Origin of the sequence: Pseudomonas sp. PS1(2021) (assembly GCF_020405165.1) — a bacterium.
Lineage (GTDB): Bacteria > Pseudomonadota > Gammaproteobacteria > Pseudomonadales > Pseudomonadaceae > Pseudomonas > Pseudomonas aeruginosa.
In genome coordinates this window covers 4192501-4305285 of the sequence record NZ_CP084484.1, presented here as the reverse complement: position 1 = coordinate 4305285, position 112785 = coordinate 4192501, and the positions used below count along the sequence as shown (strand labels likewise).

Annotated in this window: 97 protein-coding genes and 1 pseudogene (2 of these 98 cut by a window edge); 53 read left to right on the top strand and 45 right to left on the bottom strand. The window is 67.5% G+C overall.

The features are described 5' to 3' along the window. From pncB to LE197_RS20585, 7 genes are all read right to left on the bottom strand, one after another. Positions 1 to 60: the beginning of a nicotinate phosphoribosyltransferase gene (gene pncB / locus LE197_RS20615; protein WP_003102657.1), read on the bottom strand. Its footprint begins 1137 nt before the window's first position; 60 of the gene's 1197 nt are visible here — the first part of the coding sequence; its start codon is at positions 58 to 60; the stop codon falls past the left edge of the window. Between the two features lie 137 nt (positions 61 to 197). Next, positions 198 to 3254 carry a multidrug efflux RND transporter permease subunit MexW gene (mexW, locus tag LE197_RS20610; protein WP_003112762.1) on the bottom strand — a complete coding sequence of 1019 codons (3057 nt, stop codon included), beginning with the start codon at positions 3252 to 3254 and terminating at the stop codon, positions 198 to 200. Between the two features lie 50 nt (positions 3255 to 3304). Beyond that, positions 3305 to 4435, bottom strand: a complete 1131-nt coding sequence (gene mexV / locus LE197_RS20605; RefSeq protein WP_003102651.1) for a multidrug efflux RND transporter periplasmic adaptor subunit MexV — start codon at positions 4433 to 4435, stop codon at positions 3305 to 3307. A gap of 169 nt (positions 4436 to 4604) precedes the next feature. Further along, positions 4605 to 5699, bottom strand: a complete 1095-nt coding sequence (locus LE197_RS20600; RefSeq protein ID WP_003094019.1) for a DUF1513 domain-containing protein — start codon at positions 5697 to 5699, stop codon at positions 4605 to 4607. A gap of 10 nt (positions 5700 to 5709) precedes the next feature. Next, on the bottom strand, positions 5710 to 6774 hold the full coding sequence (locus LE197_RS20595) for an imelysin family protein (RefSeq protein WP_003116197.1): 1065 nt from the start codon (positions 6772 to 6774) through the stop codon (positions 5710 to 5712). A gap of 9 nt (positions 6775 to 6783) precedes the next feature. Then, on the bottom strand, positions 6784 to 8205 hold the full coding sequence (locus LE197_RS20590; protein WP_003102642.1) for a di-heme oxidoredictase family protein: 1422 nt from the start codon (positions 8203 to 8205) through the stop codon (positions 6784 to 6786). Between the two features lie 162 nt (positions 8206 to 8367). After that, on the bottom strand, positions 8368 to 9708 hold the full coding sequence (locus LE197_RS20585) for an imelysin family protein (protein WP_003112765.1): 1341 nt from the start codon (positions 9706 to 9708) through the stop codon (positions 8368 to 8370). A gap of 193 nt (positions 9709 to 9901) precedes the next feature. On the opposite strand from LE197_RS20585, the gene LE197_RS20580 reads away from it, so the two are divergent. Beyond that, the gene (locus LE197_RS20580; protein WP_003094011.1) at positions 9902 to 10474 is read left to right on the top strand and encodes a LemA family protein; all 573 of its coding nucleotides are present in this window, start codon (positions 9902 to 9904) and stop codon (positions 10472 to 10474) included. Between the two features lies 1 nt (position 10475). Further along, entirely contained in the window at positions 10476 to 11378 is a 903-nt protein-coding gene (locus LE197_RS20575; RefSeq protein WP_023108736.1) for a GIDE domain-containing protein, read from the top strand. Here LE197_RS20575 and bifA read toward each other — a convergent pair whose 3' ends face one another. The 4 genes from bifA to LE197_RS20555 form a co-directional block, all read right to left on the bottom strand. Then, a complete protein-coding gene (bifA, locus tag LE197_RS20570) occupies positions 11379 to 13442 on the bottom strand; it encodes a cyclic-di-GMP phosphodiesterase BifA (RefSeq protein ID WP_003094007.1) in 2064 nt (687 codons plus the stop codon). Positions 13443 to 13622: 180 nt separating this feature from the next. Continuing rightward, complete coding sequence (gene sodB, locus LE197_RS20565) at positions 13623 to 14204, bottom strand: superoxide dismutase [Fe] (RefSeq protein ID WP_003094005.1); 582 nt, start codon at positions 14202 to 14204, stop codon at positions 13623 to 13625. A gap of 346 nt (positions 14205 to 14550) precedes the next feature. After that, positions 14551 to 15153 carry a LysE/ArgO family amino acid transporter gene (locus LE197_RS20560; protein ID WP_003094003.1) on the bottom strand — a complete coding sequence of 201 codons (603 nt, stop codon included), beginning with the start codon at positions 15151 to 15153 and terminating at the stop codon, positions 14551 to 14553. Between the two features lies 1 nt (position 15154). Continuing rightward, on the bottom strand, positions 15155 to 15556 hold the full coding sequence (locus LE197_RS20555) for an ACT domain-containing protein (protein WP_003094000.1): 402 nt from the start codon (positions 15554 to 15556) through the stop codon (positions 15155 to 15157). A gap of 97 nt (positions 15557 to 15653) precedes the next feature. On the opposite strand from LE197_RS20555, the gene LE197_RS20550 reads away from it, so the two are divergent. Next, positions 15654 to 16556, top strand: coding sequence for a LysR family transcriptional regulator ArgP (locus LE197_RS20550; RefSeq protein WP_003134688.1), 903 nt, complete (start codon positions 15654 to 15656; stop codon positions 16554 to 16556). Here the strand turns inward: LE197_RS20550 and LE197_RS20545 are convergent, their stop codons facing one another. Next, positions 16557 to 17615 carry a saccharopine dehydrogenase family protein gene (locus LE197_RS20545; RefSeq protein ID WP_003093996.1) on the bottom strand — a complete coding sequence of 353 codons (1059 nt, stop codon included), beginning with the start codon at positions 17613 to 17615 and terminating at the stop codon, positions 16557 to 16559. 184 nt (positions 17616 to 17799) lie between these two features. Here LE197_RS20545 and LE197_RS20540 point away from each other — a divergent pair, with 184 nt between their 5' ends. After that, positions 17800 to 18789 carry an NAD-dependent epimerase/dehydratase family protein gene (locus tag LE197_RS20540; RefSeq protein ID WP_003161488.1) on the top strand — a complete coding sequence of 330 codons (990 nt, stop codon included), beginning with the start codon at positions 17800 to 17802 and terminating at the stop codon, positions 18787 to 18789. On the opposite strand, the gene LE197_RS20535 is transcribed toward LE197_RS20540, so the two are convergent. Then, on the bottom strand, positions 18790 to 19053 hold the full coding sequence (locus LE197_RS20535; protein ID WP_003103821.1) for a hypothetical protein: 264 nt from the start codon (positions 19051 to 19053) through the stop codon (positions 18790 to 18792). 290 nt (positions 19054 to 19343) lie between these two features. Here LE197_RS20535 and LE197_RS20530 point away from each other — a divergent pair, with 290 nt between their 5' ends. From LE197_RS20530 to LE197_RS20515, 4 genes and pseudogenes are all read left to right on the top strand, one after another. Next, entirely contained in the window at positions 19344 to 20180 is an 837-nt protein-coding gene (locus LE197_RS20530; RefSeq protein WP_003093989.1) for an ATPase, read from the top strand. A gap of 215 nt (positions 20181 to 20395) precedes the next feature. After that, a pseudogene (feoA, locus tag LE197_RS20525) lies at positions 20396 to 20622 on the top strand (ferrous iron transporter A). 17 nt (positions 20623 to 20639) lie between these two features. Continuing rightward, positions 20640 to 22940, top strand: a complete 2301-nt coding sequence (gene feoB / locus LE197_RS20520) for a Fe(2+) transporter permease subunit FeoB (protein ID WP_003162928.1) — start codon at positions 20640 to 20642, stop codon at positions 22938 to 22940. Then, entirely contained in the window at positions 22940 to 23182 is a 243-nt protein-coding gene (locus LE197_RS20515; protein ID WP_004352915.1) for a FeoC-like transcriptional regulator, read from the top strand. The genes feoB and LE197_RS20515 overlap by 1 nt, the downstream gene beginning before the upstream one ends. 60 nt (positions 23183 to 23242) lie before the next feature. On the opposite strand, the gene LE197_RS20510 is transcribed toward LE197_RS20515, so the two are convergent. From LE197_RS20510 to pyeR, 3 genes are read right to left on the bottom strand one after another with little or no spacing between them, the layout of a single operon-like run. Beyond that, positions 23243 to 24295, bottom strand: a complete 1053-nt coding sequence (locus LE197_RS20510) for an alkene reductase (RefSeq protein WP_003103810.1) — start codon at positions 24293 to 24295, stop codon at positions 23243 to 23245. 36 nt (positions 24296 to 24331) lie between these two features. Then, the gene (locus tag LE197_RS20505) at positions 24332 to 25498 is read right to left on the bottom strand and encodes an MFS transporter (protein ID WP_023108734.1); all 1167 of its coding nucleotides are present in this window, start codon (positions 25496 to 25498) and stop codon (positions 24332 to 24334) included. 48 nt (positions 25499 to 25546) lie between these two features. After that, entirely contained in the window at positions 25547 to 25849 is a 303-nt protein-coding gene (pyeR, locus tag LE197_RS20500; RefSeq protein WP_003093978.1) for an ArsR family transcriptional repressor PyeR, read from the bottom strand. Positions 25850 to 26001: 152 nt separating this feature from the next. Here pyeR and LE197_RS20495 point away from each other — a divergent pair, with 152 nt between their 5' ends. Then, positions 26002 to 26574 carry an ACP phosphodiesterase gene (locus LE197_RS20495; protein WP_003093976.1) on the top strand — a complete coding sequence of 191 codons (573 nt, stop codon included), beginning with the start codon at positions 26002 to 26004 and terminating at the stop codon, positions 26572 to 26574. A gap of 149 nt (positions 26575 to 26723) precedes the next feature. Further along, positions 26724 to 27584: a universal stress protein gene (locus LE197_RS20490; RefSeq protein ID WP_023108733.1), complete on the top strand. Its 861-nt coding sequence runs from the start codon at positions 26724 to 26726 to the stop codon at positions 27582 to 27584. Here LE197_RS20490 and olsA read toward each other — a convergent pair. Next, positions 27581 to 28357: a lyso-ornithine lipid O-acyltransferase gene (gene olsA, locus LE197_RS20485; RefSeq protein ID WP_003103796.1), complete on the bottom strand. Its 777-nt coding sequence runs from the start codon at positions 28355 to 28357 to the stop codon at positions 27581 to 27583. The genes LE197_RS20490 and olsA overlap by 4 nt on opposite strands. After that, positions 28357 to 29112 (bottom strand): L-ornithine N(alpha)-acyltransferase, encoded by a 756-nt coding sequence (gene olsB, locus LE197_RS20480; RefSeq protein WP_003093970.1) that lies wholly within the window; start codon positions 29110 to 29112, stop codon positions 28357 to 28359. The genes olsA and olsB overlap by 1 nt, the downstream gene beginning before the upstream one ends. A gap of 202 nt (positions 29113 to 29314) precedes the next feature. On the opposite strand from olsB, the gene LE197_RS20475 reads away from it, so the two are divergent. The 16 genes from LE197_RS20475 (at position 29315) to LE197_RS20400 (ending at position 44629) form a co-directional block, all read left to right on the top strand. Continuing rightward, positions 29315 to 30211, top strand: a complete 897-nt coding sequence (locus LE197_RS20475) for an acyl-CoA dehydrogenase family protein (RefSeq protein ID WP_003093969.1) — start codon at positions 29315 to 29317, stop codon at positions 30209 to 30211. A gap of 84 nt (positions 30212 to 30295) precedes the next feature. Beyond that, a complete protein-coding gene (locus LE197_RS20470) occupies positions 30296 to 31081 on the top strand; it encodes an MBL fold metallo-hydrolase (protein ID WP_003163005.1) in 786 nt (261 codons plus the stop codon). Between the two features lie 67 nt (positions 31082 to 31148). Further along, positions 31149 to 32264: a serine hydrolase domain-containing protein gene (locus LE197_RS20465; RefSeq protein ID WP_003101127.1), complete on the top strand. Its 1116-nt coding sequence runs from the start codon at positions 31149 to 31151 to the stop codon at positions 32262 to 32264. Further along, complete coding sequence (locus LE197_RS20460; protein ID WP_003093963.1) at positions 32261 to 32596, top strand: hypothetical protein; 336 nt, start codon at positions 32261 to 32263, stop codon at positions 32594 to 32596. The genes LE197_RS20465 and LE197_RS20460 overlap by 4 nt, the downstream gene beginning before the upstream one ends. A 60-nt stretch (positions 32597 to 32656) precedes the next feature. Next, positions 32657 to 33247 (top strand): YceI family protein, encoded by a 591-nt coding sequence (locus tag LE197_RS20455; RefSeq protein ID WP_003120867.1) that lies wholly within the window; start codon positions 32657 to 32659, stop codon positions 33245 to 33247. A 164-nt stretch (positions 33248 to 33411) separates the two neighbouring features. Then, positions 33412 to 34632, top strand: a complete 1221-nt coding sequence (locus tag LE197_RS20450; protein WP_003101134.1) for a M20 aminoacylase family protein — start codon at positions 33412 to 33414, stop codon at positions 34630 to 34632. A gap of 37 nt (positions 34633 to 34669) precedes the next feature. Then, complete coding sequence (locus tag LE197_RS20445) at positions 34670 to 35989, top strand: citrate-proton symporter (protein ID WP_003110047.1); 1320 nt, start codon at positions 34670 to 34672, stop codon at positions 35987 to 35989. After that, positions 35990 to 37474: an amidase gene (locus tag LE197_RS20440; protein WP_003161492.1), complete on the top strand. Its 1485-nt coding sequence runs from the start codon at positions 35990 to 35992 to the stop codon at positions 37472 to 37474. 99 nt (positions 37475 to 37573) lie between these two features. Next, positions 37574 to 38344: an IclR family transcriptional regulator gene (locus LE197_RS20435; protein ID WP_003093951.1), complete on the top strand. Its 771-nt coding sequence runs from the start codon at positions 37574 to 37576 to the stop codon at positions 38342 to 38344. A 64-nt stretch (positions 38345 to 38408) separates the two neighbouring features. After that, entirely contained in the window at positions 38409 to 38981 is a 573-nt protein-coding gene (locus LE197_RS20430) for a YceI family protein (protein WP_003093949.1), read from the top strand. 74 nt (positions 38982 to 39055) lie between these two features. Then, a complete protein-coding gene (locus LE197_RS20425; protein WP_003120863.1) occupies positions 39056 to 40135 on the top strand; it encodes a phospholipase D-like domain-containing protein in 1080 nt (359 codons plus the stop codon). A 99-nt stretch (positions 40136 to 40234) separates the two neighbouring features. Beyond that, positions 40235 to 41515, top strand: coding sequence for an acyltransferase family protein (locus LE197_RS20420; RefSeq protein WP_003112774.1), 1281 nt, complete (start codon positions 40235 to 40237; stop codon positions 41513 to 41515). 93 nt (positions 41516 to 41608) lie between these two features. Beyond that, complete coding sequence (locus LE197_RS20415) at positions 41609 to 42220, top strand: DUF2846 domain-containing protein (RefSeq protein WP_003101143.1); 612 nt, start codon at positions 41609 to 41611, stop codon at positions 42218 to 42220. Positions 42221 to 42323: 103 nt separating this feature from the next. Beyond that, a complete protein-coding gene (locus LE197_RS20410; RefSeq protein WP_003120861.1) occupies positions 42324 to 42908 on the top strand; it encodes a DJ-1/PfpI family protein in 585 nt (194 codons plus the stop codon). Positions 42909 to 42928: 20 nt separating this feature from the next. Further along, positions 42929 to 43237, top strand: coding sequence for a ribbon-helix-helix domain-containing protein (locus LE197_RS20405; protein WP_003101146.1), 309 nt, complete (start codon positions 42929 to 42931; stop codon positions 43235 to 43237). 135 nt (positions 43238 to 43372) lie between these two features. Beyond that, positions 43373 to 44629, top strand: coding sequence for an Nramp family divalent metal transporter (locus LE197_RS20400; RefSeq protein WP_004348078.1), 1257 nt, complete (start codon positions 43373 to 43375; stop codon positions 44627 to 44629). A 96-nt stretch (positions 44630 to 44725) separates the two neighbouring features. On the opposite strand, the gene LE197_RS20395 is transcribed toward LE197_RS20400, so the two are convergent. After that, complete coding sequence (locus LE197_RS20395; RefSeq protein ID WP_003093938.1) at positions 44726 to 46249, bottom strand: fumarate hydratase; 1524 nt, start codon at positions 46247 to 46249, stop codon at positions 44726 to 44728. Between the two features lie 277 nt (positions 46250 to 46526). Between LE197_RS20395 and LE197_RS20390 the strand changes: the two genes are divergently transcribed. From LE197_RS20390 to LE197_RS20380, 3 genes are all read left to right on the top strand, one after another. Continuing rightward, positions 46527 to 47654: a sensor domain-containing diguanylate cyclase gene (locus LE197_RS20390; RefSeq protein WP_003101151.1), complete on the top strand. Its 1128-nt coding sequence runs from the start codon at positions 46527 to 46529 to the stop codon at positions 47652 to 47654. Beyond that, entirely contained in the window at positions 47647 to 48573 is a 927-nt protein-coding gene (locus LE197_RS20385; protein ID WP_003093934.1) for an iron-sulfur-binding ferredoxin reductase, read from the top strand. Before LE197_RS20390 ends, LE197_RS20385 begins: the two co-directional genes overlap by 8 nt. Before the next feature lie 64 nt (positions 48574 to 48637). Further along, the gene (locus LE197_RS20380) at positions 48638 to 49411 is read left to right on the top strand and encodes an enoyl-CoA hydratase (protein WP_003101155.1); all 774 of its coding nucleotides are present in this window, start codon (positions 48638 to 48640) and stop codon (positions 49409 to 49411) included. Positions 49412 to 49822: 411 nt separating this feature from the next. Here LE197_RS20380 and pyk read toward each other — a convergent pair whose 3' ends face one another. The 3 genes from pyk to LE197_RS20365 form a co-directional block, all read right to left on the bottom strand. Continuing rightward, positions 49823 to 51274: a pyruvate kinase gene (pyk, locus tag LE197_RS20375; RefSeq protein ID WP_003093930.1), complete on the bottom strand. Its 1452-nt coding sequence runs from the start codon at positions 51272 to 51274 to the stop codon at positions 49823 to 49825. A gap of 82 nt (positions 51275 to 51356) precedes the next feature. Next, on the bottom strand, positions 51357 to 52271 hold the full coding sequence (locus LE197_RS20370; RefSeq protein ID WP_003093926.1) for a universal stress protein: 915 nt from the start codon (positions 52269 to 52271) through the stop codon (positions 51357 to 51359). A gap of 84 nt (positions 52272 to 52355) precedes the next feature. Beyond that, a complete protein-coding gene (locus tag LE197_RS20365) occupies positions 52356 to 53162 on the bottom strand; it encodes a tetratricopeptide repeat protein (RefSeq protein ID WP_023108732.1) in 807 nt (268 codons plus the stop codon). Between the two features lie 93 nt (positions 53163 to 53255). On the opposite strand from LE197_RS20365, the gene LE197_RS20360 reads away from it, so the two are divergent. The 3 genes from LE197_RS20360 (at position 53256) to LE197_RS20350 (ending at position 54584) form a co-directional block, all read left to right on the top strand. After that, positions 53256 to 53639, top strand: a complete 384-nt coding sequence (locus LE197_RS20360; protein WP_003120855.1) for a tetratricopeptide repeat protein — start codon at positions 53256 to 53258, stop codon at positions 53637 to 53639. A gap of 102 nt (positions 53640 to 53741) precedes the next feature. After that, complete coding sequence (locus LE197_RS20355; protein ID WP_003093901.1) at positions 53742 to 54164, top strand: DUF4124 domain-containing protein; 423 nt, start codon at positions 53742 to 53744, stop codon at positions 54162 to 54164. A gap of 60 nt (positions 54165 to 54224) precedes the next feature. Next, positions 54225 to 54584: a PilZ domain-containing protein gene (locus tag LE197_RS20350; RefSeq protein ID WP_003093898.1), complete on the top strand. Its 360-nt coding sequence runs from the start codon at positions 54225 to 54227 to the stop codon at positions 54582 to 54584. Between the two features lie 4 nt (positions 54585 to 54588). Here the strand turns inward: LE197_RS20350 and LE197_RS20345 are convergent, their stop codons facing one another. Genes LE197_RS20345 through LE197_RS20315 form a run of 7 tightly spaced genes read right to left on the bottom strand, consistent with a single transcriptional unit; the run spans position 54589 to position 62314 of the window. Then, positions 54589 to 55920: a DUF58 domain-containing protein gene (locus LE197_RS20345; protein WP_003112779.1), complete on the bottom strand. Its 1332-nt coding sequence runs from the start codon at positions 55918 to 55920 to the stop codon at positions 54589 to 54591. Beyond that, entirely contained in the window at positions 55917 to 56924 is a 1008-nt protein-coding gene (locus LE197_RS20340; protein WP_003112780.1) for an AAA family ATPase, read from the bottom strand. The genes LE197_RS20345 and LE197_RS20340 overlap by 4 nt, the downstream gene beginning before the upstream one ends. Then, on the bottom strand, positions 56921 to 58210 hold the full coding sequence (locus tag LE197_RS20335) for a DUF4350 domain-containing protein (protein ID WP_019681898.1): 1290 nt from the start codon (positions 58208 to 58210) through the stop codon (positions 56921 to 56923). The genes LE197_RS20340 and LE197_RS20335 overlap by 4 nt, the downstream gene beginning before the upstream one ends. Further along, positions 58207 to 59778, bottom strand: a complete 1572-nt coding sequence (locus tag LE197_RS20330; protein WP_023108731.1) for a DUF4129 domain-containing protein — start codon at positions 59776 to 59778, stop codon at positions 58207 to 58209. Before LE197_RS20330 ends, LE197_RS20335 begins: the two co-directional genes overlap by 4 nt. Beyond that, entirely contained in the window at positions 59765 to 60745 is a 981-nt protein-coding gene (locus LE197_RS20325) for a stage II sporulation protein M (RefSeq protein WP_003112783.1), read from the bottom strand. The genes LE197_RS20330 and LE197_RS20325 overlap by 14 nt, the downstream gene beginning before the upstream one ends. Next, positions 60742 to 61539, bottom strand: coding sequence for an RDD family protein (locus LE197_RS20320; RefSeq protein ID WP_003123273.1), 798 nt, complete (start codon positions 61537 to 61539; stop codon positions 60742 to 60744). The genes LE197_RS20325 and LE197_RS20320 overlap by 4 nt, the downstream gene beginning before the upstream one ends. Positions 61540 to 61576: 37 nt before the next feature. After that, positions 61577 to 62314, bottom strand: coding sequence for a hypothetical protein (locus LE197_RS20315; RefSeq protein WP_003101171.1), 738 nt, complete (start codon positions 62312 to 62314; stop codon positions 61577 to 61579). Positions 62315 to 62538: 224 nt separating this feature from the next. On the opposite strand from LE197_RS20315, the gene sbcB reads away from it, so the two are divergent. Then, entirely contained in the window at positions 62539 to 63981 is a 1443-nt protein-coding gene (sbcB, locus tag LE197_RS20310; RefSeq protein WP_003120852.1) for an exodeoxyribonuclease I, read from the top strand. Positions 63982 to 64065: 84 nt separating this feature from the next. On the opposite strand, the gene mvaT is transcribed toward sbcB, so the two are convergent. Further along, a complete protein-coding gene (gene mvaT, locus LE197_RS20305) occupies positions 64066 to 64440 on the bottom strand; it encodes a histone-like nucleoid-structuring protein MvaT (protein WP_003093888.1) in 375 nt (124 codons plus the stop codon). 259 nt (positions 64441 to 64699) lie between these two features. Here mvaT and purU point away from each other — a divergent pair, with 259 nt between their 5' ends. Both purU and LE197_RS20295 read left to right on the top strand, forming a co-directional pair. Beyond that, a complete protein-coding gene (purU, locus tag LE197_RS20300) occupies positions 64700 to 65551 on the top strand; it encodes a formyltetrahydrofolate deformylase (protein ID WP_003101174.1) in 852 nt (283 codons plus the stop codon). Between the two features lie 49 nt (positions 65552 to 65600). Further along, entirely contained in the window at positions 65601 to 65813 is a 213-nt protein-coding gene (locus LE197_RS20295; protein ID WP_023108730.1) for a hypothetical protein, read from the top strand. Here LE197_RS20295 and LE197_RS20290 read toward each other — a convergent pair. The 5 genes from LE197_RS20290 to pctA form a co-directional block, all read right to left on the bottom strand. Beyond that, complete coding sequence (locus LE197_RS20290) at positions 65788 to 66789, bottom strand: lysylphosphatidylglycerol synthase transmembrane domain-containing protein (RefSeq protein WP_003120851.1); 1002 nt, start codon at positions 66787 to 66789, stop codon at positions 65788 to 65790. The two genes, LE197_RS20295 and LE197_RS20290, sit on opposite strands and share 26 nt — an antisense overlap. Continuing rightward, positions 66786 to 67547: a DUF2334 domain-containing protein gene (locus LE197_RS20285; protein WP_003161498.1), complete on the bottom strand. Its 762-nt coding sequence runs from the start codon at positions 67545 to 67547 to the stop codon at positions 66786 to 66788. The genes LE197_RS20290 and LE197_RS20285 overlap by 4 nt, the downstream gene beginning before the upstream one ends. Further along, entirely contained in the window at positions 67540 to 68655 is a 1116-nt protein-coding gene (locus LE197_RS20280) for a glycosyltransferase family 4 protein (RefSeq protein ID WP_003101181.1), read from the bottom strand. Before LE197_RS20280 ends, LE197_RS20285 begins: the two co-directional genes overlap by 8 nt. A gap of 317 nt (positions 68656 to 68972) precedes the next feature. Further along, the gene (pctB, locus tag LE197_RS20275; protein WP_003148126.1) at positions 68973 to 70862 is read right to left on the bottom strand and encodes a methyl-accepting chemotaxis protein PctB; all 1890 of its coding nucleotides are present in this window, start codon (positions 70860 to 70862) and stop codon (positions 68973 to 68975) included. Positions 70863 to 71098: 236 nt separating this feature from the next. Further along, complete coding sequence (gene pctA, locus LE197_RS20270) at positions 71099 to 72988, bottom strand: methyl-accepting chemotaxis protein PctA (protein ID WP_003148125.1); 1890 nt, start codon at positions 72986 to 72988, stop codon at positions 71099 to 71101. 399 nt (positions 72989 to 73387) lie between these two features. Between pctA and LE197_RS20265 the strand changes: the two genes are divergently transcribed. Next, entirely contained in the window at positions 73388 to 74878 is a 1491-nt protein-coding gene (locus LE197_RS20265) for a helicase HerA-like C-terminal domain-containing protein (RefSeq protein WP_003114975.1), read from the top strand. A gap of 103 nt (positions 74879 to 74981) precedes the next feature. Here the strand turns inward: LE197_RS20265 and pctC are convergent, their stop codons facing one another. Next, positions 74982 to 76880 carry a methyl-accepting chemotaxis protein PctC gene (gene pctC / locus LE197_RS20260; protein WP_003163018.1) on the bottom strand — a complete coding sequence of 633 codons (1899 nt, stop codon included), beginning with the start codon at positions 76878 to 76880 and terminating at the stop codon, positions 74982 to 74984. A gap of 189 nt (positions 76881 to 77069) precedes the next feature. Beyond that, entirely contained in the window at positions 77070 to 77288 is a 219-nt protein-coding gene (gene flp / locus LE197_RS20255; protein WP_003107380.1) for a type 4b pilus Flp major pilin, read from the bottom strand. A gap of 408 nt (positions 77289 to 77696) precedes the next feature. On the opposite strand from flp, the gene rcpC reads away from it, so the two are divergent. Genes rcpC through tadG form a run of 9 tightly spaced genes read left to right on the top strand, consistent with a single transcriptional unit; the run spans position 77697 to position 86866 of the window. Then, entirely contained in the window at positions 77697 to 78608 is a 912-nt protein-coding gene (gene rcpC, locus LE197_RS20250) for a type 4b pilus Flp biogenesis protein RcpC (protein WP_003134589.1), read from the top strand. A 13-nt stretch (positions 78609 to 78621) separates the two neighbouring features. Continuing rightward, positions 78622 to 79872 carry a type 4b pilus Flp secretin RcpA gene (gene rcpA, locus LE197_RS20245; protein WP_003110119.1) on the top strand — a complete coding sequence of 417 codons (1251 nt, stop codon included), beginning with the start codon at positions 78622 to 78624 and terminating at the stop codon, positions 79870 to 79872. Positions 79873 to 79881: 9 nt separating this feature from the next. Then, positions 79882 to 81066: a type 4b pilus Flp biogenesis protein TadZ gene (gene tadZ / locus LE197_RS20240; protein WP_003093855.1), complete on the top strand. Its 1185-nt coding sequence runs from the start codon at positions 79882 to 79884 to the stop codon at positions 81064 to 81066. Next, positions 81063 to 82328, top strand: coding sequence for a type 4b pilus Flp biogenesis ATPase TadA (gene tadA / locus LE197_RS20235; protein ID WP_003103953.1), 1266 nt, complete (start codon positions 81063 to 81065; stop codon positions 82326 to 82328). The genes tadZ and tadA overlap by 4 nt, the downstream gene beginning before the upstream one ends. After that, the gene (gene tadB / locus LE197_RS20230; protein WP_003114981.1) at positions 82325 to 83209 is read left to right on the top strand and encodes a type 4b pilus Flp biogenesis protein TadB; all 885 of its coding nucleotides are present in this window, start codon (positions 82325 to 82327) and stop codon (positions 83207 to 83209) included. The genes tadA and tadB overlap by 4 nt, the downstream gene beginning before the upstream one ends. Before the next feature lie 9 nt (positions 83210 to 83218). After that, positions 83219 to 84130: a type 4b pilus Flp biogenesis protein TadC gene (gene tadC / locus LE197_RS20225; protein WP_057380972.1), complete on the top strand. Its 912-nt coding sequence runs from the start codon at positions 83219 to 83221 to the stop codon at positions 84128 to 84130. Continuing rightward, on the top strand, positions 84127 to 84864 hold the full coding sequence (gene tadD / locus LE197_RS20220) for a type 4b pilus Flp biogenesis protein TadD (RefSeq protein ID WP_003455267.1): 738 nt from the start codon (positions 84127 to 84129) through the stop codon (positions 84862 to 84864). Before tadC ends, tadD begins: the two co-directional genes overlap by 4 nt. Positions 84865 to 84886: 22 nt before the next feature. Beyond that, entirely contained in the window at positions 84887 to 85171 is a 285-nt protein-coding gene (locus LE197_RS20215; protein ID WP_003114983.1) for a DUF3613 domain-containing protein, read from the top strand. A gap of 24 nt (positions 85172 to 85195) precedes the next feature. Beyond that, positions 85196 to 86866, top strand: coding sequence for a type 4b pilus Flp biogenesis protein TadG (gene tadG, locus LE197_RS20210; protein WP_057380971.1), 1671 nt, complete (start codon positions 85196 to 85198; stop codon positions 86864 to 86866). Positions 86867 to 86891: 25 nt separating this feature from the next. On the opposite strand, the gene pprB is transcribed toward tadG, so the two are convergent. Continuing rightward, positions 86892 to 87713, bottom strand: coding sequence for a two-component response regulator PprB (gene pprB, locus LE197_RS20205; protein ID WP_057380973.1), 822 nt, complete (start codon positions 87711 to 87713; stop codon positions 86892 to 86894). Positions 87714 to 87834: 121 nt separating this feature from the next. Beyond that, complete coding sequence (gene fppA / locus LE197_RS20200; RefSeq protein ID WP_019726781.1) at positions 87835 to 88317, bottom strand: type 4b pilus Flp prepilin peptidase; 483 nt, start codon at positions 88315 to 88317, stop codon at positions 87835 to 87837. 63 nt (positions 88318 to 88380) lie between these two features. Here fppA and LE197_RS20195 point away from each other — a divergent pair, with 63 nt between their 5' ends. After that, positions 88381 to 88887, top strand: coding sequence for a TadE/TadG family type IV pilus assembly protein (locus LE197_RS20195; protein ID WP_054375770.1), 507 nt, complete (start codon positions 88381 to 88383; stop codon positions 88885 to 88887). Between the two features lie 9 nt (positions 88888 to 88896). After that, complete coding sequence (gene pprA, locus LE197_RS20190; RefSeq protein WP_057380970.1) at positions 88897 to 91665, top strand: two-component system sensor histidine kinase PprA; 2769 nt, start codon at positions 88897 to 88899, stop codon at positions 91663 to 91665. A 67-nt stretch (positions 91666 to 91732) separates the two neighbouring features. Here the strand turns inward: pprA and LE197_RS20185 are convergent, their stop codons facing one another. Both LE197_RS20185 and LE197_RS20180 read right to left on the bottom strand, forming a co-directional pair. Then, entirely contained in the window at positions 91733 to 93202 is a 1470-nt protein-coding gene (locus tag LE197_RS20185) for an inorganic phosphate transporter (RefSeq protein WP_003093821.1), read from the bottom strand. 143 nt (positions 93203 to 93345) lie between these two features. Beyond that, a complete protein-coding gene (locus LE197_RS20180; protein WP_009315976.1) occupies positions 93346 to 93597 on the bottom strand; it encodes a hypothetical protein in 252 nt (83 codons plus the stop codon). Positions 93598 to 94030: 433 nt separating this feature from the next. On the opposite strand from LE197_RS20180, the gene LE197_RS20175 reads away from it, so the two are divergent. Further along, a complete protein-coding gene (locus LE197_RS20175; RefSeq protein ID WP_003093807.1) occupies positions 94031 to 95647 on the top strand; it encodes a methyl-accepting chemotaxis protein in 1617 nt (538 codons plus the stop codon). On the opposite strand, the gene chrA is transcribed toward LE197_RS20175, so the two are convergent. Both chrA and LE197_RS20165 read right to left on the bottom strand, forming a co-directional pair. Next, the gene (chrA, locus tag LE197_RS20170; protein WP_057380969.1) at positions 95644 to 96849 is read right to left on the bottom strand and encodes a chromate efflux transporter; all 1206 of its coding nucleotides are present in this window, start codon (positions 96847 to 96849) and stop codon (positions 95644 to 95646) included. The two genes, LE197_RS20175 and chrA, sit on opposite strands and share 4 nt — an antisense overlap. A 54-nt stretch (positions 96850 to 96903) precedes the next feature. After that, the gene (locus tag LE197_RS20165) at positions 96904 to 97707 is read right to left on the bottom strand and encodes an AraC family transcriptional regulator (RefSeq protein WP_003103975.1); all 804 of its coding nucleotides are present in this window, start codon (positions 97705 to 97707) and stop codon (positions 96904 to 96906) included. Positions 97708 to 97807: 100 nt separating this feature from the next. Between LE197_RS20165 and LE197_RS20160 the strand changes: the two genes are divergently transcribed. From LE197_RS20160 to recD, 5 genes are all read left to right on the top strand, one after another. Continuing rightward, entirely contained in the window at positions 97808 to 98698 is an 891-nt protein-coding gene (locus tag LE197_RS20160; RefSeq protein WP_003123256.1) for a DMT family transporter, read from the top strand. A gap of 112 nt (positions 98699 to 98810) precedes the next feature. Continuing rightward, entirely contained in the window at positions 98811 to 99494 is a 684-nt protein-coding gene (locus LE197_RS20155) for a biotin/lipoate A/B protein ligase family protein (RefSeq protein ID WP_003110110.1), read from the top strand. Positions 99495 to 99534: 40 nt separating this feature from the next. Then, positions 99535 to 103050, top strand: coding sequence for an exodeoxyribonuclease V subunit gamma (gene recC / locus LE197_RS20150; protein WP_058135095.1), 3516 nt, complete (start codon positions 99535 to 99537; stop codon positions 103048 to 103050). After that, positions 103047 to 106784, top strand: a complete 3738-nt coding sequence (gene recB / locus LE197_RS20145; RefSeq protein WP_057380967.1) for an exodeoxyribonuclease V subunit beta — start codon at positions 103047 to 103049, stop codon at positions 106782 to 106784. The genes recC and recB overlap by 4 nt, the downstream gene beginning before the upstream one ends. After that, on the top strand, positions 106781 to 108946 hold the full coding sequence (recD, locus tag LE197_RS20140) for an exodeoxyribonuclease V subunit alpha (RefSeq protein WP_057380966.1): 2166 nt from the start codon (positions 106781 to 106783) through the stop codon (positions 108944 to 108946). The genes recB and recD overlap by 4 nt, the downstream gene beginning before the upstream one ends. Positions 108947 to 108967: 21 nt before the next feature. Here the strand turns inward: recD and LE197_RS20135 are convergent, their stop codons facing one another. Both LE197_RS20135 and LE197_RS20130 read right to left on the bottom strand, forming a co-directional pair. Further along, positions 108968 to 112603 carry an AAA family ATPase gene (locus LE197_RS20135; protein ID WP_023910715.1) on the bottom strand — a complete coding sequence of 1212 codons (3636 nt, stop codon included), beginning with the start codon at positions 112601 to 112603 and terminating at the stop codon, positions 108968 to 108970. Positions 112604 to 112611: 8 nt separating this feature from the next. Continuing rightward, positions 112612 to 112785 carry the 3' end of an exonuclease SbcCD subunit D C-terminal domain-containing protein gene (locus LE197_RS20130; RefSeq protein ID WP_003107018.1) on the bottom strand. It continues 1056 nt past the right edge of the window, so only the last 174 of its 1230 coding nucleotides appear in the window; its start codon lies beyond the right edge, outside the window — the gene reads right to left on this strand; it ends in the stop codon at positions 112612 to 112614.

Below are 112785 nucleotides of genomic sequence, written 5' to 3'. Positions count from 1 at the left end.
GTAGAAGTCGGTATCCAGCAGGTTCTGCACGATACGTTCGGAAAAAGCGCTCTCGGCCATGCTCGTCTCACCACTGCGTTTCAGCGGGCAGTCTACTGGAGGCGGCTGCCGGCGGACATAGGATCGCGCCCGGAGGGCTGTGGGATGGGGCGACAGCGCCGGCGGACAGCGCTGTTGTCGCTGTCCGCCGTTTCCGATCAGTGTGCGTTTGCCGCTTGCGTCACGCCTGGCGGGGCATCCGGCCTGGCCACCAGGGTGTAGATGCACGGCAGGACGAACAGGGTGAAGAGGGTGCCCACCGACATGCCGGTCGCGATCACGATGCCGATGTCGAAGCGACTGACCGCCCCGGCGCCGGTGGCGAGGATCAGCGGGATCACCCCGAGCACCATCGCCGCGGTGGTCATCAGTACTGGCCGCAGGCGGATCGCGGCGGCCTGCTCGATGGCCTCGCGACGCCCCAGCCCCTGTTCGTGGCGCAACTGGTTGGCGAACTCGACGATCAGGATGCCGTGTTTGCTGATCAGGCCGATCAGGGTCACCAGGCCGACCTGGGTATAGATGTTCAGGCTCGACACGCCGAGGAACAGCGGTATCAGCGCACCGCAGATCGACAGCGGCACGGTGACCATGATCACCAGCGGATCGCGGAAGCTTTCGAACTGTGCGGCGAGGACCAGGAAGATGATCGCCAGGGCCAGTCCGAAGGTGACCAGCAATGCGCTGCCTTCCTGCACGTATTGCCGGGAAGCGCCGGCGTAGTCGACGGCGAAGCCACGCGGGGCTTCCTCGCGGGCGATCTGCTGAACCGTCTCGATGGCCTCGCCCATGCTGACGATGGGGAAGCCGGAGATGATCGCCGAGTTGAGCTGCTGGAACTGGTTCAGTTGCCGTGGCCGTGCCCGTTCGTGGGTCTCGATCAGGGTCGAGAGGGCGACCAGTTGGCCGTTGCGGCTCTTCACGTAGTAGCTGCCGAGCCAGCCGGGATTGTCGCGATAGGGGCGTTCGACCTGGGCGATGACCTTGTAGCTGCGCCCGTCGATGGTGAAGCGGTTGATCTCGCCCTCGCCGAGCAGGCTGGCCAGCGCCACCCCCAGGTCCTGCATGGAGACGCCCATCTGCGCGGCCTTCTCGCGGTCGATGTCGACCACCAGCTCGGGTTTGTCGAACGCCAGGTCGAGATCGAGGAAGGCGAACTTGCCGGACTCGCTGGCGCGCTGCTTCACCCGTTGCGCCACTTGCAGCAGCGACTCGTAGTCGTTGGCGGTGTTGAGCACGAACTGGAATGGCAGGCCCTCGCCGGTGCCCGGTAGCGACGGCAGGTTGAAGGCGAAGATCTGCACGCCGGGAATCTCGTTGAGCTTCGCCTGCACCGCATGGAGCAATTCCATCTGGCTCTTTTCGCGTTCGTCCCAGGGCTTGAGCAGCATGCCGCCGATGCCGGCCTGGACGCCGTTGTAGCCGTTGATCTGGAACGCCGAGTAATACTCCGGGAAGCTGCGGAAGATGCCTTCGAACTCGGCGGTGTAGCGATTCAGGTAGTCGAGGTTGGCGGTTTGCGGCGAGTTGGTCATGAGGAACACGATGCCCTGGTCCTCTTCCGGCGCCAGCTCCTTCTTGGTGAACATCAGCAGTACCGGGATCAGCGCCAGTACCAGCACGGCGAACACCAGGACCACCGGACGGGTGTCCAGGGTGCCGTGGAGGGCGCGCTGGTAGCGTTGCTTCAGGCCCTCGAAGATCAGGTCGAGGCGATGCGCCAGGCCCGAGGGATTCTCCTCGTGGCGCAACAGGCGCGAGCACATCATCGGCGACAGGGTCAGGGCGACGATCCCGGAAATGATCACCGCGCCGGCCAGGGTGAAGGCGAACTCCTTGAACAGGGCGCCGGTGAGGCCGGTGAGGAAGCCGATCGGCGCGTAGACCGCGGCGAGGGTGATGGTCATGCTGACCACCGGTACGGCGATCTCCCGCGCGCCCTCCAGGGCAGCCTCGAAGGGCGGCTTGCCCTCCTCGATGTGGCGGTGGATGTTTTCCACCACCACGATCGCGTCGTCCACCACCAGACCGATGGCCAGGACCATCGCCAGCAGGGTCAGCAGGTTGATCGAGTAGCCCATGGCCTGCATGAAGAACAATACGCCGATCATCGACAGCGGAATGGTCACCACCGGGATCAGTACCGAACGGAACGCGCCGAGGAACAGGAACACCACCACGATGACGATCAGCACCGCCTCGCCGAGGGTCTTCACCACTTCATCGATGGAGGCCTGGATGAAGCGCGTGGCGTCGTAGGCGATGGACACCTTGAGGTTGGGCGGCAATTGCTCTTCCAGTTCGGGCATCTTCGCCCGCACTTCCTTGATCACGTCCAGCGGGTTGGCGCTGGGCGTGCCCTTGATGCCGATGTAGACCGAGGGAATCCCATTGAACGAACTGATCGCGTCGTAGCTGGCGGCGCCCAGTTCGACCCGTGCGACATCACCCATCAGCACCCGGCGGTCGCCGTCGGTCTTCACCGGGATGGCGGCGAAGGCCTGGGGCGACTTGAGGTCGGTGGAAGCATTGACGCTGGTGACCACCAACTGGCCCTTCACCTCGCCGGCGGCGGCGAGGAAGTTGTACTGCTGCACCGCCTGGTTGATCTCGCCGGCGGTGACGCCGAACGCGGCCATCTTCACCGGGTCCAGCCACAGGCGCATGGCGAACACCTGGTTGCCGAGGATCTCCGCCTCGGCGATACCGGGCAGGGTCGCCAGCTTGGGCTGGATCACCCGCGACAGGTAGTCGGTGATCTGCGGGTTGTTCATCTGCTCGCTGTAGAAGCTGATGTACATCAGCGCCGAGGCATCCGCGGCCTCCTTCTGCAGCACCGGGTCCTCGGCGTCCGGCGGCAGTTGGCTCTTCACTTCGTTGGACTTGGCCAGCAGCTCGGTGACCAGGCGATCGGTATTGGCGCCGATCCGCGCGTAGATGGAGATGGTCGAATAGTTCTGCCGGCTCACCGAGGTCATGTAGTCGATGCCTTCGGCGCTGGCCAGGCTCTGCTGCAGCGGTTGGGTGATGTAGCCCTGGATGGTCTCCGCGTTGGCTCCGGCGTAGAGCGTGGTCACCGTGATCAGCGCGTTCTCCATTTGCGGATACTCGCGGATCACCAGCTTGCTGAAGGCCTGCATGCCGAGCAGGACGATCAGCAGGCTGACCACGCTCGCCAGGACCGGACGACGGATGAACGGATCGGTAAAAGCCATGTTTCAGTCCCTTGGCAAGCCTTCCGCCTTGGAGCGGGAAGGCGCGCGACTCAGTGCTCTTGCTGGAGGTCCCGCTCGGCGACGATGGCCACCGCGGCGCCGTTGTCGAGCTTCAGTTGCCCGGAAGTCACTACCTGCTCGCCGCCCTCCAGGCCTTCGAGCACCACCGCCAGGCCTTCGCGGCGTTCGCCGATCCTGACGAAGCGGCGCTCGACGACCCGTTGCGGCTGGCCCTTGTCATCCTTCGACACCTGGCCCTGCTCGTCCTTCTTCTGCCCGACGACGTAGATCGAGTCGCCGTAGAGGGTGAAGGTGATCGCCGTCTCCGGCACCACGACGCGTTGTTCCTCGCCAGGCAACATCACCTCGAGGTTGGCGAACATGCCCGGCAGCAGCTTGCCGTCCGGGTTCTCCAGGGCGGCGCGGACCTGCAGGTTGCGGGTCTCGTTGTCGACCTTGGGGTTGATGGCGGCGATCTCGGCGTCGAACACCTGGCCGGGGTAGGCGGCGACCCGGACCTTCACCAACTGGCCGCGGCTGAGCAGGGGGAAGTCCTGCTCGGGCAGGTGGAAATCCAGGAGCAGGGTGGAAAGGTCCTGCAAGGTGGCGATCGGCGTCCCGGGCGAGACGTAGTCGCCGACGTCCACCTGGCGGATGCCGATGGTCCCGGCGAAGGGCGCGAGCACGCGCTTCTTCGCCAGTGCCGCCTTCAGTTCGGCGACGGTGGCGCTGGTCTTGGCCCACTGCGCGGCGAGGCGGTCGAATTCGCTTTTCGAGATGGCCTTGCTGCCGATCAGTTCGCGGCCGCGCTGGTACTCGGCCCTGGCCAGGCCGAGATCGGCCTCGGCAGTGCGCAGGGTGGCTTCCTCGACGTCGCTTTCCAGCTGGATCAGCGGTTGGTCCAGCTTCACCTGGTCGCCGGAAAGGAACAGTACGTCGCGTACTGTGCCGGAGACTTCGGCGGTGAGGGTCACGCCCTGGAATGCCTTGAGGCTGCCGATGGCTGGCAGGCGGCTCTGCCAGGGACGCTTTTCGGCCAGGCTGGCGGTCACGCTGATCGGCGGTTTCGGTGCGCTGAAAAGGGCGATCTGCTGACGGATGGAGTAGACCTTGTAGCCGGCGAGAATCGCCACCACGGCGATCACCGCGGCGAGCATGATCAACATGCGGCGGAGCAACATAATCCTGGTCCCTGGTATGCCGAGAGCGCCCCGTTTCGGGGCGAATCCGACACATTACGTGCAGCTTTCAAGGCTTGTCAAAGCACAGGATTGGCGAAAGATTTCAAGCGTGTTGCAGGTCGCTTCCGACTTTCGCGGACCGGTATGGCGAGAGGTTGACGCCGCGCTCTCAGGCCAGGTGCAGGTGGTTGTCCCAGAGGCCGGAAGGCAGCTCCAGCGGTTGCGCGGCGATGCGCTCGCCCTGGCAGTCGTAGAAGCGGCAACGGCCCTGTCCGGACGTGACGACGAAGCCGTTCTTCACCGCGCCCACGCCGGCGCAGTCCGGCAACGGCGCGTCGAGGCGTACGGCACCGCTGTCCAGGTCCCAGATGAAGAAACGGTTGCCGCGCGGGGCGGTCAGGGCCACCAGGCGCAGGTCGTCGTGGATCGCCACGCTGGCGGTGTACTGGGCCATCGCCAGGCGCTGCTCCTCGGCCACCGGGAAGGCTTCGAAGGGACGGCCGGGGCGCTTGATCGCCAGCAGGTCGGCATGTTCGTGGGCATCGCCCATGAACTGCTGGCCGGCGACGATGGTGCCGTCGCGACCGATCGCCAGGTGGCGGACGCTGTTCATCTGCTGCGCCAGGGTTTCCTTGGACAGCAGGTTGCCGTCGCGGCGCATCAGCACCAGGCTGGGCTCCATGGCGTCGAGGTTCATCTCGACCCGGCTTTCCGCCTCGGTGCGAATGCCGCCATTGGCCACTACCAGGGTCTCGCCGTCGGGCATCCAGGAAACCTGATGCGGCCCGAGGCCGTGGGTGGATATCTCGCCGCTGTGCTGCAGTCGCTCGCCGTCGAAACGGTAGACGCCGAGCACGCCGCGACCGGGATCGGTAGTGTCGTTCTCGGTGGCGTAGAGCCACTCGCCGCTCTGGTGGAACACGCCGTGGCCGTAGAAGTGGCGGTCTTTCTGCGAGACCAGGGTCTGCAGCAGGCGACCGTCGTTCAGGTCGATCAGGTAGCTTTCGGTGCCTGGCCGGCGGGCGACGAACAGCGCCAGCGGCAGGCTCGGGTGCTGGACGATGTCGTGGCAGCGCTGGGCCACGCGGGTGGCGAACTGGCACTTGCCGTCCAGGCGGTAGCCCACCGCGTAATGCTGGCCATCGGCGTCGTCGCGCGCCGACAGCACCAGCGGTTGACTACCCTGGCGGCTGAAGCTCCAGCCGCCGAAGGACAAGGCGCCGAGCAGCAGGCTGCCCAGGCCGATCACATGACGTCGCAGCATGGTGCCGACCTCAGTCGCCATCGTTGGCGTTGAAGCCCAGTTGCACGCCGAGGGCGCGGGCCAGGTCGCCTTCGTGCAGGCGGTGGACCACGTTCAGGCTGTCATAGAGGGCGTTGAGCTGGTTGCGCCCGTCTTCGCTGGCGAGCAGTTCGGAGAGCGGTTTCTGTTCCAGCGCCGCCAGCTTCGCGTGGCTTTCGGCGTAGGCGGCGTCGATCTTGCCGGCCAGGGCCTTCTGTTCGGCCGGCAGCAGGGTCTTCAGGCCCTTGCCGTCGATACCTTCCCAGAGCGCCTGGGCGCCGCTCAGGCTGGCGTCCAGGCTGGCCAGCGAGGCGTTGCTGCGCCAGGCCTCGGCCTGGTAGGGCTGGGGAATGCCCTTGCTCTGCCGGCCCAGCGGAGTACCGAGTTTCTTCTTCAGCATGTCCAGGGCGGTGACCTGGACCCGCAGCAGCTCGGCGATCGCCTCGTGGGCGTCGGCATAGCGGTCGTTGGGGAACTTGCTCATCTGGGTGAGCATGCCGCCGTCGTTCTTCCAGCGCGCCAGGATGTCCTGGGCCAGTTGCTGCTGGTGGGTGCCGATGGCTTCCAGCAACGGGCAATAGCGGGCCTTGGTGGCGGCGTCGGCGAGGTCGATCTTGCTGTCGAAGAGGATGTATTCGTAGGCGGAGAGCCCCTGCACCACCACGCTGGCCTTGGCCAGGGCCGCGGCGTCGACCTGCGGGTTGTTCTTCAGCAACTGTTCGACCTGGCGCCCGACCAGATCCTTCTTGTCCGGCCAGAACTGCACCTGCCAGGCGCGGTTGCCCTCGGCCAGCGGGCCGATCAGCAGCGGTTGCAGCTCGGCCCAGGCCTTCTGCGCGGCGTGGAACGCGTCGCGGGCCTTGGCCAGGTCTTCCTTGCCCTGGCAGTAGGCCAGGGCGCTGCTGGCCAGGGCCTGGTCGGCCTCCACCCAGCGGCTGTAGGTCGGCAGGATCACCTGTTGCGCCAGGGCGGCACTGGTGACGGCCTGCGGGTCTTGCGGCGAACAGGCGCCGAGGGCGATGGCGAGGCTGGTCAAGAGCAGTCGTGGGCGGAACATGTGGGCTCCTCAGAGTGAATTCAGGAAGGCCAGCAGGGCGCTGCGCTGGTCGGCGTCGAAGCCGAGCACGTGCCGCTTGGCCGCTTCGGCTTCGCCGCCGTGCCAGAGGATCGCCTCCAGCAGATTGCGGGCGCGCCCGTCGTGGAGGAACTGGGTGTGACCGTTGACCGTTTCGGTCAGGCCGATGCCCCATAGCGGCGGGGTTCGCCAGTCCCGCCCGCTGGCGAGAAATTCCGGGCGATTGTCCGCCAAGCCGTCGCCCATGTCATGCAGCAACAGGTCGGAATAGGGACGAATCCGTTGGTTGGCCAGCTCCGGCTCGCTGGCGTCGGAACCGGTAGTGAAGGCGGGAACGTGGCAGGCCACGCAGTTGGCCTGGGCGAACAGGCGCTTGCCGGCCAGCACCTGCGGGTCGTCCACCTTGCGCCGCGCCGGGACCGCCAGGTTGCGGCTGTAGAACAGCACCTGGGCGAAGATGTTGTCGCTGACTTCCGGCTCGCCGCCGTCGGGCGCCCGGCGGCACTCGACCTGGGCGGCGCTGCAGTCGTCGTGGGGCAGCAGGCTGCTGGTCAGGCCCATGTCGTTGGCGAAGGCGTGCGCGTTCTGCTGCGGGATATCCGGCTGGCCGGCCTTCCAGCCGAAGCGGCCGAGCGCGGTGCGCTGCCGCGCGGCATCCCAGACCTGGTTGGCGCGCCCGCGGATACCGTCGCCGTTGCGGTCGTCCGGATCGGCATTGGCCAGGATCGCCTCTTCGGGAATCGCCTCGAGCAGGCCGAGCCCGATCATCGGCGGGGCGACGCGGGCGGAAAACATCGTCTGCGGATGCATCGGCCCATAGCCGAGCTGGCTGATACGCAGGATCGGCTTGCGCAGTTCGACCTCGGTGCCGTCCTCGAACCTCACCTTCAGCGGCTCGTAGTCCACCCGCACCTTGCCTTCCGGGGCGACGCCGGGAATGCCGACGTCCTGCAACTGGCCGCCGTAGGTCGGCTCGGGAATCACCCCCTGGTGCAACAGGGTCTTGCCGTCCGCAGGGCCGGCCGGGATCGACAGGCGTACCAGCATCGACACCGCGCTGACCGCGTCCGCTCCCGGCGGGTGGCCGCGGCCGTCCTTCACATGGCAGTTCTGGCAGGCGTTGGTATTGAACAGCGGTCCCAGACCGTCGCGCGCGGTGGTGGAGGAAGGGGCGATGACCCAGGGGTTGCGGAAGAAACTGTTGCCCACGCTGAAGTCCAGGCGCCGGCTCGGGGCGAGGTTGGCGGAGGGCAGAGAGAAGGCGTTGCGGTCGCTTTGCAGCACCGTGGTCGCGCCCCCGGACAGGTGTTCGCCGGGCTCGGCGCGCAGCGGTTCGTCGTCGGCGCCGCATCCGCCCAGAAGGAGCGCCGTCAGGAGACAGGCGAGCGGCATGGAAGGTGACGGCAACGACATCGGCGAACATCCCGGACTGCGTAGAAACAGCCCGCAAGCTTACCAGTTGGAGCTAATCAAAATAAGAGGGATTTGCGTTTGTAAAGGCCCGCGAAGTCCGCTTTCGAGGCCCTGAAACGCAGCGTGCGGCCATGGGCCGCACGCTGTTGGCGCAGGAAGGAATCAGAACTCGTGGTCGGCGTTGTCCGGCTTCAGGTCCTGGATACCCAGCTTGCCCGCGGCCTGCTCGATGGCGCCGGTCTGCTTGACCAGGGCCGCGATGGCGTCGCGGATCTTCTGCTGGCCGTCCTTGTTGTCCGGAGCGATCATCTGGTCGAAGTGCACGCCATCCTTCTCGGCGCTGTCGACGATGGCCTGCAGCTTGGCCTCGGTGTCGGCTAGGTCGGCCTTCAGGGTGTCGTTGGCGGCGGCGTCGGCCTTGGCGACCAGGTCGGCCAGGCTCGGGCCCTTGACCACGCTGCCGTCGATGCGCTTGTACTCGCCGAGGTAGATGTTGCGGATGCTCTTGCCGTTGAAGAACAGGGTGTGGTGGGTGTCGTCGCTGAAGCAGTCGTGCTCGTCTTCGGTGGAGTTGGCCTCCAGCGCGACCTTCATGCGCTCGCCGGCCAGTTCGCCGAGGGACAGGCTGCCCATGCCGAAGAACATCTTGCGCAGGCCGGTATCCACCGGTTCGGCCTCCAGCTTGGCGCGGTAGTTGTCGGCGACGCCGGCTTTCCACTGTCCGGCCATGTATTCGAGGTCGCTGACCAGCAGGTCGGTGACGGCCTTCAGGTAGGCGGCACGACGGTCGCAATGGCCGCCGGTGCAGTCCTTGCCCTGGGCATAGTCGGTGGCCGGACGATTGCCGGCGCCGGGACCGGTGCCGTTCAGGTCCTGGCCCCAGAGGAGGAACTCGATGGCGTGGTAGCCGGTGGCGACGTTGGCTTCGGAACCGCCCAGCTCGTTCAGGCTGGCCAGTTTCTCGCCGGTGATTTCCTTGACGTCGATCTTGTCTTCGCCGACCTGGATCTCGGTGTTGGCGACGATGTTGGCGGTGGCGCCAGGGTTGCCCAGGGCGTGCTGGTAGTCCTTGGCGACATAGTCGATCAGGCCTTCGTCCAGCGGCCAGGCGTTAACCTGTCCTTCCCAGTCGTCGATGATCGCGTTGCCGAAGCGGAAGGCTTCGCTCTGGGAGTAGGGGGTACGAGCGGCGAACCAGGCTTCCTTGGCGGCTTTCAGGGTCTCCGCGTCAGGCTTGGCGAGGAACGCGTCGATGGCTTTCTGCAGGTCCTTGGCGGTGCTCAGGGCATCGGCGAAGGTGGCTTCGGCGAGGTCCGCGTAGTTCTTGATCACCGCCTTGGCGGCGGCCTCGTCGACCTTGGCGGCCGGGGCGGCGGCGGGCGCGGCGGGCTGCGTGCTGGCCGCCGGTGTTGCGGGCGCTTCGGCTTTCTTGTCGTCGCCGCAGCCGGCGAGGGAGATGGCGAGGGCCAGCAGACTGGCGGTGGCCAGGGGCATACGAGTCATGGCGGATTCCTTTGCTTTATTGGTGGCGTGCCGAAGCGGCGTGCGCTTGTCGGAAACACCCGCGAGGGCGTTAAAAAACCGCCACATAATGCGAAAGATTTGCATTTTTGAAAAGGGCGCAGCGTGATCGCCGTCGTGCCTGGACATGTCGGGCGCAGCTAGAATGCCAGTATCTTCGTCCGGAGCTCCGTCCATGAGTCTGACCGCTATCGCTTTCTGGGTTGTCCTGCTGCTGCTCGCCGGCTACGCGGTGGTGCTCTACAACGGCCTGGTACGGCTGAAGCACGCTGTGGGCAAGGCCTGGGCCAACATCGACGTGCTCCTCAAGCAGCGCCATGACGAGTTGCCGAAGCTGGTCGAGGCCTGCAAGCAATACATGCAGCACGAGCGCGCCACCCTGGAGCGGGTCATCGCCGCCCGCAACGCCGTCGCCAGCGCCCGCGAGCGCGCCGACGTGAATGCCCTGGGCAAGGCCGAGAGCGGCCTGCGCGCCGGCCTGGGGCAGCTTTTCGCGCTGGCCGAGAACTACCCGCAGCTCAAGGCCAACGAAAGTTTCCAGTTCCTTTCCCAGCGCATCAGCGGCCTGGAGAACGGGATCGCCGATCGCCGCGAGCTGTACAACGAGGCGGTGAACCTGAACAACGTGCGCATCGAGCAATTTCCCGACCTGCTGATCGCCCGTGTCGCTGGCTTCAAGGCCGCCGAGCTGTTGCAGTTCAGCGAGGCGGAGAAGGCCGACGTCGATCTCAAGGCCCTGTTCGGCTGAGATGGACTTCGACCTGCGCTGGCTGTTCATCGCCGCCAGCCTGGGGCTCTGCGCCTGGGCCGGCTGGCAGTTCGTGCACCGCCTTGCCCGGGCGCGTCTGCTCGGCGACGTACCGACCTCGCGGATCCGTTCGGCGGCGCAGGGTTTCGTCGAACTCTACGGGGTGCTCGAGGAGGGCCCGGAAGGCCCGCTGCAGGCTCCCTTGACTGGCAAGCCGTGCCTGTGGTGGCGCTACCGCATCGAAGTCGAGGAAAAGCGCAGTGGCCGCGAGAAGGCCTGGCGCACCGTCGACAAAGGTGCCAGCGAGTCGCCATTCGGCTTGCGCGATGCCACCGATGCCTGCCTGGTCGACCCACGCGGCGCCGAGGTGCGACCCTTGACCCAGCAGCGCTGGGAGGCTTTTCGCGAAGCACCGATCGATACCCTGCGACTGCTGGAGAGCTTCGGCACCCTGGTCGGCGGAGAGCGGCTTTACCGCTACACCGAGGAGCGCCTGCATGTCGGCGAGCCGCTCTATGCGCTGGGCGAATTCCGCAGCAGCGGTGGCGGTCGCCAGGGACTCGATGCCGAACGGGCGCAGGGTGCGGTGATCCGTGAATGGAAGGGCGATTTCCACGGGCTGCTGGCGCGCTTCGACAGCGACGGCAACGGCGAGCTGGACGAGCGCGAATGGAACCGGGTGCGCCTGGCGGCACGGCTGGAGGCCGAGGATCGGCATCGGGCAAGCAGCGCCGCGCCGACCCGCCACCGGCTCGGCAAGCCGGGGGAGGCGCATCCCTTCATTCTCTCCAGCCAGGGCGAGGACGATCTCGCCGTGCAACTGCGCCGCCAGGCGGCGGGGGCCGCGTTGCTCTGCCTGGGCAGCGCGCTATTGGCGGGCTGGCTGTTCAGCCGCCTGTTCTGATCAGGGCCGTTCGCTGCTGGTGGCCTGGCTCAGGCGTCGCGCCTGCTTGAGGTACTGGGTCAGTTCCCTGGCCGGCAGCGGCTTGCTGTATAGGTAGCCCTGACCTTCGTTGCAACCTTCGGCGATGATGTACGCCTCCTGCTCGGCGGTTTCCACGCCCTCGGCGATCACCTGCATGCCCAGGCTCTTGCCGAGCTGGATGATGGCGCGAACGATGGTCGCGTCGTCCTCGTCCTGCAGCAGGTCCTGGACGAAACTCTTGTCGATCTTGATCTTGTCCAGCGGCAGGCTCTTCAGGTAGCTCAGCGAGGAATAGCCGGTGCCGAAATCGTCGATGGCGATCAGCGCGCCGGCGCGGCGCAGGCTGAGGAGGTGCTGGGCGGCAGTGGAGATGTCCTCCATCAGGCCGGTCTCGGTGACTTCCAGCTCCAGGCTGCGCGCCGGCAGGCGGTAGACCTGCAGCAGGTTGCTGACCACCCGTGGCAGGGCGTTGTGGTGGAGCTGCACGGTGGAAAGATTGACCGCCATGCGCAGGTCGTCGAAGCCCTGGTCGTGCCATTCGCGCAACTGCCGGCAGGCCTGGTCGAGCACCCACTCGCCGATGCTGAAGATGCTGCCGTTCTGTTCCGCCAGCGGGATGAACAGGTCCGGCGGGACGAAGCCGTGCAACGGATGTTGCCAGCGCAGCAGCGCCTCGACGCCGACCACGCGGTGGTCGCGGTAGTCCACCTGCGGCTGGTAGACGAGGTGCAGCTCGTGGCGCTGCAGGGCGTCGCGCAGGTCCTTTTCCAGTTCCCGGCGGCGACGCATCTCGCTGTCCACGCTGGCGATGTAGAACTGGTAGCGGTTGCGCGAGCGGGTCTTGGCCAGGGTCATGGTCTGCTCGGCCTTCTGCAGCAGTTTCTCCGTGGTCTCGCCGTCCTCGGGGAACAGGGTGATACCGATGGTGGCGCGCAGGCGCACCTCGTGCTGGTCGATCTCGAACGGCGCTTCCAGGCCGTCGAGGATGCTCTGCGCCAGTTCGGCCGCCTCGTAGGGTTGCTCGATGTCGGCCTGGACCAGGGCGAACTGGTCGCCGCCCAGGCGCGCCAGCGAACCGAGCCGCGCGCTGTGCCCGCGCAGGCGGTCGGCGAGGGCGATCAGCAGCTGGTCGCCGAGCTGGTAGGTGTACTGCTCGTTGATCCCCTTGAAATCGTCGAGGCCCAGGCACAGCACTGCCACCCGGCGCTGCTGGCGGCCGGCGCCGTCGAGGATCTGGTCGAGTTGCTGCTGCAGCAACTGGCGGTTCGGCAGGCCGGTGAGGAAGTCGTACTGGGAAATGCGCAGCAGGTTGTCCTCGGCCTCGCGGCGCAGGTGGCTGTTGCTTTCGATCGAGGCGAGCAACTGGTTGGCGGTGGTCACCCAGAGCCCCAGCTCGTTGCGTTCGTGCCCCTTGAGCAGCGGCAACTGGTGCTGGCTGGGGCGGTCGGGATTGATGCTGACCAGGTGCTCGATGATCTTCGACAGCGGCTTGGTCAGCATCCAGTGGTAGACCAGGAACAGCACCAGGCCCATGGCCAGGGCGCGGAGAATGCCGGAGATGAAGATGATTTCCGAAGTGGTGACGAAGTTCTCGCCGTAGGGCGCGGTGTCCAGGGTGATCTTCAGGTCGCCGTAGTATTCGCTATAGGGCGGGCGGCCGATCAGTCGAATGCTGAAGGTGCGTTCCTGGCCGAGGATCGGGTCGGTCAGCCAGCGCGTCGGCAGGTCCAGCAGCGGCCTGGATTTCTCCGCCAGCATCGGCTCGCCGGGATGGCCGATGCTCGCCTGGCGCACCGCCTCGTGCTGGAACAGGCCTTCGAGGACCTGCATCGCCATTTCCCGGTCGAGGCTGTAGACCGCCTGGGTGGAAGGGTCGCGGACCATCGCGAGGATGCGTTGGGCGTCGCTGCTCACCGCCTGCTTGGCCTTGTAGGCGTCAAAGACGATCTGCGCGCAACTGAGCACTACGCCAACGGCTAGCGCCGCCAGTAGCACGACACGCAGCAGCTTGAGCGAGAGGCTGTGTCGGGAGTCCAGTTTCAAGGGGCCTTCCTTGTTCGTCGCCAGGGCGAAAGACAAGCCGGTAGGAAGAGCTTGTTTACCTCAAGAGGCTATCACGAGCGAAGGTCTACCAGTTCCTGAGGGTAGACGATGGCTCCTGGACCGCAGATTAAAACGAAAAAGCCCGGCGAATGCCGGGCTTTTTCGTGGTTCTGATCAGACTCAGGCAGCGAAATTCTTCGCTACGAAGTCCCAGTTGACCAGGTTCCAGAACGCCTCGACGTACTTCGGGCGCAGGTTGCGGTAGTCGATGTAGTAGGCGTGTTCCCAGACGTCGCAGGTCAGCAGCGGGGTGTCGCCGCTGGTCAGCGGGTTGCCGGCACCGATGGTGCTGGCCAGGGCCAGGGAGCCGTCGGCCTTCTTCACCAGCCAGCCCCAGCCGGAACCGAAGGTGCCGACGGAAGTCTTGGTGAACTCTTCCTTGAACTTGTCGAAGGAGCCGAAGGCGGCGTTGATGGCGTCGGCCAGGGCGCCGGTGGGCTGGCCACCGCCGTTCGGGCTCAGGCAGTTCCAGTAGAAGGTGTGGTTCCACACCTGGGCGGCGTTGTTGAAGATGCCGCCGGAGGAGCTCTTGACGATCTCTTCGAGGCTCTTGCCTTCGAACTCGGTGCCCGGGATCAGGTTGTTCAGGTTCACCACGTAGGTGTTGTGGTGCTTGTCGTGGTGGTATTCCAGGGTTTCTGCGGAAATGTGCGGCTCAAGGGCGTTCTTTTCGTAAGGCAGCGGCGGCAATTCGAAAGCCATGGTGTCTCTCCTATTCTTCCTCAGGTCAGGACTGGCGCGGCTAGCGCGCGACCGGTTCACGGGGCCGGTCCGATGCCTGTCCGGGAGCCCGTCCTGGATCCCCGGGGGGACGTTCGGCGGAGCGCTCCGGAAAGGGCGCCGGGTGCGACTCGGAGCCTAGGCTCCCAGTGCCGCGAACTCCGGATCATAGCACCCGTGTCGGGGCATATCCACGCAGCAACTGTAGGGGCAAAGGCCGGCGGCGGCGCGCTGCGACAGGCTTCTGCAAGCTCGCCGGCGAACACCGCCGCATTCTCTCTGGACTGCCTGGCGGCGCGAGGGTTCGCTCGGGAAGACGGAAACTGCGTTATCCCCGGAACAGCAGTTGCGCGGCCATGCCCAGCATCATGGCCGCCACCATCAGGTCGAGCAGGCGCCAGGTGGCCGGGCGCGCCAGCCAGGGGGCCAGCCATGCCGCGCCGAGGGCGAGGGCGAAGAACCACATCAGCGAGGCGCTGGCCGCGCCGAGGGCATAGGCGCCCGGCGCGGCCTGCTGGGCGCCGAGCGAACCGATCAGAAGTACGGTATCGAGATAGACGTGGGGGTTGAGCAGGGTGACCGCCAGTGCCGCCAGAAGCACCGCCTTGCGCGAGCGTGGCCCGGTTTCCGCTGCGTTGCCGAGAGCGTCCGGGCGCAACGCGCGAAGCAGCGCCTTGAGCCCGTACCAGGTCAGGAAGGCGATCCCGCCCCAGCGGGCGATGGCCAGCAGCGTCGGGTTTTCCAGCAGCAGCTTGGCCAGGCCGAACACGCCGAGGCTGACCAGCACCGCGTCGCAGAACACGCAGAGCGCGGCCACCGAGAGGTGATGCTCGCGGCGCAGGCTCTGCGCGAGAACGAAGGCATTCTGCGCGCCGATGGCGATGATCAGGCCGGCAGCCACCAGGATGCCGTTGAGATAGCTCTGCCACATGTCAGTGTGCCTCCGCCGCCAGCCGCTGGAGCACGGCGAGGGCGCGCCGGCCCTCGTCGCGGGCGACGAACAGGTGGTCGTGGAAATAGCCGGCCATCACGTTGCAACTGATCCCGGCTTCGGCCAGCGCCGTGGCGAAGGCGGCGGTCAGGCCCACCGCCGCCAGCGAGGAGTGCACCGTCAGGGTGATCCAGGCCGCCACGTATTCGTAGGGCAGGCCCAGGCGTTCGGCCTGCCGGCGTTCGAGCACCAGGGTCAGGCCCTCGCGCTCGCGGAAGCTGGCGAGCGGCTCGGCGCCGTTCGGCAGCGCGCCATCGGCGCAGGTACAGAACACATAGTCGCCGGGATTGAGTTCGGGAGTGAGCGTGCGCAGCAGGGTGCGCAGCGAGGTTTCGCCAGCCATGGTCGGTCCGCGTCGGGTGGATCGGAAAAGTGCTGGCGAGTGTGGCCGCGGGCGGTTTATAAGGAAAACGAATCCTGCTGATCTCTCATTAGGAAAACTGATTTTGTTCGACTACAAGTTGCTCGCCGCGCTGGCCGCGGTGGTGGAGCAGGGCGGTTTCGAGCGCGCCGCACAGGCGCTGGGGCTGTCGCAATCGGCGGTATCGCAGCGGATCAAGCTGCTCGAGGCGCGGGTCGGCCAGCCGGTCCTGGTGCGCGAGACGCCGCCGCATCCCACCGATCTCGGGCGCCGCCTGCTCAACCATGTGCAGCAGGTGCGGCTGCTGGAGGGCGACCTGCAGCGCTGGGTGCCTAACCTGGATGAAGGCGGTGCCCCGGAACGCCTGCGCATCGCTCTCAACGCCGATAGCCTGGCGACCTGGTGGGCCGCCGCGGTGGGCGATTTCTGCGCCGAGCGGCGGGTGCTGCTGGACCTTGTGGTGGAGGACCAGGAGGTCGGGCTCAAGCGCATGCGCGCGGGCGAAGTGGCCGGCTGCGTCTGCGGTAGCCCGCGGCCGGTGGCCGGCGCGCGTTCGCTGCTGCTCGGAGCCATGCGTTATCGCGGCCTGGCCAGCCCGGATTTCATTGCCCGGCACTTTCCCCGCGGGGTCGAGGCGGCCGCCCTGGCCGGTGTGCCGGCGATCGTGTTCGGCCCGGACGACCTGCTGCAACACCGCTTTCTCAAGGACCTCGGCGTCGAGGGCGGTTTCATCCACCACCTCTGCCCGTCCTCGGAAGGTTTCGTCCGCCTCACCGCCGGCGGTCTCGGCTGGGGCCTGGTGCCGGAGCGCCAGGTGCAAGGCGAGCTGGCGCGCGGCGAACTGGTCGAGCTGCTGCCCGGCCAGGTCATCGACGTACCGTTGTACTGGCACTACTGGCGCAACGGCGGCGAACTGCTCGCGTCGCTCACCGAGCACCTGCTCGCCCGCGCCGGCGACGGCTTGGTGCGGGTGTCAGGCTGATCAGCCGATGACGGTGATTCGTCCGGAGCCGGGCAACGATTCGACGCAGCGCGCGCCGAGCAACCGCGATGGCGTGAAATAGCCGCCGGGACCCTGGTAGTCCAGCAGGTGGCGCACTGCCAGGAGCACGCCGTGCAGGGTCAGGTCGTACACGTTGGCCGTCTCCAGGCGCGCCGTGCGGCGTTCGCCGCGGGCGTTGCGCGCCTCGCCCCAGACCCAGGTGCGCAGGCGCTCGCGGGCCGCCTGGTCGGGGCCGGCGATGCGTTTGTCGACCTGCCCCTTGAGCCAGTCCTGGACCCGTTGCCGACCGAGCAGCGGACGCAGCGGATCGATCAGGCGCATGCCCAGGGCCAGCAGCGGCGGCGCCGGCAGGTAGACCTCGATGTCCGGGATGCCGGTGCTGTAGTAGGCGGTGGCCACGTCGCCCCAGGGAATCGTCACGGCGTGCCGCAGGCCGCGGCCGAAATCGATGTCGCGGCGCTTGTAGCCCAACGGCACGTCGCGCAGGCGGCCATTCTCGCGGATCTTGCCGCCGAACTTGAGGCCTTCGACGCTGGTCTTCGCGGTTCCCGTCGAAAGCCCGCTGCCGGTGTCGAAGCCCAGCGCCAGCCGTTGCGCGTCCGGCAGCGCCTCCTTCAGGCAGGCGGCCAGGCAATCGGTGGGGATCACATCGAAGCCGACGCCCGGGCAGACCACGATGCCGGCCTCGCGGGCCTCGGCGTCGCCGGCGTGGGCCTGCTCGAACACCGCGATCTCTCCAGTGATATCCACGTAGTGGGTGCCGGCGGCGCGGCAGGCGGCGATCATCGGCGTGCTGGTGGCAGAGAACGGACCGGCGCAATGGGCCACCACCTTCACCTGGTCCAGGGCTTCGCGGCAGGCCTGCGGATCCCCCAGGTCGAAGACCCGGCACTCCAGCCCGAGCTGGCTGCCGAGCGCGTGCAGGGCGGCCGGGTTGCGTCCGCCGAGGAGCGGCGTCAGGCCCTCGCGCTGCGCCTGTTCAGCGACCAGCCGGCCGGTGTAGCCGTTGGCGCCGTAGATCATCCAGTGACTGGCCATGGTGCGTCTCCCAGCGTGCAGGTGGCTTTCAGGTTAGACCTTGTAGCGCGCAGCGCCGCTTCTGTCGCCCAACGCAAGTCGTGCCGGCGGCCCGCAAGGTCGTTGTTCTGGCATGCTGTGCCAGTGGTGGCGCGGCTCCGGGTTGCTAGAGTCGCGGCACAAGAAGAACAACGGGAGAAACGCAATGCGGATTCTGGTAACGGGGGCGACGGGCTTCATCGGCGGGCGTTTCGCTCGCTTCGCCCTGGAGCAGGGCCTGTCGGTACGGGTCAGCGGTCGTCGTGCGGACGCGGTGGAACATCTGGTGGCGCGGGGCGCCGAGTTCGTTCCCGGCGACCTCGCCGACCCGGCGCTGGTCCTGCGCCTCTGCGAGGATGTCGAGGCGGTGGTGCATTGTGCCGGCGCGGTCGGAGTCTGGGGACCGCGCGAACGCTTCCTGGCGGCCAACGTCGGGCTTGCCGAGAGCGTCGTCGAGGCCTGCATGCGGCAAAAGGTGCGGCGCCTGGTGCATCTGTCGTCGCCGTCGATCTATTTCGACGGGCGCGACCACCTGGACCTGAACGAAGAGTACGTACCCCGGCGTTTTTCCGACCATTACGGGGCGACCAAGTACCAGGCCGAGCAACTGGTGCTCAGCGCCCGCGACCTGGGCCTGGAAGTGTTGGCGCTGCGTCCGCGCTTCGTGGTCGGCGCCGGCGACACCAGCATCTTCCCGCGAATGATCCAGGCCCACCGCAAGGGACGCCTGCGGATCCTCGGCAACGGCCTGAACCGGGTCGACTTCACCAGCGTGCACAATCTCAACGACGCGCTGTTCAGTTGCCTGCTGGCCGGCGAGCCGGCGCTGGGCAAGGTCTACAACATCAGCAACGGGCAGCCGGTACCGTTCTGGGATGCGGTCAACTACGTGATGCGCCAGCTCGACCTGCCGCCGGTCGGCGGTCACCTGCCGTATGCCGTCGGCTATGGCCTGGCGGCGTTCAACGAAGGCGTCTGCCGGATCCTGCCGGGGCGCCCGGAGCCGGTGCTGTTCCGCCTGGGCATGGCGGTGATGGCGAAGAACTTCACCCTGGACATCAACCGCGCCCGCGAATACCTCGACTACGACCCGCGGGTCAGCCTGTGGACCGCGCTCGACGAGTTCTGCGCCTGGTGGCGCGCCCAGGGACTCTGATCAGCCGCGCAGCGGGCCGGCGTATTGTCGGCTCGGCGCCTGCGCGGGCAACAGGGAAGGTTCCGCCGGCGGCAGCGCGACCCCGCTGAGCCTGCCGAGGCGCTGTCCCAGCTCCCGCGTCGTCGCATCGCCGGAGCGGGCGCAGGCCGCCTGCATCGCGGCGATCGCATCGCGTTGCTGAAAGTGGATATCCAGCGCCTGTTCCTCGCGCAGGCGTCGGCGCACGGCGCGCATGCAATCCAGCAAGGATTTGTTCAACTCCATGCATCCTCCGGCTCTCGAATCTGCCCGGCAATGCCCAGGCAAGCGACGTGCCATGCGGGCCGCGGACCAGCGCCGGCGTGCGGGGCGGGGAACCGCTGGCGGCCTGCGGCGGTCTGTGCCGGACAACGTTCGCTCCGTCTTGGGGCGCACGGCTTCGCGGTGGAGCGCCCCGGTCCGGCAATTTGCTTCGAGCAGACGCTGAAGGGGCGGGGCCGAACCGATATAATGCGCCATTCGGCCCTTTCTCCAGGCCTCCGGCAGGATGCCGTTCCCCTTCACAGGTTTTCACCATGCGTAACGATGCTTTCGACGAACTCGACGATGTGCCCAGCCTGACCACCGATGCTGCCGACCGTGATGAATTCGGCCACCACCCGCGGCACGTCTACGAACCGGAGCAGCGCCGGGTCGTCGACACCAAGGAGCGCCGTCCGGCCTCTACCGGCCCGCTCTGGGCCCTGCTCGGGGCGATGCTGATCGCCCTCGCCGGGGTGGGTTGGTGGAGCCACCAGCAAATCAGCCTGATGGAACAGCAGTTGGTGGCGACCCAGGAAAGCTTCGTAAGGATCAGCGAAGAAGCCGCCGGGCGCCTCGACGACATTCGCGGCAAGGTGGTCGCCAGCGAGTCCAGCGTCACCAGCGAACGCGAGGCGCTGCGCCTGCAGGTCAAGCAACTGCAGGAGAAACTCGGCAGCCAGGAACGCCAGCAGGCCGATGTGAGCAACCAGTTCGGCGGCCAGGGCAAACGCCTCGACCAACTGGCCAGCGATCTCAAGGCCCAGCAGGAAAGCGCGGCGCAACTGGTCGCGCAACTGGACGGCAAGCTGCAGACACTGGCCGCCGAACAGGAGAAGCTGAAAGCCCTGCAGGTCGAACTGGGCAAGACCAACGAGCAACTCAAGGCCCTCGGCGGCGATGTCGCGGCGCTGAAGAAGCAGGGCAACCCGAGCCAGACGATCAAGGGTATCCAGGACGACCTGCTGGTATTGCGCAGCCAGCTCGACAACCGCCCGGCCCAGGGCGGCAATACCGCCGAGTTCGACGCCTTCCGCACCCAGGTGATGCGCAACATCAACACCCTCCAGGCCCAGGTGCAGAACCTGCAGCAGCAGCTCAATACCCGCTGACCCCTTGCGCCGCCAGCCGCCCGTCGCACCGGGCGCTGGCGGCGACAGTTCGCCGCGCCCGGCGAAAATCCCCGCTTCCATTGCTCTGGATCAGCGAATCCGCTGCTCCTCCACTCCGATACTGCGTCCTTAAGCGAGCCTTAAGTGAGAGTCGTTTAGATTCTCGGTCACCGGCCAGGGAGGCCATTGGTCCCTTCCTCTGCCTGGAATCCGCCATGAGCGCATTGCAACCGTCCCGTTCCTACCGCATCACCGGTTATTCCCCGCCATCAGCAACGGCTATCGCCAACGCCTGTTCTCCATGGGGCTTCTGCCCGGCGCGGCGCTGCGCGTGGTGCGCATCGCCCCGCTGGGCGACCCGATCCAGGTCGAGACCCGCCAGACCAGCCTGGCGCTGCGGCGCAAGGACCTCACCCTGCTGACCCTCGTCCCGCTCGACTGACCCCGCCCGGAATCCCCATGACCGCATTGACCCTCGGCCTGATCGGCAATCCCAACTCCGGCAAGACCACCCTGTTCAACCAGCTCACCGGCTCGCGCCAGCGGGTCGGCAACTGGGCCGGCGTCACCGTGGAGCGCAAGGAGGGTGCGTTCCATACCGTCCGTCACGCGGTGCGCCTGGTCGACCTGCCCGGCACCTATTCGTTGACCAGCGTTTCCGCCCAGGCCTCGCTGGACGAGCAGATCGCCTGCCGCTACATCGCCAGCGGCGAAGTGGACGTGCTGGTCAACGTGGTGGATGCGGCGAACCTGGAGCGCAACCTGTACCTCACGGTGCAGCTGCGGGAGATGGGCATCCCCTGCATCGTCGCGCTGAACATGCTCGACATCGCCCGTAGCCAGCGCATCCGCATCGATATCGACGGTCTGGCGCGGCGTCTCGGTTGCCCGGTGGTACCGCTGGTATCCACCCGCGCCGATGGCATCGACGAACTGAAGGCGGCCATCGACTCCCTACAGCTCCCGCAGGCGGCGCTGGCGGTGGACTACCCGCCGGCCATCCAGGCGCAGGTCGGCTACCTCCTGGAAACGCGCGCTCCGGCGGCCTCGGCCATCGAGCCGCGCTGGCTGGCGTTACAGGCGCTGGAAGGCGACATCTTCAACGGCCCGGCGCTGGGCTTGCCGCCCGCCACCCTGGAACAGGCGCGCCAGGGCTGCGGTGAGGAGCCCGAGCTGGCGATCGTCGATGCGCGCTACCGGCTGATCGGCGAGATCTGCGCGGCGGTCTGCGACCACCAGCAGGCTCAGCCGCACCGGCTGACCCAATGGCTCGACCGGGTCGTCCTGAATCGCTGGCTGGGTCTGCCGATCTTCCTGCTGGTGATGTACCTGATGTTCTTCTTCGCCATCAACATCGGCGGGGCGCTACAGCCGATCTTCGACAAGGGCTCGTCGGCGATCTTCATCGACGGCATCCAGTGGCTGGGTATCCGCTTCGGCCTGCCCGATTGGCTCACGGTGTTCCTCGCCCAGGGCATCGGTGGCGGGGTCAACACGGTGTTGCCGCTGGTGCCGCAGATCGGCTTGATGTACCTGTTCCTCTCGCTGCTCGAGGATTCCGGCTACATGGCACGCGCGGCCTTCGTCATGGACCGCCTGATGCAGGCGCTGGGCCTGCCGGGCAAGTCGTTCGTGCCGCTGATCGTCGGTTTCGGCTGCAACGTACCGTCGATCATGGGCGCGCGGACCCTGGACGCGCAGCGCGAGCGGCTGATTACCATCATGATGGCGCCGTTCATGTCCTGCGGCGCGCGCCTGGCGATCTTCGCCGTATTCGCCGGGGCCTTCTTCGGCCAGGGCGGCGCGCTGGTGATCTTCTCCCTGTACCTGCTCGGCATCGTCGTGGCGATCCTCACCGGGCTGTTGCTCAAGCACACCTTGATGCGCGGCGAGGCCTCGCCGTTCGTCATGGAACTGCCGCTGTACCATGTGCCACACCTTAAGAGCCTGCTGCTGCAGACCTGGTCGCGCCTGCGCGGCTTCGTGGTGCGGGCCGGCAAGGTGATCATCCTGGTCAGCCTGGTGATCGGCGGCCTGAACAGCATCACCCTCGACGGCAAGCCGGTGCAGGGCGACATCGGCCATTCCGCGCTGGCCAGCGTCAGCCAGCGTCTCACTCCGCTGCTGGCGCCGCTCGGGGTGCAGCCGGACAACTGGCAGGCCACCGTCGGCCTGGTCACCGGGGCGATGGCCAAGGAAGTGGTGGTCGGCACCCTGAACACCCTCTACACCGCCGAGCAGATCCAGGGCGAGGCCTTCGACTACGAAGGCTACGACCTGCCCGGGCAACTGCGCGACGCCCTGGTCGAGACCTGGGACGGCCTGGTCGATACCTTCAGCCTCAGCGTGCTGGCCAACCCGGTGGAGGCGAGCATGGCCGACGGCGACATGGAGACCGGCTCGATGGGCACCATGGCGAGCAAGTTCGGCAGCCCCATCGCGGCCTACAGCTATCTGGTCTTCGTCCTGCTCTACGTGCCCTGCGTGACCGCCATGGGCGCGATCGCCCGGGAAAGCAGCAAGGGCTGGATGGCTTTCTCGGTGCTCTGGGGGCTGAACGTCGCCTACTCGCTGGCGACCCTCTGCTACCAGGTCGCCACCTTCGCCGCGCACCCCGAGCGTAGCGTCCTGACCATCGCCGTGGTGCTGCTCTTCAACCTGATCCTGATGACCTGCCTGCGTCTGTTCGGCCGCGAGCAGGTACTGCAACTGCCAGGCCGAATGGCCGATGCCCCGAGCGGGCAGGGAGGATGTCACTGATGGCGACACTCATGCAGATCCGCGCCGCCCTGGAAGACGGCCAGGCGCGTGGGCTGAAACAGCTCAGCCGCCAGGTGGACGCGCCGCCGGCGCTGGTGGAGGCGATCCTGGAGCGGCTGATCGCGCTCGGCAAGGTCGAGCGGGTGGCTGCGCAAAGCTCGGGCGGTTGCGGCGGTGGTTGCAAGGGCTGCGCCCAGCGCGATCCGTGCGCGGAACCGGAGCCGCATTTCCGCCTGCGCTAGACGGGCAAAGCACAGAGCCCGCCACGGCAAGCGTGGCGGGCTCTGTGCTGGCTGGCGCGATCAGGCCAGGGTCGGATAGTCCAGGTAGCCTTCGGTGCCGCCGGTATAGAAGGTCTCCGGGCGCGGCGGGTTCAGTTCGGCGCCTTGGCGCAGGCGTTCGACCAGGTCCGGGTTGGCGATGAAGGGGACGCCGAAGGCCACCGCATCGGCGTCGCCCTTGGCCAGGATGGCGTTGGCGCTGTCGAGGGTGAACTGCTCGTTGGCGATGTAGGGTCCGCCGAAGGCTTTCTTCAGGGCTACGCCGATGCTGTCGTCGGCCTGCGCTTCGCGGGCGCAGATGAAGGCGATGCCGCGCTTGCCCAGCTCACGGGCGACATGGCTGAAGGTTTCCAGGCGGTTGGAATCGCCCATGTCGTGGGAGTCGGCACGCGGCGCCAGGTGTACGCCGACGCGCTGGGCGCCCCATACGGAGATCGCCGCGTCGGTGACTTCCAGCAGCAGGCGCGCGCGGTTCTCGATGGAGCCGCCGTAGCGGTCGGTGCGCTTGTTGGTGCTGTCCTGGAGGAACTGGTCGAGCAGGTAGCCGTTGGCGCCGTGGATCTCCACGCCGTCGAAGCCGGCGGCCTTGGCCCGCTCGGCGCCCTGGCGGTAGGCCTCGACGATGTCGGCGATCTCCTCGGTGTCCAGCGCGCGCGGGGTGACGTAGGGACGCTTCGGGCGCACCAGGCTGACGTGCCCCTCGGCGGCGATGGCGCTCGGCGCCACCGGCAGCTCGCCATTCAGGTAGAGCGGATCGGAAATCCGCCCGACGTGCCAGAGTTGCAGGAAGATGCGCCCGCCGGCGGCGTGCACCGCCTTGGTCACGTTGCTCCAGCCACGGACCTGGTCATCGGACCAGATGCCGGGGGTGTCGGGATAGCCTACGCCCATCGGCGTGACCGCGGTGGCCTCGCTGAGGATCAGGCCGGCATCGGCGCGCTGGGCGTAGTACTCGGCCATCAGGGCGTTGGGCACGCGGCCTTCATCGGCGCGGCAGCGGGTCAGCGGCGCCATGACGATGCGGTTGGGCAGCTCGAGGTCGCCGAGCACGATGGGATCGAACAGAGTAGCCATGGAACATCCTCCACTAGGGAATAGACGGACAGGGGATCAATCGAGGACCGGCTGCGCCTGGGCGCGGCCGTTTCCGGAAAAGGCGATCAGGGTGGCCAGCAGCGCCAGCGCGGCCAGCGCGGCGGCGGCCAGCGGCACGCGGGTCAGGCCCAGGCCGTGGTCGATGACGCTGCCGCCGACCCAGGCGCCGAGCGCGTTGCCGACGTTGAAGGCGCCGATGTTCAGGGTCGCCACCAGGTTCGGCGCGGCATGCCCGACGCGGACCACGTTGACCTGCAGCGCGGGCACCGCGGCGAAGGCGGCGGCGGCCCAGAAGAACAGGGTGATCTCCGCCGGCAGCAGGGCCTGGCTGGTCCAGCTGAACAGCGCCGAGACCAGCGCCATGGCGGCGAACACCGCGGCCATGGTGGTGCCCAGGCGCCAGTCGGCGAGGCGGCCGCCTATCACGTTGCCGACGGTCAGGCCGACGCCGATCAGCAGCAGGGTCCAGGTCACGCCGCGCGGGCTGACCCCGGTGACTTCGCCGAGCAGCGGCGCGACGTAGGTGAACAGGGCGAACATCGAGGCGGCGAACAGCACGGTGGTGCCCAGGGCCAGCCACAGCGACGGGTTCTTCAGCGCGGACATTTCCTGGCGCAGGTCGACCTTCTCTTCCTCGCGGTCGTTTGGCAGCACCCTGGCCAGGCCGACGAAGGCGACCACGCCGATCAGGGTCACCACCCAGAAGGTCGCGCGCCAGCCGGCTTCCTGGCCGAGCGCGGTACCCAGCGGCACGCCGAGCACGTTGGCCAGGGTCAGGCCGGTGAACATCAGGGCCACGGCGGAAGCGCGGCGGTTCGGCGCCACCAGGTTGGCGGCGACCACCGAGCCGATGCCGAAGAAGGCGCCATGGCAGAGCGCGGTGACGATCCGCGCCAGCATCAGCAGGCCGTAGTTGGCGGCCACCGCGCAGAGCAGGTTGCCGACGATGAAGATGCCCATCAGCGCGAGCAGGGCTTTCTTGCGTTCCAGGCGGGCGGTGGCCATGGCCATCAGCGGGGCGCCGAAGGCCACGGCGAAGGCGTAGCCGCTGATCAGCCAGCCGGCGCTGGGAATGGATACCCGCAGGTCGCCGGCGACCTGCGGCAGCAGGCCCATGATGACGAATTCGGTGGTACCGATGGCAAAGGCGGATAAAGCGAGGACGAGAAGAGACGCCGGCATCGGTCGAGCTCCTGGACTGCGAGGTGGTGGGGTGGAAGCGAGTGCTGCTTACAGCTCGTCGCCGAGTTGGTCGAGGAAGGCCTGGATGGTCTCCTCGTTGCGCTTGAAGAAGTTCCACTGGCCGACCCGGCGGCTGGTCACCAGACCGGCGCGTTGCAGGGTGGCGAGGTGTACCGACACGGTGGACTGGGAGAGACCGGTACGCTGGTCGAACTTGCCGGCGCAGACGCCGATCTCGAACGGGTGGTCCTGCTCGACGAAGTACTTCTCCGGTTCCTTCAGCCAGCGCAGCATGTCGCGTCGCACCGGGTGGGAGAGAGCCTTGATGATTTCGTCGATGTCCAGTGGCATGGCGGTGGTCCGTTGGCCGTCCATATCGGGTTGGGACGAACTATATATCGGTGTGGGACGATATGGGGATCGATTGCGACGATAGTCGCTATCGACAGGGCTGATGACGATGATCGAAACGACGGTTCCGTCCCTGGGGTAAGCTAGCCCGCATGAACTACCTCGCGCATCTCCACCTCGGCGGCCCGCAACCGGCCCAACTGCTCGGCAGCCTGTACGGCGACTTCGTCAAGGGCCGCCTGCAGGGACAATGGCCGGACGAGATCGAGCGGGCCATCCAGTTGCACCGGCGCATCGACGCCTTCACCGACAGCCACCCACTGGTGCATGCGGCCAAGCGGCGCTTCCCGCTGGAGCGCCGGCGTTTCGCCGGCGTCCTGCTGGACGTGTTCTTCGACCACTGCCTGGCGCGCGACTGGAACGACTACGCCGACGAACCGCTGCCGCAGTTCGTCGAGCGGGTCTACGGCACCCTGCGCACCGCCTCGCCGCTGCCGGAGCGCCTGGCGCGCATCGCGCCGCGGATGGCGGCCCAGGACTGGTTGGGCAGCTACCGCGAGTTCGCGGTCTTGCGCGAAGTGCTGGGCGGTATGTCGCGGAGGCTGTCGCGACCGCACCTGCTGGACGGCTCCTGGGAAGAACTGGCCCAGCGCTACGATGACCTGAGCGCGGATTTCCGCGCCTTCTACCCGCAACTCCAGGCTTTCGCCCTGAGCCAGCGCTGAGCCTGGCGCAGCGGCCATTGGCCCGGCCGGCGGAATCACCTATCAATTGTTTCAGTCCGAAGCATCCGCTTGATGCACATCAACCGGCAGCGGTCGCGTCGATCGTTCAATGGGGCCGACGTTCAACGCTCTGCCAATGGAGGTGGAAGATGAAACGAATCCTGGTGGCGACCGACCTGTCCTCGCGTTCCGAGCTGGCGGTCATGCGCGCCGCGGCGCTGGCCAAGGCGAGGAATGCCGAACTGACCGTGCTGAACGTGCTCGACGACGACCAGCCGCCGGTGCTGATCGCGCCGCAACGGCTGGCCATCGCCAACCTGCTGGAAGTGAACGGACAGGCCCTGAAGGAGCGCCTCGGCGTCGAGTCCAAGGCGATCGTGCGGGTCGGCGATCTGGTGGTGGTGATCAACGCGGTGGCCGAGGAGATCGGCGCCGACCTGCTGGTGATGGGCGCGCACCGGCACACGCCGCTGCGCGACCTGTTCATCGGCACCACCCTGGAGCGGGTGGTACGCAATGCGAAGATCCCGGTGCTGCGCGCGGCCGGTGCGCCGGAAGAGGAGTACCGCCGGGTGCTGCTGGCGCTGGACTTCTCGCCGACCTCGACGCGCGCGGTGCAGATGGCCGGCCAGCTCGGCTTCCTCGACGCCGCCAGCCTCACCGCGCTGCATGCCTTCGAGCCGTTCGCCAAAGGCATGATGCGTTATTCGGGGATCAAGGAAGACCGCGTCGAGCATTACGTCGACCAGGAGGAACTCAAGGCCAACGTCGAGCTGCGCGACTACGTCGCCGGCCTGGGGCTGGGCCGCGAGGACATCCAGTTGCGCGTCGGCGAAGGCTTGCCGATCAACGTGATCATGACCGAGGTACGCCGCCAGGCGCCGCAGTTGACGGTGCTCGGCACCCAGGGCCTGACCGGCTTCCGCCGCGCGCTGATCGGCAGCGTGGCCGAGGCGGCCCTCGGCGACCTGCCGTGCGACGTGCTGGCGGTGCCGCCCAAGCGCGACTAGGCGGCGCGCCGGGTTTGCGTAGTGGCGGCAGTGCCGAACAGCGCCAGGCGCACCGCCTGCTGGGCCTGGCGGGCCAGTTCGGCGCGGTCCAGGCCCTGGCTGGGGATTGGTTCCAGCAGCTGGATATGCACGCTGCCGCGCTCGCCGCGCAGCAGGCGGCCGAGGTGGCTGAGCAAGTCGTCGTCGCCGATGAACGGCGCCTGCGCATCAGGCACGCCGTCGCGGCGGTAGCTGATCGCCACCGGCTGCACCGCCACGCCGGCTTCCAGGGCGCTGGCCATCAGGCGACCGTGGAAGGTGCGCAGGCTTTCGCCGTTGGTGGTGGTGCCTTCCGGGAAGATCAGCAGGTTGCGCCCACGGTGCAGTTGTTCGGCCAAGCGCTGGTTGATCAGCCGGCTGTCGCCCGAGCCGCGGCGGATGAACAGGGTGCCGGCCTTTTCCGCCAGCCAGCCGGCCAGCGGCCAGGCACGCACCTCGGCCTTGGACAGGAAGGTCAGCGGCGCCAGGGCGCCGAGCAGCGGGATATCGGTCCAGGACACATGGTTGGCTACCCACAGCATGGGTTGCCGGGGCGCTTCGCCGCTGACCCTGACCTCGAAGGGCAGGGCCGCGCAGAGGCGCGCCAGCCACCAGCGGGTCAGGCGCTGGCGCAGCGGCGTGACGTCGGCGCCGGGCAGCCGCTCGCGCAGGCTGACCCAAGCGGCCAGGCCCAGTCCGAGCGCGACCAGCCCGAGCAGGCGTGCGCTGCGCAGCAGCAGGCGCAGCCGCGCCATCAGACCGCTGCCTTGAAGTGGCGGGCGTAGCGCGGGCAGAGTTCGTCGCGCTTGAGCAGGATGAACACGTCGGCGACCTGGAAATCCGGGTCCCAGCAAGGCTCGCCGCAGATCTTGGCGCCCAGGCGCATGTAGGCCTTGAGCAGCGGCGGCAGCTCGGCGGTGAGGTTTTCCGGGACGTCCAGCGGCGGCAGCGGGTTCTTCGGCTCGGCCTGCAGGTAGTCGGTGCACAGGTAGCGTTCGCGCAGCCGCTGCATCACCGCCTTGGCCTGCATACCGCCGTCGCGCATGGGAATGCTGGCGCAGCCCATCAGGTAGCGGTAGCCGCCCTCGTTGAGGACCTCGGCGAGTTCGCCCCAGAGTACCGCGATGGTGGCGCCGTTGCGGTATTCGGGAGCGACGCAGGTGCGGCCGATCTCCAGGACCGGGCCGTGCAGGGCGTCGAGGCCGGAGAGGTGGAACTCCTCTTCGCTGTAGAAGCGCCCGAGGCGTTCGGCGGCGCGATGGTCGAGCAGCCGGGTGGTGGCCACCAGGGCGCCGCTGTCGAGGTCGCGGACGCCGATGTGCGCGCAGTGACGGTCGTAGTCGTCGCGGTCGAGGCCGTCTTCGGCGCCTTCGAGCTTGGCGTCGAACTCGGCGCTGAATACGCGGTAGCGCAGGGCCTGGGCCTCGCGCAGGGCGCGGGCGCCGTTCAGGCGCTCGGCCTTCAGGCGGCGTCCGGCGACGGGTTCGCGGGTAATGGCGGTCTGGGTCATGCCTGGGCCTCCTTGGGCCGGCGCCGCGGGTTGCGGCCGCTCGGCTTTGTTGTGCAAGCTCAGGCTAGGAAGGCGCGGTGTCACCCCTGTGACAGGGGCGTGATGCTTGTATGACATTGTCGCCGGATGTAACGCGCCGTTGTTCAACGCTGGCACCCTCGGCAGGATGCCGGTTCCGACACATTCCACACTGGAGTCCGCCATGTCCTGGCAACGCTTGCTCGGCCCGCTCGACCGCCTGCCCACCGAAGGCTCCCTGGAAGACTGGCACGCCGCCGCCCTGGCGCGCGCCGACGGTCTTGGCACCCTGGAGCGGGCGGTGCTCGGCGGACGATTGGCCGCGAGTCCGGGCCTGGCCTTCCTCGCCGGCTACCAGGCGGCCCTGCGCGCGCTCTGGCCGGCGGCGCCGGAAGGTCTCGGCGCGCTGTGCGTGACCGAGAAGCGCAGCGTGCGCCCGGCGGACCTGCAGACCCGCCTGGAGGGGCTGGTCCTGCATGGACAAAAGGATTTCGTCACCGCTGGCGACAGCGCCTCCTGGTGGCTGGTGGCCGCCCGCGACGAGGCACCGGGGCAGCCGCCGCGACTGTCGATGACGGTGGTCCTGGCCGGCGCCCCGGGGGCGCGCCTGGAGGCGTTGCCGGCGCTGCCGCTGATGCCGGATGTGCCGCATTCCCGCCTGTTGCTCGACGGTGCCCATTGCGAGCGCCTGCCCGGCGATGGTTGGGACGACTACGTCAGGCCGTTCCGCCTGCTGGAGGATGTCCATGTGCTGGCGGCGCTGGTCGGCTGGCTCTATGGGGTCGGCCATGAATGCGGCTGGCCCTCGCCGCTGCTGCTGCGCCTGGCCGGCATCCTCGGCGGCTGCGCCGAGGTCGCGCGGCATCCGGTCGCCTGCGTCGGCACCCAGGCGGTACTGGCTGGGCTGTTCGAACAGTTCTCGGCGCTGGAGGGGCAACTGGATGCCGCCTTCGCCGCCAACGCCTCGACCTGGGAGGCATTGTGGCAACGCGATCGCGGCTTGCTGGCGATTGCCAACGGGGCCCGCAAAGTTCGCCTGGAGAAGGCCTTGACCCGCCTCGGGCTTGACCCAGGTCAGTGAGGCGCCGCGCCGCAGGCGCTTACCCTGCGCAGCATCCGGCGAGGAATGCTCCTCGGCGCCTGCACAGAGTAGATTTCACCGACCATGCGACGCGAACCGATCGTGCTGTTCGACAACGGCAGCCACCAGTGCCTGTGTTTCGATGACCTCGTCAGCGGCGAAGGGGTCCAGTCCAACCAGTTCCTGATCGTCGACAACGGCCAGTACCTGCTGCTCGATCCCGGCGGCGACCTGACCTACACGCCGCTCTCGCTGGAATTGTCGAAACGCTTTCCGCTGCAGGAGCTGGACTACATCTTCGCTTCGCACCAGGACCCGGACATCATCGCCGCCCTCGACAAGTGGCTGCTGCACACCCGCGCCCGGGTGATCTGCTCCAAGCTGTGGGCGCGCTTCCTGCCGCACCTGACGGCCAACTACCTGGCGGTCAGCCATGGCATCAACACCTACGACCGGGTCATGCCGTTGCCCGACCGCGGCCAGGCGATCGCTCTCGGCGACTGCTCGCTGAAGGCGATCCCCGCGCATTTCCTGCATTCGGTGGGCAACTTCCAGCTCTACGACCCGGTGAGCAAGATCCTTTTCTCGGGCGATATGGGCGCCTCGCTGGTGGACGACGCGGCGCCGGTCAGCGATTTCGCCGCGCATATCCAGTACATGGACGGATTCCATCGCCGCTACATGGCGGCGAACAAGATCTGCCGCCTGTGGGCGCGGATGGTCCGGGAGATGGATGTGGAGATGATCGTGCCGCAACACGGGCGGCCCTTCGTCGGCAAGGAAATGATCAGCGCCTTCCTCTACTGGATCGAGAACCTCGAGTGCGGCATCGACCTGCTCGGCCCGGACGACTACCGCATGCCAGGCTGAGTCCGCGCTTCCTGGCGTCATCGAGGCCATGCTAGGGTTGCCCCTCGACCGTCGAGAGGGCCCGCCGATGCCCGCTTTGCCGTTGTCCCGCCGCGCCCTCGCCGCGCTGGCCCTGGTATTCGCCCTCCCTGCCCTGGCCGAAGACTGGCCCGACACCGACTGGCCCCGTGCCCAACAGCCCGCGGGGCCGGCGCTGGAGGCATTCGAGCGCTATGCCTTCGGTCGTCGCGACGATGTTCGTCGCAAAGGCATCCGCACCGACGCGGTAGTGGTGATCCGCGACGGTCGTCTGGTCTATGAGCGCTACGCCGGCCCGAGCCGTGCAGAGACCCCGCACCTTACCTGGTCGGTGAGCAAGAGCCTGCTCGCCACGCTGCTCGGCGTCGCCGAGGGCGAAGGGCGCTTCCAGCTCGACGACCCGGTGGCGCGCTACTACCCGCCGTTCGCCCGTCATCCCGAGGTGACGTTGCGCCACCTGCTGAACTGGTCTTCCGGGCTGGACTGGCAGGAGGACTACGAGTTCGCGCCGTTGAAGTCCTCCGTGGTGGCGATGCTCTACACCCGTGGGCGTGACGACATGGCCGGCTTCGTCGCCGAAACCCCGCAGGCCCGGCCGCCGGGCCGGCGTTTCCGCTACTCCAGCGGCGACAGCAACGTGCTGGCGGCGGCCCTCCACGGCATGCTCGGCGCGGACTATGCCGAGTACCCCTGGCGCGCGCTGTTCGAGCCGCTGGGCATCCGTTCGGCGGTATGGGAGCGAGACGCCGCCGGCACGTTCGTCGGCTCGTCGTACGTCTACATGAGCGCCCGCGACCTGGCGCGCGTCGGCCTGCTGATGCAGCGCCACGGGCGCTGGCGCGAGCGGCAACTGCTGCCGCTGGCATGGGTCGAGTTCAACCTGACACCCTTCGCCCGCTACCGGCCGAGCGCGGAAGAGGAGGGCGAGGCGGTGCCGGGCGGCCAGTGGTGGTTGAACCGTGCGGTGAAAGGCGCGCCGGCGCCCTGGCCGGACGTCGCCGAGACCGCCTTCGCCGCGCTCGGCCACTGGGGCCAGGCGCTCTACGTGCTGCCCGAGGAGAAGCTGGTGATCGTGCGCTACGCCGACGACCGCGACGGGCGTTTCCGCCACAACGAATTCCTGCGCCTGGCACAGGCGGCGTTCGCCGGGGAGGCGCGGCCATGATCCGTCGCCATCCCTTGCTCTTCCTGTTCGTCCTGGGGCTGCTCGCCGCCCTCGCGTGGGCCTGGCAGAACCGCATCCACCTGGCGGCCTTTCCCGCCATCATCGGCGCCTACACGGCCAAGGAGTACTGCTCCTGCCGCTACGTGATGGGGAACTCCGCGGACTATTGCCGGGCCTATACCCAACAGTACGTGCCGATCAGCGGCTTCTTCGACGACGAAGCCCGCCGCCGGGTGACCGCCCGCGGCCTCGGCAGTACGCAGACGGCCGCCTGGCTGGGCCCGCGCGAGGGATGCCGGCTCATGCCCGAGGCGGACAGGCTGCCGGACTGACCGGCGGCGCATGTCGGGGCGCGGGGCGAGGGACGGCGCCGGCCCGAAGCCGGAGGTGGAATGCCTGTTGTATTGTGTGTCCTGTTGTTGCTCCTCAGCCCTCTGCTGTCGGCGGCGGAATGGCAACTGGAGCCGGATTACTCGCGGATCAGCTTCGTTTCCGTGAAACGCGCGAAGATGGCCGAGGTGCAGCGCTTCGATCGTCTCAGCGGCCAGATCGACAAGCAGGGCGTCGCGCGCATCGTGGTGCCGCTGGGCACCCTGGACAGCGGCCTGGCCCTGCGCGACGAGCGAATGAAGGACAACTTCTTCGAAACCTCGCGCTTCCCCGAGGCCACCGTGGAGAGCCGCCTGGACATGGCCGGCTTCGACGACCTGCGGGTCGGCCAGTCGCGGGTCGAGAAGCTCGACTTCACCCTCGACCTGCACGGCCAGCAGCGCCGCCTGAAGGCCGACGTGCTGGTCACCCGCCAGGGCGAAGGGCTGGTCCAGGTGGCGACCCTGGAGCCGGTGCTGCTGAAGCTGCTCGACTTCGACCTGGAAGAGAAGCTCAAGCCCTTGAAGGAGATGGCCAATATTCCCTCGATCACTCCCGAGGTACCGGTGTTCGCCGTGCTGAACTTCCGCGAAGTGCCGCCGGAACAGTTCTGACGTACCGGCGGAGGGCGGCGCGGGCCTTGGGTTCCACCCAGTGGAACCGCCTTCCGTTGTCCTTCGCCGCGTGCCGCGCTTAGCTGTGACCACGCCCGGCCGGCCTTGCGTCCGGGCCTCCCGCCAACAAGACCGGAGCGCAATCCGGCCAGAGGAGAGACGGCATGGCTCGACATCGACACATCGTGGCCTGGCTCGAGGAGGTCGCCGACGACCTGCGTAGCCTGCGCCAGGACATCCACGCCCATCCCGAACTGGGCTTCGAGGAGCGACGCACCGCCGCGCTGGTCGCCGAATGCCTGCGCGGCTGGGGCTACGAAGTGCACGAAGGGATCGGCCGCACCGGCGTGGTCGGCGTCCTCCGCCAGGGCGACGGTACGCGGCGGCTCGGCCTGCGGGCGGACATGGATGCGCTGCCGATCGTCGAGGCCACGGGGCTCGGCTACAGCAGCTGCCACGGCGGGCGCATGCACGCCTGCGGCCACGACGGACACACCGCGATGCTGCTCGGCGCGGCACGCTACCTGGCGGCGACGCGGCGTTTCGACGGCACCCTGGTACTGATCTTCCAGCCCGCCGAGGAAGGCCAGGGCGGCGCCGAGGCGATGCTCGCCGACGGGCTGCTGGAGCGCTTTCCCTGCGATGCGCTGTTCGGCATGCACAACATGCCGGGACTGGAGGCCGGGCACCTGGGCTTCCGCGCGGGACCGATGATGGCTTCCCAGGACCTGCTGAGCGTCACCCTGGAGGGCGTCGGTGGACACGGTTCGATGCCGCACCTGAGCGTCGATCCGTTGCTCGCCGCGTCGAGCGCGGTGATGGCCCTGCAGAGCGTGGTGGCGCGCAACGTCGATCCGCAGAAGGCCGCGGTGGTCACGGTCGGCGCATTGCAGGCCGGCGAGGCGGCCAACGTCATACCCCAGCGCGCCGTGCTGCGCCTGAGCCTGCGGGCGCTCGACGGCCAGGTGCGCGAGCAGGTGCTGCAGCGGGTTCGCCAGATCATCGAGTTGCAGGCCGCCAGCTATGGGTGCCAGGCCAGCATCGAGCACTACCCGGCCTATCCGGTGCTGGTCAACAGCGTCGAGGAAACCGAGTTCGCCCGCCAGGTCGGGGTCGAGCTGGCCGGCGCGGAGCAGGTCGACGGCGACACGCCGAAGCTGATGGGCAGCGAGGATTTCGCCTGGATGCTACAGCGCTGCCCCGGCAGCTACCTGTTCATCGGCAATGGCAGAGGACGGCCGATGGTGCACAACCCGGCCTATGACTTCAACGACGACATCCTGGTCCGGGGCGCGGCCTATTGGGGCGCGCTCGCCGAGACCTGGCTGGCCGCCCCCGCGGCGTCCGGCCTTCGACTGACTGCCGCCAATAACGGCGCGGCCTGAGCCGCGCCGGCATTCCCCCGGTTACCAGGAGATTCCCATGCACGCTTGCCCGAGCGGTACCTCGCGTACCCGCCAGGTGGCGGCTGCCGTGATCGGCAACGCCCTGGAGTGGTACGACTTCATCGTCTACGGCTTCCTTTCCAGCCTGATCGCCAGGCTGTTCTTCCCTTCCGGCGACGAGTACACCTCGCTGTTGATGGCCCTGGCCACCTTCGGTGTCGGTTTCTTCATGCGTCCGGTCGGTGGGGTCCTGCTCGGCCTGTATGCCGACCGCAGGGGACGCAAGGCGGCGATGCAACTGATCATCCTGCTGATGACGCTGTCCATCGCGATGATCGCCTTCGCCCCGACCTACGCGGCGATCGGCGTCGGCGCACCGTTGCTGATCGTGATCGCGCGAATGCTGCAGGGTTTCGCCACCGGCGGCGAGTACGCCAGCGCCACGGCTTTCCTGGTGGAAAGCGCGCCGCCGCACCGGCGCGGTCTCTACGGTTCCTGGCAATTGTTCGGCCAGTGCCTGGCGGTGTTCGCCGGTGCGGGGATGGGCGCGCTGGTCACCCATTGCCTGGACGCCGAGGCCCTGGAGAGCTGGGGCTGGCGGGTGCCGTTCCTGTTCGGTCTGCTGATCGGTCCGGTGGGATTGTGGATCCGCCGCTACATGGGCGAGACCGAGGCCTTCCTCGAAGCCATCCGGGAGCCCGGCGAGCGCCAGGGGCTGCTCGGCGTGCTGCGCGAATACCGGCGCAGCGTGCTGGTGAGCATGGGCCTGACGGTGATCGGCACGGTGTCCTTCTACGTGGTGCTGGTGAATATGCCGACCTTCGCCCACAAGCAGTTGGGCCTGCCGCTGGACGAGGTGTTCATGGTGCAGATGGCTGCGGTGGCGCTGATGACCCTGGTGATCCCGTTGGCTGGGGGACTCTCCGACCGGGTCGGGCGGCGCCCGGTGCTGCTGGTCGCGACCCTGGCCTTCATGCTCATGGTCTATCCGCTGTTCGCCTGGGTCGCCGCGGCGCCGAGCCTGGGGCGCCTGCTGCTGATGCAACTGTTGCTGTGCACGGCGATCGGCGGCTTCTTCGGCCCGGCGCCGACCGCGGTGGCCGAGCAGTTTCCGGTGCGGGTGCGTTCCACCGGCCTGGCGGTGGCGTATAACCTGGCGGTGATGCTGTTCGGCGGTTTCGCTCCGTTCATCGTCACCTGGCTCACCGAGGTCGGCGGCTCGCCAGTGGCGCCGGCGTTCTACGTGCTCGGCGCGGCCTTCCTCGGGCTGCTCGCCACCCTCTATCTGCGGGAGGGCGCGACGCCCGCCCCGCGCCCCCGTGAACCGGCCCTGGGCAAGCCGGCAAGGAGTCTGTGAATGAGCGCCACCCGCCATCGAAGCGACGGCCACGAGGAAATCGTCGCGCTTGACGCGCTGCCGCTGTCCGCGGCGATCCGCCGACGCGAACTGTCCTGCCGCGAGGTCATGCAGGCCTACCTGGCGCAGATCGAACGGTTCAACCCGCGGGTCAACGCCATCGTCTCGCTGCAGGCGGAAAGCCGCCTGCTCGCCCAGGCCGACGAGCGCGACCGGCAACTGGCGCGCGGCGAATGGCTGGGCTGGATGCACGGCATGCCGCAGGCGATCAAGGACCTCGCCGCCACCTCCGGCATTCCTACCACCCTGGGTTCGCCGCTGTTCGCCGGGCAGGTGCCGGAGCACGACGCCATCGTCGTCGAGCGGGTGAAGAGCAGCGGTGCGATCGTCATCGGCAAGACCAACGTACCGGAGTTCGGGCTCGGCTCGCAGACCTACAACCCGCTGTTCGGCACCACCCGCAATGCCTACGATCCGGCGCGGATCGCCGGCGGCAGCAGCGGTGGGGCGGCGGTGGCGCTGGCGCTGCGCATGCTGCCGGTGGCCGACGGCAGCGACATGATGGGGTCGCTGCGCAACCCCGCCGCCTACAACAACGTCTACGGCTTCCGCCCGTCCCAGGGACGGGTACCGCACGGCCCGCAAGCGGAATTGTTCGTCCAGCAACTGGCCACCGAAGGCCCGATGGGGCGCAGCGTGGCGGACCTGGCCCGGCTGCTGGCCACCCAGGCCGGCTACGATCCGCGCTCTCCGCTGTCGTTGCGCGACGATCCGCGCAGGTTCGCCGACGACCTCGGGCGCGATTTCCGCGGAGCCCGGCTCGGCTGGCTCGGCGACTACGCCGGCTACCTGCCGATGGAGGAGGGCGTGCTGGAGCTTTGCGAAGCCGCGCTGGGCGATTTCGCCGAGCTGGGCTGCGACGTCGAGGCGTGCCTGCCGGACTATCCCCTGGAGCGCCTGTGGCGCACCTGGCTGGTCCATCGCCAGTGGCTGGTGCAGGGCTCGCTTGGCGAGCTTTACGCCGATCCCGCACGGCGCGTCCGGCTCAAGCCGGAGGCGCAGTGGGAAGTGGAGTCCGGGCTCGGCCTCGGCGCCACCGAGGTCTATCGCGCCTCGCTGGATCGCAGCGACTGGTATCGGGCGCTGGCGCGTCTGTTCGAACGTTACGATTTCCTCTTGCTGCCCAGCGCCCAGGTGTTTCCTTTCGATGCAGAAACGGCGTGGCCGCGGCAGGTCGCCGGGCGGCCGATGGACACCTATCACCGCTGGATGGAGGTGGTGATCGGCCCGACCCTGGCCGGTTTGCCGGCGATCAGCGTACCGATCGGCTTCGGCGCGGCGGGCCTGCCGATGGGATTGCAGATAATCGGCCCGGCGCAGGCCGACCTGGCGGTGCTGCAACTGGCCCATGCCCACGAGGGCCTGACCCGTTGGGTCAGCCGCCGTCCGCCGGCGATGCTCGAGGCTCCAGGGGGCATCGACTAGGCCGCGGAGCAATGCTGGCGTATTCGCAGATTCTTCCTACATGACCTGGGCCTGCATCTTGCTTTGCCATAACGGTCTGTCGACGGTGGAGGTGTCGTCATGCCGGAAAGAGAAGAGGCGGGAACCGTGCGTTCGGTGGAGCGGGCGCTGGCGATCCTCGATCTGCTGGGCCAGCACCAGGCGCTGGGGCTCGAGGAACTGCATTACCTGACCGAACTGCCCAAGGCCACGGTGTCGCGGCTGCTGCATACCCTGCTGGAGCAGGGCTGGCTGTACCGCGGCTTGACCGACCGGCGCTACCGGCTGCGTTCCACCCGCCTCTACGGTGACGCCGCCGAGCGCTTCCGTTGCCAGGTGGTGGAGCGTTCCGCGCCGCTGCTGGTGGAGTTGAGCGAGCGCACCGGGCTGGTCGCCGATTTGTCGATTCTCGACGGCGACCGCCTGCTGGTGGCGGAAAGCTCGGTGCCCGGCGTCCTGCGCAAGCGCTACCCGGCCAACCGGCTGGTGGTCGGCCAGCACGCCAGCCTGTTCCATTCGGCCATGGGCAAGGCCTGCCTGGGCGAACTGGCAGACAGCGAGGTGCGCCGCCTGGCGCGCCAGCACCAGGTAGACGAGGACCTCTGGTTGCGCACCCGCGAGCAGGCCCACGGCCAGGGCTACGGCGAGCGTACCGAGGGACACTGGGAGTATCCGGTGCGCCTGCCGTTCCTGATCCGCGCGGTGGCCTTGCCGGTACGCGCCCAGGGTCGCCTGCTCGGCAGCGTGGCGCTGCACTGGCCGCGCGACCAGGATTGCGTCGAACGGGTGCGCCGCCGGCACCTGGGAACCCTGGCCGATACCGTCAGTCAGTTGCAGCACGCGCTCGACTGACGCGGGAGTTTGCCTGCTCCCAGGCGGCCGGTTTAAGGTGGCGCCGGACGCAAAGGGAGCCCGCATGCACAAGTTGATCTGCCTCGGCCTGGCCCTCCTGGCCTTGCCGGTCCAGGCCGCCTGGTACCTGGACTACGAGTCGTCGCGACTCAGTTTCATCTCCACCAAGAACGCTACCCTTTCGGAAGTCGGCCGCTTCCTGGTCATGCACGGCAAGGTCGACGACAAGGGGCAGGCGCGCCTGCGCGTCGAGCTGGACTCGGTGAGCACCGACATCCCGCTGCGCGACGAACGCATCCGCGAGCATCTGTTCGAGACCAAGCGCTTCGCCGAGGCGGAGATCACCGCCCAGCTCGACCTGGCGCCGATCGTCGAGCTGGCCGACGGCGTGCAACTGGAAATGCGCCAGCCGGTGACCGTCAGCCTGCACGGCAAGCGCAAGAGCTACGCCAGCGACCTGTTGGTGACCCGCCTGGACGAGCATCGCTTCCAGGTGGTGACCCTGTCGCCGCTGGTGCTGGACGCCGCCGACTTCGACCTCGCCCCCGGCATCGAGACCCTGCGCAAGCTGGCCGGCGCCGGCAGCATCGGGCTCTCGGTGCCGGTCGGCGCCGTGCTGATCTTCACTTCGCGGTGAGCGGCCCGGTCTTTCCCTGGCGCAGCGACAACCGCTTCGCCCTGCTCAATGACGGCGTGCGGTTCTTCCCGCGCATGCTGCTGGCCATCGAGGCGGCGCAGCGGAGCATCGAGCTGGAGCTGTACCTGGTGGAAGACGGGCATTGCGCCGAACTGTTTCTCGTCGCCCTGCTGGATGCCCGCCGCCGGGGCGTCGCCGTGCGCTGCCTGTTCGACGGCTTCGGCTGCCTCGGCCTGGGCAGCGCCTGGATCCAGCGCCTGCGCGAGGCCGGCGGCGAACTGCGGCTGTACAACCCGCTGCGCTGGAAGCTGACTGGCGGCAATCTCTACCGCGACCATCGCAAGCTGCTGCTGGTGGACGGGCGCCTCGGTTATGTCGGCGGCGCCGGGATCACCGACGAATTCTGGGAACCGGTCAGCGACGTCAGCGCCTGGCGCGAGGTGATGGTCGAGATGGACGGCCCGGTGGTGGCGGACTGGGCGGCGCTGTTCGAGCGGCAATGGCTGGCCTGTCTCGAAGAGAAAGCCTGGAAGCCCCGCGAGGGCATGACCCTTACCCGCCTTCCGCCGCAGCCGGGGGCGGCCCGTGGGTTGGGCCGGGTGGCCTACGCCGACGCCCGCCAGCACCGCGACATCCTGCAATCGCTGGTCCGCGCGCTGAACGGCTCGCGCCGACGGATCTGGCTGGCGACGCCGTACTTCCTGCCGACCTGGAAGGTTCGCCGGGCCCTGCGCAAGGCCGCCCAGCGCGGCGTGGAGGTGCGCCTGCTGCTGGCCGGGCGGCTCACCGACCACGCCCCGGTGCGCTATGCCGGGCAGCGCTACTACCCGCGCCTGCTGCGCGCCGGCGTGCGCATCCACGAATACCAGCCGCGCTTCCTGCACCTGAAGATGGTCATGGTCGACGATTGGGTGAGCGTCGGCTCCTGCAACTTCGATCATTGGAATCTACGCTTCAACCTCGACGCCAATCTCGAGGCCCTCGACCCGGACTTCACCAATGAGGCGGCGGCGAGCCTGCTGGCGGACTTCGCCGACAGCCGCGAGGTGACCCTGGCGATGTGGCGCGCGCGACCCCTGTGGATGCGCCTGCACCAGCGCCTGTGGGGTTGGCTTGACCGGGTAGTGGTGAATTTCCTCGACCGCCGGCGCTAGGGAGCGGCCGTTCGTAGCCGCTGGCCGGCCCGGTGAAACTTGCCGGGGAGCTTGCGGGTCTACCCCGGACCGCCCATTACAATGACAAAGGAGAGATGCGTGGCAACGCCCGACTCCAAGGAACGTTTCATCGGACTGGAATGGTTGCGCTTCCTGCTCGGCCTGTACGTGGTGGTGTACCACACCCTGCATACCTATCCGAAAGAGCAGAAGTTTCCCGGTCTCGACGAACTGACCAGCCTGGGGTTCTTCGCCACCAGTACCTTCTTCGTGCTTTCCGGCTTCCTCCTGGCCCATGTCTACGCACGCAGCGGCCGGTTGCGCGAAAGCGCCCGCAGCTTCTGGACCAAGCGACTGTCCAATCTCTATCCGCTGCACCTGTTCTCCCTGCTGCTGTCGATCCTGGTGTTGCTGGCCCTCAGCCACCTGGGAATCGGTCCCGAGCTGGACAAGGCCACCCCGCGCTTCGTCATCTACGACACCAACGAAGTGCTCGGCCGCACCCACCCGGAACTCTTCCTGCACTGGATGAGCAACACCGAACTGTTCGTCAACAGCATCCTGCAGATCCTCCTGCTGCAGGCCTGGAATCCCTATTACCTGACCTTCAACGCGCCGTTGTGGTCGCTGTCGACGCTGATGTTCTTCTACCTGGCGTTTCCCTTCGTCGCCCCGCGGCTGATGCGCAGCCGGCACAAGTGGAAGGTGCTGGCGCTGGTCTGGCTGGTCTACCTGATCCCGCCGGCGCTGGTGGTGGCCAGCGAGAGCTACGGGATCCCCTGGACCGGCCTGCTGCACCGCAATCCGTTGCTGCGCCTGCCGGAATTCCTTGGCGGCATCCTGGCCTACGGGTTGTTCCGCGGCTACCGCGACCGTGGCATGGTGCCGGGACGCGGCCTGCTGGCCGCGCTGGTGGCGCTGGTGGTGGCGGCCTTCCTGGTGGCCGACTACCTGTTCACCCAGGGCGCCAAACATTGGTACTTCCTGCTGCACAACGGCCTGCTGCTACCGGCCCAGTTGCTGCTGGTGTGCCTTTGCGCGCTGCCCGCCGACCCGAAGAGCGCTTTCGTCCGCCACTGGTCGCCGCGCCTGGGGGCCGCCTCGCTGTCGCTGTTCGCCCTGCATGTGCCGATGTTCACCCTGTTCTCCCGTAGCGAGCGCCTTATCGCCGTGCCGGGGCGTTGTCTCGACGACTGGCGCGCCTGCACTGAGGCGGCGGCCGCGCTGCCATCGTCGCTGCTCTACTACCCGCTGTTCCTGGTCCTGCTGGTGGCGTTCTGCGTGCTGTTCCAGGAGCGCGGCGTGGTGCCGGTGCGCAAGTGGCTGGTGCGCCGGCTGATGCCGGCGCCGGCGCTGGCCAAGGTGCCGCGCCCGGCCTGAGGCCGTTCTCCCGGAGAACCGGACTTTCGACGGGTGGCAGGCCCGGCCCGGCTGGTTATGCTGCGCGGATAACCATAAGAAGAGGGATGGAGCATGCTGCGCAGCCTGTCGCTGGCCCTGTCGATCGTCGCGAGCCTGGTCGGCTGCAGCACGCCCGGCGCGTTCTTCGGTGCGGTGGACGGACCGGCCTTCGTCGCCCATCCGAGCGCCGATGCCAGCCACGCCACCGTCTACCTCTACCGTCCGCGGAGCCAGTGGGCGGACGAGGAACTCGAGGCGCCGGGGATCTTCCTCAACAACGAACTGATCGGCAGCCTGCCGAGCAACGGCTACCTGGCGTTCGAGTTCGAGACCGGCAGCTACAAGCTGGAAATGCGCCGGCCGCTGGCGGGCAGCTTCTGGACCCTGTTCGCCGACGGTCCGATGGATTTCACCCGCATCGCCAGCTTCATGCTCGAGGCCAGGGCCGGCTCGGTCTACTACCTGCGCTACGACGAACTCAACCCGCCACCGAAGAGCGAGCACCCGGCGGGTGAGGGCGATGGCCCGCTGCAATTGGTGGCGGCCGATCTCGGCGCTGCGGAAATCGGCGCTACCCACCAGGTCCAGGAGCCCATGCAGTTCGCCGCCAGCGGCTACCGGAAACGCGTGCAGCGCTCGTTCTGGGAAGGCGTCGGGCGGGCCCTGGACAAGATCGGCATCTGAACCCGGCACGCGTGTAGTAACCGTCTATTACCCGCGTCCCCCTGCGGATTGGCTACCTTAGGTGCATCCCCGGTATGACCGGGCCCTGCCCGAAGGAGTGCGCGTGATGGCTGCGAAGAAGATCCTGATGCTGGTCGGCGACTATGCCGAAGACTACGAAACCATGGTCCCGTTCCAGGCCCTGCAGATGGTGGGCCACCAGGTGCATGCGGTGTGTCCGGACAAGCGGGCCGGGCAAAGCGTGCGCACCGCCATCCACGATTTCGAAGGCGACCAGACCTACAGCGAGAAGCCGGGCCACAACTTCACCCTCAATGCCGACTTTGCCCAGGCCCGCGCCGAGGATTACGATGCCCTGCTGATCCCCGGCGGCCGCGCCCCCGAATACCTGCGCCTGAACGAGCAGGTGCTGGCTCTGGTGCGTGACTTCGATGCCGCGCGCAAGCCGATCGCCGCGGTCTGCCATGGCGCCCAGCTGCTGGCCGCCGCCGGCGTTCTGCAAGGGCGGGCGTGCAGCGCCTATCCGGCCTGCGCCCCGGAGGTGCGGCTGGCCGGCGGCGAGTACGTCGACCTTCCGCCGGACCAGGCCCACGTCGACGGCCACCTGGTCACCGCGCCGGCCTGGCCGGCGCATCCGGCGTGGCTGGCGCGCTTCCTCGAGGCGCTCGGCACCCGCATCAGCCACTGAGACCCAGGAGACCCCCGCGCATGTGCGAACTCTATGTGAAAGCCGATCCGATCCTCTATGAATCGCGCTCGCGTTCCTTGCGCATCCGCGGGGTGGTGACCACCCTGCGCCTGGAGAACCAGTTCTGGGACATCCTCCGGGAAATCGCCGAAGGCGAGGGCCTGAGCACCAACCAGTTGATCACCAATCTCTACGAGGAAGTGATGGACTATCGCGGCGAGGTGCTCAACTTCGCCTCCTTCCTGCGTGTCAGTTGTACCCGCTACCTGGCGCAGCGGCGCGAGAAAGTCGCCGAGCTGAGCCTGGTCGGCCAGCGCGCCCAGGCCTGAGGCGAGGGAAGACGCGACCGGGGTGAAACGTTTAGGCTGGTCGCACTTCCTCCCCCGATCCGGCGTCGCCTCGTGAAATACTCCCTGCCTACCACGGCCACCGCGCCGTTCTGTCCCTCGGCGGTCAGCCACAGCGTGGCGGTGCCGGCCGACGCCTCGCCGCTGCGCAAGCTGGCGCTGTTCGTCGGCCCCGGCCTGCTGGTCTCGGTCGGCTACATGGACCCCGGCAACTGGGCCACCGCCATCGAGGCGGGCTCGCGCTTCGGCTACGCGCTGCTGTTCGTAGTGGTGCTGGCGAGCTTTTCCGGGATGCTCCTGCAAAGCCTCTGTTCGCGCCTGGGCATCGCCACCGGCCGCGACCTCGCGCAGCTCTCCCGGGAGCGCTACCGCCCTGGCGTGGCGCGTGGCCAATGGCTGCTGGCGGAACTGTCGATCGTCGCTACCGACCTTGCCGAGGTGCTCGGCGCGGCGCTGGCCTTCCACCTGCTGCTGGGCGTCTCGATTACCACCGGGGTGGTCCTCACCGCCTTCGATACCCTGATCGTGCTGGCCCTGCAGGGCGCCAACTTCCGCCGCCTGGAGGCCATAGTGCTGGGGCTGATCGCGACCATCGGCGCGTGTTTCTTCGTCGAACTGGTGCTGATCGGCCCCTACTGGCCGGATGTCGCCGCCGGCTTGCGGCCGTCCTGGGACACCCTGAGCAGCCAGGAGCCGCTGTACCTGGCGATCGGCATCCTCGGCGCGACGGTGATGCCGCACAACCTCTACCTGCATTCGTCCGTGGTGCAGACCCGGGTCAGCGGCGACGACGCGGCGAGCAAACGCTCGGCGATCCGCTTTTCCCGGCTCGACACCATCGGCTCGCTGTCCCTGGCGCTGCTGGTCAATGCGGCGATCCTGATCCTCGCCGCCGCGGCTTTCCACGGTAGCGGCCATACCGAGGTGGTGGAGATCCAGGACGCCTACCACCTGCTCGACCCGTTGGTGGGCGGCGCCCTGGCCAGCTTCCTGTTCGGCTTCGCCCTGCTGGCGGCGGGGCAAAGCTCGACCTTCACCGGCACCATTGCCGGGCAGGTGGTGATGGAGGGTTTCCTCCGGGCGAAGATTCCCTGCTGGCAGCGGCGCCTGATCACCCGCGGCCTGGCCCTGGTGCCGGCCTTGATCGGCGTGCTCTGGCTGGGCGAAGCCGCGGTAGGCAAGCTGCTGGTGCTCAGCCAGGTGGTGCTCAGCCTGCAATTGCCGTTCGCCCTGTGGCCGCTGATTCGCTTCAGCAGCGACCGGGGCCTCATGGGGGAGTTCGTCAACCCGCGCTGGGTCAGCGCGCTGGCCTGGTCGTTGTTCGGCCTGATCTCGGCGGCGAACCTGACCTTGCTGTATTTCTGGTTCGGCTGAACCAAGGCGCCTGCGGCGCTGCCAGCCCAGGCTCCGGCCAGTGGCCGTACGAAAAAGCCCGGCGCGGGGCCGGGCTTTTTCAGGGACGGAGCAGGCTTACTTGACCTCGACCGCCAGGCTTTCGGCGATCTTCTTCTGCCAGACCGCCGGGCCGGTGATGTGCACCGACTCGCCGTTGGTGTCAACCGCGACGGTGACCGGCATGTCCTTTACCTCGAACTCGTAGATCGCTTCCATGCCCAGTTCGGCGAAGGCCAGCACCTTGGACTTCTTGATCGCCTGGGCGACCAGATAGGCGGCGCCGCCGACGGCCATCAGGTATACCGCCTTGTTGTCCTTGATCGCCTCGATGGCGATGGGACCGCGCTCGGACTTGCCGATCATGCCCAGCAGGCCGGTCTGTTCGAGGATCTGGCGGGTGAACTTGTCCATCCGGGTGGCGGTGGTGGGACCGGCCGGGCCGACCACCTCGTCGCCGACCGGATCGACCGGGCCGACGTAATAGATGAAGCGGCCTTTCAGGTCCACCGGCAGCGTTTCGCCCTTGTTCAGCATGTCGACCATGCGCTTGTGCGCGGCGTCGCGGCCGGTGAGCATCTTGCCGTTGAGCAGCAGGGTCTCGCCCGGTTTCCAGCTTTGCACCTCTTCCGGGGTGATCTTGTCCAGGTCGACGCGGCGCGCGGACGGGCCGGCTTCCCAGACGATCTCCGGGTAGGCGTCGAGCGACGGCGCTTCCAGTTCGGCGGGGCCGGAGCCGTCGAGCACGAAGTGGGCGTGGCGGGTCGCGGCGCAGTTGGGGATCATGCACACCGGCAGCGAGGCGGCGTGGGTCGGGTAGTCCATGATCTTGACGTCGAGCACGGTGGTCAGGCCGCCCAGGCCCTGGGCACCGATGCCCAGCTGGTTGACCTTCTCGAACAGCTCCAGGCGCAGTTCCTCGATGCGGTTCTGCGGGCCGCGGGCCTTCAGTTCGTGGATGTCGATCGGGTCCATGAGGACCTCCTTCGCCATCACCGCTGCTTTCTCCGCGGTACCGCCGATGCCGATGCCGAGCATGCCCGGCGGGCACCAGCCGGCGCCCATGGTCGGTACGGTCTTCAGCACCCAGTCGACGATCGAGTCGGACGGGTTGAGCATGGCCATCTTCGACTTGTTCTCCGAGCCGCCGCCCTTGGCCGCGACATCGACCTCGACCTTGTCGCCGGGAACGATGGAGTAGTGGATCACCGCCGGCGTGTTGTCCTTGGTGTTCTTCCGCGCGCCGGCCGGGTCGGCCAGGATCGAGGCGCGCAGGACGTTCTCCGGCAGGTTGTAGGCGCGGCGCACGCCTTCGTTGATCATATCGTCGACGCTCATGGTAGCGCCGTCCCAGCGCACGTCCATGCCGACCCGGACGAACACGGTGACGATCCCGGTGTCCTGGCAGATCGGGCGGTGGCCGGTGGCGCACATGCGCGAGTTGATCAGGATCTGCGCCATGGAGTCGCGGGCAGCCGGCGATTCTTCGCGCAGGTAGGCCTCATGCATGGCCTGGATGAAATCGACCGGGTGGTAGTAGGAGATGAACTGCAGGGCATCGGCGACGCTCTGGATCAGGTCGTCTTGCTTGATCACGGCCATGGAGCACGGTCCTCTTCAGGCGGGTAATTCGGATGCGGGGCAGGGTCACGGAGCCGGCCGCAGCCGAGGAGCGCGCCGGTCAGGCACCGGCGCAAAAAAGGCGCGACAGTATAGCCGTTCCGGCGAGACGGGCGCACGCGCCGACGATCAGACCTTGGTCGGCCAGCCGGCTGGTCGGCCGATAAATCCGCGGTCCGCTAGCTGGCAGTTCGTTCGACTAGGCAACCCGCAGGGGGCAGGGTACATTGCGGCCAGGTGCCATTACGGGACGGAGCCCATGCGCACAGACAAGCCTCCTCTGAAACAGCGTGCGCTGCAAAAGCTCTTGCTCCGCCGGTTCGGCATGGCCGCAGGCACCTACCTGCTCGGCCTGGTCCTGCTCTGGCTGGCGCTACTCAGCGGCTTCTACCGCGCAGCGCCGACCACCGCGGCGGCCAGCACCACCCTGGTGGTGGCTTGCCAACTGGCCTTCCTCTGGCTGTTCGCCAGCGGTCGCAACCTGCGTTACGCCGATCCCAGCCTGACCGAGCCGCAGGTGCTGGTGGCGATCGCCTGGCTGACCTATTTCCTCTACCACGTCGACAGCCTGCGCGGCACCTTCATGGTGTTCTACGTGCTGGCCCTGCTGTTCGGTGTGTTCCAACTGCCGCCGCGGGTCTTCGCCCGCTGTGCGGCGCTGGCGTTCATCGCTTTTTCCGGCATCTACCTGGTAGAGGCCTTGCAGCAGCGTCTCGAGCTACCGGGCCGGGCTGCATTGCAGGTGCTCGTGATGTTCATCGTAATGGTCTGGCTGAGCCTGTTCGCCAGCTACATACAGGCGATGCGGCAACGCATGCGCCAGCGCCGCTATGCCTTGCAGGCGCACCAGGACACGCTGCGCGGCATGATGCGCCAACTGGAAGACCTGGTGGCCACCGACGAACTCACCGGTCTGTTCAACCGCCGGCATTTCATGCGCATGGCCAGCCGGGCGCTGGAAGACCTGCTGCCGAACCGGCAGCACGGCCTGGCGCTGATCGACCTCGATCACTTCAAGCGGATCAACGACCGCCACGGCCACGCCGCCGGCGATCGGGTCCTGCAGACCTTCGCCGCGGTGGCGCGTTCCTGTCTGCGCGATGGCGACGTCCTGGCCCGTTACGGCGGCGAGGAGTTCGTCCTGCTGCTGCCCCACGCCGACGCGGAACAGCTGGAAAGCTGTTGCGAGCGCCTGCGCCTGGCGTTCCAACAGGCGGAACCGGTCGGGGTCACGGTGGATACCCTGAGCCTTTCGGTGGGCATGACCCTGCTGTATGCCGACGACGATCTCGACGAGGCCTTGCAGCGGGCCGACCAGGCGCTCTACCGTGCCAAGCGCGGCGGACGAAACCGCTGCGACGCCACCTGGGAGGTCACCAGTGCCTGACATACGGGTCGGCGAGCGACGCCTTGCCGTCGCCGCCGGCAGCAACCTGCTGGATGCGCTGCTCGCCGGCGGCATCGCCGTGCCCCATAGCTGCCGCGCCGGCAGTTGCCACGCCTGCCTGGTGCATTGCCTGCAGGGCGAGGTGGAAGACACCCTCCCGGAGGCGCTCGATCCGGTACGGCGCGAAGCGGGCTGGCGGCTGGCCTGCCAGTGCCGGGTGCTCGGCGACCTCGTGTTGCAGCCTTTCGATCCTGAGCGCGACGGGCTGCCGGCCAGGGTCGTCGCCTGCCACTGGCTGGGCGATGTGCTGCGCCTGCGCCTGGAGCCGGAGCGGCCCTTGCGCTATCGCGCCGGGCAGCACCTGCTGCTGTGGAGCGACGATGGCGTGGCGCGTCCCTATTCGCTGGCCAGCCTGCCTCACGAGGACCCATGGCTGGAGTTCCACATCGACTGTAGCGCTCCCGGCGCGTTCTGCGACCGCGCCCGGCGCCTGGCGCCTGGCGCGCTCCTGCGTCTGGGCGAGTTGCGCGGCGGGGCGTTGCGCTACGAGCCGGACTGGCAGGAGCGACCGCTGTTGCTGATGGCCGCCGGCACCGGGCTGGCGCCGCTCTGGGGGATACTTCGCGAAGCCTTGCGCGCGGAACACCAGGCGCCGATCCAGCTGCTGCACCTGGCGCGCGACCACTACCTGGCGAGCGAGTTGGCGGAGTTGGCCGGGCGTCATCCGCAACTGCGCGTCAACCTGGTGTCGGCGGCGCAGTTGCCCTCTGCCTTGGCCGATCTCCGCCTTGTTCCGCGGCGCAGCATGGCCTTACTCTGCGGCCAACCCGCCAGCGTCGAACGCTTCGCCCGGCACCTCTACCTGGCCGGCGTACCGCGTAGCCAGACCCTGGCGGACCTGTTCCTGCCCCACGCCTGACGCGGCGCGGTGGCGGTGCCTTGCAGCCATTGCCGCGGCCCTGCGCCGCATCCCTGGAGTGACGATGAGCGAGCTGATTCGGGTCGAACGCGAAGCGGGGCTGCTGACCCTGCGCCTGGACCGCCAGGACAAGAAGAACGCGCTGACCCGCGCGATGTACAGTCGGATGGCCGAGGCGCTGCTGGAGGCGCAGGCCGATACGGCTGTGCGGGTAGTGCTGATCACTGGCGGCGATGCCTGCTTCACCAGCGGCAACGACATCCTCGACTTCCTCGAGCAACCGCCATCCCTGCGCGACAGCCCGGTCGGCCGCTTCATGAGCGCCCTGCTGGAATTCCCCAAGCCGGTGATCGCCGCGGTGAACGGACCGGCGGTGGGTATCGGCACCACCCTGCTGCTGCATTGCGACCTGGTCTTCGTCGGTCGCAATGCGCGATTGAAGATGCCGTTCGTCAACCTCGGCCTGACACCGGAGTTCGGCTCGAGCCTGATCCTGCCGCGCATGCTCGGTCATGCCAGGGCTGCGGAATTGCTGATGCTCGGCCAGGACTTCAGCGGCGAGCAGGCGGCGGCCTGGGGCCTGGCCAATGCGGCGCTGGAGGATGGCGCCACGGTGCTGGAGCACGCCCGCGATGCGGCCCGGCGCTTCCTGCACCTGGCGCCCTCGGCGGTAGTGGAGAGCAAGCGCCTGATGAAAGCGCCGTTTATCGAGGAGCTTCGCCGGGTGATCGCCGAGGAAGGCGATATCTTCAGTACCCGACTGCGCTCGCCCGAGGCGATCGAGGCGCTCAGCGCCTTCATGCACCGGCGCCAGCCGGATTTCTCCAGGTTCGCCTGAGCACACCGCTGTTGGGCCAGCGGAGCGACGATCCGTAGGGCGGATAACGCCCCAGGCGTTATTCGCCGCGATGCGGCTGAAACGGCGGATAACCGCGTAGCGGTTATTCGCCCTACACCAGGTTGGGCCAGCGGAGCGCCGGTCCGTAGGGCGGATAACGCCCCAGGCGTTATTCGCCGTGAGGCGTCTGAAATGGCGGATAACCGCGTAGCGGTTATTCGCCCTACACCACGTTGAGTTAGCGGAGCGCCGGTCCGTAGGGCGGATAACGCCCCAGGCGTTATTCGCCGCGATGCGGCTGAAACGGCGGATAACCGCGTAGCGGTTATTCGCCCTACACCACGTTGGGCCAGCGGGGCTCCGGTCCGTAGGGCGGATAACGCCCCAGGCGTTATCCGCCGCGACGTGCGCTTATACCAGCAGGTCGCCGACGTGCAGCACCTTCATGGTGTTGGTGCCGCCCTGGGCGGTGTAGCTGTCGCCCTTGGTCAGGATCACCCAGTCGCCCTTGGTCACCACGCCGCGCTTGAGCAACTCGTCGACCGCGGCCTGGCTGACCTTCTCCGCCGGCAGCGCCGCCGGGTCGAAGGGGATGGTTTCCACGCCGCGGAACATCGCCACGCGAGCCTGAGTCTCGCGGTGCGGGGAGTAGGCGTAGATCGGTACCGACGAGCGGATGCGCGACATGATCAGCGGGGTGAAGCCGCTTTCGGTCAGGCAGATGATCGCCTTGATCCCCGGGAAGTGGTTGGCCGTGTACATCGACGCCAGGGCGATGCTCTCGTCGCAGCGGTCGAAAGTCTGGCCGAGGCGGTGGCTGGATTTCTGGCTGGTCGGGTGCTTCTCGGCGCCCTGGCAGACGCGGGCCATGGCTTTCACCGCTTCCACCGGGTACTCGCCGGCGGCGCTTTCCGCCGAGAGCATCACCGCGTCGGTGTAGTCGAGCACGGCGTTGGCCACGTCGGAGACTTCCGCGCGGGTCGGCATCGGGCTGTGGATCATCGACTCCATCATCTGGGTCGCGGTGATCACCACTTTATTGTTGCGGCGGGCGTGCAGGATGATCTTCTTCTGGATGCCGACCAGCTCGGCATCGCCGATTTCCACGCCGAGGTCGCCACGGGCCACCATTACCGCGTCGCTGGCACGAATCAGGCCGTCGAGTGCGTCGTCGTCGGCGACCGCCTCGGCGCGCTCGATCTTGGCTACCAGCCAGGCCTTGCCTCCGGCCTCGGTGAGCAGGCGGCGGGCGTATTCCATGTCCTTGGCGTCGCGCGGAAAGGAAACGGCCACGTAGTCCAGGTCCATGTCCGCGGCCAGCTTGATGTCGGCCTTGTCCTTGTCGGTCAGCGCCGGCGCGGTGAGACCGCCGCCGCGGCGGTTGATGCCCTTGTGGTCGGACAGCGGGCCGCCGATCAGCACCCGGCAGCGCAGTTCGTCGGCGGCGACTTCCTCGACCACCATCACCACCCGGCCGTCGTCCAGCAGCAGTTCATCGCCGACCCCGCAGTCCTTCACCAGGTCCGGGTAGTCGATGCCGACCACTTCCTGGGTACCGGCGTCACGGGCGTGGCTGGTGGAGAAGCGGAACTTGTCGCCGACCTGCAATTCGATGCGCTTGTTGGCGAACTTGGCGATGCGGATCTTCGGTCCTTGCAGGTCGCCGAGCAGGGCGACGAAGCGGCCGTGCTTGGCCGCCAGTTCGCGCACCAGCCTGGCGCGGGCGCGGTGTTCATCGGGGGTGCCGTGGGAGAAGTTGAGGCGGGCGACGTCGATCCCGGCCAGGATCAGTTGCTCCAGCACTTCCGGGGAATTGCTGGCTGGGCCGAGGGTGGCGACGATTTTGGTGCGGCGAACGGACATGCAAAGGACTCCTTGGATAACGCTGGCGTGCAGGCTACCACCGGCGAGGCTCGGCGGCGACTGCGGAGTCATACTATCTGCATCAGATGTCATTTGTCGGTTTGAGCACCAGCAGGTCGCATTCCACCTCCTCCAGGACGCGTTCGGCGGTCTGCCCGATCAGTGCGTTGTCCAGGTGCCCCCGGGCGACCGCGCCCATCAGCAGCAGGTCGATGTCGTTGGCCCGGACGAAGTCGGGGATCGCCTGCTCGGCATAGCCGGCCAGCAGGTGGCGGCGCTCCGCGGCGATCTCCGGGTAGGCTGCCAGCAGGTCGTCGAAGGCCTGGCGGTGACGTTCCTCATGTTGCAGCACGAAACGCTCGTAGCCGGCGAGCATTTCCGCGTCGAACAGCAGGCTGCGCGGCATCGCCGCGTGGGTATGCAGGTAGTCGGCGCGCAGCCCCAGGCTGGCTTCGAGCTGGCGGGCGGCGGCGATCAGCCGGTGATCGAGGGCGGCCGGCTTGTCGCTGGCATGCAGCGGGTCGAGCGCCGCGCACAGGCGCTGGCCGCGCCAGGCGTCGTGATGGACCAGCCAGAGCGGCTGCGGGCAGTGGCGGATCAATTGCCAGTCGCTGTTGCCCAGTAGCAGGCGGCGCAGCAGGTTGTGCTTGCGGGTGCTCTTGAGGACCAGGTCGGGCCGGGTTTCGCCGACCCGTTGCAGGACCATCCGGTCCAGCGGCTTGCCCCACTGGGCCTCGACCTGAGTGCGGATGCCGGCCTGCTGCAGCGGCATGGAAAGCTGCTCCAGCCAGGTGACCCGTTCGTCCAGGTAAAGGTCGCGGGCACGCTGCAGCGAGTGACTGTCGAAGAACAGCCCGCCGTCCAGCGCCGGGTTGAAGTCGCACAGCAGCAACTCGACGCTGGCACCGCTGCGTTCGGCGATCCACTGGGCACGGGTAAGGGCCGGCTGTTCGTCGCTGCTCGGGTCGACGACCACCAGCAGGTTATGCAGGTTCATGGCAACGCTCCTGGCATTGGGCGGGAATGCCATTGCAGACCAGGCGCCGCGACGGGCGCTTGATCTGGGTCAGTCCGGCGGGGATCAGCGAGGTTGCACGTTGAGCGCCTGGTCGAGGTGCCGGCCGGCCTTGTTCGACAATTCGCCTTCAGGATAGTCGAGCAACTGGCGACGCAGGTATTCGATTGCCCTGTCGCGGTTCGGGTGCGGGTTGTCCGGCGCCAGGTACATCAGGCCGAGCTGGTAGAGGGCTTTTTCCTTTATACCGGCAGGAATCGCCGGATCGTTGACCGCCAGCAGGTAGAGCTCGGCGGCTTCGTCGACCCGATCCTTGAGCACCGCGCGGCGCGACAGCAGGGTCATGTCCGGGTCGAGGCTGGTCTTGTAGAGATCGAGGTTCTGCTGTGGCTTCCAGGTGGCGAGCAATTCGCGAGCGCTCTTCTGCACCGGCTCCCTGGCCCGCTGGCGCATTGCCAGCAGGCGCGCCTGGGCATGCTCGGCGGCGTGGGTGCCGGGGAACTCGCGGACCACGCGCTGGAAGTAGTCGGTGGCCTTGGCGTCGTCGCGCTGGTCGTTGTAGCGGCTCATGTAGATCAGGCCGATCTGGTACAGCGAGATACCGCGCACCTCGGCGCTGTAGCGGCGATTGTCGTAGCCGGTGAGGTAGAGCTTTTCCGCCTCGGCGCTCCTGTTGTCGCGGATCGCCATGGCGCTGTAGGTCAGCAGGTCGCCTTCCTCCTCGATGGCGGCGGTCATGCGGTTGCTCTTCATCTGCTTGTATTCGGCGACTTCGCCAGTGGTCACCTGGGCGACGAACAGCGGCGTGGTCGGCGAGCAGGCGGCCAGCAGCGACAGCAACGGGAGCAGGACGAGACGGCGGGCGAAGCGCATGGCATCTCCTTGGCGCCAGGGCGAGGGGCATCCCAGTCTAGTCAGGCCCTTCAGTCACGCCAATACGCGCCGATACAGTTCCCAACGGAGGATATGCCTATGCGAAGCTTGATCGTTGCCTGCCTGGCGCTGAGTGCCACCGGTTGTAACAGCTGGTCGCTGAACAGCGACCTGAACGGGGCCTACCGCGCCTACGACAAAGGCGATTGCGCACAGGTGATGCTCGACCTGTCGCGGGCCGAACGGCGGATTCGCGCGCGGCCCTACCTGCAGCCGGAAATCTCGCTGCTGCGCGGCCAGTGCCTGGAACGCCAGAGCCTGTTCGTCGACGCGGCGCAGACCTACCACTTCATCATCGCCCGTTACCCCACCAGCGAATATGCCTACCGTGCCAAGGCGCGGCTGGAGACGTTGCGCCAGCTGGGCCGGCTGAGCGAGACGCCGGCCTCGGCCAGCGCCGTGCCGACCCGCCTGTAGGCGGCCGGGAGGGATTGGACGGGCGTTCAGGCTGACCGTCGGTCGCATGGGACACCGGTCTATCCGGTAAGCTTCGCCCTGGATTTCACGGAGGAGGTTCGCATGCGTGCCCTGTGGTTCTGTGTCGCCCTGATGCCCGTGCTGGCGCAGGCGGACATCTATCGCTGGACCGATGCCCAGGGCAAGGTACACTTCTCCGCCACGCCACCGGCCGGCGCGCAACGCGTCGAAGTCAGGCCGCAGGTGGTGGAACGTGACGCCGCGACCCGCCAGCGCGAGCAGCGCACCCAGGAGTATTTCGATGCTCGTCGCGAGGAACGCACCGCCGCCGCCGAACGTGCCGGCCAGCGCCAGGCTGCGCTGGCCGAGGAATGCGGGCGCTTGCGGCAACAGTTGTCCCAGCTCGAACGCGGCGGCCGCTTCTATCGGCAGGACGCCGGCGGCGGGCCGGTTTATCTGAGCGATGCCGAGCTGGACGCCATTCGTCGCGAACTGGCCTCGCGGGAGTCCGAACGCTGCCGCTGAGCTTGTTCCCCGAGCGCCGGCATCGTCATACTGGACTGCAAATCATAGCGAAATGCCATTATGGGTCTTCAACGACATATCCAGCGCCATCAGTTGCCCAGCTACCTGAAGGTGTTCAATCGCATCACCGATAAGCCGATGGGCTACATCGGCAACGTCTCCGAGGACGGCCTGCTGCTGATCAGCCAATTGCCGATGCTGGTCGGCGCGCGTTTCGAACTGCGCCTGAAGGTTCCGGGACTGGGCGGTCGCCCGCAATGCATCGATTTTTCCGCCGACTGCCGGTGGACCTGCGAGGACGTCACGCCCGGTCATTTCGATTCCGGCTTCCACCTGCTGGCGCCGCCCGCCGAATTCCTCGAACTGGTGGAGGCCCTGCGCCGCTACTTCAGCTTCCCCCGCCAGCCGCAGTCGGTCTGATCCGTCAAAGCACGCCGGCGCGCTTCCAGCCCAGGTAGCGGCTGATCAGCTCCGGCCCGAGTTCGCTGGGACGAGCATCGAGCACTGGCACGCCGTGGGCCGCGAGCTTCTCGTGGAGGCCGTTGCGCGCATTCAGGTAGTCGATGGTGCCGGTGTAGGCGAGCGCCTGCTCGTAGCGGGCGACCGGCTCGTGGCGCAGGGTGTCGAGCACTTCCTCGCGCAGGCTGGCGACCAGCACCCGGTGCTGGCGGCCCAGGCGTTTCACCGCGCCGAGCAGTTCTTCGTCGTCCTCGTCGCGCAGGTTGGTTACCAGGATCACCAGGGCCCGCCGCCGCTGGCGGGACAGCACCGCCTGCACGGCTTCCGGGAAATCGGCGGGACGCTGGCTGGTCTGCAGGTCGTAGACGGTGTTGAGCAGCGCGCCGAGCTGGGCGCTGCCCTTGCCCGGCGGGAGATGCCGGCGGTCGTCGCCGGCGAAGGTCATGGCGCCCACCGCGTCGCCCTGGCGCAGGGCCACGTAGGCCAGCAGCAGGCTGGCGTTGAGGGCATGGTCGAAGTGCGACAGGTCGCCGTCCTGGCTGCGCATGCGGCGGCCGCAGTCGAGCAGGAAGAGGATCTGCTGGTCGCGTTCGTCCTGGTATTCGCGGGCGATCGGCGTGCGTTTGCGAGCGGTGGCCTTCCAGTCGATCTGGCGCAGGGTGTCGCCGTCGCGGAATTCGCGCAACTGGTGGAACTCCAGGCCGAGGCCGCGGCGCTGGCCGCCGCGTACGCCGATCTGGTTGAGCCAGTGGTCGACCGCCATCAGTTCGGCGCCGTAGAGGCGGGCGAAGTCCGGGTAGACGCGGGTCTCGCCGCGTGCTTCCAGGTAGCGGCGCTGCCGCCACAGGCGCAGCGGGCTGGGCAGTTCCAGCTCGCAGCGGGGAAACACGAAGTGACCGCGGTTGAGCGGCCGCACCCGGTAGCCGACCTCGGTGCTTTCGCCCGGGCGCAGTTCGACCTCCTGCGGCAGGTACTCGAAATCCATGCCGGCCGGCAGGTGATCGAACAGGGTCAGGCGAACCGGACGCCGATAGGTGTGCTGCAGATGCAGACGCACTTCGCTCCAGCGCCCCAGCGGCAGGTTGCCGCTGAGCTGGCGGCTCAGCTTCGGCACCGCCTGGCGGCGCGCCCACAGGGCGTCCAGCAGGCCGAGCAGGAGCAGCGCGGCGAGCGCCGCCCACCAGAATGTATGCAGTTGCGCAGGCAACCGCTGGCCGAGCGCCGACAGGCTGCCCAGGCCGATGGCCAGCAGCAGGAGCGCGGCGAACAGCGCCAGCAGGGCGCGCGATGGCTTCATACGCGGGGGGCCGGTACCTGGTCGAGCAACTGTTGCAGGACCTGGTCCACCGACAGCCCCTCGATATCCAGCTCCGGAGACAGCCGGACCCGATGGCGCAGGACCGCCAGGGCACAGCCCTTGATGTCGTCCGGCACCACGAACTCGCCGCCGCGCAGCAGCGCCCGCGCCCGGCCGCAACGGACCAGGGCGATCGACGCGCGAGGTCCGGCGCCGAGGGCCAGGCCCGGCCAGTTGCGGGTGGTGCGGGCCAGGCGCACGGCATAGTCGAGGACCTGGTCGTCGATCGGCAGGTCGCTGGCGATCCGCTGCAGGGCGAGAACGTCCTTGTCCTTCAGCAGCGGCCGCAGGTTGGCCACGTCGAGCATGTCGCTGCGCGCGGAGCGGGTCACCTGGCGCACCAGGGTCTGTTCCTCGGCTTCGGCCGGGTAATCGATGCGCAGCTTGAGCATGAAGCGGTCGAGTTCGGCTTCCGGCAGCGGATAGGTGCCTTCCTGCTCGATCGGGTTCTGCGTCGCCAGCACCATGAACGGCTGCGGCACCGGCAGGGCGCGTCCTTCCAGGGTGACCTGGCGCTCCTGCATCACTTCCAGGAGGGCGGCCTGGGTCTTGGCCGGCGCGCGGTTGATCTCGTCCGCCAGCAGCAGGTGGGTGAACACCGGCCCCTTGCGCAGCTTGAACTGCTCGCTGGCGAGGTCGTATACGGCGTGGCCGGTGACGTCGCTGGGCATCAGGTCGGGGGTGAACTGGATGCGCGCGAAGCCGCCGTCGAAGCAGCGCGCCAGGGCGCGTACCAGCAGGGTCTTGCCGAGCCCCGGCACGCCTTCCACCAGCACGTGGCCGCCGGCGAGCAACGCGGTGAGCACGTCGTCGATCACTGCGCCCTGGCCGATCAGGGCTTTCTGCAGTTCGGTGCGCAGGGCCTGGGCCAGCTGGCTGGCGCGCTGGCGCTGGAGCGCCGGGTTGGGCGCGGTGCTCGGTTGTTCGGGCGTCTGTTCGCTCATAGGGCATTCCTGAGGCTTTGCAGGTGGGCGACCTGGCGGGTGAAGTCGGCAGCGGAAAGGCGCTGCGCCGGATATGGGCGCATGGCCTGGCTGATGGCGCTGGGTGGCAGGCGGGTCATGCGCCCGAGGATCTGCCATTGCTCGGCGACGCCGAGCTGTTCGAAACCGGGGTGGCGACGCCGCGCCCTGCGCAGGATGTCGCGTTGCAGACCGTGCAGCAAGGCGACGTGGCCGCGCTGGCGGAGGAGGAAGTCGGCGCCGGCGCGCAGGTGTTCCTCCAGTTGCCGGCGCGAACGGCTGGCCACCGGCTGCAAGGGACCCTGGCGCAGCCCTGCGCGCCACAGGCCGGCGAGCAACAGCAGCAGCGCTGCCGCCAGGGCCTCGGGGAAGTGGCGGGCGAGCAGGGTGGCGAGGCTGTCGCGTTCGGCGCGGTAGAGCAGGGTCACCTGGTTGTCCTGGGTCAGGTACCAGAGCAGCCAGGCGTTGTCGTACTGCTCGATGTTGCGGTTCTGCCAGATCCAGGCGTCGGTGAGCACCGTGACCAGGCCCTTGCCGTGCTGCATCTGCAACAGGTGGGTGGCGTCGCCGCTGTTGGCCCAGGCGTAGGCGTGGTTCTGCGGATCGTAGAGGTGGTAGTCGGGATCGAAGCCGATGTAGGCCGGCGAGCGCTCGTTTTCCAGGTACAGGCGGGTCAGTGCGGAATAGTCCGGCACGCTGTCGGCGGGCTCTTCTTCCTCGCCGGCGGTGTCCTCCGGCGGCGCTTCGGTCGCGTGGTCGTCGACGCTACCTTCGTCGGCGTCGGCGTCGGCGTCGGCGTCGGCGTCGGCGGTTTCCTCGCTGGCCCGGTCCTGGCTGTCGTCGAAGTCCTCGGTCAGGTACTGGCGGATATCCAGGCTGTCGAGCAGCAGGTCGCCGCTCTTCTTCTCGTCCTCGTCCCACAGGCGTTCGGCGATCAGCACCAGGTGCCCGCCCTGCTCGCTCCATTGCAGCAGGCGGCGAGCCTGGCCGGGAGTCATGCCGGAGCGGCTGCCGAGCAGGAGCAGGGTATGCCCGGAGGGCGGCAGCTCCTTGAGGACCTCAAGGCCGTCGGCGCGGCTCACCGTGACCCCCTGCTTGCGCAGGAACAGTTCGGCGGCCAGGTAGGGATTGCGCCGGGCCTCCGGCGATGGGCCGAGGTCGATCGTCTCCGTATAGGGTTGCAGGCGGCTGGCCAGGAAGATCGCCAGCAGCCCGGCCAGCAGCAGGAGCACGGCCAGCAGCAGGAAGCGCGCGCGCCGGCTCATCATGGCTTGGCTCCCGCGGCGAAAAGGCTGCGCCAGCCGTCGCAGAGGCGCTGGCGAGCGTCGTCGGCCGGCAGCCGGTGGCCGTAGGCGAGCGCCTGCCATTGGGCGGTCAGCAGTTGGCTGTAGTGCAGCAGCGGCCGTTGTTGCTCCAGTCCTTCGACCAGGCGCAGGACCTCGCCCTCGGTATGGGAGCCCTTCAACGGCAGGCGGTAGTCATGCAGCAGTCGGCTGAGCAGCCCGCGGTAGAGCAGGCCGAGGGCTTCCCGTGGTTTCTCGTTCCAGAGCCGTTCGGCGTTGCCGGCGATGTCGTCGGGCAGGCTTTCCGGACTGAGATCGAGGCCGAACATCACCGTCGGCGCTTCGCGGCGGGCCCGTTGCGGCAAGCCCAGGTTGCCGACGAACAGGCGCAGCCATTCACGGTAGCGCCAGACCAGCAGGAACACCGCGCTGAACAGCAGCGCCCAGAGCAGCACTTCGATGACCTGCGCCGCGTGACGGAACGGCACCCAGTTGGCCAGGGCCTCGAAGAATGCCTTGAGCCGCTCTTCGTCCTCCTTGCGGCTGTCCTTTTTCTCGGTCTTGTCGCCGAAGCGCCAGCCCGTAACGGTCTCGCTGTTCTTGAACGGCGCGCCGTCGACGATCGCCCGGATCTGCTTGCCGGCCTGTTCGCTGTTGAGTTTCTGCCGCAGCAGGCGGGCCTGCTCGGGCGGCAGCTCGGCTTCGCCGGCGCTGGTGGCGGCCGCCGGCTCGGCATAGGCGGAAGGGGCGGGCAGCCAGGCCAGCGAAGCGGTCAGGCCGAGCAGCAGGACATAGGCGCTGCCGACCAGACGCTGGCGCAGGCGGCGGAACACCAGCTCGATGTCCCAGGCCTCCAGTTCGGTGCGTCGGTTCAGGTAGAGGGTGAAGCCGCAGGCCACGTAGATCGGCTCCCAGACTACCAGCACCAGGACGTAGAGCAGGTTCGACAGGTGCTCCAGCCAGAGCCACTCGCCGGCTTCCGGGTCGAGCAGGCTCTGCCAGTTCCAGTCGATCTCGTTCTGCGCCGGGATCAGCAGGTAGAGAAGCATGGCGAAGCCGGCCCAGAGCGCCATTTCCAGGTGCACGCCGACCACGGTCAGCCAGGTCGCGCCGCCGGCGTTGCGCTGGGACAATACGATCAGGCGCTGGCTGCGGGGCTCCCCGGCGAGTCCTTCCAGTTGCAGGACCGGCAGGTCGAAGCTGCGCGTCGGACTGAAGCGGCGCCACAGCAGGCTGGCCGGCAACTGCTTCCTCAGCAGGGCGGGATAGGCGCGCAGGGCCTGCCTCAGGGTTGGCGTATCGCCGAACAGGGCGTGCGAGAGAATATACAGCGGCAGTCGTTCGAAGGCCGGCTTGAGCCACCAGAAGATCAGGATCGCCAGGGGCGGATGCTGCCACAGCAGGAGGCTGAGCACGGCGAACAGCGGCAGGGTCAGCAACGCCCAGCTGCCCATCAGCAGGCGCGCATGGCGATGCGCCAGGAGGATGCCGAGGTCGAGCGCTTCCCAGGCGCTGCGCGGGCGGATCGCCACGCTGGCGTCAGTCAGGCGCATGGCGGCTCCGTCCGGCGAACAGGAAGTAGCTGCCGACCAGCAGCCAGAGGACCGCGCCGACCGCGTACTTCACCCGCGGCTCGAAATGACTGATGGAAGACCAATAGGCCTCGGTGAAGGCCGCCAGCAGCAACAGCACGATCACCCCGGCGATCAGTTGCACGCTGCGCCGGGCGGCCAGCCGCAGGGCTTCGCCGCGGGTCAGGCGACCTGGCGCGAGCAGCGCCCAGCCGAGCTTGAGGCCGGCGGCGCCGGCGAAGGTGATGGCGGTCAGTTCGAACGCGCCGTGGCCGATGACGAACGGCCAGAAGGTCTGCACGTAGCCGATCTGCGTCAGGTGGCCGGCCACCGAACCGATCATCAGGCCATTGAACAGCAGGAAGAACAGGCTGCCGAGTCCCAGCAGCACGCCGCTGGCGAAGGTCTGAAAGGCGATGCCGATGTTGTTCATGATATAGAAGCCGAACATTTCCCAGTCGTCGCTGGTGTCGCGTGCCCCCAACGGACCCAGGCGGGTGGTTTCCGGGGCGTACATAGACTCCATCTCGCTGACCTTGTCCGGGCTGACCACGCTGTAGATCAGGTCGGGAAAGTGATAGACCAGCAGCCCCATGAGCAGGGCGCTGCCGTAGAACAGCAGGCTGGCCACGGCGATGCTGCGCCACTCCTCGCGGACCAGGCGCGGCAGGCCGGCGAGCAGGAAGCCGAGGATGCGGCTGCCGAGGTGGCTGCGGTGCCGGTAGAACTGCTGGTGGCCGCGCATCGCCAGTTGCTGCAACTGGTCGATCAGGTGACTGCTGTAGCCGCGCTCCTGGGCCAGCGCCAGTTGCTGGCAGAGGCGCCGGTAATCGGCGGCGAAGTCGTCGCTGGAGCCTTCCAGCTTCTTGCCTTTCTCGAGGAAGGCGAGGCGTTTGTCGAAGCGTAGCCAGGCGGCCTGGTGGCGCTGTTCGAAGAGGCTCTGTTTCATGCGCTCTCCTGACGCAGGCCGAGAAAGCCGCGGGCGATGCCGTTGATCTCGGCCTGGGCGCGTACCGGCTCGACGCCCAGCGGTTCGGCGAGAATGCCCGCCAGTTCCTCGCGGCGTGCCGAGGAAAGCGCCGCGCCGCGTTCGGCGAAACCGAGGAAGGCGCGCTGTTCTTCCAGGCTCATGGGGAAGGGCGGCAGTTGCGGCTCGACGTCAGGCAGGCTGGGCCGGCTCAGTTCGGGTTCGCGGTAGACCACCAGGGTGCCGGCGGCGATGTCGCCCAGGCGCTTGAAGGCCGGATGGTTCAGGCAACAGAGCAGACCGAGGGCGTAGCCGAAGGGCAGGATGTCGGCGAAGCGCAGCAGGTTGCGCAGCAGCGACGCGGCCCAGCCCACCGGAGTGCCGTCGTCGTGGACGACGCGCAGTCCCATCATCTGCTTGCCGGGCGAGCGGCCCTGGTTGAGCACCTCGAAGAGGACCATGTACCACCAGGTCATGATGAAGGTCAGCAGCAGGCCGAGGCCGGCGCCGAGCTTGCCGAGGAACGCCAGGCCGAGCATCAGCACCAGCATGATCAGGCCGCGGATGCAGAGGTCGATGGTATAGGCCAGGGCCCGGGGGACGACGCCGGCGGGACGCAGGAGCAGGTCGATGCCTTCCGGCGTTTCCACGTGGTAGTGGGTGTCGAGGACCTCGGCGCCTGGCCGGGAGGCGGGCGCGACGAGGCGGGCGGCTGCGTTCGGTGGCATCGGGGGGCCGTGTCGGGGAAAGTCAGATGCTAGCCAGCGTGGCGTCATCAGGCAACCGGGCCGCCGCGACGGCCCGGTCTGCACCTCAGTTGCCCAGCGGGCGAACGCCGAAGATGGTGCGGTAGAGAATACCCATGGAGACGACGAACAGCGGGCCGGTCCAGATCAGGCCGATGAACAGCGGGATCATGCTCACCAGCATCAGCAGGCTCAGCACCAGCAGCAGGCCGAACACCTTGAACCAGTGGCGGCTGATGGCCTTGCGCGAGGTTTCCAGGGCCTGCCAGGGCGTCAGGCCGCGCTCGGCCACCAGCGGCAGGGCGAGCATGTAGGCGACGCTCAGGTAGAGACCGGGGATGATCAGCAGGAAGAAGCCGACGTAGACCATCAGCATCATCAGCAGGCCGGTGAGCAGCAGCGGCACCAGCATGCCGAAGTAGTTGAACATTTCGTTGAAGGTCGCCGGCTGGTCGGCGGCGCGGCGGATGCCGATCATGGTCAGGCCGGTGAAGAACGGGTAGCCCACCGCCGTGGCGACCAGGCTGGCGATCATCTGGCCGACCGCGAAGGCGATGGGATCGGCCTCGCTCATCAGGCCGATACCGCCGAAGAGCAGGGTGAGGATGAAGGTGATGGTCTGGATCACCACGCTGTAGACCACGAAGGCGCCGATCAGGATGCCTTTGACGCCCTTGATCTTGGCCCAGGCTTCGCTGATCACGTCGCCGATGCGGAAGTCGTAGTCGCCGATGACCGGCGGCACCGCCTGGGTCGGTTGCAGGGCGCTGGCGGGGGTGGCGTAGGGATTGCTGGTGTCGTTCATGGTGCTGTCCTTGTCAGTGAAACGGGCATCCGTGCGAGCGGAATGCTAGCGAGGGCGAAGGGGACAACGCAAGGTTCGGATGGCAGATATGCGCACTGACGCGCCCTGGCGGGCCGTGCCTACGGCGCTTTCCGTGAGTTCGTTGGAAAACCTGGAAATCCCCGAAGTGGGTCGCGAGCTTCGCGGCAGTCACTGGTAGACTGCCCGGTGCCGCCAGAAAGGGAATGACCGTGAACGCGAGTATTTTTTGGTACGACTACGAAACCACCGGCATCGACCCTCGCCGCGACCGGCCGTTGCAGATCGCCGGGATCCGCACGGACGAGGCGCTGAACGAGATCGGCGAGCCGATGAACCTGTATTGCCGTCCCAGCGACGATATCCTGCCCCACCCTATGGCTTGCCTGATCACCGGCATCACTCCCCAGCGGCTGGCCGAGCGGGGGCTGTCCGAGGCCGACTTCATGACCCGGGTACACGCCCAGCTGGCGCAGCCGGCGACCTGCGTGGCCGGCTACAACTCCCTGCGCTTCGACGACGAAGTGACGCGCTACAGCCTGTACCGCAACTTCTTCGATCCCTACGCCCGCGAGTGGCAAGGCGGCAATAGCCGCTGGGACCTGATCGACATGGTCCGTACCGCCTATGCCCTGCGCCCGGAGGGCATCCAGTGGCCGCAGCTGGACGGCCGGCTGTCGCTGAAGCTGGAAATGCTCACCGCGGCGAACGGCCTGGAGCATGGGCAGGCCCACGACGCGCTTTCCGATGTCCGCGCCACCATTGCCCTGGCCCGCCTGATCCGTCAGCGCCAGCCGCGCCTGTACGATTACCTCTACCAGTTGCGCAGCAAGCACAAGGTGCTCGACCAGGTGCGCCTGCTGCAGCCGCTGGTGCATGTCTCCGGACGCTTTTCCGCGGAGCGCCATTTCCTCTCGGTGGTCCTGCCGCTGGCCTGGCACCCGCGCAACCGCAATGCTCTGATCGTCTGCGACCTCTGCGCCGATCCCGCGCCGCTGCTGGAGTTGTCGGCCGAGGACTTGCGCAGGCGCCTGTATACCCGTCGCGACGAACTGGCCGAGGGCGAGTTGCCGGTGCCGCTGAAGCAGATCCAGGTCAACCGTTGCCCGGTGGTGGCGCCGCTGTCGGTATTGCGCGCCGAGGATCGCCAGCGAACCGGCATCGAACTCGAGGAGTGCCAGCGAAAAGCCGAGCTGTTGCGCCAGCATCAAACCGTCTGGGCGGACAAACTGACAGCGCTATATGGCGAAGAAAGTTTCTCCGCCAGCGACGACCCCGAGCAACAGTTGTATGACGGATTTATTGGCGATCGGGATCGACGCCTTTGTGAACAGCTGCGCCTTGCCGAACCGGAGCAATTGGCCAAAGAACAATGGCCCTTCGACGATGCCCGTTTGCAGGAGTTGTTCTTTCGCTATCGTGCGCGAAATTTCCCGGAAACTTTAAATGTGGCCGAGCGCCAACAATGGGAAAGCTTCTGCCGCAATCGTTTGTCCCATGAAGAATACGGCGCACCGAATACTTTGCCGGCCTTCGAGGCGGCGCTGGAGGCTTGTCGGCAAGAGCAGGGCGGCACATTGCCGGCGGTACTTGCGGCCTGGCGCGATTACGCCGCGGAACTGCGTCAACGCTATTCGCTGGAGACTTGAGGGCGCAGGCAGAGGAGCCGATACAATCCGGCGGAAATGAAAAACGCCAGCACTGGGCTGGCGTTCTTCGTGGAACTGACTGGTTTAGCCGAGCAGGGTGGCCCAGCTCTCGACGGCCTCGGGGCCCCACTTGGCTTTCCACTCTTTCAAAGTCTTGTGGTTGCCGCCCTTGGTCTCGATGACTTCGCCGGTGTGCGGGTTCTTGTACTGCTTGACCTTGCGCGCGCGCTTGCCGGCAGGCGCCTTGGCGGTGCGGGTGCTCTTGCCGATCTTGGCGTCCGGATCGAGCAGGGAAATCACGTCACGCAGGGACTTCTGGTAAGTGCCCATCAGCGTGCGCAGCTTCTCTTCGAATTCCAGTTCTTTTTTCAGTTTGTCGTCTTGTTCCAGGGACTTCAGGCGCTCCTGAAGTTCCTTGATGGCTTCTTCCGTGGCGCGATATTCGTTGATCAGGGACATGTCAGGTACCTTGTCTGTGCTGAGTGGCGGTGGCGGGCATGTAAGTAGATTCAATAATAGTCAGGGCGAAACTGTAAGTAAACCGCGATGAAAACTTTTCTCGATGAAATTCAAAGTAATTAATTCCGCATCGGGATTGCCCTGTTGTGCGGGTTTATTCTCTCGCGCAACAGCCTGTCGAAAGACCTTCGCCGAGGCTGAACTTTTCCCGCCATGCCGCTAGAATGGCGGCCTTTCGCGATGTTTCTGGAGTATACCCATGCGCACTTTTCGGCTGGTGATCGCCTGTCCCGACGGGGTCGGGATCGTTGCCAAGGTGAGTAACTTCCTGGCCACCTACAATGGCTGGATCACCGAAGCCAGCCATCATTCCGACAACGATAACGGCTGGTTCTTCATGCGCCACGAGATCCGTGCCGACTCTCTGCCGTTCGACCTGGATGGCTTTCGCCAGGCTTTCGCCCCGATCGCCCGCGAATTCTCCATGGAATGGCGGATCACCGATTCCGAGGTGAAGAAGCGCGTGGTGCTGATGGCCAGCAAGGAGTCCCATTGCCTGGCCGATCTGCTGCACCGCTGGCACAGCGGCGAACTGGACTGCGAGATTCCCTGCGTGATCGCCAACCACGACGACCTGCGCAGCATGGTCGAGTGGCACGGCATCCCGTATTTCCACGTTCCCGTCGATCCGCAGGACAAGCAGCCGGCCTTCGATGAAGTTTCCCGGCTGATCGACGAACATGGCGCCGACTGCATCGTCCTGGCTCGCTACATGCAGATCCTGCCGCCGGACCTGTGCCGCAAGTACGCCCACCAGGTGATCAACATCCACCACAGCTTCCTGCCGTCCTTCATCGGCGCCAAGCCGTATCACCAGGCGTCGAAGCGCGGGGTCAAGCTGATCGGCGCGACCAGCCATTACGTGACCGAGGAACTGGATGCCGGTCCGATCATCGAGCAGGACGTGGTGCGGGTCACTCACCGCGACAACGTCGAAGACATGGTGCGGCTGGGCAAGGATGTGGAAAAACTGGTGCTCGCGCGCGGACTGCGCTATCACCTGGAAGACCGCGTACTGGTACACGGCAACAAGACGGTGGTGTTCGACTGAGCCGGCTCCCCTGGAATGCCGGCCGGGGCCGGCACCCGGAGGAACGAACATGAGCGATCCCAGGTCGGCGGGCACCGCCAGCCCGCCACCGACCCTCGGTGAGGGTTGCACAAGCCGTTACGACACCGACGCCCTCGGCGACGAGGACGGAACCGAGTTTCCCGGCGCGGCCGAACTCTGGCGGCGTATCCAGGAGAGCGCCAGCGAGACGGGCGAGGCTGACGCCGAGGATACGCTCAGGAAGAAGCCTCGCGACTGCTGATCAGCTTCTTCAGCAGCGGGCGTCCGGCGAGCACGGCGAACACCGGGCCGCCGGCGACGAGGTAGAAATAGAAGGTCACCGCTCGCCAGATGACGATGGCCGCCGCCGCCGTCGACTTGCCGATCATGGGGGCCAGCAGGGCCGCCGAGGTCAGCTCGGTGCCGCCGGCGCCGCCGGGGATCAGCGATAGCTGTCCGGCGCTGAGCGAGACCATCTGGATCAGGAAGGTCCAGGCCCACTGGATATCCACTCCCAGGCCGCGCAGGGTCAGATCGAGCACGCTGAAGCGCAGCAGCCAGTGCGTACTGCTGAGAAGGAAGACCGCCAGCAGGCGTCGTTTCGGCAGGCGCAGGCTGTCGTGCAGGGCAATGCGGAAATGCAGGATCTTGCGGCCCCAGTGCAGGCGCTTGCGCGATGACACGCCGAGCCGCGCCAGAACCCGCCCGTTGAAGCGGATCACCTGGTGCAGGTAGCGGATCAGCATTACCGCGCCGACGAACAGGCCGACCAGGAATACCGCGCTGAAGATCAGGCTCGATTCCATGTTCGGGCTCAGCGAATGGCTGAGGGCATAGATCAGGATCGCGCCGAGGGCGCAGAGGAAGAACGTCAGGTCGGCCAACTGGTCGACCGCGAACACCGCGCTGGTCTGTGCCGGGCGCAGGCCGCGCCGGGCCAGCAGCGCCATCAGGGTCAACGGCCCGCCGCTGCCGCCCGGAGTGGCGCAGAAAGCGAATTCGCTGGCCATGATGATGCCGACGCTCTGCAATTGCCCGAGCTTGCCGGCGCGCCCGGCGAGCAGCAGGCGCAGGCGCAGGCCGTTGATGAACCAGCAGACCACGATCATGCCGAACATCAGCAGCAGGCTGTCCAGCGGGAAGGCGCGCAAGCGCGGGAACATGTCGCTGCCGCCGAGCACCAGCGGAATCAGCGAGGCACCGATCAAACCGAACAGCAGTAACCAGCCTCGACTCATGCCGCGTGGTCCAGGGCGAGGTGGCGCTCCAGCCAGTCGATCTTGGTCAACGGCTGGCGCCCCTCGGACAGCAGGGTGCGCAGGGTACGCAGCCAGTATTCGCGGGAAAAGCGATGGCGCATGTCGACCGGATGGAGTCCGAGACGGATCACCGGCGCTGCGCGCCAGGCCCGGCGGCGCTGCTCGCTGAGCGCCCAGGAGAGGCCGCGACGCCAGGCACTGCGCGCGCTCCAGACCAGGCCGGGGGCCTCGATCGGTTGCAGGTGGGGAAGCAGATACAGGTTGGACGGGTCGCTGGTGTAGCGCAGCCCGCTCTCGCCGAGCGCCTGGCGGGTGCCGGCGCTCATCAGCCAGGCCGGCGCGACGAAACCGTGCAGCGGCCATCCGCGGCGGCGGAACAGCTCGATGCCGGCGGCCAGGCGGGTCTTGGCCTCGGCGTGGTCGAGGGCATAGAACTCTCCCTCCCAGGTGTAGATGCGACGCATGAAGTATTGCCCTGGAGTACGCGGTGGTGGGGCGTCATCGTAGTGATAGAAGCCGTGGAGAGCCAGTTCGTCACCCCGGGTTACCCGCCGCGAGAGCAGTTTGCAGAACTTTTCGTCGGCTTCCAGCGGGTTGCGATGGTGGAAGTCGGGCACTACCAGCCAGGTCATGGGGACCTCACCGAGCGCGTCCACGGCCTCGACGAAGGGCCGGTAGTCCGGCCAGGTTTCCGGGGCCACGTCGTGCAACACCAGCAGCAGGCTGCGTTCAGCCATAGCGCGGGAACCTCGCCTCGCTGTCGCCGAGTACCGCGTGGTAGTGCAGGAGCAGACCGGCGACCACTGCGTCCCAGGCATGCTGGCGCTCGACGTGACGGCGGGCGCGCTGGCCGCGCAGCTCGACGTCGTGGCTGAACAGTTCGCGCACCGCGCAGGCCATGGCGTCGCCGTTGTTCGGTGCGCAGAGCACGCCGCAACGCTCCGGGACTATTTCCGCCAGTGCCCCGGCGCGCACCGCCACCACCGGAATGCCGCTGGCCATCGCTTCGAGTGCGACCAGGCCGAAGGTCTCCTGGTCACCGGCGTGCAGCAGCGCGTCGCTGCTCGCCAGCAGGCGGGCGACTTCGCGGCTATCGCAGAAATGGTCGACCACGCTGGTGTTGCGCGGAACCCGGGTCGGCATGTTGGAACCCACCAGCAACAGGTGATAGCCGTCGCCGAGGCGCTGGATGGCGTCGAGCAGTACCGGCAGGTTCTTTTCCCGCGAACCGCGCCCGGCGAACACCAGCAGGCGGGTTTCCTCGTCCAGGCCGAGTTCCTGGCGCAGCCCCGGATCGCGGTTGCTCGGATGGAAGGTGACGAGGTCGACGCCCAGCGGTTGTACATGCACGTCGGCGACGCCCAGGCGCATCAGCTTTTCCGCCATTACCCGACTGGGGGCCAGGACCCGGTCGAAGTGGCCGTACAGCTTGCTGACGTAGTTGTCCGCGTTGGTGCCGAGCCAGGCGCCCATGCGATTGCTCACCAGCAGCGGCAGGTCGGAGTGGTAGAAGCCGATCACCGGCACGTCCAGCCGACGTCGCGCGTCGAGCGCCGCCCAGGCGGTGAGGTACGGGTCGCCGACCTCGATCAGGTCCGGTTGCAGATTGCGCAGCACCTTGCGCCAGGGGCCGCGACGGAGAGGGAAGCGGTAGCCATTGCCGAATGGCAGCGGCGGCGCCGGCACCTCGTGGATGCCGTTCGCCTGGCGGTAGCTGGCGCCGGGAACCAGCACGCTGTGGCGAATGCCGGGATAGTGCCAGAGATGGCGATGCTTGGCTTCGAGATAGGTGCGTACCCCCCCGCTGGCAGGCGCGTAGAACATGGTCATATCGGCGATGTGCACGATGGGCCTTCCTCCGTTGAGCTTGTTCCTTCTGCCACTCAGTGGACCACCGGCACCGGCAGTCGTTCGAACGGTGTGCGGGAGCCGTGGGTAGCTTCAAGTCTAGGAAAGAAAGCGCGAGCCGGCGCGCTTGCGGCAGCCAGCGCGGGAATAGGTCGCAGAGGGAGCGGGCGGAGAGGAAGGCATGCCTCGGGAGGCATCCTGGCAGGATAAGGGTGAACAACGCCGTTGGCGTTGTTCACCCTACGAATGGCCGGGGGCAGGGCGGATAGCCGCGGCGCGATTATCCGCCGGTTCGGCTACGGCTCGGGCAGTGCTCAGATCTTGAAGCTGTCCACCAGCTGGCGCAGGCGCCCGGCCTGGGTTTCCAGCTCGCCGCAGGCGCGCAGGGTGGCCTGGAGGTTCTCCACGCCTTCCTGGTTGAGGGTGTTGATCTCGGTGATGTCCATGTTCAGCGAATCGACCACCGCGGTCTGCTCCTCGGTGGCGGTGGCCACCGACTGGTTCATCCCGTCGATCTCGGCGATCCGTCCGGTGACGCTGCTCAGGCGTTCGCCGGCACGGTTGGCGATCTCCACGCTTTCAAGGCTGTAGCGCTGACTCTCGGTCATGGTACTGACCGCTTCCTGGGCGCCGATCTGCAGTTCCTCGATCATCTTCTGGATCTGCTGGGCCGACTCCTGGGCGCGGTGGGCCAGGTTGCGCACCTCGTCGGCGACCACTGCGAAGCCGCGTCCGGCTTCGCCGGCGCGCGCGGCTTCGATGGCGGCGTTGAGGGCGAGCAGGTTGGTCTGCTCGGAGATGCCCTTGATCACTTCGAGGATCTGGCCGATGTTCACCGTGCGGCTGTTGAGGGCCTCGATGTTGGCACAGGAGGCGCTGATCTTCTCGGAAAGCTCGTTCATCGCGCGGATGGTCTGCTCGACCACCTGTTTGCCGTCCTCGGCCTGGTGGTTGGCGTCGGACGCATGGTGCGAGGCATCGGCGGCGTTGCGGGCGATTTCCTGGGCGGCGGCGCCGAGTTCGTTGATCGCCGCGGCGACGCTGTTGGTGCGGTTGGACTGCTCGTCGGAGTTGGCCATCGAGGAGTTCGAGGCGTTCACCACCAGTTGCGCCACGTCGTGCAGTTGGCGAGCGGTGCCGGCGACCTCGCGGATCGATTCGTGGATACGCTCGACGAAGCGGTTGAAGGAAATGGCCAGGGCCCCGAACTCATCGTTGCTGGTGACCTTCAGGCGCTTGGTCAGGTCGCCTTCGCCCTGGGCGATGTCCTGCATGGCGCGGCCCATGTCGGTGAGCGGCTGCATCAGTACGCGGATCAGCATGCCGAGGAGGAGGACGATGGCGACCACCGCGATCAGCGCGGCGACGATCGCCGAGGTACGCAGCTTGGTGAGCATGGCATAGGCCTTGTCCTTGTCCACCGAGATGCCGATGTACCAGTCCAGGCCGGACAGGCCCTTGACCGGAGAGAAACTGAGGATCCGGGTGTTGCCGTGCAGCTCGGCCTCGCTGAAGCCGCTGCCGATCTTCGGCGTGTTGCGTGGGTAGACGTCGCTGAGGCTCTTCATGACCTGGTCCTTGTCCGGATGGACGAGGATCTTGCCGTCGCCGCTGACCAGGAAGGCGTAGCCCATGCCGCCGAAGTCCAGCGAGTTGATGATCTTCACCACCGTCTGCAGGCTGAGGTCGCCGCCGACCACGCCGAACGGCTGGCCGCCCTGGCGCGCCGGGCTGGCGATGGTCAGTACCAGCTCGTGGATGGCCGGCTCCATGTAGGGTTCGGTGAGGGTGGTCTGGCCGGCGCTGGTGGCGGCGTTGTACCAGGGGCGGCGGCGCGGGTCGTAGTCGGCCGGCAGGTCGCTGGTGGGGCGCGCGGTGTAGGTGCCGTCGGTCTGCCCCAGGTAGGTGAAGAGGAAGGTCGAGCCCAGCAGCGGCTGTTCCAGCAGGGCCTGGGTGGTCTCCGGGCTGTGGTCGCGGGCCAGGGTCTGGGCCAGGTTCTCGATCAGCAGGATGCGCCCGCTCAGCCAGTTCTGCACGTTGCTGGCGGTGATCTCGCCCATTTCGTGCAGGTAGTCCTCCAGGTCCTCGCGGATCGAGGCACGCTGCAGGGAGTCGTTGTAGAGGGTGAACAGGGAGAAGGTCGCGATCACCACCAGCGCGGCGGCGAGCAGGATCTTGTGGCTGAACTTGAGACTTTTGATCATGGTTTCTTGCATCCGGGAGGCGCGGGCGCGCTGTCGTGAACAGCCCCAGTTGGATCGCAACTGCAAGGCTTGCCGTGTCTGTCGGCGGCAAGTCCGGAAGCTTTAGCGCAACGGATGAATGGTTTCACCGAATGCGACCTGGAGAACGAAAAAAAGCGCCCGTGGGCGCTTTTCGTCGGCAGGGCGGATAACCGCATCGCGGTTGTCCGCCGGTTCGGCGACGAGACCGGCCGGTCTCAGATCTTGAAGCTGTCCACCAGTTGGCGCAGGCGCCCGGCCTGGGTTTCCAGCTCGCCACAGGCGCGCAGGGTGGCCTGGAGGTTCTCCACGCCTTCCTGGTTGAGGGTGTTGATCTCGGTGATGTCCATGTTCAGCGAGTCGACCACCGCGGTCTGCTCCTCGGTGGCGGTGGCCACCGACTGGTTCATCCCGTCGATCTCGCCGATCCGCCGGGTCACGCTGCTCAGGCTTTCGCCGGCACGGTTGGCGATCTCCACGCTCTCCAGGCTGTAGCGCTGGCTCTCGGTCATGGTGGCCACCGCCTCGCGGGCGCCGACTTGCAGCTCTTCGATCATCTTCTGGATCTGCTGGGCCGACTCCTGGGCGCGATGGGCCAGGTTGCGCACCTCGTCGGCGACCACTGCGAAGCCGCGTCCGGCCTCGCCGGCGCGCGCGGCTTCGATGGCGGCGTTGAGGGCGAGCAGGTTGGTCTGCTCGGAGATGCCCTTGATCACTTCGAGGATCTGGCCGATGTTCACCGTACGGCTGTTGAGGGCCTCGATGTTGGCGCAGGAGGCGCTGATCTTCTCGGAAAGCTCGTTCATCGCGCGGATGGTCTGCTCGACCACCTGCTTGCCGTCTTCGGCCTGGTGGTTGGCGTCGGAGGCGTGGTGCGAGGCATCGGCGGCGTTGCGGGCGATTTCCTGGGCGGCGGCGCCGAGTTCGTTGATCGCCGCGGCGACGCTGTTGGTGCGGTTGGACTGCTCGTCGGAGTTGGCCATCGAAGAGTTCGAGGCGTTCACCACCAGTTGCGAGACGTCGTGCAGTTTGTGCGCGGTCCCGGCGACTTCCCGGATCGAGCGATGGATACGCTCGACGAACTGGTTGAAGGCATCGCCGAGCACGCCGAATTCATCGCGGCTGGTCACGGCGAGGCGCTTGGTCAGGTCGCCCTCGCCCTGGGCGATGTCCTGCATGGCACGGCCCATCAGGTGCAGCGGCTGCATCAGCAGGCGGATCAGCAGGCCGAGCAGGACCAGGATGGCGACGATGGAGATCAGCGCGGCGGCGATGGCCGAGACGCGGAACTTGCTGAGCATGGCGTAGGCCTTGTCCTTGTCGATGGACAGCGCCAGGTACCAGGTCACCGAAGGCAGGCCCTTGATAGGGGTAAAGGCGAGGATGCGGGTATGCCCGTGCAATTCGGCCTCGCTGAAACCGGTGGCGATCTTCGGCGTGTTCTGCGGGTAGACCTCGCTCAGGGTCTTCATCACCTGCTCTTTGTCCGGGTGCACCAGGATCTTGCCGTCGCCGCTGACCAGGAAGGCGTAGCCCATGCCGCTGAAGTCCAGCGAATTGATGATCTGCACCAGGGTCTTCAGGCTGAGGTCGCCGCCTACCACGCCGAGGGTGTTGCCAGCGGCCTTCACCGGTGTCGCCGCGGTGATGATCAATTCCTGGGTGGCGGCGTCGACGTAGGGTTCGGTCAGGGTCAGGCCGCCGGCCGCCACGGCGTCCTTGTACCAGGGCCGGCTGCGCGGATCGTAGCCGGCCGGCATCGGGCTGTCCGGACGCATGGTGAAGACGCCGTCCTGCTGGCCGAGGTAGGTGAAGCTGAAGGTCGAGGTCAGGGCCGGCTGTTCGAGCAGGGCGCTGACGGTTTCCGGGCTGTGGTCGCGGGCCAGGGTCTGGGCGGTCTGCTCGACCAGCAGCAGACGGCCGCCGAGCCAGTTCTGAATGTTGCTGGAAGTCACGTCACCCATTTCCCGCAGGTAGCTTTCGAGGTCCTCGCGGATCGCGTTGCGCTGCAGGTAATCGTTGTAGAGGGTGAACAGTGCGAAAGCGGCGAACACCACGAGGGAGGCCGCGAGGAGGATCTTGTGGCTGAACTTCAGACTTTTGATCATGTTGTATTGCGTCCAGGAGTATGTAGCGCCAGTCTTTGACCAGACCCCTGCGACCGTTCCGCGGGCGCAGGGGCTTTCCGTACGCCTTGCAGCGTCGGGCGGGTCGCGCGGGTGGGTAGTCCGTCGACCCAGGCACGGCCTTGTGCCACGAAGCCACGGTTCCCTGGGTGGCTCCGAAGAATGCGTGATACGGATACGATGGCGATTTTTCCTGTCTCAGCAAGGCCCGAAGGTCTTCGCTGAAGCTGGACGGCCAGATCGGGTCGATGCGCTGGCCCGACGCCCTTCGCGGGAACCCGCGCATATTGGTACGTGGGTTCCGCTGGAAGCCCCGTTGCACAAGGGCTTTCCCTTACTGTCGGCACAGCGTGCCGGAGCTTTAGTCCCGAGGATGAATGGATGTCGCAAGCGAATGAGTTGTTGATCGGCGCTGGCCCCGATGGCCAGCCGGTAGGACAGGCCTGGCGCCTGGCCAACCGTCATGGATTGATCGCCGGCGCCACCGGTACCGGCAAGACGGTGACCTTGCAGCACCTCGCCGAATCCTTCAGCGATGCCGGTGTCGCGGTGTTCGCCGCCGACATCAAGGGCGACCTGTGCGGCATCGCCGCGCCGGGCAACCCGCAGGGCAAGGTCGCCGAACGTATCGCCAGCATGCCGTGGCTGAACTACCAGCCGAAGGCCTACCCGACCACGCTCTGGGACATCGCCGGGAAGACCGGCCACCCGTTGCGCACCACCATCAGCGAGATGGGCCCGCTGCTGCTGGCCAACCTCCTGGAGTTGACCGATAGCCAGCAGGCCGCGCTGTTCGCCGCCTTCCAGGTGGCCGACCGGGAAGGCCTGCTGCTGCTCGACCTGAAGGACCTGAAGGCGCTGCTCAACCATCTGAAGGACAATCCGGAAATCCTTGGCGAGGACCGGGCGCTGTTCACTGGCGCTTCCGGGCAGGCGCTGCTGCGCCGCCTGGCCACTCTGGAGCAGCAGGGCGCCGAGGCCTTCTTCGGCGAGCCTGCCCTGCAACTGGAAGACATCCTCCGCCCCGAGCCGGACGGGCGCGGGCGCATCCACCTGCTCGACGCCAGCCGCCTGGTGCACGAGGCGCCGAAGGTCTACGCGACTTTCCTGCTCTGGCTGTTGGCCGAGCTGTTCGAGCAACTGCCGGAGCGCGGCGATGCCGACAAGCCGGTGCTGGCACTGTTCTTCGACGAGGCCCACCTGCTGTTCAACGGCACGCCGAAAGCCTTGCGCGACCGCCTGGAACAGGTGGTCCGGCTGATCCGCTCGAAAGGCGTCGGGGTGTACTTCGTCACCCAGTCGCCGGGCGACCTGCCGGACGATGTCCTGGCCCAGCTCGGCCTGCGTATCCAGCATGGCCTGCGCGCCTTCACCGCCAAGGAGCAGAAATCGCTGCGCGCGGTGGCCGACGGTTTCCGCCCGAACCCGGCGTTCGACACCCTGGGGGTGCTGACCGAACTGGGTATCGGCGAGGCGTTGGTCGGCACCCTGGAGGAAAAGGGCACGCCGGCCATGGTCCAGCGCGTCGCGGTGGCGCCGCCCTATTCGCGGATCGGCCCGCTGAGCGACAGCGAGCGCGCTGAACTGGTCCAGCGGTCGCCGTTGAAGGGTCGCTACGACCAGCCGATCGATCGCGAGTCGGCCTACGAGGTGCTGGCGAACAAGGCGGGCGCCAAGCCCGAGGTCCAGGGCCAGGCGACTGCTCAGCAGGAAAGCTCGTCCGGCGTCGGCGGCATGGCCGGGCAGATTCTCGGCAGCCTGCTGTCCAATTCGACGGTGAAGAGCGCCATGCGCCAGGCGGCCAACCAGTTGAGCCGGGAGCTGGTGCGTGGCCTGCTCGGCTCGTTGATGGGCGGGAAGAAGCGGCGCTGAGCGCCAGGCCATGAAAAAGGCGCCCGCGGGCGCCTTTTTCATGGGGGCTGGATGATCGCCGGCTAACCGCTTCGCGGTTAGCCGGCCTGTGGGACGGACGGGCTCAGATCTTGAAGCTGTCCACCAGGTGCCGCAGGCGCCCGGCCTGGGTTTCCAGCTCGCCGCAGGCGCGCAGGGTGGCCTGGAGGTTCTCCACGCCTTCCTGGTTGAGGGTGTTGATCTCGGTGATGTCCATGTTCAGCGAGTCGACCACCGCGGTCTGTTCCTCGGTGGCAGTGGCCACCGACTGGTTCATGCTGTCGATCTCGCCGATCCGGCTGGTCACGCTACCCAGGCGTTCGCCGGCACGGTTGGCGATCTCCACGCTCTCCAGGCTGTAACGCTGGCTTTCGGTCATGGTGGCCACCGCCTCGCGGGCGCCGACTTGCAGCTCTTCGATCATCTTCTGGATCTGCTGGGCCGACTCCTGGGCACGGTGGGCCAGGTTGCGCACCTCGTCGGCGACCACCGCGAAGCCGCGTCCGGCCTCGCCGGCGCGCGCGGCTTCGATGGCGGCGTTGAGGGCGAGCAGGTTGGTCTGCTCGGAGATGCCCTTGATCACTTCGAGGATCTGGCCGATGTTCACCGTGCGGCTGTTGAGGGCCTCGATGTTGGCGCAGGAGGCGCTGATCTTCTCGGAAAGCTCGTTCATCGCGCGGATGGTCTGCTCGACCACCTGCTTGCCGTCTTCGGCCTGGTGGTTGGCGTCGGACGCATGGTGCGAGGCATCGGCGGCGTTGCGGGCGATTTCCTGGGCGGCGGCGCCGAGTTCGTTGATCGCCGCGGCGACGCTGTTGGTGCGGTTGGACTGCTCGTCGGAGTTGGCCATCGAGGAGTTCGAGGCGTTCACCACCAGTTGCGCCACATCGTGCAGTTGGCGAGCGGTCCCGGCGACCTCGCGGATCGATTCGTGGATACGCTCGACGAAGCGGTTGAAGGCATTGGCCAACGTACCGAATTCATCGTTGCTGGTGACCTTCAGGCGCTTGGTCAGGTCGCCTTCGCCCTGGGCGATGTCCTGCATGGCGCGGCCCATGTCGGTGAGCGGCTGCATCAGTACGCGGATCAGCATGCCGAGGAGAAGCATGATGCCGACCACCGCGATTAGCGTGGCGACGATCGCCGAAGTGCGGAATTCGCTGAGCATCGAATAGGCGGTGTCGCGGTCGAGGACCAGGGCGACGTACCAGGTCACGCCGGGCAGTCCCTTCACCGGGGTGAAGGAAACGAACTGGCTGCGACCGTCGAGTTCCACCTCGTGGACCCCGGGGACGATGTTCGGTGCGCCTTTGGGATAGGCTTCGGCGAGGGTCTTCAGGACCAGCCCGGAGTCGGGGTGGAGGAGGATCTTGCCGGCGTCGCTGACCAGGAAGGCGTAGCCGGCACCGTCGAACTTCAGGGAATTGAGGATCGCGGTCAGGGTCTCCAGCTTCATGTCGCCGGCGGCGACGCCCAGCAGTTGACCGGCGTGCCGCACCGGCAGCGACATGGCGAGGATCTGCTCGCCGGTGCCGGCATCGACGAAAGGTTCGGTGACGATCAGCCGGTCGGCCGCCAGCGCGTCCTTGTACCAGGCGCGGGTACGTGGGTCGTAACCTTCCGGCATGGCGTCGTAGGGGCGCATGGTGAAGGTGCCGCTGGCCGCCTCGCCAAGATAGACCGACGCGAAATTGCGGCTGAAGACGGGCTGTTCCAGTTGCCTTGCGATATTCGCCTCGTCGGGCTGGTCGAGCAGCGCCAGTTGCGAGGCCAGGCCTTCCACCAGGTGCATGCGGCCTTCCAGCCAGCTCTGGATGTTGCTGGCGGTCAGGGTGCCGATTTCCCCGAGGTAGTTTTCCGTGTCCGTGCGCACGGCCTCGCGCTGTCGGTAATCGTTGTAGAGGATGAAGCAGCTGAAGGCGAAAACTACCACCAGCGCGGCGGCGAGAAGGATTTTCTTGGCAAACGACAGCGAGCGAAGCATGAGCGATGCGTCCTGGCAAAAGCCTCAAGAAGGGCGGGGAGCCCAGGCCACCAGGTAGGGAGCTTGCGGGGGAAAGCCATGATCCAGCGCCTGAACGGCAGGCTTTGTAGCACAGTGCCATTACAAAGGCAAAATAGTGGCGCCATGAAAATGGCGCCACTATGGGAAGCGACCGGGAAAGCGCTCGCGTCAGTTCGCTGTCGGAGCCAGCCCGCCGACTTTTTCGCCGACTCCGTCGAAGAAGGCTTTCAGCCCGCCGACGATACCACTGTCCGTGGGACTCAATACGGCAATCAGAGCCACCGCGATCAAACCTGCGATAACCGCGTATTCGATGGCATTTGCCCCTTCTTCGTCCGCCAGGAATGCGCGAAGTTTGCAATACACGAGCAGAGTCAGGTTCTTCATTCTTGTTTGCTCCTCGAACGCGGCAATCACCGAGACAGAGCCCTGCCTCCACGCTGAGGCTAGGCCGATGATGGCGTTTTGCAACAACTAAATGGCATTAGTAGGAGTGGATTAGTCGCAAGGTTATATGGCGAGTTACAAGGCTTGGACTACATCTAATGACAAATTGACATTGATTATCCCAAGTCTAGATTCAGGCCTATCGTCGCATGGTCGAAGTTATGAACTTTGGTTCTTGAATAACGACTGTCGCCAGTCGATAACCCAATGTACCTGCCATGGAAAGCCAGTCCCGGAGTATGGCCATGACACGGACAGCAAGACGCCACTTTTTCTTTTTCGTTCATCGGCGATCGCCGGTGATTTTCCGTTCATCGACCTGTCCGGACGCATAGCAGGGGTCTGCCCATGAATAGCAAGGTGCTGATGGCCCTGGCCGGCCTGCTGCTGCTCGGTGCGGTGTTGCTCGGATACCTCGGCGTATCCATCGGCCGCGCGCCATCGAACGCGCATGCTCCATCCGTGGCGCCGGCTTCGGCGGCGGTGGACGCTTCGCTGGAAAAGCTCGAACGCAAGCCGGTGCTGGTGGCCAGTCGCGATCTCCCGGCGCTGGCGGTGATCGGCAAGGACGACCTGAGCGTCGAGCTGTTGCGGACCGCACCGGTCGGTAGCTACGACAGGCCCGAGGCGTTGCTCGGCAAGCGGGTCTGGGTCGCGGTGCCGGCCGGCAGCATTCTTTCCGCCGCGACCCTCGAACCCGGCGGTCCGCTGGCCCGGACCATCCGTCCGGACGAGCGGGCGATGGCGATCGCTGTGGACGAAGTGGTCGGCGGCGGCGGCTTCGTCCTGCCCGGCGACTATGTCGACGTGATGCTCTTCGTGCGTGACGAGCGGGACGGCGAATCGACCCCGCTGGCGCAACTGGTGTTGCCCGGCGTCCGGGTACTGACCTACGGCGAGCGGATCGCCGTGGGCAGCGATGGACAGGACCGCTCGAACCAGGAAAAGGACCCGCGTCCGCCGCGTACCGCGGTGCTGGCGGTACCGGAGGACGGCGTGGCGCGGCTGATGCTGGCGAGCCAGGCCGGTTCGCTGCGCCTGGCCATCCGCAGCAAGGACGAAGAACTCTACCGCAGGGAGCAGGAAGGCGCGCTGCTGCAAGCGTCGCTGGGCGCGCCGAGCGCGGCGCTGAGTCTCGACCAACTGCTGGAGCGCCGCAAACCGACGGCGCCGAGCGTGCGCAGCGCGGCTCCGCGCGTGCCGGTGGCCAACGGGGTCACGGTCTACCGTGGCAGCGCCATGACCCATGAAGCGCCTTGAGGGGAGCCGGCATATGCATCGGAGCACCGGGATAGGCGTGTCGCGCTGGCTGGGAGGGCTGCTGGGGGTGGCGTTGGCGCTGCCGGCACTGGCTTTGCCGCAGGGCTGCATCGAGTTGCTGGCGCAGGCGCCGCGGGTCGACGTCGTCCAGGGACAACAGCGTGACCTGCGCCTGGCGGTGCCGATCGAACGGCTGGCCATCGGCGATCCGAAGATCGCCGACGTACAGTTGCTGGATCGTCGCGGCTTCCTGGTCACCGGCAAGGAACAGGGCTCCACCAGCCTGCTGATCTGGACCGGCTGCAGTCCCGAGCCGTTGCGCAGCCTGGTGGAGGTCGAGGGACGCGGTAGCGTCGATACCCGCGGTGCTCCAGCGTTCACCGCCGGCGCCGCGGAGGAGCTACCGAACCAGGTGCAGACCGATATCCGCTTCGTCGAGGTCAGCCGCAGCAAGCTGAAGCAGGCCAGCACCTCGTTCGTCCGGCGCGGCGGCAACCTCTGGGTGCTCGGTGCGCCAGGCAGCCTCGGCGACATCAAGGTCAATGCCGACGGCAGCGGCCTGGGCGGCACCTTCGGCACCGGCAGCTCGGGATTCAACCTGATCTTCGGCGGCGGCAAGTGGTTGAGCTTCATGAATGCCCTGGAGGGCAGCGGCTTCGCCTATACCCTGGCGCGCCCGAGCCTGGTGGCGATGAGCGGGCAGAGCGCGTCGTTCCTCGCCGGCGGCGAGTTTCCGATCCCGGTGCCGAACGGCACCAACGACAACGTCACCATCGAATACAAGGAGTTCGGCATCCGCCTGACCCTCACCCCGACGGTGATGAACAACCGCCGCATCGCTCTCAAGGTGGCGCCGGAGGTCAGCGAACTGGACTACAGCGCCGGCATCCAGAGCGGCGGGGTGGCGGTGCCGGCACTGCGCGTCCGGCGCACCGACACCAGCGTGATGCTGGCCGATGGCGAGAGTTTCGTGATCAGCGGGCTGACCAGCAGCAACTCGGTGAGCAACGTCGACAAGTTTCCCTGGCTGGGCGACATCCCGATCCTCGGTGCGTTCTTCCGCTCGACCAAGCTGGACAAGGACGACCGCGAGCTGCTGATGATCGTCACCCCGCACCTGGTCCAGCCGCTGGCCGCCGACGCACAGTTGCCGGACCTGCCCGGCGAGGGCCTGCGGCACTACGATCCGGGGTTCTCGCGCCTGTACTTCCTCGAGCGCGGCGAGTACGACGGCCAGCAGAACGACACCGGTCTGTCGGATTAGGAGGCGCGCATGAACCAGAACTTCGTGGCGCTGACCCAGCATCCCGGCGAACTCGACTGGTTGCAGAACAGCCTGGCGTCCGCCGGCCAGGTGGTTCCGGCAGGCAGCGCCAGCCTGGAGGAGCTGCTGGCGCTGCTCGACGTCACCGCCGCCGGGGTGCTGTTCATCAGCCTCGGCAAAAGCAACCTGGTGTCCCAGGGCGCGCTGGTCGAGGGATTGGTATCGGCGCGGCCGATGCTCTCGGTGGTGGCCATCGGCGACGGCCTGGACAACCAGTTGGTGCTGGCGGCGATGCGCGCCGGCGCGCGCGACTTCATCACCTACGGCGCCCGCGCCAGCGAGCTGACCGGGCTGATCCGGCGCCTCGGCGGACGCCTGCCCAGCGTGCCGGTGAGCGCGGCGCGCCAGGGCGAGCTGCTGACCCTGGTCAGCGCCCGACCGGACGCCGACGGCGCCTTCGTCGCCTTGCACCTGGCCAAGGCGTTGCAGGAGCAGACGCCGAACCAGGTCCTGCTGCTGGACGTCGGCCAGCCCACCGGCGAGGCGCTAGCGATCCTCGGCCTGGACTCGGCCTTCACCTTCAGCGATGCCTTGCGCAACCTGCGGCGCCTCGACCAGACCCTGATCGACAGCGCCTTCACCCGCCTCGACAGCGGCCTGCGGATACTCAGCCTGACCGACGAGCCCGGCGTGCTGGAGCGAGTCACCACCGCCGAACTCTATCTGTTGCTGGGCAACCTGCGCGGGGCGTTCAGCCATGTGGTGGTCAACCTCACCGGGCTGCCCGAGGGCGAGCTGAGCAACCAGTTGCTGGTGCAGGCCAACCGCGTGCTGTGGATGGTCGACCAGAGCGTGCCGTCCTGCAAGAAGGGCCTGGAGCGCCTGCGCCGCCTGCGCGAGCGCAACCTGCCGTTGCCCTCCATCGAGTTGCTGATCGAGCGCTACCTGCCCAATGTGGCGCCGGACCAGCAGGCCCTCAGCCGGATGTTCGACCTCGATCTGTTCGGTGTCCTGCCGTTGTCCCCGGAATCGCGCCTGCGCGCGAAGAACCTCGGCAAGAGCCTGTTCGAGGTGGCGCCGCGCGACCCATTGGCGGCCAAGCTGCGGCAACTGGCGGACAGCCTGTGCGTGACACGCGGCGAGCGCCGTTCGCTGCTGTCCTGGCTCGGCCGGGCCAAGGCGGCGCTGCTATGAGCACGGGATTCGGCGCGCGTCCTGACGGCGGTGCCTTCCACTCCCGCCAGGAGCAGGACATCCAGGCGCTGAAGCTGCGCCTGCACCGCTACATCATCGACGAGATCGACGAAGACGGCATGAACCTGCTGGAGGGCGCGCGCTCCGCCGTGGTCCAGTACGTCTCGGAAAAGGTCTGCGAATACGGCTCGCGCCATCAACTGGCGATCTCCCGCTACGAACTGGACCGCCTGGCCGAAGAGGTGGTCGACGAACTCACCGGCTTCGGCCCGCTGGAGATCCTCCTGCGCGATCCCGGCGTCTCGGAAATCCTCGTCAACGGGCCGGGCCGGGTGTTCGTCGAGCGGGAAGGGCGGCTCTACCAGAGCGACCTGCGCTTCATCGACGACCACCATGTGCTGCGGGTGATCCAGCGTATCCTCGCGCCCCTCGGCCGACGCCTGGACGAGTCCAGCCCGATGGTCGACGCGCGCCTGCCGGACGGCAGCCGGGTCAACGCGATCATTCCCCCGGTGGCGCTGGACGGGCCGTGCATCTCGATCCGCAAGTTCAGCCAGGAGCTGCTGCGCAGTGCCGACCTGCTGGCCTACCAGAGCGTCGACGAAGCCTTGCTCGAGTTCCTCCGCCAGGCGGTCTCGCGCCGCTGCAACATCCTCATCAGCGGCGGCACCGGCACCGGCAAGACCACCTTGCTCAACGTCATCAGCGGCTTCATCGACGAACGCGAGCGGATCGTCACCATCGAGGACACCGCCGAGCTGCAACTCGGCCACGACCACGTGGTGCGCCTGGAGACCCGTCCGCCGAACGCCGAGGGCTACGGCGAGGTGACCGCCCGCGACCTGATCCGCAACGCCCTGCGGATGCGCCCGGACCGGATCATCCTCGGCGAGATCCGCGGCGTCGAGGTACTCGACGTGCTGCAGGCGATGAACACCGGCCACGACGGCTCGATGAGCACGGTGCACGCCAACTCGGCGATGGATTCGCTGCTGCGCATGGAGATGCTGGTCGGCCTGACCGGCAACAGGCTGCCGGAGCAGACCTTGCGCCTGATGATCTGCGCCGCGCTGGACGTGGTGGTGCAGATCACCCGCCTGGCCAGCGGTCGGCGTTGCATCAGCGAAGTGCTGGAGGTGCTGGAGGTGCGCGACGGCGTGTACGTCACCAATACCCTGTTCAGTCTCGACCGGCGCGGTAGCGGGCAGTTCGTCCGCCAGGCCGCGCCGGTCGGGCAGAAATTCCGCCAGGCGCTGCTGTGAACGGCGCGCAACTGCTGGTGCTGTTCAGCGGCGTGCTGGCTTTCGCCGCGCTGGCCCTGGCGTTCATGGGCTGGCGCGCCGGGCGCAACGAACTGGTGGTTGAACGGCTGCTGGGACGCCAGGAGGCGGTCGCGGTGCGGCCGCGCAGCAGTCACTGGCTGGCTCGCCAGATGCGTCGCGCCGGTATCCAGCGCCCGCGCCCGTGGTTGTTCGGGGCGGCAGTGCTCGCGCTGCTGCTGGTCTGGAGCGGATTGGGCCTGTTCGGCACCATCGGCGCGCTAGGCGGCCTGCTACTGGCGGCGCTGTCCTGCCGCGTCGCCCTGGGCATGCTCTACCAGCGCCGCCTGAAGCGAATGATCCGGCAGATGCCGCGTTTCCTCGACCAGGTAGTGCGCAGCCTGCACGCCGGGCGCACGCTGGGCGACGCGCTGATGCAGGCAGTGGAGAATGCCGAGGAGCCGCTGCGCGACATCTTCACCCTGGCGCGCAACCACGTGCTTCTCGGCATCCACCTGCCGGAGGCGTTGCAGGAAGTCGCCGAACTCTACGAGGTTGAGGAGCTGCGCATCCTCGCCCTGGGCGTCTCGGTCAACCACCGTTATGGCGGCAATACCAGCGACCTGCTGGACAGCATCGTCAAGCTCATCCACGAGCGCGAGAAGCTCAGCCGGCAGTTGCACGCGATGACCGGCGAGACACGGATCAGCGCCTATGTCCTGGCCGGCGTGCCGAGCGCCCTGGGCGGCTACATCCTGGCGAGCAACCCGGGCTATCTGCTGAACATGTGGGCCGACGGCACCGGGCGTTTCCTGCTCCTGGCCTCGCTCGGGCTGCAACTGCTCGGCTGCTATGCGCTGTGGCGCATGCTCAAGAGCGTCTAGGAGGTGGCCATGCAGGCACAGTGGCTGATTTTCGCGGCGCTCCTGATGGCGGTCGGCGGTGCCTTGTTGCTGTTGCTCCAGGCGCGCAACGGCAGCCGCGAGCAGCGCCTGATCGAGAGGCGCCTGGGAGCGCTGGCCAACCCTGGCGGCTCGACCAGGTGGCTGGCCGGCATGACCGAGCGGATGGACGACAGCTTCTGGGTGCGGCGCCTGCAACTGATGGACAGCGAGGCCCGCCAGTTGCTGCAACAGGCCGGCTGGCACGAGAGTCGCTACCGGACCCTGTACCTGATCTCGGTGTTCCTCACGCCGCTGCTGTTCGTTCTCCTGGTCTTGCTGGTCAAGCTGCTGCGCGCCGAGAGCGAGGCGTCCTACGCGGTGCCGCTGCTGTTCGCCGCCGGCATCGGTTTCCTCCTGCCCAAGCAGGTGCTCAAGCACTTCGCCAAGGCGCGCCGGGCGCTGATCGCCGACGAGATGATCCTGTTCGTGCAACTGATCCGCATCCTCTTCGACGCCGGCCTGACCGTGGAGCAGACGATGCGCGTGGTCTGCCTGGAAGGCCGCGGGATCACCCCGCAACTGGCCCGCGAGCTGGACCTGGCGCTGACCCGTGCCGACAACGGCATCGACCTGGCGGAAGAGCTGGAGGCGCTTGCCCGGCGCCTGCAGGTGGACCCGCTGAACGACTGCTGCGGCGTGCTACGGCAGATGTTGCGCCAGGGCGGCAGTGCGCGCAGCACCCTGCTGACGCTCAAGCAACTGTTCGAAGACCGGCGCCTGACCACCTTGCAGGAACGCATCGGCAAGCTGTCGGCGAAGATGAGCCTGGTGATGATGGTGCTGCTGTTCCCGGCGCTGCTGATCGTCCTCGCCGGTCCGGGTGTCATCGCGATCACCAAGGCCTTGGGAGGACTGGGATGAAAGCACTGATCGGCATTGGCCTGTGCGCCGCCCTGCTCGGCGGTTGCGCCGCGCTGCCGGGGCGGGACGGCCCACGGGAGTGTTCGCAGCAGCTCGGCCAGGAGCAGGAACTGCAGATGAACATGGTCCGCGACATGATCCGCGAGGGCCGCCTGCATGCGGCCCTGGCCAACCTGGAAAGCATGCCGCCGGGGTTGCTCGACGTGCGCGAGGAAAGGGCGCTGATCCTGCGCCGGATCGGCGACCCGCGGGCCAGGGCCGAGTACCAGGCGCTGCTGGAAACCTGCAAGGCAGCCGAGGCGCACCACGGCCTCGGCCTGCTCGCCCTGCGCAATGGCGACAGCGCCCGGGCGGTCCTCGAGCTGCGCGAGGCGGCGCGCCTGCGGCCGACCGAGAGCCGCTTCCGCAACGACCTGGGGGTCGCCCTGCTCAAGCGCGGCGACCGTGTCGGCGCGCGCTTCGAATTCATCACTGCGCTGGAGTTGCAGCAGGGTGGCAAGCTGCCGGCGACCAACCTGCTCGGCCTGCTGTACCTGCAAGGCGACCGGGAAGATGCGCAGCGCCTGATCGAGCGTTTGCAGCTGGATGCCCGGGACATCCGCGCGGCCGAGGCGCGGGCGCGCAGCTGGGGTGCCGTACCGACACCCGGCGCGGCGCCGGCAAGCGACGACCCGCTGGCGGAACTGCCGGCGGAGGCGAATATGCATACCGCGATGGCCAACGAGGCGCCCTGAGCCGGCGCCGGAGAGGTGAACCATGCACGAGCGAATCCTGTTCGGCGTCTTGCTGCTCCTGTCCGGCACGGCCTGGGCCGCGGACACGCCGGCGGTCCGTCCTGCCGCGCCAGCGACGGCCGAACCGCAGACCGCCACCCGCGCCTGGCTGGCCATCCAGGCGAGCGGCCGGGCCGCCAGCCCGGTCCGGCAAAGCGCGACCGCCGCCGAGCGCCAGCGTGCCTACCAGCGCTACCTGAAAAGCTATGAGCACGAGATTCCCGAGTACCTGCTGGAAGATCGCGGCTTCGGCGAGAGCAAGAACTGACGGTTCCTGGCGGAGGGGCAGGGCATGAACGGATGGCCTGCAAGACAGCGCGGGGCGATCGGCATCCTGGCGGCGACCACCCTGCTGCTGGCCTTGATCTGCCTGTTGCTGGTGGTGGATACCGGGCGGCTCTACCTGGAGCAGCGCAACCTGCAGCGAGTGGCGGACGTGGCGGCGCTGGAGAGTGCCTCCCAGGGAGCCTTGTGCGGCGACCAGAGTTCTGCCCAGGCGACGTCTTTCGCCAAGGCCAGCGCGATGCTCAACGGGTTCGATGCGGACGCCGCCGGCTCCAGCCTGTCGGCGGAGGTCGGCGGCGTGCTGAGTGCCGGCGGCCTGCGCAGTTTCATAGCCAGCGCGTCGAACGCGGCTGCCGCCAACGAGGCGGTGCATGTCGAGGTGACCAAGAGCGTTCCCGGCAGCCTGGTCGCCAACCTCGGGGGACTGTTCGGCGGCGGCAATGCCAACGTCGATCTCCGCGCAGAGGCCGTGGCGCGCCGCCTGCCGAACGCCACGATTTCCGCAGGTACGGGGCTGGCCAGCGTGAACAGTGGCCAATCGGCGTTGCTCAACCCCATCCTGAGCGGATTGCTGGGCACCCAGATCGATCTCTCCGCGGCGGCCTACAACGGTATCGCCGACGCGAAGCTCAGTGTGCTGGACATTCTCGGCGCGGATGGAATGGGCTTGATCGGGGTCGATACCAGCCTGGGGACCATCGAACAGTTGTTGAATACCAACGTCGGCTTGCAGCAGGTACTCGCCGCCAGCGTGAACGTCCTGGCGAAGAACGGCGTAGCCTCGGTCGAGGCCCTGAGAACGCAATTGGTGGGGGTAAAGTCGGCCACGTTGAAACTGGGAGACTTGCTGGGGCTGAGCGCCGGCGAGGTGAACAGCATGTCGCAGCTGGATACGGCGATCAATGCGCTGGATCTCATCATGGCGGTTGCCCAGGTCGCCAACAAGAATTCCGCGGTCGCCGTGAACCTGGGCATCCCCGGATTGGCCAATGCACGGCTCACGGTCGTAGAGCCGAAGAGGATCGTCTCCGGGCCGCCAGGGCAGGATGAGAGCGGTGCCTGGCGCACGGAGGTGCGCCAGTCCCAGGTACGACTTACGGCGGACATCGATTCCGGGTTCCTGTCCATTCTCGCCACCACGAAACTGCAACTGGTCATCGAAGGCGCGTCGGGAGCCGTCTGGCTGAAAAGCATGGCCTGTACCCGCCCGGATACCGCGTTGGACTTCGGTTGGAGAAGCAGCGGAGCGACGATAAAGATCGGCAGTCCGGCCAACATCGATCAGGTCGGCTCGATTCTGGTGCTTGGCGGCTTGGTGCGATTGGATCTCAAGCTCGATACCTCGATCGCCGGCAGCTCGGGCGATACGCGATTCAACGTGAAAGCCGACGGTTCCGATCTCGTCCAGAGCCGCAGGTTGCCGGAAAGCGGCTTTCTCGCCAGTACCCTGAAAACCAGCATCAACGTCAATCCCGTGGTGCTCGGACTGTGCTTGCCTTTGCTGTGCGGCTCGACGGCGCTCACCGACCTCATCGTGAATTCCGTGGTGGCACCTCTGGTCGATGGGCTGCTGACGCCGATCCTGAATCTGGTCCTGCCCTTGCTGGGGGTACAACTTGGATACATCGACGCGGAGATTCTGAAGGTCGATGTCGGCAGGGCGGAACTGCTGATCTAGCAGGTCCGCCGGGCCATCGCGCCTGTCAGTGCACCACCGCTCCGCTGCCCTGCTGCATCGCCGCAGGCGACAGGGCCAGCTGTGTGCGGTTGTGCATATGCATCAGGCGCAGCACCTGGGAGACGTACAGCTTCACCGTGTTCTCGGTGATGCCCAGTTCGTAGGCGATCTGGTAGTTGGTCAGGCCCTTGCTCACCAGCCGCGCCACCGCCTGCTGGCGGGGCGACAGCTTGCCGAACAGCGGATTGCTCGGGGACACCTGGCTTTCCGCGACCGACGCCGGCGGCGCGGACGGCTGGCTGTCTTCGCTCTTGAGGGCACTCGGCTGGCTGTTGCCGTGTACCTCGTACTTGATCTTGTGGATGTCGCGGTAGATCGAGTTCAGCGATTCGGCGAGGTATTCCAGGCGCTGGTTGACGTGGCTCAGGCTCAACTGGCTGCGGACGCGCTCGTGCAGGCGGTTCTCCAGGCGTTCGAGGCCATGCAGCAGTTCCTGCGGCGCCACCGGTTTCTGGTAGTAGTCGGCGGCGCCGACCCGCATGGCCTCGATCACTTCCTGGCGGCCATCGTGACCGGTGAGGATGATCGATTCGAAGAACCTGCCGTTGCCGGCGACTTCCTTGAGGCTCTCGATCAGGCGGATACCGTTGTCCTGCCCCAGGTAGAGGTCGCAGATGACCAGGCCGATGTTCGGGTCGGCCTGGAAGCTGGCGATCGCCGACTCCCGGTGGGTGCTGGTTACGCAACGGTAGCCACTGTTTTCCAGCAGTTCGCGGAGTTCCGAGGTCACCTGGGGTTCATCATCGATGATCAAGACGCTGAAATGCCGCGAGGCCGGTTTGTCCATGGTCATACGCTCCATTTGCTTATTTTGTTTTTTAACAGGGGACGTGCATTGGAATGCAGCCATACCGAATGGTATTAGCCATAAGCATATAGTCGCTAAGTGAGGTTTTCCGCAAGTTTGCTCAGATAATTTTATTGATAATCAGATGTGCCAAAAGGCCGGCGCCCATGGCGAATATAAAAGGGAATGACTTGTTTTTTGACGGTGCCCTTCGAAGGCGAACTTCTTCATTCATTGCGGACTTTTCTACCGAACGTTTGAATAATCTGACGAGGATGAATAGCGCGATGCAGAGCAGGCAGGCGAAGGCCAGGCTATAGAGCACCGTAAGTGGGTCGCTGGCCAGCCCCAGCGCGGCCAGGTACTTGACGTCGGCGGCGCCGAGCCTGCCGAGAAGGTAGCCGGGAAGGCTGAGGCAGACGCCTATAAAGAGTGCGGTCATTGCCATATTAACCGTAGCGCCGGTAAGGCTTGACTCTTTCACATATAAATAAACAAAGGAAATAAGAAATCCGCCCAGGATAAGCCAGTTTGAGACGCGCAAACGTTTGATGTCCTGATATCCGCAAACGCTTGCCCACAAGGCCAGTGCTAATTGCTCCATCCTGTTCTTCAGCCTTTTTTCGACATCTGGATTAATACCTTTTCAGTAACGTTGGCGGAGCGAATGAAGACTAGTATTAAGGATGCGGATCGGGGATGTCAGCTCATGCTCGGAAAAGCTTCCCGGCGACGCCAGCACGGCGCCGTCGCCATCGAATTCACAGCGATCTTCCTGCTGTTTTTCGCGCTGGTCTACGGCCTGATCAGCTACAGCATTCCTTTGCTCATGCTGCAGTCGTTCAACGATGCCGCTGCCGTGGGGGCCCGTGCGGCGATCGCTGTCGATCCCTCCGATGCGGGCTACGAGAGCCTCGCCGAAGCCCGTGCCAGGGACGAGTTGCTCGCACGCCTGGACTGGATGCCGGCGGCCTGGCGAGCAAACCTCCAGCCTTGTGCCGGTAATGGCCAGTACGCCGACTACGTCAGCGCCACGTCGCGGATCGAGGTCTGCGTGCAGTACCCGTACGGCGATCCGGGCAAGGCGATCATCCCCGTGCTGAGCTTCCCCGGCATCGGCGCGATTCCCAACCTGCCGCAGACGCTGAAGGCGAGTGCCAACCTGTTGCTGTGAGGTAGTCGCATGTTCGAATTTTCCCGCTCGTCGTCCGCCGAGGCCGAGAGGCCGGAACCCTTTTCGCAGGAAGGCCCCGCCCTCTGGAGCGCTTCGCTGAGGAGTTGGGACCTGTGCTTCGAGGTGGACGAACAGGACCGCGTGATCCGGGTCGGCGGGCGGCAGGCGTATCGTCTGCAGTGCGCCCATGGGCTTGGCGAACAGCCGCGGCCTTTCGCCGAGTATCTGGAGCGGCGCGCCCCCGGTGCGCCGACGCTGGCCGGCCTGCGCCGGGGCGAGCGTCTCGACCTGACGCTGCGCAGCGATGCCGCCGCGCCATTGACCTGTCGTTTCCAGCCGATGCAGCCTCTCGACGGCCTGGGACGCTCGCTGCTGCTGGGCATGGACATCTCCGACCTCAACTGGCAGTCCGACAGCCAGCAGCACCAGTTGCAGAGCCTGAGCCTGGGCAAGCTGATCCTTTCGCGTCTGCGCCATGTCTCCCACGGGCACCTGGCGGAGGCGGTCCAGGAGATTCTCGAATCGCTCTCCGGCGCGTTCCAGATGCAGGCTATCGCCCTGCTGCTGGGCGACGGCAAGGGCTTCTGCACGGTCTTCGCCAGTCATGTACGGCCTGGCAGCGACAGTTTGCTGCGACCGACCCTGCAACTCGCCGACGACGACCTGCGCGAAGGGGCGGGCGCGCGCTTGCTACGCCGTGGCGAAGGCGCCTCGACGCTGCTCCGGCAGATCGGCGAGGACGCGCTCTACCTGGTGCCGGCGGCGATGCGCGGTGGCCGCCTGGGGGCATTGCTGGTCCGGCCGATGTCGCTGGAGCAGCTCGCCCAGGGGCCCGCGCCGCAGGACTGGCAATACCTCGCGGAACTGCTGGCGAACCAGGTGGCGGACCGCTGCGAACTCCACGAGCAGCACGACAGTTCGCGCAAGCTGGGGCTGTTGCAGGAGATGATCGGCGGCGGCTGGTGGCGTTACTGGGCGGAGCAGGAACTCTTCGAACTGGCGCCGGCCTTGCACGACAGCCTGGGGTTGACCGGCGAGTATCGTCGGGTGCCGTTGGAACACCTGCAGGGCCTGCTGCAACCGGCGGACGCCGACGAGCTCGGCCTGCGCCTGCGTGCCAGCCTGCGCAGCGGCCAGGCGCTGGCCCAGGACCTTTGCCTGCGTCAGCCGGATAGCCGCGGCGAGCGCCGCTGGCTGCGCATCGAGGGCCGGCCGCTGGGACGCGGCAGTGCCCTGGGGCTGTCCGGCGTGCTGCTCGACATCAGCGAAGGCCGGCGCCAGGAGGAACGGGCACAGGCGGCCCACGCGCGGTTGCGCAGCCTGATCGACAGTGCGCCGGTGGTGATCTATGTCCAGCGGGTCGAGCAGGGGCACCTAGTGCCGGAGTTCTACAGCGAAAGCGCGAGCAACCTGCTCGGCCTCGACCTGCAGGGACAGAGTTGGCAGGCGCTCGCCGAGCGGGTGCATCCGGATGATCTGGAGGCCTTTTTCGCCCGCGGCCGCGAGCTGCTTCGCGAGGGCCGGGTGAAGACCCGCTATCGCCTCGCCGATGGCCAGGGCAACTGGCACTGGCTCTACGACGAAGCCAAGCTGCTGCGCGATGCCCAGGGCCTGCCCAGCGAGGCGGTGGGCCTGTGGCTGGACGTGACCGAGCAGCACCTGGCGGCACAGCGTATCGCCGAGAGCGAGGAACGCTACCGGGTCCTGGTGGAGGATTCGCCGGCGCTGATCTGTCGCTATACCGCCGACCTGGTGCTGACCTACGTGAACCGGACCTTCGCCGATAGCCTCGCGACCAGCCCGGAGCGCCTGGTCGGTCGCCGGCTCGACGAGTGGCTGGCGGCGGAAGACGCCAGCGCCTTGCGCGCGCGTCTGCTGGTTTCGCCGCGGGAGGGCGCCAGCGAGGTGCCGGAACTGCGCTTCAACCTGCCGGGGCAACGTTTTCTCTGGCTGGTGTGGGCCGAGCGACCGTTGTTCGACGCCCGGGGCGAATTGTGCGAGGTACAGGCGGTGGGACGCGACAACACGCCGGTGCGTAGGGCCCAGCAGCAACTGGCGCAAGGCGCCAAGATGGCCAGCCTGGGGGAGATGGTCAGCGGCCTCGCCCACGAGGTGAAGCAGCCGCTGCACGTGCTGCGCATGACCCTCTTCAACATGCGCCAGCGGATGAACAGCGTCGGCCTCGACGGCGACTACCTGGGCGAGAAACTGGAGCGCATGGATGCCCAGGTCCTGCGCGTCGACCGCCTGGTCAGTCACCTCGGCGTGTTCAGCCGCAAGTCGGCGCTGGAGGCGCTGCCGTTCGACCCCTATGCCGCCTTCGAAGGCGCCCTGGGCCTGCTCGGCGAGGGGCTGCGTCAGCACGCCATCGAGGTGGAGTGCCCGGCGCCGACGCAGCGGATGGTGGTGCGAGGGCAGGCGGACCAGTTGGAACAGGTGATCATCAACCTGCTCGCCAACGCCCGCGATGCCCTGCTTGGCAATCCCGGCCTGGCCAGCCGGCGCGTTCGCCTGGAGCAGGTGGCTTGCCGCGAACCGGGCTGGGTCGAATTGCACGTGCACGACAACGGCGGTGGGATCGAACCGCTCCTGCTGGAGCGGATATTCGAACCCTTCTTCACCACCAAGGCGGAGGGCAAGGGTACCGGCCTGGGTCTCTCGGTCAGCCACGATCTGGTGCGCAACATGGGCGGTAGCCTGACGGCGGCCAACCAGGGGGAGGGTGCGTTGTTCGTGGTTCGCTTGCCGCTGGCGGCGCCCGCCGAGGCGGGCGGATGACGTCGGTGGGAGCGCGGCAAAAAAACGCCTGCGGACAAGCAGGCGTTTTTTCAACCGGCGAGGCGGCTCAGATGAATTGCGAGGCCAGCCAGAACAGGCCGGCGGACAGCGCCATCGAAGTCGGCAGGGTGAGTACCCAGGCCATCAGGATGTTGCGCACGGTGCCGCCGTGCAGGCCGCTCTTGTTCGCCACCATGGTCCCGGCCACGCCGGAGGACAGTACATGGGTGGTGGACACCGGCAGGCTGTAGATGTTGGCCATGCCGATGGCGGCGGCGGCGGTGATCTGCGCGCTCATGCCCTGGGCGTAGGTCATGCCCTGCTTGCCGATCTTCTCGCCGACGGTGAGCACTACGCGCTTCCAGCCGACCATGGTGCCGATGCCGAGAGCCAGGGCCACCGCGATGATGACCCAGAACGGCGCGTATTCGGTGGTCGCGGTCAGGTCCTTGCGTAGCTTCTCGAGGTCGGCCTTCTCCCGCGCCGGCAGGTCGGACAGCTTGCCGACCTTCTTCGCGGTGTCGTCCAGGCACAGCAGGTAGCGACGCACCTGCACGCGCTCGTCGGCGTCCAGGTCGTTGTAGCTGGGCACGCCGCGCAGGTCGCGGAGCAGCGCGTTGATGGTCGGCTCGGTCTGTTTCGGATCGCAGCGGTAGAACTGCGGCATCTCGCTGCCATTGCTCTTGCCCAGGGCCAGCATGTCGCCGAGGGTATCGGTGTGGCGCTGGTAGAACTGACTGAGGTGCAGGGCGGCGTCGCGGGTGCGCTCGATCTGGTAGGTGGTGCTGTTCAGGTCGAGGACGAACTTGGCCGGGACGATGCCGATCAGTACCAGCATGATCAGGCCGATACCCTTCTGGCCGTCGTTGGAGCCATGGACGAAGCTTACCGCCATGGCGGAAAGCACCAGCACCAGGCGGTTCCAGAACGGCGGGTGCTTCTTCTCGTCGAGTTCGCGACGGGTTTCCGGGGTCTTGTGCATCTTCGACAGCGGACGCCACCATTTCAGTCCGAGCAGGACCAACGCGGCGACCATGAAGCCGGCCAGCGGCGAGAAGATCAGCGACAGGCCGATGTCGATCGCCTTCTGCCAGTTGATCCCTTCGGCCAGCGGCACGTCGGTGATCAGCGCATTGGCCAGGCCGACGCCGAGGATCGAGCCGATCAGGGTGTGCGAGCTGGAGGCCGGGATGCCGAAGTACCAGGTGCCGAGGTTCCAGGCGATGGCGGCGGCGAGCAGGGAGAAGACCATCGCCAGGCCATGGCCGGTGTTCACGTTGATCAGCAGCTCCACTGGCAGCAGGTGAACGATGGCGTAGGCTACGCCGACACCGCCGAGCAGCACGCCGAGGAAGTTGAACACACCGGAGAGCATCACCGCCCGGTAGGGGGACATCGCTTTGGTGTAGATGACGGTGGCCACCGCGTTGGCAGTGTCGTGGAAGCCGTTGATGAACTCGAAGGTGAGGACGAAGGCCAGGGCCAGCACCAGGCTGATACCCACCCAGGCATCGAGCCCGCTGAAAAGATCGAACATGTGAGAAACCGGTCAGAGACGGGGCGGCGATTATGCCAGATGCGTTTTTATCCGTCTGGAACTCCGGAAGGTTGCCATTGTCGCGGGCAACGCCCCGTCGCATCGGGCTTTGCGGGAAAAACGAAACAGATTGAAACGCTTCGTTATCCGTCGCTCTCCTGTCGGTTGGAGGTAAATGGAATGGGGTTCGCTGCTTCCTGCCCGGCCTTGAGACGCTCTTCTTCGATCTTCTGCAGTTCTCTGTCGAACGCCTGATCCTGAACGGTTGGGCGCTTGCGCCAGGGCTTGCGGTCGGGTTCCGGCTGGGCGGCATAAAGCGTCACTTCGCCGCCGTACACGTCCTTGTAACGCTGTTCCTCGCGCGCCAGCGCGGCACGCAATTCGTCTTTCGTCACGGGTGGTCCTGAGTCCAAAAAGAGCGGGCCCGATAGCGACCAGGCTGGGCGGAAGCGGGGTCCGGCCAGCGCCGGTTGGGAGTCTAGTCGACCGCTACCGGCTGTAAATGGGCGCGGAATTATAACGTGGGCTCCGGGCTTGTCATACGGTGTCGGCCGACGGACGGCAGGACGGAAATTCTTCGAGCGACCCCTGGAAATGCGGCGAAGCCCCCATGGATCAAGGCCTGGCCGACGCGTCCGGGGTGTTCTCCGCCTTTCGTCGCGGCCTGCGCTAGTCGAATGCCAGCCATTGGCCATACCACTAAGGAACGATGGCGGCGCTTCCGGGGGCGGGCTACAAACCGGACTACAAGTCAAATAAAGAAGCCCCGCCGTCGCCCGTCCGACCCCAGGGTCATGACGCAACGCCCCGGAGGCCGGAGATTTACTCATGCAGCCCGCTCGTTCCCGCATCCTCTTCGTCTGCCTGTTGCAGAGCCTGGCCCTGGTTCTCCTGCTGGTCGGCGCCCGGCATGGCTGGCTGCCGCTGTACCTGGCCCTGCCGCTCGGCGTGGCGCTGCTCTGGTTGCCCTGGCTGCTTCCCGGCAACCGCACGGCGGTGGCTACCGTCGGCGAGCCCGACATCGCCCGGCTGGCTCGCGACCTGTCCCATAACACCAGCCAGAACGCCTTGTCGGCCGCCGGCGTGGCGTTCTCGGTGAAGCGCCTGGCGGAGAAGCTGCAATCCCAGCTCGACGCCGCCGAACAGATCGTCGGCAGCGCCGAAGTGATGATCCACACCGAGCGCGCCACCTCCAATCTGGCGCGCCAGGCCATGGACGCCGCCACCCGGGCGCGCGCCGGCAGCGACGAAGGCCAGGTGCTGCTGGCCTCGACCATCGAGCGCATGCATCGGCTCAGCGAGCGGATGGGCGCCAGCCGCGAGGCGATCGAGGCGCTGAACCAGCGCAGCGAGGACATCCAGCGGGTCACCCTGGTGATCCAGGGCATCGCCAGCCAGACCAACCTGCTGGCCCTCAACGCGGCCATCGAGGCGGCCCGCGCCGGCGAGCATGGGCGCGGCTTCGCGGTGGTTGCCGAAGAGGTGCGCGGCCTGGCCGGACGTACCGCCGAGGCCACCGAGGAAGTCGGCCAGATGGTCGCCGAGATCCAGCGCCAGACCAGCGAGGTGGTCGAGCAGATCCGCCAGCTTTCCGAAGAGTTGGGGGAAGGGGTCGGCCAGGTCGAGCTGACCGGTCGGCAACTGGAAGGCATTGCCGAACTGGCGGCCGGGGTGGAAAGCCAGATTACCGAGATCGCCCAGGGCGCCGAGATCAACCGCAGCCAACTCGCCAGCCTGTTCGCCGCGGTCGAGCAGGTGCGCGGCGACCTCAGCGCCAGCGAGGAACAGACCCTGCGCCTCGGCGAAGCTGCCAGCCAGTTGGAGAACCAGGCCGAGGTGATCAGCGAGCGCCTCGCCGAGGTCAGCCTGGACGCCTACCACCAGTCGGTCTACGACCTCGCCCGGGAGGGCGCGGCGGCTATCGCCGCTCGCTTCGAGGAGGACGTGCGCAGCGGGCGCATCGACCTCGACGACCTGTTCGACCGCAGCTACCAGCCGTTGCCCAATACCCAGCCGACCAAGTACCGGACCCGCTTCGACAGCTACACCGACCAGGTCCTGCCGGGCATCCAGGAGCAGTTGCTGGAGCGCAACCGCAACCTGGTATTCGCCATCGCCTGTACCCCCGAAGGCTACGTGCCCACCCACAATCGCGCCTTCGCCCATCCGCCCAGCGGCGACCCGCAGACGGACGCGTTGCGCAGCCGCAGCAAGCGCCTGTTCAACGACCGCACCGGGATTCGCTGCGGCAGCCACCAGCAGCCGCTGTTGCTACAGACCTACACCCGTGACACCGGCGAGCTGATGCACGATCTTTCGGTGCCGATCTTCATCCACGGCAAGCACTGGGGCGGCCTGCGCCTCGGCTACCGGCCGGAGGGCGCGGAGCCGGGCAAGGCGGCCGCGCCGGCGGCGCAGGGGCTGAGCCTGGCCTTGAACGGCTAGCCGGCTGTGGCGATCAGGCCGCCGGCCACGGCGCAGGCGAGCACCACTTGCCAGGGCGGCGTCTTCCAGGCGAGCAGGGCCAGCAGGGCGAAGAGCAGCAGGGCGAAGTCGGCCGGGCGCAGGATGCCTTCGGTCCAGAGCGGCTGGTACAGCGCCGCCAGCAGCAGGCCGACCACCGCCGCGTTGACCCCGGCCAGCGTTGCCCGTACCCGGCGTTCGTGGCGCAGGCGTTCCCAGAATGGCAAGGCACCGGCGATCAGCAGGAACGACGGCAGGAAGATCGCCAGCAGGCACAGCAGCGCGCCGCTCCAGCCGTTCGGCGCCGGGCCCGAGGCTGCGCCGAGGAACGCGGCGAAGGTGAAGAGCGGGCCCGGTACCGCCTGGGCGGCCGCGTAGCCGGCGAGGAAGGTATCGCCGTCGACCCAGCCCTTGGGTACCACTTCCGCCTGCAGCAGCGGCAGCACCACATGGCCACCGCCGAATACCAGCGAGCCAGCCCGGTAGAACGCGTCGAGCAGGCGCAGCCAGTGTTCCGGCCAGAGGCGCGCGGCCAGCGGCAGGCAGACCAGCAGCACGGCGAACAGGGTGAGGAACAGCAGCGCGCCGCGGTAGCCAATGTCGATCGGCAGCCGCTCGTGGCCTTCCACTGCTTCCGTTTTCAACAGGGCGAGGCCGGCCAGGCCGGCACCGGCGATCACCGCGACTTGGGTCCAGGCAGTGGGCCAGGCCAGCACGCTCGCGCAGGACAGCGCCATCAGCGTCAGGCGCGGGCGATCCGGGCACAGGCTGCGTCCCATGCCCCAGACCGCCTGGGCCACCACCGCCACCGCGGCGATCTTCAGGCCATGCAGCACGCCCTCGGGCAACAGCGCGCCCCAGCGTCCCAGGCCGAGAGCGAAGAGCACCAGTAGCAACGCCGAGGGCAGGGTGAAACCGAGCCAGGCGGCGAGGGCGCCGGGATAGCCGGCGCGGGCCAGGCCGAGGGCCATGCCGACCTGGCTGCTGGCGGGGCCGGGAAGGAACTGGCAGAGGGCGACCAGGTCGGCGTAGCTGCTTTCGCTCAGCCAGCCGCGGCGGCGGACGAACTCGTCGCGGAAATAGCCGAGGTGGGCGATGGGCCCGCCGAAGGCGCTGCAGCCCAGCTTGAGGAAGGCGAGGAACACCGCGAGGGCGGTGTCGGGATGGCGGCTGGCGGTTGGCATGCGAACTCCGGATGGTGGCTGCTGCGAGCATAGCCGCAACGCATGCACGGCGGGTTACAGCATCGGCATGTCCTGGGCGCGGCTGGCCAGGCGGTATTGTTCCGGTGTGGTGCCGGCCAGCCGGCGGAACATCGAGATGAACGCCGAGGGGCTGCTGTAGCCGAGGTCGAAGGCGATCTGCTGGATCCCCCTGCCGGCTTCCAGCGCCTCGATGGCCGCGAGGAAGCGCAGGCGTTGGCGCCATTCGCCAAAGGTCATGCCCAGTTCGCGCTGGCAGTGCCGGGCCAGGGTTCGCTCGGTGCTGTGCACCTGCTGCGCCCATTGCGCCAGCGAGCGGTTGTCGCCCGGCTCGGCCTGCAGTGCGTCGAGCACCTCGCGCAGCGCCGGGGTACGGCCGTAGGGCAGGTAGTCGTCGTGGGGCTGGGCGCATTCCAGCTGGTCCATGACGACCCGGGCCAAGCGTAGGTCCTGCGCCGAGGTCGGCAGGTTGACCCCGCGCTCGGCGAAGTCCGAGAGGATCGCCTTGAGGATCGCGCTGATCGCCAGGGTGCAAGGTGTCGCCGGCAGGCGTCGTGACAGTTCGGCGGAGAGGTACAGCGAGCGGTAGACGATGGCCTGGCTGTTGTAGCAGCTGTGCACCCGCTCCGGTGGTATCCATACCGCGTATTGCGGAGGTGAGAGGAAGCGCTGGCCGTCGATCTCCAGCTGCATCACGCCATGGGCTGCATAGTTGAGCTGGCCCCAGGCGTGGGTGTGCGGCGGCGAATGGGTGTCGGCGCCGAACTCGTCATAGCGGAAATAGACGTCGAAAGACTGCCCCTGGAGATCGGGAAGGCGCAGCAAGGTGGTGGTCGACATGTCCGAACCTACGGGTGGTTTGTCTGGAATTCATTATACGTCTGTATTCGGACTGGCTCAGAATGCCCCTGTATTCCTTTTTCATAGTGCGGAACCTCCCATGCAATACCTGTTTCCCCTGCTGGCCGTGTTCATCTGGGCCGGCAACACCGTCGTCAACAAGCTCGCCGTGGGGGTCATCCAGCCCGCCGAGATCGGTTTCTTCCGCTGGCTGCTGGTCGGCCTGGCGCTGACGCCCTTCATGCTCGGCCCGGTGCTGCGCAACCGCCGCTACATCCTCGCCAACCTCGGCAAGTTCGTGGTCCTCGGCCTGCTCGGCATGGCCGTCTACCAGAGCCTGGCCTACTACGCGGCGGCGCTGACCAGCGCCACCAACATGGGCATCATCCTGTCGCTGATGCCCCTGATGTCGCTGGGCCTGGCCAGCAGCATCCTGGCCCACCGGCTGAACGCCGGGGCGCTGCTCGGCGCGCTGGTGTCGCTGGCCGGCGTGGTGCTGGTGATCTCCCAGGGCCATCTCGGCGCTTTGCTGGAGCATGGAGTGAATCTCGGCGACGCGATGATGATCGTCGCCACCCTGGCCTATGCGGTGTACAGCGTGCTGCTGAAGAAATGGAGCCTGAAGCTGCCGGCCATGCAACTGCTCTACCTGCAGGTGCTGGTGGCGATCCTCGCCCTGCTGCCGCTGTACCTGCTGTCGCCGCGCACCGGCCTGAACGCCGCCAACCTGCCGCTGGTGCTGTACGCCGCGCTGTTCGCCTCGATCGTCGCCGCGCTGGCCTGGATGCACGGTGTCGCCCGTCTCGGGCCGAGCCGGATGGCGCTGTTCTTCAACCTGCTGCCGATCATCACCGCCTGCATCGCCACCCTGGTGCTCGGCGAGCGCCTGACCGTCCATCACCTGGTCGGCGGCGCGCTGACCCTGGCCGGGGTCCTGCTGGCCGAGTTCTGGCAGCGCCGCCCGGCCCGTCTGCGCTCGGCAACCTGCTGATTTCCCGGCAACTTCCTCGCGATTACGGCGCACGGAGGCGCCGCCACTGGCTATCATAGGCAGCGCTCCCCGCGTGGGAGCCGAGCCGTGCCAGCCTGGAAGAGGAAGAATCGTGGTCGAAGTGTTTTCCGTGCAGGATGGGCTGGACGCCGAGCGCGCCCTGCTCGACGAGGTGTGTGGCGGTGCCCGCGAGCATGGCCTGTTGCTCTGGCAGCCCTGCGATCGGGCGCTGGTCATGCCGCGCCGGATGGAGCGCCTGGAAGGATTCGCGCCGGCCAGCGCAGCGGTCGCCGAACGCGGCTGGCCGGTGCTGCTGCGCGATACCGGCGGCGAGCCGGTGCCGCAATCGCCGGGCGTGCTGAACATCGCCCTGTCCTATGCGCTGGGGCCCGGCGACAACGAGCAGACCCGTATCGAAACCGCCTACCTGCGGCTGTGCCAGCCGATCTGCGACTGGCTCCGCGAGCGCGGCCTGGACGCCGGCGTGGGCGCCGTGGCCGGTTCCTTCTGCGACGGCCGCTACAATGTCACCCTGGATGGGCGCAAGCTCGCCGGGACCGCGCAACGCTGGCGGCGCAACGGCGCCGGCCGGCCGGTGGTGCTGGCGCACGCGGCGCTGCTGGTCGGCGCCGAGCGCGAGGAGATGGTCGAGGTGGTCAACACCTTCACCCGCCGTTGCGCCAGTGCCCCGGATTGCCAGGCGGACAGCCATCTCGGCCTGAGCGAGCGCTGGAGCGATTTCCGCATGGCCGACAGCCTCGAACTGGAACGACGCTTCGTCGCCGCCCGATCCTGACCTCTTTCGCCAGAGCCTTGCGCCAGGAATAGCCGTACCGATGCCAGAACCCTTGGGAACCACCGCTCTCACGCCCGGATTCATGATCGTCCACGGCAATCGCCTGGACGACCTGCGCGACCTCGCCGTTTCCTGGATGCGCCGCTATCCGCTGGCGCCGCTGGAAAGCGAGCGGGTCCTGGTGCACAGCAACGGCATCGCCCAATGGTTGAAGCTGGCATTGGCCGAAGATCCCCGCGAGGACGGCGGCGGCGGTGGCGGCATCGCCGCGGCGCTGGAGGTGCAGTTGCCGGCGCAGTTCCTCTGGCAGGCCTATCGCGCGGTGCTGGGCCGCGAAAGCATTCCCGAGGTTTCCGAACTGGACAAGGCGCCGCTGACCTGGCGCCTGATGCGTCTGCTTCCCGGATTGCTGGAGCGTCCCGAGTTCCGCACCCTGCAACGTTTCCTCGCCGACGATGCCGACCTGCGCAAGCGTCATCAACTGGCCGAGCGCCTGGCCGACCTGTTCGACCAGTACCAGGTCTATCGCGGCGACTGGCTCGACGACTGGAGCCAGGGCCGCGACCAGTTGCGCACGGCGAACGGGCAGGCGCGCCCGCTCGGTGCCGACGAGCGCTGGCAGGCCGAATTGTGGCGCGCGCTGCTCGCCGACGTCGGTGCCGATAGCCTGGCCCGCAGCCGCTCCGGCGTGCACCGGCGCTTCATCGAGGCGCTGCGCTCCGCCAGCGCGGCGCCGCGCGCGTTGCCGCGACGAGTGGTGGTGTTCGGGATTTCCTCGATGCCGGCGCAGACCCTCGAGGCGCTGGCCGCCCTGGCCAGGTTCAGCCAGGTGCTGCTCTGCGTGCACAACCCCTGTCGCCACCACTGGGCCGACATCGTCGCCGACAAGGACCTGTTGCGCCACGAGTACCGCCGCCAGCAGCGCCGCGCCGGCGTCCCCGCCGACCTCGACGAGGACCGCCAGCACCAGCATGCCCAGCCGTTGCTGGCGGCCTGGGGCAAGCAGGGCCGCGACTACATCAACCTGCTCGACAGCTACGACGACCCGGACAGCTATCGGAACCTGTTCGGCGAGGTCAACGGCGGGCGCATCGACCTGTTCAGCGAGGAGGCCCCGCACGGGCTGCTCGGCCAGTTGCAGGACGATATCCTCGAACTGCGCCCGTTGGCGGAAACCCGCGAGCACTGGCCGCCGGTGGCGCCGCGGAGCGACGCCTCGATCCGCTTCCATGTGGCCCACAGCGCGCAGCGCGAAGTGGAGATCCTCCACGACCAGTTGCTCGCCCGCTTCAACGCCGATCCGAGCCTGAAGCCGCGCGACGTGATCGTCATGGTCCCCGACATCAACGCCTACGCGCCGCACATCGAGGCGGTGTTCGGCCAGGTGCCGCGCGACGACCAGCGCTTCATTCCCTATACCCTGGCCGACCAGGGACAGCGCGGTCGCGAGCCGCTGCTGATCGCCCTGGAGCACCTGCTGAAACTGCCCGACAGCCGTTTCGCCGTGAGCGAGATCCTCGACCTGCTGGACGTCCCGGCATTGCGCCGGCGTTTCGGCGTCGACGAGGCCGACCTGGCGACCCTGCACCGCTGGATCGAAGGCGCCGGCGTGCGCTGGGGGCTGGATGCCGCGCAGCGCGAGCGTCTCGGCCTGCCAGCGGGACTGGAGGGCAACAGTTGGCGCTTCGGTCTGCGGCGCATGCTGCTCGGCTACGCGGTCGGCGAAGGCGCGGCCCTGCAAGGCATCCAGCCCTACGATGAGGTCGGTGGCCTGGACGCCGCCCTGGCAGGCCCGCTGGCTGTGCTGCTGGAGCGCCTCGAGGTGGCCTACGCCGAGCTGGCCGAACCGGCCACCCCGGCGCAGTGGGGCGAGCGCCTGCAGGCCCTGCTCACGGTGTTCTTCGAGGCCCACGACGAGCGCGACGAGCTGCTCCTCACCCAGCTCCTGCAACTGCTCGAGCGCTGGCAGGAGCACTGCGCCTGTGCGGCCTTCGCCGAGCCGCTGCCGATCAGCGTGATACGCGAGGCCTGGCTCGGCGGCCTGGACCAGGGCGGCCTGAACCAGCGCTTCCTGGCTGGCGCGGTGAGTTTCTGCACGTTGATGCCGATGCGCGCGATCCCGTTCCGGCTGGTCTGCCTGCTTGGCATGAACGATGGCGACTACCCCCGCCAGCAGTCGCCGCTGGATTTCGACCTGATGCGCAACGACTACCGCCCCGGCGACCGCTCGCGGCGCGAGGACGACCGCTACCTGCTGCTCGAGGCGCTGCTCTCGGCGCGCGAGCAGCTCTACGTGAGCTGGGTGGGGCGGAGTATCCGCGACAATGGCGAGCGGCCGCCCTCGGTGCTGATCGGCCAGTTGCGCGATCACCTGGCGGCCGGCTGGCGCCTGGACCCGGACGGCGACGGCGAGGCGCTGCTGCGTGCCCTGACCCAGGAGCATCCGCTGCAGCCGTTCAGCCGTCGGTATTTTCACGATGCGCCGGAGCAGGGCGTCGATGGCCTGTTCACCTACGCCCGCGAGTGGCGCGAGGTCCATAGCGAGGACGACATCGCCGTTACCGACGCCGAAGCGCCCCTGCCGCCGCTGGAGCTGGAGGGCGCACTGGGGCTGCGAGCGCTGGCGGAGTTCCTCGCCAACCCGGTGAATGCGTTCTTCCAGCAGCGGCTCAAGGTGCGTTTCGACGACGAGCAATTGACCGGCAACGACGAAGAGCCTTTCGAACTGGACGCGCTGGACAACTGGAAGCTGCAATTCGAGCTGACCGAACGCATGAAGCGCTGGGTCGAGCGGGACTGGGATGCCGAGGGCCTGCCGGCGCAGTTGCAGGCCCAGGTCGAGCGACTGCGGCGACAGGGTCGCCTGCCGCTGGGGGCGTTCGGCGAGTTCTCCGCGCGCCATTTGCTGCAACCGCTGCCCGACCTGCTCTGGCGCTACCGCCAGGAAATCGAGCGCTGGCCGGAGGCGGTCGAGCAGCAGCAGGAGTTGCGCCATCGCCATCCGTCCGGGCTGGAGCTGGAGGACTGGCTCGGCGGCTTGCGTCGCGACGCTTCCGGGCGCCTGGCGCGCCTGCAGTTGCTCAGCGGCAAGCTCCATGAAGGGCGTGGCTTCAAGTGGCACAGCCTGGTGCGCCACTGGTTGCAGCACCTCGCCCTGCAACGTCTCGGCCAGCCGGTGAGCAGCGTGCTGGTGAGCCAGACCGGCACCCTGGAGATTCCGCCGCTACCGAGCGAGCGCGCTGGCGAGTACCTCGACCAGTTGATCGACGCCTGGCGCCAGGGCATGCGCCAGCCGTTGCCGGTGGCCTGCCGGACCGCTTTCGCCTGGCTCGCCAGTGGTGGCGCCGCAGAGCCCGAGAAAGCCATGCGCGAGGCGCGCAAGCGCTACGAGGGAGGGTTCGGCATGGGGGGCGAGGTGGACGCCTCGCCGGCGCTGGCTCGGGTCTATCCGGACTTCGACCGGCTGCTCGCCAGCGGTGAGTTCGCGCACTGGGCCGAGCAGCTCTACGCGCCGCTGCTGGCTGCCCTGGGACGTGGCGCGGAGGAGCAGGCATGAGCCAGCAGCAGATGCCCGTGGCCCTCGATCCGCTGGACTTCCCGTTGCACGGCAGCCGCCTGATCGAGGCCAGCGCCGGTACCGGCAAGACGTTCACCATCGCCCTGCTATACGTACGCCTGGTCCTCGACCATGGCGGCGAGAGCGCTTTCGGCCGGCCGCTGAGCCCGCCGGAAATCCTCGTGGTGACCTTCACCGATGCGGCGACCCAGGAACTCCGCGAGCGTATCCGCAGCCGCCTGGGCGAAGCGGCGCGTTGTTTCGCCGAGCCGCAGGAGCGCCACGACGGCCTGCTGGTCGCGTTGCGCCAGCAGTATCCCGCCGAGCGCTGGCCGGGCTGCGCGCGCCTGCTGCGCCTGGCCGCGGAGTGGATGGACGAGGCCGCGGTATCGACCATCCACAGTTGGTGCTACCGGATGCTGCGCGAGCACGCCTTCGACAGCGGCAGCCTGTTCACCCAGAACCTGGAAACCGACCAGAGCGAATTGCTCGCCGAAGTGGTACGGGACTACTGGCGGCGTAACTTCTACGGCCTGACGGCTCCGGCGGCGCAAGCCGTGGCCAGTTGCTACAGCGGGCCGGAGACGCTGGGCAAGGCCTTGCAGCCGCTGCTGGCGCGGCAGGACGCCGACTTCCGCTACGCCGACCAGGCGCTGAGTGCGCCCGAGTCGCTGGCAGCCTTGCTGGAGCAGGGCGGCGACTGGTATCGCCAGCTCGACCAACTGGACGCGCAGGCCCGCGCCGCCTGGCGCGCAGCGCGCGTCGAACTGGAAGCGCTGCTGCGCGACCTGCGTCCCTACCTGAACGGCAACAGCTATCGCGGCAAGGACAGCGACGAGACCTTCGACGCCTGGCTGCAAGCGTTGGCGGACTGGAGCGAGGGCGGCGAGCAGCCGGCCAACCTCGGCAAGTTCGGCCAGACCCGGATCAAGCTCACCGCCAAGCGCGTGGCGCCCGAGCATGCCGCGCTAAGGGCCATCGACGCCTGGGCCGCGCATCAGGAAGAGCGTCCCGATCTCGCTCCCCACCTGTTGTTGCACGCGTTGGGCGAAGTCGGGCACGAACTGGAGATCGAGAAGCAGCGGCGTGCCGAGATCGGCTTCGACGACCTGCTCAGCCGCCTCGACCGCGCCTTGCAGGGGCCTGGTGGCGAGCGCCTGGCGCAATTGATCCGCGAGCAGTTCCCGGTGGCGCTGATCGACGAGTTCCAGGATACCGACCCGATGCAGTACCGGATCTTCGAGCGTATCTACCGGATCGCCGCCGATCCCGACGAGCCCCAGGCTCGGGAAACCGGCCTGTTCATGATCGGCGACCCCAAGCAGGCGATCTACGCCTTCCGCGGTGCCGACATCCATACCTACCTGCGCGCCCGCGAGGCCACTCGCGGGCGGCATTACACCCTTGGCAAGAACTTCCGCTCGACCGCCGCCATGGTGGCGGCCGCCAACCGCTGCTTCGCCTTCGCCGAAGAGCACCCGCGCGGCGCCTTCCGTTTCGCCCGCGAGGGGCTGGAAAACCCGGTGCCGTTCCATGCGGTGGACGCCCAGGGGCGCGCCGAACGTTTGTTGATCGACGGTGCCGAGGCGCCAGCGATGACGTTCTGGAACCTTGATGTCGAAGCCGGCGTGCTCGGCTCCGCGGCGTATCGCCAGGAAATGGCCGAGCGCAGCGCCAGCGCCATCCGCCGCTGGCTGAGCCTGGCCGACCTGGGCCGCGCCGGCTTCGCCGACGAGCAGGGCGGCTGGCGGGCGTTGCGCCCGGCGGATATCGCCATCCTCGTCCGCGGTCGCGCCGAGGCCGAGGCGATCCGTAGCGCGTTGGCGGCGCGGCGTCTGGCCAGCGTCTACCTGTCCGACCGCGACTCGGTGTTCGACAGCCAGGAGGCCATCGACCTGCTGCACTGGCTGCGCGCCTGCGCCGATCCCGGTGCCGATACGCTGCTGCGGGTCGCCCTGGCTACCCGCAGCCTGCACCTGGACTGGGCGACCCTGGAACGATTGAACCAGGACGAACTGTTCTGGGAACGGATGGTCCTGCGCTTCCGCGACTATCGCCGGTCCTGGCAGGCCCAGGGCGTATTGCCGATGCTGCGGCGCCTGCTCGCCGACTTCGAACTGCCGGCGCGCCTGCTGCGGCATGCCGATGGCGAGCGCAGCCTGACCAACCTGCTGCACCTGGCCGAGTGGCTGCAGCGCGCGGCGGTGGAACTGGACGGTGAGCACGCGCTGATCCGCCATCTGGCCGAGCAGGTGCAGAGTCCGGGGAGCGAAGAGATCCTCCGCCTGGAAAGCGACGCCGACCTGATCAAGGTGGTGACCATCCACAAGTCCAAGGGGCTGGAATACCCCTTGGTGCTGCTGCCCTTCATCTGCAGCTGGAGGGAGCTGGACGGCAACAGCGGCGCGCCGGCGAGTTTCCACGAGGATGGCGCTGCAGGGCGGGTCATCGAGCTGGCGCGGCGCAAGGAGCAGGCTGCGCGGGCCTACGAGCAGGCCAACGACGAGCGCCTCGGCGAAGACATGCGCCTGCTCTACGTGGCCCTGACCCGCGCCCGCCATTCGGTGTGGCTGGGCATCGCGCCGCTGGTGGCGAGCAACAGCAAGTCGCCGGAGTTGCACAAGGGGGCCCTGGGCTACCTGCTTGCCGGCGGCGCGACCATCGGCAGCGATGGCCTCGGACAATGCCTCGCCGCGTTGCGCGGCGAGAGCCGGGAGATTGTCGTCGAGCCGGCCCCCGAGGCGGACGCCGAACGCTATGTCGCAGGGCGCGGCCAGGGCCTTGGGCAGGCCCGCGAAACCCGCCGCAGCAGCCGCGAGAAGTGGTGGGTCGCCAGCTATTCCGGCCTGCAATTGCAGGCCTCCGCCGGGCTGGACGATGACGAGGCGTTGGAGAGCGACGAATCGCAGGAGCCGATCAGCGCCGAGGAAGCCACCTTCCACGAAGAAGGCCGTTCCGCCGAACAGCCGCCGGTCGCGCACGCCAGCGAGATGCGCGACGACCTGCATCGCTTCCCGCGCGGACCGGCTCCCGGCACCTTCCTCCACGGGCTGCTCGAATGGGCCGGCCGCGAAGGCTTCGAGGTGGCGCGCGCCGATGCCCAGCGGCGCCGCGAACTGGTCGCGCGACGCTGCGACCTGCGGGGCTGGAAGGACTGGGCCGAACCGCTCGACCTGTGGCTGGAGCAGTATCTCGCCGAACCGCTGCGCTGGCCCGGTGGCGAAACCAGCCTGGCCGGGCTGGTCGCCTACCAGGTGGAAATGGAGTTCTGGTTCGCCACCCACCAGGTCCAGGCCGAGGCGATCGACGCCCTGGTCCGGCGCCATACCCTCGGCGGCGCGGCGCGTCCGGCGCTGGCGCCGACCCTGCTGAACGGCATGTTCAAGGGCTTCGTCGACCTGGTCTTCGAGCACCAGGGGCGTTTCTACGTGGCCGACTACAAGTCCAACTGGCTGGGCGCCGACGATGGCGCCTACAGCCCGGAAGCGATGACCGCCGCGGTGCTGGAGAACCGTTATGACCTGCAGTACGTGTTGTACCTGCTGGCCCTGCACCGGCAGTTGAAGGCGCGCCTGCCCGACTACGACTACGACCGCCACATGGGCGGCGCCGTGTACCTGTTCCTCCGCGGCGCCCGCGCGGCGACCCAGGGCCTGCACTTCGAGCGCCCGCCGCGGGAACTGATCGAACGCCTGGACGCGCTGTTCAGCGGCCAGCCGGGAGCCGAGCGATGAATCCGACCCTCAAGCAACTGGCCGGCGAAGTCCGCGATGGCCGCGACGACCAGGTAGCGCAACCGCTGGCGGCACGCCACGACCTGCTGCGCCAGCTCGACCTGTGGGTGGCGCGCGGCTGGCTACGGGCGCTGGACCGGGCGTTCGTCGCCTTCCTCGTCGAGTTGCAGCCGCAGGCCGTTCCCCGGGTGCTGCTGGCGGCGGCGCTGACCAGCCACCAACTGGGCCACGGTCACGTCTGCCTGGACCTGGAGGCGACCCTCGGCGCGCCCGACGCGGCACTGTCGCTGCCGCCGGAAGGCGACGAAGGCCGCGATGTGCTGTTGCCGTCGCAACTGCTGCACGGCGTGCGCCTCGACGCCTGGCGCGAGGCCCTGGCGGCGTCACCGCTGGTGGAGGTGGTCGACGAGCGCCCAGGCGATCCCGAGCCGAGCGAGACGGCGACCTCGCCGCTGGTGCTTTGCGCCCAGCGTCTCTACCTGCGTCGTTATTGGCGGCACGAGTTGGAGATCGCCCTGGCCCTGCGCGAGCGCCTGGGTCGGCAGGCGCCCCTGGCCGCAGACCTGGCGCCGCGCCTGGCCGCGCTGTTCGCGCAGGCGCCTACGGAAGACGGCCAGCGCGTCACCGACTGGCAGAAGCTGGCCTGCGCCCTGGCGGCCCGCGGCTATTTCAGCCTGATCACCGGCGGTCCCGGTACCGGCAAGACCACCACCGTGGTGCGCCTGCTCGGTCTGCTCCAGGCACCGGCGGTAGCCGCCGGCCAGCCGCTGCGCATCCGCCTCGCGGCGCCCACCGGCAAGGCCGCGGCGCGTCTCTCCGAATCCATCGGCCAGCAGGTCCGGGCCCTGCCGCTGGCGGAAGACGTGTTGCAGGCGATCCCCGCCGAGGTCACTACCCTGCACCGTCTGCTTGGCAGCCGTCCGGATACCCGGCACTTCCGCCACCACCGGGACAACCCTTTGGCGCTGGACGTGCTGGTGGTGGACGAGGCCTCGATGATCGACCTGGAAATGATGGCCAGCCTGCTCGATGCGCTACCGCCGCAGGCGCGCCTGATCCTGCTCGGCGACAAGGACCAGTTGGCCTCGGTAGAGGCCGGCGCGGTGCTCGGCGATCTCTGCCGGGATGCCGAGGAGGGCTGGTACAGCGCCGAGACCCGCGCCTGGTTGCAGCGGGTCAGCGGCGAAACCTGGCAGGGCTTGCGCGAAGGTTCGGCGCAGGCGCATCCGCTGGCGCAACAGACCGTCATGCTGCGGCATTCCCGGCGCTTCGGCGCGAGCAGCGGGATCGGGCGCCTGGCGCGGTTGGTCAACCGGCAACAGGCCGGCGACGCGCGCGCGCTGCTGGACAGTCCGCCCGCCGACCTCTTCGACCTGCGCCTGCGCGGGGAGCGCGATGCAGCCTTCGCCCGGCTGTTCGTCGACGGTCATCCGCAGGCGCCGGGCACGCCGTACGGCTACCGGCACTACCTGCAACGCCTGGCCGAGGGCCGCCCGGCCGCCGGACTGGCGCTGGAGGATGGCGCCTGGGAGCGCTGGGCGCAGTCGGTACTGACGGCTTTCGACGCCTTCCGCCTGCTCTGCGCGCTGCGCCGCGGCCCATGGGGCGTGGAAGGACTGAACCAGCGGGTAGCGGCGGAACTGCTGCGCCTTGGCCTGATCGAGGCCGATCACGGCTGGTACGAGGGGCGGCCGGTACTGGTGACGCGCAACGACTACAGCCTGGGGCTGATGAACGGCGATATCGGCATCGCCCTGCGCCTGCCCGAGCGCAACGACGACGGCAGCCTGCGCTTCGCGCTGCGCGTGGCCTTCCCGCGCAACGACGGTAGCGGCGGCGTGCGCTTCGTCCTGCCGAGCCGCCTGGTCGAGGTGGACACCGTGTTCGCCATGACCGTGCACAAGTCGCAGGGTTCGGAGTTCGCCCATACTGCGCTGGTCCTGCCGGACGCGCTGAACCCGGTGCTGACCAAGGAGCTGGTGTACACCGGTATCACCCGCGCCCGCGACTGGTTCAGCCTGGTGGAAAGCCTGCCCGGGGTGTTCGAGGAAGCAGTGCGGCGCAAGGTGCGCCGGCTCAGCGGGCTGATGCTGCATCTGCGGCCGGAAAGGGAAGAGCAGCCGCCGCATGCTCCGGGTGAACAGACCGAGCTGCCGTTCTGACGTGCCGCCTGGGCGGTCGGCTCAGCCGACCACCTTCAGGCTGCTCATGCCGTTGCCCTCGCGCTGGACCCGCACCTGGACCGGGATCCGTTCGTGCATTTCCTGGACGTGGGAAATCACCGCCACCTTGCGCCCCTGGGCCTGCAGGTTGTCCAGGGCATCCATCGCCAGTTGCAGGGATTCCGGGTCGAGGCTGCCGAAGCCTTCGTCGATGAACAGCGACTCGATGCGCAGCTTGCTCGATGCCATAGAGGCCAGGCCGAGCGCCAGGGCCAGGGAAATCAGGAAGGTCTCGCCGCCGGAGAGCGAATACACCGAGCGCAGTTCGTCGCCCATCTCGGTGTCCACCACCAGCAGGCCCAGTTCGCTGCCGCCGCGCTGCAGGCGGTAGCGCCGCGCCAACTGGCGCAACTGCACGTTGCTGTGCTGCACCAGCAGGTCGAGGTTGTAGCCCTGGGCGATGCGGCGGAACTTGTCGCCGCTGGACGAACCGATCAGTTCGTTCAGGCGGCCCCATCTGCGGAACTCGGCGCGGGCTCGCTCCAGTTCGGCAAGCAGCGCCTGGCTCTGCTCGCGGCGCTGGTTGTCGGCCTGCAACTGGCTGTAGGTCTCCAGGTAGGCCTGTTCGCTGGCGGCCAGGCGTTCGCGCTGTTGCCGCAGGTTGTCTTCCAGCGCCTCGCGGTCGGTTTCCGGCCGCTGCCGGCGATGCTGGAGCAGTTGCGCCTGGCGCTCTGCTTCCAGCGTCTGCTGGCGGGTGATCTCCTCTTGCAGTCGCTGCAATTGCTCCCGCCATTGCGTCGCCTGTTCCTCGGAAAGGCCGAGCAGGGCGTCGAGGCGGCTGTCGTCGAGGTTGTCCTGGCGTTCGCGCCAGGCCTGCCAGTCGGCCTGAAGGCGCTGGAACTCATCCTGTTGGCGCTGCCGTTGCTGCTGCAGGTGTTCCAGGGCTTCGGCGAGTCGCAGTTGTTCCTCGCGCAGCGAATCCAGGGGCGCCTGGAGCGTCTCGACGGCGCTCTGCGCCGCTTGCGCGGCGTGTTCCAGCGATAGTTGCCAATCCTGGGCGCAGGCGTGTTGGCCCAGGTGAGCGCCGAGGCGTCCGTTCAGCTCGGCGAGTTCCGCCTGGGCCCTTTCCTCTGCCTGGCGGGCTTCGTTGCGTTGCTCGTCGCTTTGCTTCAGTTGCCAGCTCGTTTCATCGCAGCGCTGCTTGAGCTCCTGCAGATGCTGTTCGATCTGCTGAAGCCGCGCCTGTTGCTGCCGGCGTTGCTCGATGGACTCGCCGAGGGCCTGGAAAGTCCGCAGCGGATCTGTCTGCCAGTGCTGCCAGTGCTCGTCGGAGAGCAATGGACGCAATTGCTGGCTGTCCTCCTCGACCTGCTGCTGCAAATGTTCGTAGCGCTGCCGTTGTTCCGTCAGCGCCTGCTGGCGCTGTTGCAGGATCGTCTCGGCGGCCCGCAGTTCCTGCTGCAATTGCTGGGTCTGGCGCTGGCGGGCGATCAGCCGGTCGAAGTCTCGTTGGCACTGCTGGCGCTGCCCTGCCAGGTCGTCCAGGCGTTGTGCCAGCCACTCCAACTGCGCGGACGGCTGCAGGAGTCGCAGTTCTTCCGGCAGCGTCCATTGGTCCAGTTGCCGATCGAGCGCGGCCAGTTGGCCAGTCAGTTCCTGCTGCTCCTGGCGACTCTGGTTGAGTCTTTCCCGCTGGCTGGAATAGCCCTCGCGCAGACCGACCAGGGTCTGTCGCAGCCGCTCGAGGGACTGCTCGGCGCGGACCTGCTCCTGGTCGTCGTGTTCACCGAGGGCGGCGAGCAGTTGCTCGGAATGGTGATAGGGATGCTCCTGGCTGCCGCAGACCGGGCAGGCCTCGCCGTCCACCAGGCCGGCGCGCAGTTGCTCGACGCTGGCGCTGCGGGCCAGACGTTGGCGCTGGAGCAACTCGCGGGTGACCTGCAGGGCCTGCTCCGCCGCCTTCACCTCCTCGGCGCATTGGCTGCCTTGTCGTTTCAGGTCGAGCAATGCCTGCTCCTGCTCGACCATACGCTGGTCGAGTTCGCCCAGGCGTCGAGCCAGACCGGCGCGTTGGTCGAGGACCTGTTGCCATTCCTTGTGGAGCGCTTGTTGTCGTTCCAGGCTATCGGTCTGCCGGCGCAATTCGTCCAGGCGTGCCGCCAGGTCGTCCGGCTCGCTGCCATGGAGGGCGGTCCATTGCGCCTGCAAGCGTTCGAGCGGTTCCCCGGCGTGGGCCAGGGATTTTTCCAGCTCGGGGAGCTGCGCCTGGCTTTCGAGCGCGCGCTGGCGACGTTGCACGAAGGCGGCGAGCTGGCCCTGGTGGGTCGCCCAGGCGTCGCCGAGCGCGGCGAGAGCCTGGCTGTCGCGCAATGCCGCCTGCAGTTGCGCCTGTTCCGCGACATGGCGCTGCTGCTCCATATCCAGTTGCCGAGCGGCATCGCTTTGCTGGGCGTGGCGCTGGTTCGATTGCCGATGGAGTTCCTGTCGCTCGGCCAGCGTTCGCTCCAGGCGCCTGGCCTCGCTCTCCAGCTGGAAAGCCTCGCGCAACGGCGCCTGGGCCTGACGCAGATGGTTGTCGGCCTGGGCCTGGCGCTCGCGCGCCTCCTGCAAGCGGGCCCGCAATCCTTGCAAGCGCTCGGCGCCCGCGGCTTGCTGCTCGGTGCGCTGCCGCTGCTGCTGCTCGGAGTGCCGGAGTTCCTGCTCGAGTTGCTTCAGGCGTTCGATCAGTCCGCGAACCGGAGCCAGGCGCTCCAGCCATTGCAGGGTTTCCCGCTCCGTCGCCAGGGCGTCCCAGGCCTGCCTGGCCTCGGCCAGTTGGCCTTGTGCGTGCTCGCAGGATTGCAGCAGCCGCTGCTCCTCGGTGAACCATTGTTGCTGGCCTTCCAGACGTTGCAGTGCCTGTTGCTCCTGGAGACGCGCCTGGGCGTGGGATTCCAGCGCCGCCTCGAGCCCGGCCCGGGCCTGCTCGGCCAGGGGCAGGCTGCCTTCCAGGCGTTGCTCGAGTTGCTTGCGCTGCTCGTCGGCCTGGCTGGCGCGCTGATAGGCGGCTTTGCTCAATTGGCTGTACAGGCCGGTGTCGGTGAGTTTCTCCAGCAATGCGCCGCGGTCGTTGTCGCTGGCCTTGAGGAAGGCGCTGAATTCGCTCTGGGCCAGCAGCACGGCGCGAGTGAACTGGGCGAAATTGAGGCCGAGCTTCTGCTCCAGCTGTTCGCGGAACTCGCTTTTCTTGTTCGCTGCCAGCATTTGCTGGGTCTCCAGGTCCTGGAGGCTCTGCTGGCTCTTTTGCAAGGCGCCGTCCGCCTTGTCCCGGGAGCGCCGGGTTTCCCAGCGGGCGCGATAGCGGTGGCCGTCGATGCCGACGAAATCCACTTCGGCGTAGCCGCTGGCGCAACCGCGGCGCAGCAGGTTGCGTTCGTCGTTGCTGGACAGCTCGTTCCGGCCATCGGGAACCTTGCTGCTGGCCGAAGTGCTTTCCAGCCGCGGCGTGCTGCCGAACAGGGCCAGGCACAGGGCGTCCAGCACGGTGCTCTTGCCGGCGCCGGTCGGACCGGTGATGGCGAACAGGCCGGCGCTGGACAGCGGTTCGCGGGTGAAGTCGATTTCCTGCTCGCCAGCGAGGGAGGCGAGGTTCTTCAGGCGGATGGCGAGAATCTTCATGGAACGGCTTATTTCCCCGGGGGCTCTTCGGTGGCCAGTTCGACGCTTTGCAGCAGGCTGGCGAAGTCATCCAGCGCCTGCGCATCCGGGCCGGAGCCATAGGCGCTTTCCCAGGCGCGGCTGAACAGTTCCTGGGGGTTGAGTTGGTCGAGCCCGAGCAGCGGCGCCTGCTCTTCGTCGCG

What these genes read in the sequence shown, in the direction of transcription:
- tadD (WP_003455267.1), top strand. Translation starts at nt 84,127, where the DNA reads ATGAAAGCACTGATCGGCATTGGCCTGTGCGCCGCCCTGCTCGGCGGT.
- LE197_RS20315 (WP_003101171.1), bottom strand. Translation starts at nt 62,314, where the DNA reads ATGAACGACACCAGCAATCCCTACGCCACCCCCGCCAGCGCCCTGCAA.
- LE197_RS20325 (WP_003112783.1), bottom strand. Translation starts at nt 60,745, where the DNA reads ATGAAACAGAGCCTCTTCGAACAGCGCCACCAGGCCGCCTGGCTACGC.
- pprA (WP_057380970.1), top strand. Translation starts at nt 88,897, where the DNA reads ATGTTCGAATTTTCCCGCTCGTCGTCCGCCGAGGCCGAGAGGCCGGAA.
- LE197_RS20365 (WP_023108732.1), bottom strand. Translation starts at nt 53,162, where the DNA reads ATGCGCTTCGCCCGCCGTCTCGTCCTGCTCCCGTTGCTGTCGCTGCTG.
- LE197_RS20380 (WP_003101155.1), top strand. Translation starts at nt 48,638, where the DNA reads ATGAGCGAGCTGATTCGGGTCGAACGCGAAGCGGGGCTGCTGACCCTG.
- LE197_RS20575 (WP_023108736.1), top strand. Translation starts at nt 10,476, where the DNA reads ATGGACTTCGACCTGCGCTGGCTGTTCATCGCCGCCAGCCTGGGGCTC.
- pyeR (WP_003093978.1), bottom strand. Translation starts at nt 25,849, where the DNA reads ATGCCACTGGACATCGACGAAATCATCAAGGCTCTCTCCCACCCGGTG.
- rcpA (WP_003110119.1), top strand. Translation starts at nt 78,622, where the DNA reads ATGCATCGGAGCACCGGGATAGGCGTGTCGCGCTGGCTGGGAGGGCTG.
- LE197_RS20395 (WP_003093938.1), bottom strand. Translation starts at nt 46,249, where the DNA reads ATGGCCGTGATCAAGCAAGACGACCTGATCCAGAGCGTCGCCGATGCC.
- mexV (WP_003102651.1), bottom strand. Translation starts at nt 4,435, where the DNA reads ATGTTGCTCCGCCGCATGTTGATCATGCTCGCCGCGGTGATCGCCGTG.
- olsB (WP_003093970.1), bottom strand. Translation starts at nt 29,112, where the DNA reads ATGACCCAGACCGCCATTACCCGCGAACCCGTCGCCGGACGCCGCCTG.
- tadG (WP_057380971.1), top strand. Translation starts at nt 85,196, where the DNA reads ATGAACGGATGGCCTGCAAGACAGCGCGGGGCGATCGGCATCCTGGCG.
- LE197_RS20515 (WP_004352915.1), top strand. Translation starts at nt 22,940, where the DNA reads ATGGCGACACTCATGCAGATCCGCGCCGCCCTGGAAGACGGCCAGGCG.
- tadC (WP_057380972.1), top strand. Translation starts at nt 83,219, where the DNA reads ATGCAGGCACAGTGGCTGATTTTCGCGGCGCTCCTGATGGCGGTCGGC.
- purU (WP_003101174.1), top strand. Translation starts at nt 64,700, where the DNA reads ATGCGCACTTTTCGGCTGGTGATCGCCTGTCCCGACGGGGTCGGGATC.
- LE197_RS20470 (WP_003163005.1), top strand. Translation starts at nt 30,296, where the DNA reads ATGCGACGCGAACCGATCGTGCTGTTCGACAACGGCAGCCACCAGTGC.
- fppA (WP_019726781.1), bottom strand. Translation starts at nt 88,317, where the DNA reads ATGGAGCAATTAGCACTGGCCTTGTGGGCAAGCGTTTGCGGATATCAG.
- LE197_RS20340 (WP_003112780.1), bottom strand. Translation starts at nt 56,924, where the DNA reads ATGAGCGAACAGACGCCCGAACAACCGAGCACCGCGCCCAACCCGGCG.
- LE197_RS20555 (WP_003094000.1), bottom strand. Translation starts at nt 15,556, where the DNA reads ATGGCTGGCGAAACCTCGCTGCGCACCCTGCTGCGCACGCTCACTCCC.
- LE197_RS20535 (WP_003103821.1), bottom strand. Translation starts at nt 19,053, where the DNA reads ATGGAGTTGAACAAATCCTTGCTGGATTGCATGCGCGCCGTGCGCCGA.
- LE197_RS20195 (WP_054375770.1), top strand. Translation starts at nt 88,381, where the DNA reads ATGAAGACTAGTATTAAGGATGCGGATCGGGGATGTCAGCTCATGCTC.
- LE197_RS20355 (WP_003093901.1), top strand. Translation starts at nt 53,742, where the DNA reads ATGCGTGCCCTGTGGTTCTGTGTCGCCCTGATGCCCGTGCTGGCGCAG.
- rcpC (WP_003134589.1), top strand. Translation starts at nt 77,697, where the DNA reads ATGAATAGCAAGGTGCTGATGGCCCTGGCCGGCCTGCTGCTGCTCGGT.
- mvaT (WP_003093888.1), bottom strand. Translation starts at nt 64,440, where the DNA reads ATGTCCCTGATCAACGAATATCGCGCCACGGAAGAAGCCATCAAGGAA.
- LE197_RS20440 (WP_003161492.1), top strand. Translation starts at nt 35,990, where the DNA reads ATGAGCGCCACCCGCCATCGAAGCGACGGCCACGAGGAAATCGTCGCG.
- LE197_RS20335 (WP_019681898.1), bottom strand. Translation starts at nt 58,210, where the DNA reads ATGATGAGCCGGCGCGCGCGCTTCCTGCTGCTGGCCGTGCTCCTGCTG.
- recC (WP_058135095.1), top strand. Translation starts at nt 99,535, where the DNA reads ATGCCAGAACCCTTGGGAACCACCGCTCTCACGCCCGGATTCATGATC.
- recD (WP_057380966.1), top strand. Translation starts at nt 106,781, where the DNA reads ATGAATCCGACCCTCAAGCAACTGGCCGGCGAAGTCCGCGATGGCCGC.
- pctC (WP_003163018.1), bottom strand. Translation starts at nt 76,880, where the DNA reads ATGCTTCGCTCGCTGTCGTTTGCCAAGAAAATCCTTCTCGCCGCCGCG.
- flp (WP_003107380.1), bottom strand. Translation starts at nt 77,288, where the DNA reads ATGAAGAACCTGACTCTGCTCGTGTATTGCAAACTTCGCGCATTCCTG.
- LE197_RS20405 (WP_003101146.1), top strand. Translation starts at nt 42,929, where the DNA reads ATGTGCGAACTCTATGTGAAAGCCGATCCGATCCTCTATGAATCGCGC.
- LE197_RS20320 (WP_003123273.1), bottom strand. Translation starts at nt 61,539, where the DNA reads ATGACGCCACGCTGGCTAGCATCTGACTTTCCCCGACACGGCCCCCCG.
- LE197_RS20560 (WP_003094003.1), bottom strand. Translation starts at nt 15,153, where the DNA reads ATGTGGCAGAGCTATCTCAACGGCATCCTGGTGGCTGCCGGCCTGATC.
- LE197_RS20445 (WP_003110047.1), top strand. Translation starts at nt 34,670, where the DNA reads ATGCACGCTTGCCCGAGCGGTACCTCGCGTACCCGCCAGGTGGCGGCT.
- mexW (WP_003112762.1), bottom strand. Translation starts at nt 3,254, where the DNA reads ATGGCTTTTACCGATCCGTTCATCCGTCGTCCGGTCCTGGCGAGCGTG.
- pctA (WP_003148125.1), bottom strand. Translation starts at nt 72,988, where the DNA reads ATGATCAAAAGTCTGAAGTTCAGCCACAAGATCCTCCTCGCGGCCTCC.
- LE197_RS20490 (WP_023108733.1), top strand. Translation starts at nt 26,724, where the DNA reads ATGAAACGAATCCTGGTGGCGACCGACCTGTCCTCGCGTTCCGAGCTG.
- LE197_RS20345 (WP_003112779.1), bottom strand. Translation starts at nt 55,920, where the DNA reads ATGAAGCCATCGCGCGCCCTGCTGGCGCTGTTCGCCGCGCTCCTGCTG.
- LE197_RS20185 (WP_003093821.1), bottom strand. Translation starts at nt 93,202, where the DNA reads ATGTTCGATCTTTTCAGCGGGCTCGATGCCTGGGTGGGTATCAGCCTG.
- tadA (WP_003103953.1), top strand. Translation starts at nt 81,063, where the DNA reads ATGAGCACGGGATTCGGCGCGCGTCCTGACGGCGGTGCCTTCCACTCC.
- LE197_RS20530 (WP_003093989.1), top strand. Translation starts at nt 19,344, where the DNA reads ATGCGTAACGATGCTTTCGACGAACTCGACGATGTGCCCAGCCTGACC.
- pyk (WP_003093930.1), bottom strand. Translation starts at nt 51,274, where the DNA reads ATGTCCGTTCGCCGCACCAAAATCGTCGCCACCCTCGGCCCAGCCAGC.
- LE197_RS20465 (WP_003101127.1), top strand. Translation starts at nt 31,149, where the DNA reads ATGCCCGCTTTGCCGTTGTCCCGCCGCGCCCTCGCCGCGCTGGCCCTG.
- tadZ (WP_003093855.1), top strand. Translation starts at nt 79,882, where the DNA reads ATGAACCAGAACTTCGTGGCGCTGACCCAGCATCCCGGCGAACTCGAC.
- LE197_RS20430 (WP_003093949.1), top strand. Translation starts at nt 38,409, where the DNA reads ATGCACAAGTTGATCTGCCTCGGCCTGGCCCTCCTGGCCTTGCCGGTC.
- LE197_RS20580 (WP_003094011.1), top strand. Translation starts at nt 9,902, where the DNA reads ATGAGTCTGACCGCTATCGCTTTCTGGGTTGTCCTGCTGCTGCTCGCC.
- LE197_RS20415 (WP_003101143.1), top strand. Translation starts at nt 41,609, where the DNA reads ATGCTGCGCAGCCTGTCGCTGGCCCTGTCGATCGTCGCGAGCCTGGTC.
- LE197_RS20290 (WP_003120851.1), bottom strand. Translation starts at nt 66,789, where the DNA reads ATGAGTCGAGGCTGGTTACTGCTGTTCGGTTTGATCGGTGCCTCGCTG.
- LE197_RS20590 (WP_003102642.1), bottom strand. Translation starts at nt 8,205, where the DNA reads ATGTCGTTGCCGTCACCTTCCATGCCGCTCGCCTGTCTCCTGACGGCG.
- pprB (WP_057380973.1), bottom strand. Translation starts at nt 87,713, where the DNA reads ATGGACAAACCGGCCTCGCGGCATTTCAGCGTCTTGATCATCGATGAT.
- chrA (WP_057380969.1), bottom strand. Translation starts at nt 96,849, where the DNA reads ATGCCAACCGCCAGCCGCCATCCCGACACCGCCCTCGCGGTGTTCCTC.
- LE197_RS20390 (WP_003101151.1), top strand. Translation starts at nt 46,527, where the DNA reads ATGCGCACAGACAAGCCTCCTCTGAAACAGCGTGCGCTGCAAAAGCTC.
- LE197_RS20595 (WP_003116197.1), bottom strand. Translation starts at nt 6,774, where the DNA reads ATGTTCCGCCCACGACTGCTCTTGACCAGCCTCGCCATCGCCCTCGGC.
- LE197_RS20495 (WP_003093976.1), top strand. Translation starts at nt 26,002, where the DNA reads ATGAACTACCTCGCGCATCTCCACCTCGGCGGCCCGCAACCGGCCCAA.
- LE197_RS20350 (WP_003093898.1), top strand. Translation starts at nt 54,225, where the DNA reads ATGGGTCTTCAACGACATATCCAGCGCCATCAGTTGCCCAGCTACCTG.
- LE197_RS20460 (WP_003093963.1), top strand. Translation starts at nt 32,261, where the DNA reads ATGATCCGTCGCCATCCCTTGCTCTTCCTGTTCGTCCTGGGGCTGCTC.
- pctB (WP_003148126.1), bottom strand. Translation starts at nt 70,862, where the DNA reads ATGATCAAAAGTCTCAAGTTCAGCCACAAGATCCTGCTCGCCGCCGCG.
- olsA (WP_003103796.1), bottom strand. Translation starts at nt 28,357, where the DNA reads ATGGCGCGGCTGCGCCTGCTGCTGCGCAGCGCACGCCTGCTCGGGCTG.
- LE197_RS20435 (WP_003093951.1), top strand. Translation starts at nt 37,574, where the DNA reads ATGCCGGAAAGAGAAGAGGCGGGAACCGTGCGTTCGGTGGAGCGGGCG.
- feoB (WP_003162928.1), top strand. Translation starts at nt 20,640, where the DNA reads ATGACCGCATTGACCCTCGGCCTGATCGGCAATCCCAACTCCGGCAAG.
- LE197_RS20285 (WP_003161498.1), bottom strand. Translation starts at nt 67,547, where the DNA reads ATGGCTGAACGCAGCCTGCTGCTGGTGTTGCACGACGTGGCCCCGGAA.
- LE197_RS20370 (WP_003093926.1), bottom strand. Translation starts at nt 52,271, where the DNA reads ATGAACCTGCATAACCTGCTGGTGGTCGTCGACCCGAGCAGCGACGAA.
- LE197_RS20450 (WP_003101134.1), top strand. Translation starts at nt 33,412, where the DNA reads ATGGCTCGACATCGACACATCGTGGCCTGGCTCGAGGAGGTCGCCGAC.
- LE197_RS20505 (WP_023108734.1), bottom strand. Translation starts at nt 25,498, where the DNA reads ATGCCGGCGTCTCTTCTCGTCCTCGCTTTATCCGCCTTTGCCATCGGT.
- LE197_RS20360 (WP_003120855.1), top strand. Translation starts at nt 53,256, where the DNA reads ATGCCTATGCGAAGCTTGATCGTTGCCTGCCTGGCGCTGAGTGCCACC.
- sbcB (WP_003120852.1), top strand. Translation starts at nt 62,539, where the DNA reads ATGACCGTGAACGCGAGTATTTTTTGGTACGACTACGAAACCACCGGC.
- LE197_RS20600 (WP_003094019.1), bottom strand. Translation starts at nt 5,699, where the DNA reads ATGCTGCGACGTCATGTGATCGGCCTGGGCAGCCTGCTGCTCGGCGCC.
- LE197_RS20265 (WP_003114975.1), top strand. Translation starts at nt 73,388, where the DNA reads ATGTCGCAAGCGAATGAGTTGTTGATCGGCGCTGGCCCCGATGGCCAG.
- LE197_RS20135 (WP_023910715.1), bottom strand. Translation starts at nt 112,603, where the DNA reads ATGAAGATTCTCGCCATCCGCCTGAAGAACCTCGCCTCCCTCGCTGGC.
- sodB (WP_003094005.1), bottom strand. Translation starts at nt 14,204, where the DNA reads ATGGCTTTCGAATTGCCGCCGCTGCCTTACGAAAAGAACGCCCTTGAG.
- LE197_RS20295 (WP_023108730.1), top strand. Translation starts at nt 65,601, where the DNA reads ATGAGCGATCCCAGGTCGGCGGGCACCGCCAGCCCGCCACCGACCCTC.
- LE197_RS20545 (WP_003093996.1), bottom strand. Translation starts at nt 17,615, where the DNA reads ATGGCCAGTCACTGGATGATCTACGGCGCCAACGGCTACACCGGCCGG.
- LE197_RS20215 (WP_003114983.1), top strand. Translation starts at nt 84,887, where the DNA reads ATGCACGAGCGAATCCTGTTCGGCGTCTTGCTGCTCCTGTCCGGCACG.
- LE197_RS20160 (WP_003123256.1), top strand. Translation starts at nt 97,808, where the DNA reads ATGCAATACCTGTTTCCCCTGCTGGCCGTGTTCATCTGGGCCGGCAAC.
- LE197_RS20175 (WP_003093807.1), top strand. Translation starts at nt 94,031, where the DNA reads ATGCAGCCCGCTCGTTCCCGCATCCTCTTCGTCTGCCTGTTGCAGAGC.
- LE197_RS20510 (WP_003103810.1), bottom strand. Translation starts at nt 24,295, where the DNA reads ATGGCTACTCTGTTCGATCCCATCGTGCTCGGCGACCTCGAGCTGCCC.
- LE197_RS20585 (WP_003112765.1), bottom strand. Translation starts at nt 9,708, where the DNA reads ATGACTCGTATGCCCCTGGCCACCGCCAGTCTGCTGGCCCTCGCCATC.
- LE197_RS20425 (WP_003120863.1), top strand. Translation starts at nt 39,056, where the DNA reads ATGCTGCTGGCCATCGAGGCGGCGCAGCGGAGCATCGAGCTGGAGCTG.
- LE197_RS20455 (WP_003120867.1), top strand. Translation starts at nt 32,657, where the DNA reads ATGCCTGTTGTATTGTGTGTCCTGTTGTTGCTCCTCAGCCCTCTGCTG.
- LE197_RS20475 (WP_003093969.1), top strand. Translation starts at nt 29,315, where the DNA reads ATGTCCTGGCAACGCTTGCTCGGCCCGCTCGACCGCCTGCCCACCGAA.
- LE197_RS20330 (WP_023108731.1), bottom strand. Translation starts at nt 59,778, where the DNA reads ATGCGCCTGACTGACGCCAGCGTGGCGATCCGCCCGCGCAGCGCCTGG.
- recB (WP_057380967.1), top strand. Translation starts at nt 103,047, where the DNA reads ATGAGCCAGCAGCAGATGCCCGTGGCCCTCGATCCGCTGGACTTCCCG.
- LE197_RS20540 (WP_003161488.1), top strand. Translation starts at nt 17,800, where the DNA reads ATGCGGATTCTGGTAACGGGGGCGACGGGCTTCATCGGCGGGCGTTTC.
- LE197_RS20165 (WP_003103975.1), bottom strand. Translation starts at nt 97,707, where the DNA reads ATGTCGACCACCACCTTGCTGCGCCTTCCCGATCTCCAGGGGCAGTCT.